103 protein-coding genes and 6 pseudogenes are annotated in these 115343 nt (G+C 59.5%); 42 read left to right on the top strand and 67 right to left on the bottom strand.

What is annotated here, in order from left to right; translation table 11 throughout:
* Positions 1–659: 659 nt before the first annotated feature.
* From RHEC894_RS24560 to RHEC894_RS24535, 6 genes are all read right to left on the bottom strand, one after another.
* Entirely contained in the window at positions 660–1100 is a 441-nt protein-coding gene (locus tag RHEC894_RS24560; protein ID WP_010067432.1) for a hypothetical protein, read from the bottom strand.
* Positions 1101–1437: 337 nt separating this feature from the next.
* Positions 1438–1845: a hypothetical protein gene (locus RHEC894_RS24555; protein WP_085739595.1), complete on the bottom strand. Its 408-nt coding sequence runs from the start codon at positions 1843–1845 to the stop codon at positions 1438–1440.
* Between the two features lie 240 nt (positions 1846–2085).
* Complete coding sequence (locus RHEC894_RS24550) at positions 2086–2322, bottom strand: hypothetical protein (protein WP_085739594.1); 237 nt, start codon at positions 2320–2322, stop codon at positions 2086–2088.
* A gap of 163 nt (positions 2323–2485) precedes the next feature.
* Complete coding sequence (locus RHEC894_RS24545; RefSeq protein WP_085739593.1) at positions 2486–2770, bottom strand: type II toxin-antitoxin system RelE/ParE family toxin; 285 nt, start codon at positions 2768–2770, stop codon at positions 2486–2488.
* The gene (locus RHEC894_RS24540) at positions 2757–3056 is read right to left on the bottom strand and encodes a type II toxin-antitoxin system RelB/DinJ family antitoxin (RefSeq protein ID WP_085739592.1); all 300 of its coding nucleotides are present in this window, start codon (positions 3054–3056) and stop codon (positions 2757–2759) included. The genes RHEC894_RS24545 and RHEC894_RS24540 overlap by 14 nt, the downstream gene beginning before the upstream one ends.
* Before the next feature lie 1139 nt (positions 3057–4195).
* Entirely contained in the window at positions 4196–4672 is a 477-nt protein-coding gene (locus RHEC894_RS24535; protein ID WP_085739591.1) for a hypothetical protein, read from the bottom strand.
* Positions 4673–5121: 449 nt separating this feature from the next.
* Here RHEC894_RS24535 and RHEC894_RS24530 point away from each other — a divergent pair, with 449 nt between their 5' ends.
* A complete protein-coding gene (locus tag RHEC894_RS24530) occupies positions 5122–5457 on the top strand; it encodes a WGR domain-containing protein (RefSeq protein ID WP_085739689.1) in 336 nt (111 codons plus the stop codon).
* An 89-nt stretch (positions 5458–5546) separates the two neighbouring features.
* Here RHEC894_RS24530 and RHEC894_RS33110 read toward each other — a convergent pair whose 3' ends face one another.
* Positions 5547–5714, bottom strand: a complete 168-nt coding sequence (locus RHEC894_RS33110; protein WP_003594538.1) for a hypothetical protein — start codon at positions 5712–5714, stop codon at positions 5547–5549.
* A 404-nt stretch (positions 5715–6118) separates the two neighbouring features.
* Between RHEC894_RS33110 and RHEC894_RS24525 the strand changes: the two are divergent.
* The 3 genes and pseudogenes from RHEC894_RS24525 to RHEC894_RS24515 form a co-directional block, all read left to right on the top strand.
* A pseudogene (locus RHEC894_RS24525) lies at positions 6119–6268 on the top strand (HU family DNA-binding protein); the annotation flags it as partial.
* A 634-nt stretch (positions 6269–6902) separates the two neighbouring features.
* Complete coding sequence (ltrA, locus tag RHEC894_RS24520) at positions 6903–8774, top strand: group II intron reverse transcriptase/maturase (RefSeq protein ID WP_085739344.1); 1872 nt, start codon at positions 6903–6905, stop codon at positions 8772–8774.
* Positions 8775–8844: 70 nt separating this feature from the next.
* Positions 8845–8988: pseudogene (locus tag RHEC894_RS24515) on the top strand (HU family DNA-binding protein); the annotation flags it as partial.
* Between the two features lie 162 nt (positions 8989–9150).
* On the opposite strand, the gene RHEC894_RS24510 reads toward RHEC894_RS24515, so the two are convergent.
* The 10 genes from RHEC894_RS24510 to RHEC894_RS24460 all read right to left on the bottom strand — a co-directional run bounded on the left by RHEC894_RS24510 (position 9151) and on the right by RHEC894_RS24460 (position 17046).
* Entirely contained in the window at positions 9151–9465 is a 315-nt protein-coding gene (locus RHEC894_RS24510) for a DUF736 domain-containing protein (RefSeq protein WP_085739588.1), read from the bottom strand.
* A 629-nt stretch (positions 9466–10094) separates the two neighbouring features.
* On the bottom strand, positions 10095–10520 hold the full coding sequence (locus RHEC894_RS24500; protein ID WP_085739586.1) for a hypothetical protein: 426 nt from the start codon (positions 10518–10520) through the stop codon (positions 10095–10097).
* Positions 10510–10779, bottom strand: a complete 270-nt coding sequence (locus tag RHEC894_RS24495; protein ID WP_085739585.1) for a type II toxin-antitoxin system prevent-host-death family antitoxin — start codon at positions 10777–10779, stop codon at positions 10510–10512. The genes RHEC894_RS24500 and RHEC894_RS24495 overlap by 11 nt, the downstream gene beginning before the upstream one ends.
* A gap of 162 nt (positions 10780–10941) precedes the next feature.
* Positions 10942–11313, bottom strand: a complete 372-nt coding sequence (locus tag RHEC894_RS24490; RefSeq protein ID WP_085739584.1) for a DUF2958 domain-containing protein — start codon at positions 11311–11313, stop codon at positions 10942–10944.
* 97 nt (positions 11314–11410) lie between these two features.
* The gene (locus RHEC894_RS24485) at positions 11411–12337 is read right to left on the bottom strand and encodes a zincin-like metallopeptidase domain-containing protein (RefSeq protein ID WP_085739583.1); all 927 of its coding nucleotides are present in this window, start codon (positions 12335–12337) and stop codon (positions 11411–11413) included.
* Positions 12338–12639: 302 nt separating this feature from the next.
* A complete protein-coding gene (locus RHEC894_RS24480; protein WP_010065623.1) occupies positions 12640–13227 on the bottom strand; it encodes a hypothetical protein in 588 nt (195 codons plus the stop codon).
* A 342-nt stretch (positions 13228–13569) separates the two neighbouring features.
* Positions 13570–13899 carry a hypothetical protein gene (locus RHEC894_RS24475; protein ID WP_085739582.1) on the bottom strand — a complete coding sequence of 110 codons (330 nt, stop codon included), beginning with the start codon at positions 13897–13899 and terminating at the stop codon, positions 13570–13572.
* Positions 13896–14783: a hypothetical protein gene (locus tag RHEC894_RS24470; protein ID WP_085739581.1), complete on the bottom strand. Its 888-nt coding sequence runs from the start codon at positions 14781–14783 to the stop codon at positions 13896–13898. The genes RHEC894_RS24475 and RHEC894_RS24470 overlap by 4 nt, the downstream gene beginning before the upstream one ends.
* The gene (locus RHEC894_RS24465; protein WP_085739580.1) at positions 14780–15256 is read right to left on the bottom strand and encodes a hypothetical protein; all 477 of its coding nucleotides are present in this window, start codon (positions 15254–15256) and stop codon (positions 14780–14782) included. Before RHEC894_RS24465 ends, RHEC894_RS24470 begins: the two co-directional genes overlap by 4 nt.
* 92 nt (positions 15257–15348) lie before the next feature.
* The gene (locus tag RHEC894_RS24460; protein WP_085739579.1) at positions 15349–17046 is read right to left on the bottom strand and encodes a ParB N-terminal domain-containing protein; all 1698 of its coding nucleotides are present in this window, start codon (positions 17044–17046) and stop codon (positions 15349–15351) included.
* 376 nt (positions 17047–17422) lie between these two features.
* Between RHEC894_RS24460 and RHEC894_RS24455 the strand changes: the two genes are divergently transcribed.
* Positions 17423–17707 (top strand): hypothetical protein, encoded by a 285-nt coding sequence (locus RHEC894_RS24455; protein WP_245339558.1) that lies wholly within the window; start codon positions 17423–17425, stop codon positions 17705–17707.
* Entirely contained in the window at positions 17646–17807 is a 162-nt protein-coding gene (locus RHEC894_RS33520) for a type II toxin-antitoxin system MqsA family antitoxin (protein WP_245339557.1), read from the top strand. Before RHEC894_RS24455 ends, RHEC894_RS33520 begins: the two co-directional genes overlap by 62 nt.
* Here the strand turns inward: RHEC894_RS33520 and RHEC894_RS24450 are convergent.
* The 9 genes from RHEC894_RS24450 to RHEC894_RS24410 form a co-directional block, all read right to left on the bottom strand.
* Positions 17804–22918 carry a DEAD/DEAH box helicase family protein gene (locus tag RHEC894_RS24450; RefSeq protein WP_085739578.1) on the bottom strand — a complete coding sequence of 1705 codons (5115 nt, stop codon included), beginning with the start codon at positions 22916–22918 and terminating at the stop codon, positions 17804–17806. The genes RHEC894_RS33520 and RHEC894_RS24450 overlap by 4 nt on opposite strands.
* Before the next feature lie 139 nt (positions 22919–23057).
* Positions 23058–23552: a hypothetical protein gene (locus RHEC894_RS24445; protein WP_085739577.1), complete on the bottom strand. Its 495-nt coding sequence runs from the start codon at positions 23550–23552 to the stop codon at positions 23058–23060.
* 12 nt (positions 23553–23564) lie between these two features.
* On the bottom strand, positions 23565–24170 hold the full coding sequence (locus RHEC894_RS24440; protein WP_085739576.1) for a DUF1419 domain-containing protein: 606 nt from the start codon (positions 24168–24170) through the stop codon (positions 23565–23567).
* 143 nt (positions 24171–24313) lie between these two features.
* Entirely contained in the window at positions 24314–25282 is a 969-nt protein-coding gene (locus RHEC894_RS24435) for a DUF3991 and toprim domain-containing protein (protein WP_085739575.1), read from the bottom strand.
* A gap of 355 nt (positions 25283–25637) precedes the next feature.
* A complete protein-coding gene (locus tag RHEC894_RS24430; RefSeq protein WP_085739574.1) occupies positions 25638–26255 on the bottom strand; it encodes an RES family NAD+ phosphorylase in 618 nt (205 codons plus the stop codon).
* Positions 26256–26927: an XRE family transcriptional regulator gene (locus tag RHEC894_RS24425; RefSeq protein ID WP_085739573.1), complete on the bottom strand. Its 672-nt coding sequence runs from the start codon at positions 26925–26927 to the stop codon at positions 26256–26258. It abuts the gene before it with no gap.
* A 91-nt stretch (positions 26928–27018) separates the two neighbouring features.
* Positions 27019–27585, bottom strand: a complete 567-nt coding sequence (locus RHEC894_RS24420) for a hypothetical protein (RefSeq protein ID WP_010069044.1) — start codon at positions 27583–27585, stop codon at positions 27019–27021.
* 31 nt (positions 27586–27616) lie between these two features.
* Positions 27617–28219, bottom strand: a complete 603-nt coding sequence (locus RHEC894_RS24415; protein WP_085739572.1) for a hypothetical protein — start codon at positions 28217–28219, stop codon at positions 27617–27619.
* A gap of 162 nt (positions 28220–28381) precedes the next feature.
* Complete coding sequence (locus RHEC894_RS24410; protein WP_010069042.1) at positions 28382–28813, bottom strand: hypothetical protein; 432 nt, start codon at positions 28811–28813, stop codon at positions 28382–28384.
* Positions 28814–29438: 625 nt separating this feature from the next.
* Between RHEC894_RS24410 and serA the strand changes: the two genes are divergently transcribed.
* From serA to RHEC894_RS24385, 5 genes are all read left to right on the top strand, one after another.
* Positions 29439–30677 carry a phosphoglycerate dehydrogenase gene (gene serA / locus RHEC894_RS24405; protein WP_085739571.1) on the top strand — a complete coding sequence of 413 codons (1239 nt, stop codon included), beginning with the start codon at positions 29439–29441 and terminating at the stop codon, positions 30675–30677.
* Between the two features lie 749 nt (positions 30678–31426).
* Positions 31427–32032 (top strand): TetR/AcrR family transcriptional regulator, encoded by a 606-nt coding sequence (locus RHEC894_RS24400; RefSeq protein WP_015341827.1) that lies wholly within the window; start codon positions 31427–31429, stop codon positions 32030–32032.
* Between the two features lie 107 nt (positions 32033–32139).
* A complete protein-coding gene (locus RHEC894_RS24395; RefSeq protein WP_015341826.1) occupies positions 32140–33141 on the top strand; it encodes an NADP-dependent oxidoreductase in 1002 nt (333 codons plus the stop codon).
* Positions 33142–33219: 78 nt separating this feature from the next.
* Positions 33220–33924, top strand: a complete 705-nt coding sequence (locus RHEC894_RS24390) for an SDR family oxidoreductase (RefSeq protein WP_015341825.1) — start codon at positions 33220–33222, stop codon at positions 33922–33924.
* Positions 33925–33961: 37 nt separating this feature from the next.
* Positions 33962–35041 carry an alkene reductase gene (locus tag RHEC894_RS24385; RefSeq protein ID WP_085739570.1) on the top strand — a complete coding sequence of 360 codons (1080 nt, stop codon included), beginning with the start codon at positions 33962–33964 and terminating at the stop codon, positions 35039–35041.
* A gap of 274 nt (positions 35042–35315) precedes the next feature.
* On the opposite strand, the gene RHEC894_RS24380 is transcribed toward RHEC894_RS24385, so the two are convergent.
* From RHEC894_RS24380 to RHEC894_RS24355, 6 genes are all read right to left on the bottom strand, one after another.
* The gene (locus tag RHEC894_RS24380; RefSeq protein ID WP_085739569.1) at positions 35316–36245 is read right to left on the bottom strand and encodes an electron transfer flavoprotein subunit alpha/FixB family protein; all 930 of its coding nucleotides are present in this window, start codon (positions 36243–36245) and stop codon (positions 35316–35318) included.
* A 25-nt stretch (positions 36246–36270) separates the two neighbouring features.
* Positions 36271–37020 carry an electron transfer flavoprotein subunit beta/FixA family protein gene (locus RHEC894_RS24375; protein ID WP_010066813.1) on the bottom strand — a complete coding sequence of 250 codons (750 nt, stop codon included), beginning with the start codon at positions 37018–37020 and terminating at the stop codon, positions 36271–36273.
* A gap of 99 nt (positions 37021–37119) precedes the next feature.
* Complete coding sequence (locus tag RHEC894_RS24370; protein ID WP_085739568.1) at positions 37120–38265, bottom strand: CaiB/BaiF CoA-transferase family protein; 1146 nt, start codon at positions 38263–38265, stop codon at positions 37120–37122.
* A 39-nt stretch (positions 38266–38304) separates the two neighbouring features.
* Positions 38305–39969, bottom strand: coding sequence for an electron transfer flavoprotein-ubiquinone oxidoreductase (locus RHEC894_RS24365; protein WP_085739567.1), 1665 nt, complete (start codon positions 39967–39969; stop codon positions 38305–38307).
* 40 nt (positions 39970–40009) lie between these two features.
* Positions 40010–40897 (bottom strand): 3-hydroxybutyryl-CoA dehydrogenase, encoded by an 888-nt coding sequence (locus RHEC894_RS24360; RefSeq protein ID WP_085739566.1) that lies wholly within the window; start codon positions 40895–40897, stop codon positions 40010–40012.
* Between the two features lie 58 nt (positions 40898–40955).
* A complete protein-coding gene (locus RHEC894_RS24355; protein WP_085738218.1) occupies positions 40956–42140 on the bottom strand; it encodes an acyl-CoA dehydrogenase in 1185 nt (394 codons plus the stop codon).
* 107 nt (positions 42141–42247) lie between these two features.
* Between RHEC894_RS24355 and RHEC894_RS24350 the strand changes: the two genes are divergently transcribed.
* From RHEC894_RS24350 to RHEC894_RS24335, 4 genes are all read left to right on the top strand, one after another.
* Positions 42248–43162, top strand: a complete 915-nt coding sequence (locus RHEC894_RS24350) for a LysR family transcriptional regulator (protein WP_085739565.1) — start codon at positions 42248–42250, stop codon at positions 43160–43162.
* Between the two features lie 131 nt (positions 43163–43293).
* Entirely contained in the window at positions 43294–46047 is a 2754-nt protein-coding gene (gene ppc, locus RHEC894_RS24345; RefSeq protein ID WP_085739564.1) for a phosphoenolpyruvate carboxylase, read from the top strand.
* Positions 46048–46135: 88 nt separating this feature from the next.
* On the top strand, positions 46136–47098 hold the full coding sequence (locus RHEC894_RS24340; RefSeq protein ID WP_085739563.1) for a C-terminal binding protein: 963 nt from the start codon (positions 46136–46138) through the stop codon (positions 47096–47098).
* Between the two features lie 21 nt (positions 47099–47119).
* Positions 47120–48115 carry an aminoglycoside phosphotransferase family protein gene (locus RHEC894_RS24335; protein WP_085739562.1) on the top strand — a complete coding sequence of 332 codons (996 nt, stop codon included), beginning with the start codon at positions 47120–47122 and terminating at the stop codon, positions 48113–48115.
* A gap of 106 nt (positions 48116–48221) precedes the next feature.
* Here RHEC894_RS24335 and RHEC894_RS24330 read toward each other — a convergent pair whose 3' ends face one another.
* The 9 genes from RHEC894_RS24330 to RHEC894_RS24290 form a co-directional block, all read right to left on the bottom strand.
* Positions 48222–48773: an NAD(P)H-dependent oxidoreductase gene (locus RHEC894_RS24330; protein ID WP_029868078.1), complete on the bottom strand. Its 552-nt coding sequence runs from the start codon at positions 48771–48773 to the stop codon at positions 48222–48224.
* A gap of 53 nt (positions 48774–48826) precedes the next feature.
* Entirely contained in the window at positions 48827–49945 is a 1119-nt protein-coding gene (locus RHEC894_RS24325) for an alcohol dehydrogenase catalytic domain-containing protein (RefSeq protein WP_206427940.1), read from the bottom strand.
* Between the two features lie 104 nt (positions 49946–50049).
* Positions 50050–51267: an amino acid ABC transporter substrate-binding protein gene (locus RHEC894_RS24320; protein WP_206427939.1), complete on the bottom strand. Its 1218-nt coding sequence runs from the start codon at positions 51265–51267 to the stop codon at positions 50050–50052.
* An 83-nt stretch (positions 51268–51350) separates the two neighbouring features.
* Positions 51351–52352, bottom strand: coding sequence for a VOC family protein (locus tag RHEC894_RS24315; protein ID WP_085739560.1), 1002 nt, complete (start codon positions 52350–52352; stop codon positions 51351–51353).
* Between the two features lie 98 nt (positions 52353–52450).
* Entirely contained in the window at positions 52451–53767 is a 1317-nt protein-coding gene (eno, locus tag RHEC894_RS24310; RefSeq protein WP_085739687.1) for a phosphopyruvate hydratase, read from the bottom strand.
* 61 nt (positions 53768–53828) lie between these two features.
* Entirely contained in the window at positions 53829–54407 is a 579-nt protein-coding gene (locus RHEC894_RS24305) for a cupin domain-containing protein (RefSeq protein ID WP_085739559.1), read from the bottom strand.
* Positions 54397–55104 (bottom strand): ABC transporter ATP-binding protein, encoded by a 708-nt coding sequence (locus tag RHEC894_RS24300; protein WP_085739558.1) that lies wholly within the window; start codon positions 55102–55104, stop codon positions 54397–54399. Before RHEC894_RS24300 ends, RHEC894_RS24305 begins: the two co-directional genes overlap by 11 nt.
* Positions 55094–56902, bottom strand: a complete 1809-nt coding sequence (locus tag RHEC894_RS24295; RefSeq protein WP_245339556.1) for a branched-chain amino acid ABC transporter ATP-binding protein/permease — start codon at positions 56900–56902, stop codon at positions 55094–55096. The genes RHEC894_RS24300 and RHEC894_RS24295 overlap by 11 nt, the downstream gene beginning before the upstream one ends.
* Positions 56839–57684 carry a branched-chain amino acid ABC transporter permease gene (locus RHEC894_RS24290; protein WP_206427938.1) on the bottom strand — a complete coding sequence of 282 codons (846 nt, stop codon included), beginning with the start codon at positions 57682–57684 and terminating at the stop codon, positions 56839–56841. The genes RHEC894_RS24295 and RHEC894_RS24290 overlap by 64 nt, the downstream gene beginning before the upstream one ends.
* A 369-nt stretch (positions 57685–58053) precedes the next feature.
* On the opposite strand from RHEC894_RS24290, the gene RHEC894_RS24285 reads away from it, so the two are divergent.
* Positions 58054–59055: a LacI family DNA-binding transcriptional regulator gene (locus RHEC894_RS24285; protein ID WP_085739555.1), complete on the top strand. Its 1002-nt coding sequence runs from the start codon at positions 58054–58056 to the stop codon at positions 59053–59055.
* 199 nt (positions 59056–59254) lie between these two features.
* Here the strand turns inward: RHEC894_RS24285 and RHEC894_RS24280 are convergent, their stop codons facing one another.
* The 3 genes from RHEC894_RS24280 to RHEC894_RS24270 all read right to left on the bottom strand — a co-directional run bounded on the left by RHEC894_RS24280 (position 59255) and on the right by RHEC894_RS24270 (position 62105).
* Complete coding sequence (locus RHEC894_RS24280) at positions 59255–59788, bottom strand: carboxymuconolactone decarboxylase family protein (protein ID WP_085739554.1); 534 nt, start codon at positions 59786–59788, stop codon at positions 59255–59257.
* A 158-nt stretch (positions 59789–59946) separates the two neighbouring features.
* Complete coding sequence (locus RHEC894_RS24275; RefSeq protein ID WP_245339555.1) at positions 59947–60927, bottom strand: fumarylacetoacetate hydrolase family protein; 981 nt, start codon at positions 60925–60927, stop codon at positions 59947–59949.
* Positions 60924–62105, bottom strand: a complete 1182-nt coding sequence (locus RHEC894_RS24270; protein ID WP_085739553.1) for a Fic family protein — start codon at positions 62103–62105, stop codon at positions 60924–60926. Before RHEC894_RS24270 ends, RHEC894_RS24275 begins: the two co-directional genes overlap by 4 nt.
* A gap of 253 nt (positions 62106–62358) precedes the next feature.
* On the opposite strand from RHEC894_RS24270, the gene RHEC894_RS24265 reads away from it, so the two are divergent.
* The 5 genes from RHEC894_RS24265 to RHEC894_RS24245 all read left to right on the top strand — a co-directional run bounded on the left by RHEC894_RS24265 (position 62359) and on the right by RHEC894_RS24245 (position 68483).
* A complete protein-coding gene (locus RHEC894_RS24265; protein WP_206427942.1) occupies positions 62359–64710 on the top strand; it encodes a hypothetical protein in 2352 nt (783 codons plus the stop codon).
* A gap of 384 nt (positions 64711–65094) precedes the next feature.
* The gene (locus RHEC894_RS24260; RefSeq protein ID WP_085739551.1) at positions 65095–66069 is read left to right on the top strand and encodes an alpha/beta hydrolase; all 975 of its coding nucleotides are present in this window, start codon (positions 65095–65097) and stop codon (positions 66067–66069) included.
* Between the two features lie 65 nt (positions 66070–66134).
* On the top strand, positions 66135–66878 hold the full coding sequence (locus RHEC894_RS24255) for an alpha/beta hydrolase (protein WP_085739550.1): 744 nt from the start codon (positions 66135–66137) through the stop codon (positions 66876–66878).
* Positions 66875–67783 carry an alpha/beta hydrolase gene (locus tag RHEC894_RS24250; RefSeq protein ID WP_085739549.1) on the top strand — a complete coding sequence of 303 codons (909 nt, stop codon included), beginning with the start codon at positions 66875–66877 and terminating at the stop codon, positions 67781–67783. The genes RHEC894_RS24255 and RHEC894_RS24250 overlap by 4 nt, the downstream gene beginning before the upstream one ends.
* Positions 67776–68483: an isochorismatase family protein gene (locus RHEC894_RS24245; RefSeq protein WP_085739548.1), complete on the top strand. Its 708-nt coding sequence runs from the start codon at positions 67776–67778 to the stop codon at positions 68481–68483. The genes RHEC894_RS24250 and RHEC894_RS24245 overlap by 8 nt, the downstream gene beginning before the upstream one ends.
* 28 nt (positions 68484–68511) lie before the next feature.
* On the opposite strand, the gene RHEC894_RS24240 is transcribed toward RHEC894_RS24245, so the two are convergent.
* Complete coding sequence (locus RHEC894_RS24240) at positions 68512–71217, bottom strand: winged helix-turn-helix domain-containing protein (RefSeq protein WP_085739547.1); 2706 nt, start codon at positions 71215–71217, stop codon at positions 68512–68514.
* Positions 71218–71317: 100 nt separating this feature from the next.
* Here RHEC894_RS24240 and RHEC894_RS32615 point away from each other — a divergent pair, with 100 nt between their 5' ends.
* A complete protein-coding gene (locus tag RHEC894_RS32615; protein ID WP_125460993.1) occupies positions 71318–71515 on the top strand; it encodes a hypothetical protein in 198 nt (65 codons plus the stop codon).
* Positions 71512–72321 carry an N-acetyltransferase gene (locus RHEC894_RS24235; protein ID WP_085739546.1) on the top strand — a complete coding sequence of 270 codons (810 nt, stop codon included), beginning with the start codon at positions 71512–71514 and terminating at the stop codon, positions 72319–72321. The genes RHEC894_RS32615 and RHEC894_RS24235 overlap by 4 nt, the downstream gene beginning before the upstream one ends.
* 458 nt (positions 72322–72779) lie before the next feature.
* Here the strand turns inward: RHEC894_RS24235 and RHEC894_RS24230 are convergent, their stop codons facing one another.
* The 5 genes from RHEC894_RS24230 to RHEC894_RS24210 all read right to left on the bottom strand — a co-directional run bounded on the left by RHEC894_RS24230 (position 72780) and on the right by RHEC894_RS24210 (position 74728).
* Positions 72780–73046, bottom strand: a complete 267-nt coding sequence (locus RHEC894_RS24230; protein WP_085739545.1) for a hypothetical protein — start codon at positions 73044–73046, stop codon at positions 72780–72782.
* Between the two features lie 9 nt (positions 73047–73055).
* On the bottom strand, positions 73056–73355 hold the full coding sequence (locus RHEC894_RS24225; RefSeq protein WP_085739544.1) for a DUF982 domain-containing protein: 300 nt from the start codon (positions 73353–73355) through the stop codon (positions 73056–73058).
* 79 nt (positions 73356–73434) lie between these two features.
* Positions 73435–73908 carry an Hsp20 family protein gene (locus RHEC894_RS24220; protein WP_085739543.1) on the bottom strand — a complete coding sequence of 158 codons (474 nt, stop codon included), beginning with the start codon at positions 73906–73908 and terminating at the stop codon, positions 73435–73437.
* A 163-nt stretch (positions 73909–74071) separates the two neighbouring features.
* Entirely contained in the window at positions 74072–74362 is a 291-nt protein-coding gene (locus tag RHEC894_RS24215; protein ID WP_085739542.1) for a hypothetical protein, read from the bottom strand.
* A gap of 93 nt (positions 74363–74455) precedes the next feature.
* The gene (locus tag RHEC894_RS24210) at positions 74456–74728 is read right to left on the bottom strand and encodes an usg protein (RefSeq protein ID WP_085739541.1); all 273 of its coding nucleotides are present in this window, start codon (positions 74726–74728) and stop codon (positions 74456–74458) included.
* Positions 74729–75004: 276 nt separating this feature from the next.
* On the opposite strand from RHEC894_RS24210, the gene groES reads away from it, so the two are divergent.
* The 6 genes from groES to RHEC894_RS24180 all read left to right on the top strand — a co-directional run bounded on the left by groES (position 75005) and on the right by RHEC894_RS24180 (position 81168).
* Positions 75005–75319 (top strand): co-chaperone GroES, encoded by a 315-nt coding sequence (gene groES / locus RHEC894_RS24205; RefSeq protein ID WP_085739540.1) that lies wholly within the window; start codon positions 75005–75007, stop codon positions 75317–75319.
* A gap of 57 nt (positions 75320–75376) precedes the next feature.
* Positions 75377–77008, top strand: a complete 1632-nt coding sequence (groL, locus tag RHEC894_RS24200) for a chaperonin GroEL (protein ID WP_085739539.1) — start codon at positions 75377–75379, stop codon at positions 77006–77008.
* 58 nt (positions 77009–77066) lie between these two features.
* Complete coding sequence (locus RHEC894_RS24195; RefSeq protein ID WP_085739538.1) at positions 77067–77366, top strand: hypothetical protein; 300 nt, start codon at positions 77067–77069, stop codon at positions 77364–77366.
* Entirely contained in the window at positions 77341–77763 is a 423-nt protein-coding gene (locus tag RHEC894_RS24190) for a hypothetical protein (protein ID WP_085739537.1), read from the top strand. The genes RHEC894_RS24195 and RHEC894_RS24190 overlap by 26 nt, the downstream gene beginning before the upstream one ends.
* Before the next feature lie 89 nt (positions 77764–77852).
* Entirely contained in the window at positions 77853–78947 is a 1095-nt protein-coding gene (locus RHEC894_RS24185; RefSeq protein ID WP_010068119.1) for a glycosyltransferase family 4 protein, read from the top strand.
* A 16-nt stretch (positions 78948–78963) separates the two neighbouring features.
* Positions 78964–81168, top strand: coding sequence for an amylo-alpha-1,6-glucosidase (locus tag RHEC894_RS24180; protein WP_085739536.1), 2205 nt, complete (start codon positions 78964–78966; stop codon positions 81166–81168).
* 29 nt (positions 81169–81197) lie between these two features.
* Here the strand turns inward: RHEC894_RS24180 and RHEC894_RS24175 are convergent, their stop codons facing one another.
* On the bottom strand, positions 81198–81419 hold the full coding sequence (locus RHEC894_RS24175; RefSeq protein ID WP_085739685.1) for a hypothetical protein: 222 nt from the start codon (positions 81417–81419) through the stop codon (positions 81198–81200).
* A gap of 214 nt (positions 81420–81633) precedes the next feature.
* Here RHEC894_RS24175 and RHEC894_RS24170 point away from each other — a divergent pair, with 214 nt between their 5' ends.
* The 3 genes from RHEC894_RS24170 to RHEC894_RS24160 all read left to right on the top strand — a co-directional run bounded on the left by RHEC894_RS24170 (position 81634) and on the right by RHEC894_RS24160 (position 83869).
* Entirely contained in the window at positions 81634–82110 is a 477-nt protein-coding gene (locus tag RHEC894_RS24170; protein WP_085739535.1) for an Hsp20 family protein, read from the top strand.
* Between the two features lie 98 nt (positions 82111–82208).
* Positions 82209–82718: an Hsp20/alpha crystallin family protein gene (locus RHEC894_RS24165; protein WP_085739534.1), complete on the top strand. Its 510-nt coding sequence runs from the start codon at positions 82209–82211 to the stop codon at positions 82716–82718.
* Between the two features lie 65 nt (positions 82719–82783).
* Complete coding sequence (locus tag RHEC894_RS24160; protein ID WP_085739533.1) at positions 82784–83869, top strand: Do family serine endopeptidase; 1086 nt, start codon at positions 82784–82786, stop codon at positions 83867–83869.
* A gap of 65 nt (positions 83870–83934) precedes the next feature.
* On the opposite strand, the pseudogene RHEC894_RS33515 reads toward RHEC894_RS24160, so the two are convergent.
* The 6 genes and pseudogenes from RHEC894_RS33515 to RHEC894_RS24130 all read right to left on the bottom strand — a co-directional run.
* Positions 83935–84132: pseudogene (locus RHEC894_RS33515) on the bottom strand (Fic family protein); the annotation flags it as partial.
* Positions 84133–84235: 103 nt separating this feature from the next.
* The gene (locus RHEC894_RS24150) at positions 84236–87166 is read right to left on the bottom strand and encodes a DEAD/DEAH box helicase family protein (protein WP_085739532.1); all 2931 of its coding nucleotides are present in this window, start codon (positions 87164–87166) and stop codon (positions 84236–84238) included.
* A gap of 324 nt (positions 87167–87490) precedes the next feature.
* The gene (locus RHEC894_RS24145; RefSeq protein WP_085739531.1) at positions 87491–88510 is read right to left on the bottom strand and encodes an SCO family protein; all 1020 of its coding nucleotides are present in this window, start codon (positions 88508–88510) and stop codon (positions 87491–87493) included.
* An 11-nt stretch (positions 88511–88521) separates the two neighbouring features.
* A complete protein-coding gene (locus tag RHEC894_RS24140) occupies positions 88522–89424 on the bottom strand; it encodes a hypothetical protein (RefSeq protein WP_085739530.1) in 903 nt (300 codons plus the stop codon).
* A gap of 91 nt (positions 89425–89515) precedes the next feature.
* Positions 89516–90679, bottom strand: coding sequence for a tyrosinase family protein (locus tag RHEC894_RS24135; RefSeq protein ID WP_245339554.1), 1164 nt, complete (start codon positions 90677–90679; stop codon positions 89516–89518).
* A 263-nt stretch (positions 90680–90942) separates the two neighbouring features.
* The gene (locus tag RHEC894_RS24130; protein ID WP_085739529.1) at positions 90943–91410 is read right to left on the bottom strand and encodes a hypothetical protein; all 468 of its coding nucleotides are present in this window, start codon (positions 91408–91410) and stop codon (positions 90943–90945) included.
* A 134-nt stretch (positions 91411–91544) separates the two neighbouring features.
* On the opposite strand from RHEC894_RS24130, the gene RHEC894_RS24125 reads away from it, so the two are divergent.
* Positions 91545–91949, top strand: a complete 405-nt coding sequence (locus RHEC894_RS24125) for a hypothetical protein (RefSeq protein ID WP_125460992.1) — start codon at positions 91545–91547, stop codon at positions 91947–91949.
* Between the two features lie 7 nt (positions 91950–91956).
* Positions 91957–94434 carry an HD domain-containing protein gene (locus RHEC894_RS24120; protein ID WP_010069570.1) on the top strand — a complete coding sequence of 826 codons (2478 nt, stop codon included), beginning with the start codon at positions 91957–91959 and terminating at the stop codon, positions 94432–94434.
* Between the two features lie 69 nt (positions 94435–94503).
* Here RHEC894_RS24120 and RHEC894_RS24115 read toward each other — a convergent pair whose 3' ends face one another.
* The 6 genes from RHEC894_RS24115 to RHEC894_RS24090 all read right to left on the bottom strand — a co-directional run bounded on the left by RHEC894_RS24115 (position 94504) and on the right by RHEC894_RS24090 (position 100968).
* Positions 94504–95334 (bottom strand): hypothetical protein, encoded by an 831-nt coding sequence (locus RHEC894_RS24115; RefSeq protein ID WP_085739527.1) that lies wholly within the window; start codon positions 95332–95334, stop codon positions 94504–94506.
* Positions 95331–96728 carry an ATP-binding protein gene (locus RHEC894_RS24110; RefSeq protein WP_085739526.1) on the bottom strand — a complete coding sequence of 466 codons (1398 nt, stop codon included), beginning with the start codon at positions 96726–96728 and terminating at the stop codon, positions 95331–95333. Before RHEC894_RS24110 ends, RHEC894_RS24115 begins: the two co-directional genes overlap by 4 nt.
* Before the next feature lie 149 nt (positions 96729–96877).
* Complete coding sequence (locus RHEC894_RS24105) at positions 96878–98047, bottom strand: DUF2235 domain-containing protein (protein WP_085739525.1); 1170 nt, start codon at positions 98045–98047, stop codon at positions 96878–96880.
* A gap of 101 nt (positions 98048–98148) precedes the next feature.
* Positions 98149–99276 carry an HNH endonuclease gene (locus RHEC894_RS24100; RefSeq protein ID WP_085739524.1) on the bottom strand — a complete coding sequence of 376 codons (1128 nt, stop codon included), beginning with the start codon at positions 99274–99276 and terminating at the stop codon, positions 98149–98151.
* Positions 99277–99768: a hypothetical protein gene (locus tag RHEC894_RS24095; protein ID WP_010066004.1), complete on the bottom strand. Its 492-nt coding sequence runs from the start codon at positions 99766–99768 to the stop codon at positions 99277–99279. It lies immediately after the preceding gene.
* Between the two features lie 3 nt (positions 99769–99771).
* Positions 99772–100968 (bottom strand): nucleotidyltransferase, encoded by a 1197-nt coding sequence (locus RHEC894_RS24090; RefSeq protein WP_085739523.1) that lies wholly within the window; start codon positions 100966–100968, stop codon positions 99772–99774.
* 176 nt (positions 100969–101144) lie between these two features.
* Between RHEC894_RS24090 and RHEC894_RS24085 the strand changes: the two genes are divergently transcribed.
* The 4 genes from RHEC894_RS24085 (at position 101145) to RHEC894_RS24070 (ending at position 103522) form a co-directional block, all read left to right on the top strand.
* Positions 101145–101468 carry a helix-turn-helix transcriptional regulator gene (locus RHEC894_RS24085; RefSeq protein ID WP_085739522.1) on the top strand — a complete coding sequence of 108 codons (324 nt, stop codon included), beginning with the start codon at positions 101145–101147 and terminating at the stop codon, positions 101466–101468.
* A gap of 1 nt (position 101469) precedes the next feature.
* A complete protein-coding gene (locus tag RHEC894_RS24080; RefSeq protein WP_085739521.1) occupies positions 101470–102375 on the top strand; it encodes an ImmA/IrrE family metallo-endopeptidase in 906 nt (301 codons plus the stop codon).
* Between the two features lie 5 nt (positions 102376–102380).
* Entirely contained in the window at positions 102381–102860 is a 480-nt protein-coding gene (locus RHEC894_RS24075) for a hypothetical protein (RefSeq protein ID WP_085739520.1), read from the top strand.
* A 149-nt stretch (positions 102861–103009) separates the two neighbouring features.
* A complete protein-coding gene (locus tag RHEC894_RS24070; RefSeq protein ID WP_085739519.1) occupies positions 103010–103522 on the top strand; it encodes a hypothetical protein in 513 nt (170 codons plus the stop codon).
* 139 nt (positions 103523–103661) lie between these two features.
* Here RHEC894_RS24070 and RHEC894_RS24065 read toward each other — a convergent pair whose 3' ends face one another.
* From RHEC894_RS24065 to RHEC894_RS24055, 3 genes and pseudogenes are all read right to left on the bottom strand, one after another.
* Positions 103662–106214 (bottom strand): DEAD/DEAH box helicase, encoded by a 2553-nt coding sequence (locus RHEC894_RS24065; RefSeq protein ID WP_085739518.1) that lies wholly within the window; start codon positions 106212–106214, stop codon positions 103662–103664.
* Positions 106211–107020, bottom strand: a complete 810-nt coding sequence (locus RHEC894_RS24060; protein ID WP_245339553.1) for a DUF1837 domain-containing protein — start codon at positions 107018–107020, stop codon at positions 106211–106213. The genes RHEC894_RS24065 and RHEC894_RS24060 overlap by 4 nt, the downstream gene beginning before the upstream one ends.
* 437 nt (positions 107021–107457) lie before the next feature.
* Positions 107458–107974, bottom strand: a pseudogene (locus tag RHEC894_RS24055) (SMC-Scp complex subunit ScpB).
* A gap of 96 nt (positions 107975–108070) precedes the next feature.
* Here RHEC894_RS24055 and RHEC894_RS24050 point away from each other — a divergent pair.
* Positions 108071–110428 (top strand): hypothetical protein, encoded by a 2358-nt coding sequence (locus RHEC894_RS24050; protein WP_085739517.1) that lies wholly within the window; start codon positions 108071–108073, stop codon positions 110426–110428.
* 704 nt (positions 110429–111132) lie between these two features.
* The gene (locus RHEC894_RS24045; RefSeq protein WP_085739516.1) at positions 111133–112050 is read left to right on the top strand and encodes a recombinase family protein; all 918 of its coding nucleotides are present in this window, start codon (positions 111133–111135) and stop codon (positions 112048–112050) included.
* A gap of 1012 nt (positions 112051–113062) precedes the next feature.
* Here the strand turns inward: RHEC894_RS24045 and RHEC894_RS33510 are convergent.
* A pseudogene (locus RHEC894_RS33510) lies at positions 113063–113825 on the bottom strand (integrase core domain-containing protein); the annotation flags it as partial.
* Between the two features lie 446 nt (positions 113826–114271).
* Here RHEC894_RS33510 and RHEC894_RS33505 point away from each other — a divergent pair.
* Together RHEC894_RS33505 and RHEC894_RS32165 are read left to right on the top strand one after the other, a co-directional pair.
* Complete coding sequence (locus RHEC894_RS33505) at positions 114272–114628, top strand: hypothetical protein (RefSeq protein ID WP_245339567.1); 357 nt, start codon at positions 114272–114274, stop codon at positions 114626–114628.
* A gap of 28 nt (positions 114629–114656) precedes the next feature.
* Positions 114657–114875, top strand: a pseudogene (locus RHEC894_RS32165) (DDE-type integrase/transposase/recombinase); the annotation flags it as partial.
* Positions 114876–115343 lie beyond the last annotated feature (468 nt).

Raw genomic sequence — 115343 nt, 5'->3', positions numbered from 1 at the left:
ATGCTTCCCTCGGAGGCGGATCCCGATTGATGAAGTTTCTTCACCGCCTATGGACAAGGATCGACCACAATGGACAGGCTGTTGTCCCGTTTCCGGCTACAGAGTAATCATTTTCGTACTGTCTTTCATAATCAGCATTTGCGCGGTGGGGTTTTCGGGGCACTACGCCGCGGGTCTCCTACAAGGCCGCCTGGAGACCTCGAGCGAGGTGATGCAGGCGCTCTCGGGTTTTCGTGACGTCTCCGCCTCGTCCGTCTGCATCGCCCTCACGCCGTGCTTGAATCCTCCCTACATATGCAGGCATTCCCGGTTGATATCGATCCAGATTGTCTGAGAGCTACCAGTATTCGTTGATCCTGCCGTTATAGCTTTGCCTGCTCGTCTGCACAAATTTAGATATCGAGAGATCAAAAACGGGCGCCTGGAGGAGAGCCGTGGCAGTACCGCATTCGTACCGGCTGGTCGTGTCAGACAGCCGAAGACTTGCGGATTCTCTACCATCATGGATGGCCTCGGCTCAGAGAGGGATCGGAGGCTGTCACGTATTTTTTTCCGCTTTCGGCATGTTAAAGGATGCCAGGCGATCTTGCTGCCAATTATTTTTCTGGCTGCGAGCGACCGCTTTCTGCCGGCACTCAAATTCCCCTGGTGAAGCAGGGCTATCGCATATGAGCGATGATAGAGATCGTGCCGGTTTCGCCGCCCTTGCGCTCCGTGTCGCAGATCAGCATGAGCGCGTAATCGGGATGCTGCAGTTCGCAGTCTTCGATCGAGGTGCCGCCACGAAACTTCGTGAGCGTAACGACCGACGAGAAGATCAGCAGCCGTTCATTCGCAAGCAGCCGTCTCTGCCCAAGCCGGACGAACCCGTTCATGACGGCAGGCCGGATCAAGGCAGCCGGAAGGCTTTCCGCGCAGTGCTCGCAGATCGGCACCAGTTGGCCGCTCCTCAAAGCAAACACGCTGTGGAATCGATCGACGATGAAGCGCTCGATGTTCTCCGTCCGACCACCAAGCGACCCGATGAAGGCAAAGGTGCCAAGCTGTGCCCAGGGCTCCTTCAGCACATCGCTCTCGATGGAGAGGTCGGCACCACTCATCAGGCTCGAGGGTCCGACGACGATACCAGCCGACCGGGTCTGGGCGCCGCAACCGGGGCAATCCACGGAGACCGGGACCCTGTACCATTCCTTCGTCAGTAGGGATCGATTGCTGGTCAGGCGAGCACCCAGTTGCTGGTTGGTAGCCGATAGATGTCGGCGCGGAACCGAGGGCGAACGCGCATCGGGAATCCCACTCGGCGGGCCACCTTTCAGTGATACACTTACACTATCGTATAATTTTTTATCAACAAGATGCGGGCAGTTCTACGCCAAAAAGCCGGCGTTTGGAGTAAGCGATGTTCTCGCCCACCTCATTCCCATTTTGCATATGGTCTCAGCACTGGACCTGCGCGTTTATCTTGCTCGCCGCGCGTCTGAATGCGTGCAGCAAAAATGAATGAAGCATGTCGTAGTCTGCTTCCTCATAACATCCATCGCGCGGTTCTTGTTTAAACTCCAGTTCGAACTGGACCGAATGGTGAATCCTCAAGCGTTTCCGGAGGATATCACTGCTGAACTCACCGAGAGAATCGTAATATTGACCGTTGTGCTCGACGACGAGGTGATACCAGGTCCGGTCCGACCGGTAGCCTTTGCGACAGGCCACAGCGAGATTTGTTTCCACGCCATTTTCAGCCAAAACATCATGGAGCGCTGCAGCGAATGGGGCGCAGGTCTCGGTTTGAGCTGCCTTGCGCTCAATCCCGATCTTGGCCGTCTTTATAAGCTGCAAAATGTCCATTGGCCCCAGGTCTGGGCTGCAAGTTCCGGCTCAAATATCCATCATGAAGCGGGGATGCAATGTGAGCACTGTTTCCTAACCGGTAGCAAAGAGGACTGTTGGACAGCGAAAGAAGAATGAGTTAGCAACGGTCAGGGCGTCCGCGCGGAGAAGCAGGCGCAGCAGGCAGGCGAAAGCCCCGGTCGACAGCCTCGCAAGAGGAGTAAGCCGATCCCCAGCCAAGGTAGCGCTTGGCACGCCCTAACGATTGTCGGTGTGCGATTGCAAAGATTTCAGGCGCTCCGCTTCGGCTATCGCGGCTGCTTTGGTTTTGAAGGGGCCGATATCATGCTCTTCAGTGTCGGGCAGCCATTCCGCGAGGAACCACCACCCGCCTGGGCGGTAGCTGACACTGCTTCTCACCGAGCCAACGCCCTTGGCGAAGAACCAGCCAGTGTCGATTCCATCCTCTTTCCACGAGATGCTTTGATCTGTCACGGCACACTCCAAGCTCGTTCTTTTGTCGGGGATATTTTATCGGCTCGATATGACCTCGGCAATAAATTCGTCGTCAGCAATGCCATAGCGCCTCGGTCGCGGTGGTTGCCGAAACGGCCTATCAAGGAAGCCACTTCAGGGAGGTGACCAGGAGCGAATTTCCTCAATTTTGCGGTGGCCATTGTTGGGCGGCGTGCAGCACACGCAGGATACGCACCGTGTAGGGATCTTCCGTGTATACAACGATGTAGTTTGCCCGCACGATCATTTCCCGCGTACCTTCGACACGACCGGACCGGTAAAGTCGGGGGTGCTCCGGCAGCTTTGCGGCTTTGGTCTCGATATCATCTTTCAACCTTTGCGCGGCGTCGGGATTGTCGTCAGAGATGTAGTCGATAATCGCCAGTAGATCGGCTCGAGCTGTTTCCAACCATTCAAGCTCGGGCACGGCGCTTCCTGTCGATCAATGCTTGTGCCTCGTCCATGACCTGTCGATGCGGCACGCTTGGTCGAGTATCGGCCAGAGCCTCGCGCACCTTGGCACGGAACCATTCGTCGTGGGCTTCCGGGTCGGTCGTCAGGCCGGCCGGTAAGCCGCCCTCCTTGGCGACGCGGGTCAGGAAGATCCGCACGGCATCCGAGACGGACAATCCGAAATTGGCGAGCGTTTCGGTGGCGTCGGCCTTGAGCTTGTCGTCTACTCGAATGTGCAGCATGGATGTGTGTGCGGCCATCGCAGTTTCTCCTGATCTCAATGTTTACGCAATTATGTATCTCAATTGAGATATATTCAAGGGTCTTTCTATCCCTGCCTTCGTTCCAGTGGGGTGGCGCCGCAACGACATCGTCGCCGATCCGGCGTATCGCTCGTTGCTCTTATCACGCAAACACGTAGACGCTGATTCACCCATTCGCCGATATCACGTTTGAGAAAATGAGCCGAGCGCCTGGTCGCCGGTAACCCCATATGCCGGACCGCATAAATCGGCATTTGCACACGCACCGATTCACATCTTCACTCATTGTCGCATTCGCCGATTGGCTCGCCCGCGCCATAACCTATTCGTTCATCCACCAAGTCACGGAAGCGCTGATCCGCTCATTCCCCCTTTCGCCAAAGAGGCCAAGCGCTTAATCGGCTGCGCCGAAGTGCGAAGTCGAAAGGCAGCGTACCGACGCGCGGCCGGCGGTCCATTGCTTTGCGATGAGCCCCCTCCTACCAAGCGCATCTCCATATCATTGCGACTTCCCTCTCCACCGATGATGTGTGCAAAGAACAAGGAGAACGGCATCGATCGCGCTTCGATGACAATCGCCCATCGGGCGAAACGGCTAATGGTATACCACTAGCCTATCCTGCCATCTCTCCTCAATCGGCCTCGACGTCCTGCCCGAGGCGCTAATGCTGTTGCGAGTCGTCAGACAAAGCAACAGCGATCACGGGCGCAAGCCTGTGATCCGCGCCGGAGGAACAGCACGACGTCGAGGCCGATGGAGGAGAGATGCTGAAGCGAGCCGTCGTCGTGAGCTACCGGGATGTTCGTGACCGGAGGGAGCGGACATCGACGGCAGGCGAACGATGAGACGGCGAGCGCACCGCAGGAGAAGAGGATCACCTGGAGCGGATGCCCGAAGCATGAGGGGCGAAGCGCAAGGTGATCCTCTTCTCCGTCTTGTTTGGGGAAGTCGCGGCAGCGTCCGCCTATCGGCCCGACAGGCCGGGCGGGTGTTAACCCGCTCCACAGGGAGAGGGGTGCTTGAGGGGAGAGGCGGCAAGTCTTTCCCCTCAAGACCGCGCGCCGGCTCGATGCCGGCAAGCGGTCAAGGGAATGGGAAGAGGCGAGAGACGGGCTTGGCCGTCTCTCGCCGAGCATCAATCGTAGACGACCCGCGCGGCGCTGATCCAGATGCCCGTTTCGCGGGCGATACCGCGGATCATCGGCCCGAGGCCGCCCAGCTCTGCGTCGGTCAGCGCGATACTGCTCGGATAGCTGATTTTGATGCCCTCGCGGTCCGCATATCGCCATTCGCCATTGTTGATGCGGTACTCATAGGTGAAGTAATCGATTTCGAGGTCGTCAAGAAGTGTGATCCGCAAGCGGTTGAAGCATTCCTTTTCGCCTTCAAGCTGGAAGGCAGTGATACCTTCGAGATCCGGGTCGGACGCCAACTCGCGCTCCAGAGCCATGATCGAGCGCGCCCTTGCTGCTGCGCATGCAAGCCCCTCAGTGAGCCGGTCGTGCAACGCCCGCGAAAAGTCATCCGTGCAACCGATGCGGTTCGCAAGGACGATAAGCCTGAAGCCGGTAAGCACAGTAAGCTGATGGACGTAGTACCAGTCATTGGACATCGTATTGTCTCCTTTTCGTCTCTGACGAAAGGAGGCCGCACCGTAGCCGCGAGGGGTCAGGGATCGCGGCACGCGACCGCCAGAGGCGGCAAGCGGAGGAACCGATTTTCTGACGCCGGCCGGCAGCCGGCGACTGAAAATTGGAGGGGCCGCGCAGTCCTTGACGCCGGAGTGGCGGGTGCACAATAGGACGTCAGAGAAGAAGAGCACCGCGGTGCCGGCAGGCGCCGCGACCGTATCCGGCGACCCGCCGGCCATAGGGATGAGACGCCCGATGCCGTTTCGCCACGAGGCGTCGCCATCGCTTCTTGGCCCGCGAGATGGATCGTGACCGGAGGCGGAGACCGCAAAGCGGGCTCCGGGAGTGGCGCGAAGCGACACGAGTAGAGCCAGACCGCCGAAGGCGGCTCGCCCGCACATCACGTGCCCTCCCCTCAAACATCACAATGATGAATCGATCCGCCGCAATCGATTCAAATCTGTCGTTGGACGGGGAAACCGTGATCGGCGATTCTATCAGCATGATCGCGCAGCCCTACCAGCTCTATGTCGAACGCACGGACGCCTCGAAGAATATGGCCCGCTATTACGCCATGGATATTTCCCCGACGCTGTTCGGGCAGACCTGCCTGACGCGACGCTGGGGGCGGATCGGTGCACGTGGGCAGTCAAAGGCCCACGTCTTCGCGAGAGAAGAAGAGGCAGTGTCGCTATTCCTCGACCTTCTCCGCCAGAAGCGATCTCGCGGCTATCGCCCGAGGGGCACATCTAACAGGAGCGTCTAGCCTCTGATCGTTGGTGGCGAAGCGAAGCTTCGAGCCTGACGCGTCGGTCGATCCGGCGCGGCAGGCTGGCGACACGGCAGAAGCCTCCGTTAGAACGGAGGCTCCGAGGTTGCCCATCCTTCCTGCTCGGCCACGATCATCTCGCGCTCGGCAAGCGCGAGTTCGAGTTCGGTCTCGATCTGCCGGCGTTCGGCAGGATCGGCGTTGCGGAGCTCGGCTTCGAGTTCGAGGATCGTCCGGTCGAGTTCGTTCGTCATCGTCGTCTCCTTGACGTTTGTGAAAGACGCGCGCTCCGGTCATGGCGGGATAGAGGGGTCAAGGATCGCGAACGCGACCGGCGGAGCCGGCGAGTGGGGGGTGCCGATTTTGTCGGAGCGCAGGGAACCGGAGCGGAGGCAAAATTGGGGGAACCGCTCGTCCTTGAGGCCTCTATCCCGCCATGACAGCCTCGGAGGGAATGAGCAGACAACCAACCTCTCGTGTGGCACCGATAATTGTCGGGGGCGGCAGACACTGTCGTGGCTCTCGGAACGCCGAGTGCTGCGCTCGATCAGAAGCTGTGGAAATCCAGGGTTTGAGCCGCAAACACGAGCATCGAGCGATGACAGGAGGATAATCGAGTGTCACGGATTCCGTTATCAATCACGATGCGGAGACGGAGATGACCACCACCAATGAAATTGCTGACAAGATCGCAACTGAGCACGGCCTGACCAAGGCGCAAGGCAAGGCAGTCGTCGAGGCTGTGATCGCCTCGATCACCGAAGCTGCTGTTGCTGGCAACGAAACGTCGCTGCCAGGCTTCGGCAAGGTGCGCCGCGTCGGCGCGATGTAAGAGTGCAGTTTATGCTGCTGGGATAACTGGGAACTACCCATGCCCTCCGACTTACCTTGGCTGGCAACAGCTGCAATCGGGGAAACTCGACAGGGGACAATAGCATGTCGGGAAAAGGCCGAGGCCGTCGCAGCTATCGCGATCTGATCGGTCAGGGCAAAGCGCGTATGGTGAAAGCTAGACTGCCTGAATCCTAGACCGAGGAACCAGAAGCCGGTGGTGACGCTCAACGATAGCCGATGCGTCATCGAGCGTAGTGGATGATAAGATCATTCCGGGGAGCGACGAAATTTGCCCGTTTGCTCCGCCCCAGTCGCGCTCTCCATCCCCTGCCGGGGACCGAACGGTTGAATGGGACACCTGTCCGCGCTGTATCTCTTTCATTGCGTAAACGCGGGATCGTCTAAACGGGCTGGCATCACCAGACCCACATGACGACGGAGCCGCCATATTAGCCAAACGCCCGGGGTAATGTCCGGGACAGCCGCCTAGAGGCGGACGGCAATGGGTGAAACGCGCCGGGTGACCGGACGGGAATCCCTCTGGCCGGGTGAAGGGCGGCGTGCTGACATGAGATCGGGAGCCTTATGACGACGATTGAGACACGCTGATGCACGTCGATGCCGTGGAAAGACGACTGATCTCGCTACCTGCCCTGTCACGACAGGGAAAGCGGATAAACGGCCTCCATCGTCTTCTGGACTGCCCCAACATTTGGGCACAGGCCTATGAAGCGATCGCCCGAAACTCCGGGGCTCTCACCCCCGGCATTGATCCCCGCAATACGCTTGACGGCTTCTCGCTGGACAGGCTGAACGGGATCATGCGCCGGGTGAAGGAGGGAAGCTACCGCTTCAAGCCTGTTCGCAGGCACTACATCCCCAAGGCGAACGGGAAATTACGCCCTCTGGGCATTCCCGACGCTGACGACAAGCTCGTGCAGGCAGCCGTGAAGCTGGTTCTGGAGCAAATCTATGAACCGAATTTCTCTCGCCGCTCGCACGGGTTCAGACCCAAGCGCTCCTGTCACACCGCTCTGGCATCCATCCAGAAGACGTGGGGCGGAACAGTTTGGCTGGTCGAGGCCGATATTGCCGGGTTCTTCGACAATATTGACCACGACATTTTGATGAATCTGCTGAGGAAACGGATCGATGACGAGCGGTTTCTGAAGCTTATCAGAGGAATGTTGACGGCTGGCTATATGGAGGACTGGAAGTGGCACGCGTCGTATAGCGGCACACCACAGGGCGGAGTAATCTCGCCCTTGCTCGCGAACGTGTATCTCCATGAATTCGATGAGTTCATGGATAGCCTCAAAACCCGGTTCGACCGGGGCATTGAGAGGCCAACGAATCCAGAGTACCAGAAACTGCTCAGCAAGGGGGCGCATTGTCGTCAGCGTATCGCGAAGCTGCGAAGCTCTGGCCGAGAGGCCGAAGCAGAGCGGCTTCGGGCTCAACTGCAGCCTTTGATCGTTGCTGCCCGGAAGCTCCCCAGCAAGGACTTCCACGACACGTTCTTCCGGCGGCTTCAATATGTCCGGTATGCCGATGACTTCCTTATCTCCGTCATCGGCACGAAACAGGAAGCTGCCGACATCCTGAATGAGGTCACATCCTTCCTGCAGGATCAGCTTCATCTTGAAGTCGCACCGGAAAAGAGCGGTATCACAAAGGCAGATGACGGCGGGGTGACCTTTCTCGGCTACGCTGTTCGGTCGACCAAACGTGCGTTTCGCGAGAAACGTGTCACGAGGAAAGGTCGAAGGGCAATGGTCAAGCGGACACCGGTACGCGGAATCCGACTGCATCTCCCAAGGGAGAAGCTGGCGGCCTTTGCTAAACGGAACCGACTTGGCAGCTATCATGCAATACGTGGCGCAATGCGTCCCGAGATGACAATCAGCTCGGATGTCGCCATCATCGTTGCGTATAACGCGATGCTACGGGGATTGGTCGGATATTACCAGTTAGGCAATAACTGGAAAAATGAGATGGCCCCACTCCAACGGGTTTGGTGGTTCAGTCTCATGAAGACTTTGGCGAGAAAGCACAAATGCAGTATCGCGAAGATCTTCAATATCTATTTGCAGCGGCACCAAGGGGATCATGGGCTATGGGTGGAAACCAAAGACGGGCGCAGGTTCGTCGCGGTATTCCAACTCAGGCACGTTGCATCGAAGAAAGTCATGGAAGATTCCCGCATAGATCAGGACCAGCCTTCGTTCTGGTTCTGGGGGCGGACTGATCTTGTTGATCGGCTGCGCGCTCGCTCCTGCGAGTATTGCGGGATATCCGATGTGCCCGTCGATATTCATCACGTTCGACGGATGGCGGACATGAAGGGCGTCTCATGGCTTGCTCGAACCAGAGCAGCTCGCATGCGCAAACGTACCATCGCATGCGAACCTTGCCATCACGCGATCCATGCCGGTCGTCTTCAGCAACGGCTCGACAGAATTGGGGTATTGTCAGCATAGGAGCCGGATGATGGGAAACTATCAAGTCCGGTTCCGTGGGAGGGAGAGAGGGCCGCGTCAACGACCGACCTCCTCCCTACCCGACTTCAAGGTGAAAGAAACACCGGAGCGCGAGGCGCGCAATCCTGCGACCGGCGCAACGATCAAGGTCGCAGCGGCGAAGAAGCTGGCTTTTGCGCCGGCCAAAGCCCTGAAGGATGCCCTGAACAAATAAGCGTGTTCGGCTTGGTGTCCGAGCGCCGGTGGTATGACGCCATCGCATGCGCGAACGGACTGGCAGACATCCCACCTGAAAGCCGGAAGCAGGCTCGACACCTGCTTGCGGCTTCCTTATGTGGCGTGACCCCGCCTTTTGGGCGGGGCCTCCCGTGCCCGATCACGCGGCTTCGCGGCTCGGGCGGTTCCAGACGAGAACGTAGTCACCGTCGGCTTCTGCCGGCCACAGGGCTGCGTTGATCGGAGCGTTGAAGCTCGGGTCGTCGAGCTTGAGCGAGATATAGGGCTCGCCGTTGCCTGAGATCGCCTTCCAGCCGGCTCCGAGCTCGGCGCCATTGGCGACGGCCCTGAAATCCGGCGCGTCGCGCGAGACACGTTCGATCGGATGCAGGCGGACCTTCATTGCGACCGTGAGGGTACGGACGTTGCCCTGGATGACGTTGCCGTTGGTTGTGAATTCGCCGATGACTGCCATGACTTGGTTCCTTTCCGCTTTGGTCGGGTCGCGCCATTGCGACCTCGATGGCGGTGTTCAGGACGGAGGCGATCGGCGCCGCACCCGAAGGGCTGGAACGACGTGAAAGACGGCCAGACAGGGCTATTTTGCTTCGCGATGCAAAGGCGGGTCTCGGCCCGCCGGCGGAAAATAGCCCGGGATGGCCGTTGCGGACAGACGATCGAGACGCAGTCGTCCTACGGCCACACCCGGTTCATCGAGATCAGCTGTGGTGCGCCGGTGTTCAAAGAGGAAGACAACCGCTCAGGGCTTGAGCATATCGGCACTTCGACCGCCATCAACGGCAACATCATCGGGAGCGCTGTCCTCAGTTCCGTTGCAGTCTTGCGCCTCCCGCCGCCTCGGTGACGACTTCGTTTGATACGGCACGATTGCGGCCGTCCGCTTGCGCGAGATCAGCCGCGGGTTGGACGTCGCCTGCGGCATGAGGCAAACCACATTCGATCAGGTTTGACGCCACTTCCAGCTCCCATTAGCCGGAATCTGTCTCCTGAGATGCGAAGTCCGCCTCCTCCGGCACCGGGCGCTGCGACGACGCGATTGCGACCGGAGGACCTCATCTACATGGCCGGTCCATCCTCACATCGTCAGCGGGTGCGATCGATGCGGCCCGCATGGGCTGCGAGGATCGGCCGCAATGCCTGGCGAATGTCTTCGAGGAAACGCGGGCCGAACCGGCCGCGCGGCGCTTGGCCGGCGTCGAAGTACCAGGACCGTTCGGCGATGTCGTAATTATATTCGCTGACGGTCACCCAGCCGCGTTTGAAGACCGAAAGGCCGGCGCGGCGCAGTTCGAGATCGGGAATTTCGAGCGCTATCTGGTCGGATCGCGGCGGAGTTCCCGATATCGGCAGGATCACCAGATGGGTCATGTTCTGGCGAGGATCGGGAACCGTCAGCGCCAGACAGACCGGCCGGTCCTTCTCGCCATGCTCACGTCCTTCGTCGGCCTGCCAGCGCCAGAGATAAGGATAGCTGACGATGGCGCCGTTCGCAAAACGCTCAGCCGTCATGATCCCCTGCCTTATATTCCGCCGACTGCCGGTCGAGTTCGCCGATGAGCAGTTCCGCCAGCTCGGAAGGAGTTTCGCCGGCGGCGTAGACACGGCGTGGATCCTCGTTGCCCTTGAGGCGCTCGAACAGTTCGGTTGAGAGCACGACAAGCGATTCCCGGCCGTGCTTGGTAAGCGTGATTGGTGCGCGCCGGGCTTCGTCGTGATAGTGTCCGAAATGGCGGATGAATTCCGCGGTGCTGACGGTCTTGGTATCCATGACAGTCTCCATGAGAGATTTTTCTGCATTATACAGAAAATGCAGAAAACTTCAATTCATACGCTGGAATGTACGTATGCCACCCCAGCGATGCACTGCGCATTGAAGCGTGGCACGCCTCGGTGCGGCGTATCACTATCGATCATACCAACGCGACAGCTATCATCCGCCCTCCCGCTTTACCCGGGCGACGGCATGCACGATGCCGTCCGCCGCCCTGATGCTGCCAGCCTGACGAGCCGCTTCCGCCCAGACGGAGATGGGAAGAAGGCCAGTGAAGAGCAGATCGCGCTCGATGCCCATTCCCCATGGCAGGCGGATGGAAGAAATCTCTCGAAACGAGAAACTGCCGAGTTCGGGATAGCCGAGATCAGCAAGACCGAACATCGTGTCGCCATCCTCATCAAGCTCGGTCGCCAACCAGACGCCCTCGCCCAGGGGATTGAAGAACTTTACGACCGGGACGTGATCGGCGCCACGATCGCGGCCGTTGATCAGCAGCGCGGCGCGGATTTCCAGGGTCAGGAGGCGCATCTCTCCCTCCCGTCGTTCGTCAGCGCCGATCCGGGCTTCGACGGCCCTGTCGCGAACCGGAAAGCCGTCTTCTCTAGCGAGTGTCGGTGCCATGCCATCAGGCTGCCTCCCTCTCTTCAGTCCGGCCCGGCTGCAGACTGTGCAGGTAGGCGACGGCGCGCTGCGCGTGAGCCGCTGCCTGGAAGATCGCCCGCTTGTCATTGGCGAGCACCTTCAGCCAACTGGCAACATAGCTCGCATGATCCGGACGCGGCTCGAGTTCCGGAACGATGCCAAGATCGGCAGAGATCAGCGCGGACCCGATTTCGGCGATCAGCTCCTCGCGGGCGCGTTCGGTGTTGTCCTTGGAGTATCGGCTGAGATCGCGTCCGACACGGTCGGGATGCGCTGTCCAATGGACACTTTCGTGCGCGAGGACAGCCACGTAAGATTCGGCGTCGCGGAAACTTGCCAGAAGCGGCATCTGGATGTGATCGGTGAGCGGTGCATAGAAAGCCCGATTGCCGCCATGCCGGATCGCCGCCTTCGTGTTGGCGAAAAATCGCTCCGCGGGCTCGATCGGCCCGATCGGGTTCGTCGGCGGTTCCGGCCGCCGATAGTAGTGCTCCGGCAGACCCTCGATCTGATCGACGTTGAAGACGCCGTAGCTGCGCAGGAACGGGATGTCGCGCTCGACCTCGTCGCCGAAAGCGTCCGTCTCGGTCCTGGTGAAACGGCTGGCGTAGATCACCGTCGAAGCGCTCTCGCCCTTGCGCACATGGGCGCCGAGTTCGCTTGCCTGGCGGAATGTCATCCAGGTCGAGGAACCGAACCCCCCCGATATCGCCTCCGACCAGAGAAGCAGCACGTTCATGCCGGTGTATGGCTGACCGTTGTGGCGCAGCGGCCGGGTAACGCGGCCCGCCATATTGCTTGTCCGCCACGGTTGGACCCAAGGCCTGACGCCTCGCTCCAGTTCCTCGACGATCCGCTCGGTGATCCGCGTATAAACGTCGACGCGGCTGCCTTCTTCCTTCCTGCTCATGTCCTTACCTCCGTTGTGGAGGCCGCGCCCATCGCGGCCCCGTCACGGGGGTCCGAAAGCCGGGGATGTCAGGAAGCGAGCGCACCGAAGACCGAAACGAAGTGGAGGACGGCGAAGCCGTTGCGGCTCGCTGCCGGCCCCGGCAGGACTGCGACCGGGACGGGGACCGATGGGTGCACCTTCCTCTTCTTTCTCTCCCTTCTTCCCCGTCGGTGCAGACACGCGAACAGGCCGCCTCCAGAAGGAGGCGACCGCCGATGCCAATGGGGATTGGGCGAGGCCGGAGCCTCGCCCGTTGCGGCTCAGTCGAAAGCCGCCATCTGCAGTTCGGCAGCCCTGCGATCGAGGGAATGACCGGCGTTTTCGACGGGACGTTCGAACGGCTTCCAGCGTTCGCCGACGACGCGTTCGTAAGCGGCGACAGCGCCCTCAGCCGCCATCCGCAGCGCATGGCTCTGCAAGGCCATGTCGGCTGCGAATTCGCGCTTGCGCTGGGCGGCGCTGTCGAAGCCGACCGGTCCATCGAGGTCCTCGTCGCGGGTATCATTGGCCGATTTTGCGGTCGCGTCGCGGGCTTCGGAGACGGCGCGGCTGTAGAACTGGCCGGCGCCATGAGCGCTTCCGACATAGGCGCCGACGATCCGCTGCAGGTGGATCTGCATCGCTCGATCGGCGAGACCTTCGCGAAGGGCATCAGCGGTCTCGATGATCAGCCGTTCATGGAGATCGCGAATGCCGTCGCTGTCGAGCACCAGAAGACCGAAGCTCTCGGAGATGAGACCGGCCTGATGCGCATCAGGGCACGAGAGGCGGACCATTTCGAGCGTGGTGCCCTTGCGGAGCTGAACGACGCGGCCGGTCTGGCGGGGCGCTTTGGCGGGCTTGGTCATGGGGATTTCCTTTCCTTCGGTCCTTTCGAAGGCTCGGTCCGGCTCCTGCCGGCCCTCCCTTCGGGCGCGGTCAACGAAAACCGGCGCCAGCCGGTCGCTTCAAGGTCCGGAGACGCCAGAGCGAGCGACGCCGGGTTGCGGACAAGCAGGGCTTTTTGAAGCCCTCGCGCGGGCCGCGAGCCGGCGTTGCCGAGATCGGCGGTTCCGGCCGCCTTGCGGCGCGGCACGCGGCCTTGAAGCGACCGGCCGCCGGTTTAAGACCGCAGACAAACCCGAAGGGAGGACAGGCAGGGGACGTCACCTCCAAAGAAACGGAAGCGGAAATTCTCTATCGATGACGCGTCAAGCGGCACTCCCCGGGTGGAGATGGTGACGCTCGCGAAGTGTCGCGATCGCCAGGTCCTGCCGGCCGAGCTTGCGCTCGAGAGCGTCGATCTCCGGCTGACGCTCGGCGGTGATCGCAGCGAGGTTGGCGCCATACCGCTCGAGGAACGCGCCCGGATCCGGCGGCTTGCCACGCCGAGGGGCGGTCTGCTTCGGTTGCAACAGCGGGATCAGAGCTGTCATCCGACGCGTGATCTGCCGGTTGATCTGGTCGAGCTGACGCTGGGTCTGGCGGCGCGCGTCCTCCATCCGGCTAAGCTCGGCAACGATATCGGGCCATCGCCTCATGGGGAAGCCCTCCGCTGCCAGCCGATGAAGTCGGAAGGGCCGTCATAGGCGCGGTAGCGGGCCTCGTCGATGACGAAGCCGAACCGCCCGACCTTGTATTCGTCGCAGGGCACGAGAAACCGCCGCTCTTCAATCTGCTCGGCTCGACAACCGCCGAGCGTGGCGACAACCTCGACGAAACCATGCTCGTGATCGGATCTTATGGCTGAGATGACGATCCAGTTGCCTGCATGCTCCTGCTCGAATGCGCGGCGGTCCTTTTCGAAGGACTCGCCGCACTTGAGCGCAATGCCGGAGATGGTCTCCCAGGCGTCCGGCCAACTATCCCTGATCGTCCGTTCCGCGCAACGGCGTTCATAGCTGGTAAAGAGATGGGGAAAGGTGATCGCCACGATCGCCCAGGCCGCATCCTCTTCGTACCAGCCGTCTTCGGCCCGCAGCATCGGGTGGACCTTGCGGTTGCGTGTCCCGGACAGTTTGAAACCCCCATGCCCGGCGGTGCTGTGGCTGACGATCCCCTCCGCATAGATCGTGGCGCCCTGCGACGGTCCCCATGGCGTGCTGCAATGCACACGCATGTCCCGGCGGGAAAGTCCGCGCAGCTCACGTTTGTGCTCCACGGTTTCCAGGACGCGACTGCGAAATGCAGCCTCGTCGGTCAGTGTCGACTCATAGATGTAAAAGTCGGCGCGCTTGAGTTCGGCAAGCGGCCGGAATATCCGCCATGCGCTGGCGAGCAAGCCGACACCGTCCCCGCCGGGCAACATTGCCATGACAATATCGTCGACGCGCGCAAGAGGAAAACCCTCGGCGCTCCGAGCGAACTCAACCCCTGAATATTCCGGGGTGGTTTCGATTGGATTTTCGGGCGAGGTAGCGCTCATGCCGCATCCCTCCCTTTCGCGATCTCGGCCTGGGCTTCGTATGCCGTCACCTCGTCGACGACAGCTTCAGGATAACCGTGTTGCTTTAACCAAGCCTCTGCAGCGGCGCGGTTTGCGGCGAGATGGACGAGTTCAGCCCGCTCGCCGGGCCGATCGAACACTCGGACACTGCCGGTGGCGGGCCGCTCGACGACCGTGAAGGTAAGGTCGCTGTCGATCGCAAAAGTACGGAAGACGCGAAGGGCGATCGTCCCAGCACTGCCGAAATCATTTTCGTGAATGGTGAACTCCGGCAGAGCGACGTAGGAGCCGGTCCTCCTGCCCTCCTGCTTGCGGATCAGCCGGCCCTGGCTGTTGCGGGTCTTCCATGCCGAGAGTTTCTTCCTGTGCCGCTTCGGCGGCGGCGGGGCACCGTCAGACCAGGCGACGATGGACCCGATCGGGACGATATCGAAAATCAGGGACGCGGACATTTCGTATTCTCCTGTGAGGTTTTGAAGGGTGGAAACGGATGCGCCGCCGGAAGTCCGGCGGCGCAAAACGCTCAGTATGTCGTTGATGACGACTATTCGGCCGCTTCGCGGAATGTGCCGGCGTCTTCATCGACCCGCTGCTCATCCGTCGTTTCTGGGTTTTCCGCGTTCTCGGCCGATTCGTCGCCTCCAGCGCCTGCGTCGTCATCGTGATCCTCGGCGACGGCGTTCTTCCCCAGCCATTCGGAGAGCTTGGCAGCATCCGGCACGAACAGTGCCGCGGGATGGACGAAGCGCTCTTCCTTGAAATGCTCGACGAGGGCAGCGCGGGTGTCCTTGACCTTCTGACGCGGCTGGACGGCCGTGTCCTTGCACGAGGCTTCGAGGGCCGGCCGCGACAGGCACGCGAGGAATTCCTCGCCGCCCATGTTCGGCAGGAACGTGTCCGCGCCGATCGCATCGCCGGCGATGCGGGCGACGACACCGCTGTTGCTGGCGTTTTCCCGGCATGAGAACACATCAACCAGCAGACCGCGAATGGCCTGCTGAAGGGTTTCGCGATCGGGAACGAACTTACCGTTGATGTCGAAGAGGCTGGCAGCATGCCGGCCGAGCTTACGTGAGCTGTAATGCGATGCGCCCGTCGGCGAGGTGACGGAGACGTTCAGAGCGGCAAACGCAAGCACCAGAAGGGCCGCCAGGGTGTCGTCCTCGATCGGCGCGCGGGCAAGCGCTTCATGCAGGGCCCCGGTGCGATAGTCGCCGATCATCTCGATGCCCTTGCGCGTGACGTCGGGACGAGGCTTGCTGACGATCGTGTCATCTGCCTCGGCATCCCCCGTGGCTTTGCCCTTCTTCGCCTGTTCGGGCATCCGATAATGGACCGTCTGAACACGGCCGTCACGATCGAGGTAAACGGCGGCGCGATCGGTCTTGCCCGGCTGACCGTGGACACGCTCAGCCTTCGGCGGCAGCTTCACCTCGCCCCAGTTCGACACTTCCGCGATCGTGCCGCCCTTCGGGAGATTGCTCGCCATCCACTCCTGCTGCGCGCCAAGGAAGGCCTCGACGTCGGTGGTGTAGCGGCCGTCCTGGTCGCCCGGAGCGAAGAGGTCTTCCATCCACTGGATGCCATAGGCCTGCGCCAGATCATCTCCGAAGCTCGCGTCTTTTGCATACATGCGCTTTTTCGTCAGCGCCTGGGCAACACTCCACCACGTCACTTTAGGATCGGCCTTGGAGGGCTTGTGCTTCTTCCAGACCTCCTTTTGCTCCTCAAGCGATGCGGAAGCGATAGTGCGGAGCTGCGGCTCATTGGGCAGGTCGCCCTTGGCGAATTGATCGAGGATCGCCGGCAGGATGTTGGCGAACAGCCGAAGCTGCTTGATGCGGCGCAGCGGCAGCGCAAGCGCAACGGCGATGCCTTCCTCGGTCCAGCCGAGCGCGATCAGACGCTCTGTCGCCCGCCATTCATCGACGGGGTTCAACGCCTCGCGGGCAAAATTTTCGACGACGCTGCGCATGGCGCCATTGTCGTTGACCGGTTCGTCAACGAGGATCTCGATCTCCGCAAGTTCGGCGGCGATGGCGCTACGCACACGTCGATGACCACGGTCGATCATGAATCCGTTGCCGCCATCGCTTCGCGGCACGACCACGGGCGGCTGCACGATGCCGACGGCCTTGATGGTCGCAAGCAGCAGCGCATCGGCTTGCGACGTCGAAGCGGTATGCCGCGACCTGTCGGGGTTTTCCAATAGAGCGCGCGGATCGATCTTCATGAGATACATGGAATGCTCCTGTTCGGGTTGCGGACGCGGCCCATTGCCGGTCCTTTTCCGTCTTCTTTCCGAAGACATTTCCCGGACCGCGGAGCGGGCGGACCGGCACAACTGCGGCCGAGCATCCCTGCCCGGCCGGACAAGCGGGGCATCAGCCCTGCGAAGGACGACGGGCCGGGATCGCGCCAGGCCGCGGTTGAGCGTCAGCGTTGCCGGTGCGGCTGATCTGCGAGCGGTTTTCCTTTTTCGTTTCCTCCCTCCTTCTTACCGAGTTGCACAATCTTGATTTGCCACCAATAAGGTGGCATACGAAGCCACGGCGAAGAAAACGCGCCGACTATCTTGATGCGATCAAGACAGAGCGCGGATCGGTGGAGACGTTGGTATGGCAGTCATGAGCAAAGTTCTGCCCGAGACGATGATTTCCCCGGAAACGGGGGAGACGATGCACCGTGGCGTCCGTCCCTTCATCGTCAGCTACAAGGGCAAAAGCATCACGGTCGAGCTGCCGGGCTATTATTCGGAGCATGGTGACGAAGGTGTTCATGTCGGCAACGACATGGCTGTTGCCGACTTGGCCTTGCGCACCTTGAAAGTGGAAGCGGAAGTTGTCGCAGAAGGAGGCGGACGGCCTGCTGAAGGTTGGAGAAAACGCCTCCGACAAAAGTGAGCGCGGACTGGTCGAACCGAGCGGCCCGACCAGCCAATTGATCCGCCTGCTCGATCGACACCCCGAGTTGGTCAACGAACTGCGCCAGAGCGCCGGCTAAGCCGCGATCGCCTCTGTGCCGGCGGCATTTTCGATATCGGCGACGAGCGCCTTTTCGACATCGGCCAGTTGACGGCGCTTGTCCGCAAGATCGCCGGCAAAGGCAAATTCGCCGCCCTCGCGTGAGCGGTAGGAGGCAAGCCGGCGACGGGCCTCGTCAAGGCGCTGGCGATAGCGTTCCCGCTCCTCCTCGAAACCGTCGAGAGCGTGCTCGAGGCGCGAGACGGCGCCAAGCGGGGTGACCGTCATCGAAAGATCGATCTCGTAGTCGGCACCGGTGCGCATCAGCATGGTGGAATACCGATATCCGTCCTTGCCGAAGCGCTCGCCGGAATATTCAAGATCGAAGCCGCCGATCGAGGCAATCATGGTCTCGGCCTCGTGCTGAAGCTGGACCAACGTCAGGATCTCCCTCATAAGCGCGCGGCCTGCATCCTTGCGTTCGTCGTAGGCCATGTTCATGACCGTCATGGTGAAGGCCCCGCCGCTGGTCGGCACGAGGCGTTCGATGTCGCGACCGATCCCCCCAATCCGGCGGGTCGACACCTCGATGTCGCGCTCAGCATCGCGGATCTGGCGGCGAACCGCATATTGATCATCGTCGTGCGCTGCGCGCAGACGTTCGAGACGGGCGATATCGGCTTCCAGCCCGGCTTTCTGCATCAAGCGTTCATCGCCGCTGGCAATCGCCTTGGCCAGCGCGAACTGGCTCGCCTGCCCCTCACCCATGTCTTCGAGCCGCCGGATCGATGTATCGCCGGAAAGGGCGGCCGCAATGAAGCGGGCCTTGCGTTCGTTCTGCTGCCACATCTGCGCATCGAGCGACCCTTCCGTGGCATAGGCGTAGATGTCGACCTCGTCGTGCTGGTTGCCCTGGCGCACGATCCGACCCTCCCGTTGCTCGATGTGCGACGGCAGCCACGGCACGTCGAGATGGTGCATGGCCTTCAGGCGGAGCTGGGCATTGACCCCTGTGCCCATTGTCTCGGAACTGCCGAGAAGAACGCGCACCTTGCCGGAGCGAACGTCGGCGAACAGCCGCTGCTTGGCTTCGCTGCGCTTATAGTCCTGCATGTAAGCGATTTCGTTGGGAGGCACGCCCATGCGGACCAGTTCGTCACGGATCCATCGATACGCGCTGAAACCCCTGCTCTTTTCGACGGCAATCGTGCCGAGATCGGAGAAGATCATCTGCGCCGCTCCGGTCGCCTCGTATGCCTTGCCGTCTGGTCTGACGTAGCCGTTGCCGGCGGTTTCTTTCCAGATGCGATAGACGTTGCGAATGAGGAGATTGAGCTTGTTCTCCTCCTCATTGTCGTTGGCGGGATCGACCAAGCGCAGATCGATCGCCGCATGGCGGCCGTCGGTGATGACCGACAGCAGGATGTCGTCGCCAGGCTTGGCCGGACCTTCGCGCTTCTCGATCGCCTTGATGCGACCGTCCAATGCCTGTTGGTAGGTCTTGAAGGCGAGCGTCGGCTTAGCGGTGAGAATCTGCCGCTGGCCCGTCGAAATCGCAGGCACCTTGACGTATTGCTTCAGATCGGCCGGCATGACGACGTCGGCGAAGCTCCGGAACATGGCGATCAGCTCCGGGACGTTTACAAAAGAAGCAAACCGGCTGACCGGCTTGTATTTGCCCGATGGCTGGAGTTCGAGTTCAGTGGTGGTGTCGCCAAAGGTGCTCGCCCAGGCATCGAATTCGTGCAGCCCGCGTTCGGTGAGCGCTTCGTGGTCGAGCAAGCGCTGGATCGAGAACATCTCGCCGAGGGTGTTGGTGATCGGGGTGCCCGATGCCAGAATGAGAGCGCGTCCCGGGTTCTTTGTCTCGATGAACCGGGATTTGACATAGAGATCCCAGGCGCGTTGCGAACCGTTCGGATCGATGCCCTTCAGCGTCGACATATTGGTGGCGAAACTGAGTTTCCTGAACTCCTGGGCTTCGTCGACGATAATCTGATCGACGCCGATCTCGGAGATGGTCAGAAGATCGTCCTTGCGCGTGGAAAGCGCCTGCAGCCGCTCCTCCAATCCCTCCTTGAGACGCTCGAGCCGCTTGCGCGAAACCCGGTCGTCGCCGTCCACCTTGGTCAGCAGCTCCTCGTAGAGCTGCAGCTCATCGTGGATCATCTGTTGCTCGAAGGCTGACGGCACCGCGATGAACTTGAACGCCGAATGGGTGATGATGATCGCGTCCCACGTCGCAGTAGCGGCGCGGCTCAGGAACCGGGCGCGTTTGTCCCTGGTAAAATTGGTTTCGTCGGCGACAAGAATGTTGGCGGACGGATAGAGCGCGAGGAATTCGCGCGCCGCCTGCGCCAGGCAATGGCCGGGTACGACCAGCATCGCCTTGGCGATCAGACCGAGACGTCGCTGCTCCATGATCGCGGCCGCCATCGTCATGGTCTTGCCGGCGCCGACGGCATGCGCCAGGTAGGTCGAGCCGTCGGCGATGATCCTCCAGATGCCGCGCTTCTGGTGGCTGTAGAGATTGAACGCCGCGCTCGCCCCGGGAAGCTTCAGATGGCTGCCGTCGAAGGCCCGCGGCGCGATGTTGTTGAAGCGGTCGTTGTAGACGCGTGCCAGCCGATCGGTACGATCAGGATCGGTCCAGATCCAGCTCTGGAAAGCTTGTCTGATTTTCTGCAGCTTGTCGCGCGCCGCTTCGGTGTCGACGACATTGAGGACACGGCGCTCGCCGCCCGCATCCTTGAAGATGTCGAAGATCTGCGGGATCCGGCTGTTGAGCGCGTCCGTCAGCAGCTCACCGACATGCCGTCGGCTGGTTCCCCATTCCGACGTGCCGACGGCGCTATAGGCGAGCTGGCGTGCATCGACCGTCCAGGAGCCAAGCTCCGGCATATGATGGATTTTGATGTCGGCTGCCATCGTCTCCTTGACGAAAGCGACGACATCAGCGGCCGGGATCCAGGGCGCGCCGAGACGGGCTGTGATATCAGAAGGGCGGAGGTCGGCCGGCTGTACGGATTGAAGAGCGCGAACATTGCGCTCAAAGGCAGGATCGAGTGCCGCCGCGGCTTCGGCGATAGCAAGCTTCGTGCGAACCGGACCGGATAGATAAGCATCTGCCGTCTTCCACGCGCCGGAGGCCGGATGCTGGAAAACGATGTCGGCGAGCTCTTCGACAACGACCGCTGCGTCGCGGTGCAGGAGTTCGGCGATGTGCTCAAGGTCGACGTGGCCGCGCTCGTTGAGCACCACCGCCAGCGCGTCGGCAGCGCTGGTGATGATTGGCGCCGATGGCGGCGAGATTACTCGTTCGGTGAAGATCTTACCCGGCCGGGCCGTATCGGTTTCGAGATCGTAATCCTCGATCGAGGCGACCAGCCAGACATCAGGATCGTCGAGAAACGGCTGGGGGTTCGGCCGCCGATGGGTTTCGCGCACTTCACCGGTTTCGTCGTCCTCGGTAATCGACACGATAGTATGATTAACCGGCCCGAAATCACGCACGAAACTCGACCAGGCGATGCGCAGCCTGACCTGTAGGTCCTTCCATGGCCGATCCTGTTCTTGTGCCTTGAGAAGCGCACGCACGGTGTCGCGGATCGGGATCAGCTTCATGATGATCCGGATATGCTTCTCCGGAATGCCGTCCGTGGAGCGACCCTTTCGCAGCTTGATTTCGACCGGCGCACCGTCGATCATCTGCATCAGGCCGCGCCTGTTGTCGACGAAATAGCTGCCTTCGCGAGCTCTCGCATTGTCCGGCCTGAGATCGATGATCTCTGCCGCATCATCCTCAAGATCGGTATCGATCTCGGTGGGCTCGCCGTCATAGATTTCCTCTGGCAACCGCTCGATGGCGGCCGCAAGCGCAGCTTCCAGGTCGGCGCCGGCGCGGGCACGGCAGGTATAAGTCTCGCCAAACGGGCCGGAGGTCAGCGCATGGCTGCCGAGCACGAAATCGGGATTCCGCGCGAACCAGCTGTTAACGCGGATGGCACCCCCGTCCGCAGTCGCCGGCTGCACCTCCTCCAGGCCGAGCCATGAGGTATCGCCTTCCAGCTCTCCCACCTTGCGCTTGCGGAAGAACAGGATGTCAACGACGACATCCGTGCCGGCATCCGCGCGAAAACTGCCTTCGGGCAGGCGGATCGCCGCGATGAGATCGGCGGTCCTGGCGATATGCTTGCGAGCGCTGCTATCGGCCTTGTCCATCGTGCCGGCGCTGGCCACGAAGGCGGCGAACGCGCCTGGCTTCAACAGATCGATGGAGCGGCTGATGAAATAGTCGTGCAGCCGCAGCCCCAGACAACGATAGGCCCGATCGGAGCGGACCGTGCGATCGGAAAAGGGTGGATTGCCGATAGCGAGATCGAAGCTTGCCGACAGCTCCGTTCGGGCGAAGTCGGCGTTGATGATCCGGGTGCGCGGCTGCAACAGTCGGACGATCCTCGCCGTCACGGGATCGAGCTCAATGCCGGTCACATGCGATCTGTCCCGAAGACCTGTCGGCATCATGGCCGGAAAAAGACCTGTGCCAATGCCCGGCTCCAGGATGCGGCCGCCGCGCCAGCCGAGACGTTGCAGCCCACACCAGATGGCGCGGACGATGAACTCCGGTGTGAAATGCGCATATTGCGTGCAGCGCATCAGCGTTGCGTAGTCGGTTTCGGAGACGGCATCTTCAAGCGAGCAGCCGAGCTCGTTCCAGCCCTCTCGGAAATCGGCCTCGCCGGGCCGGCGGAAAAGCTGATTGGCGAGCTCCGAGGCGCCGAAGCCGGTGAAGCGGATCAATCGCGCCTGTTCCTCTGCCGTAGCAGCGCGCCCGGTCTCCTCGAGCTCGGCCGCCAGACGGATCGCCTCGACATTGTGTCGAGCCCGCTCCTTCCAGCCTTTCCCCAGGGCGCGACCCGTTTCAAGGTAGAAGTTCGAGCCGCGCTCGTTCGATCCCGCGGGATCGGCGTTGCGCTTTATGGCCGTTGGCGCCGGCAATGCCGGTGCCGACGGAGGTGGCGGCGGATCCGGATCGTCATCGCCGGGATCGTTCGCTGCAGGACCGGAAAACCCGCCAAGACCAAAGCCGAGGCTAGAGCTGAGGGCAGTGTCGCCGAAAAGGCTGAGGGTGAAGGGATCGTTTTGCGCCATTTGATTATCTCCTCTGTTGAAGGCGCGCGTCATCGTCCTACCGGAGCGGGTCCATAGGCGATGGATGCGATGGTTTCGAGAGGTGGCCGGATGCGCCGGCCGGAAATGCAAAGCTGGTGCTGTGGCCGGCTTCGATTGCTTAGGTCGGAATGTCTTTTGGCATTCCGTCGACGTCGTCGGCCGAATAGCGCTGTATGACATCGGCGGTAATGCGCGTCATGCTGCCGCCGAACCCGCTCTGGGTGCCGATAACCGACCTCATCAACGAGATCTCATGAAGCGTCGGCGAGCGGCGCACGATGTCCTGGAGGATCTCGGCGACGGCAGCATCGGACAGGTGGATATCGATACAGGAAGTGCGATCGGCCTCGTCGGCTGCGTCGAACGCCGCCAGGGAATTTGCGACGGTCGGATTGAGCCGACTGTCGACCAGTTGCGAGGCGGACCAGGAGGCGCGCAGCTCATCGGCATCGATCGAGACGATATTGCTTGACCCTTCCCAACTCTGAAACCGAACGCCATCCTCCATCTCGACTGCATCTATCCCCAGCGACAGCACCAGGCGCTCCAACTGAGTGAGGTCGGAGGCCGGAATATCGGGGACGATAATGATCGCCGTGTCATGACTAACCATCTCGCCCTCCCCTCACGCCGCGATCGCATCGGGTAGACTGCGCAGCTGCACGGGCAGCTTGGCGGCGATCTCCGCGTCCGAAAGGTCGTCGAGCAGCTTCAGGAATGTCCCCACCTTGCCGCCATAGAGGAGCACCATGCGTTTGCCGCGGTCACGTTCGGGCCAACGCTCCCCGGCGTAGCCGCGATAATTGTCATGGGTGCTACTCCAGATATGCTCCAGCCGTTCCTCGCGCGACATTGCCTTCATCGGGCGGGATTCACGCTTAATGATGGACGAACGCATTCGTTCCGGCGACGACCGGTCGGAGAGATCGCAATAGCCGTGGAAATGCCGGATGCGTCCGTCGATGTTCAAGGTGAAGAAGACACTGGTCAACGATCCGGTGAGGAATTCGCGCATCGCGAACATCTCACCGCGGATCCAGAGCGGCGGCAGGAGATCGAGCATGTAGTCGCATTGCGCCTGACCGATCTCGAACCACTCGCCGGCATAGAGTTCCGCGGCGTCGCCCTCGAAGCGGTTCGGGCGCTGCTTGTGCCTGTCGAACAGGCGAAACATGTCCTGGCGTGTGGCGACACCCTGGAAGATCTTGCGAATTGGGGATACGGGGTTCATGGCGGGCTCCTTTCAGCCTCGTCGGGCCGAAGCGCGGACCATCCTCGCGGACGCCCATCTTCTCTTCAGCCCTTCCTGACCTCTCCCTCACGGCCGCCATCCCGACCGGACGGGTCAAGGGCCGGCGCAAGCCGGGCGGAGCTTTACCCTTGACGCGACCGGCGAGCATGCGGCAGGCCTCCTTCCTCCCTTTTACCTTCCCTTCTTTTCGAGGCCTGCAGGTCTTCGTTCCAGTCGTCGCCAACCGGCCGCAGCCGCTCGTAGCCGCAGCCTGCCTCATCGGCGATCACCCGAATGCGACGGGCATAAGCATTGCCCTGCCCGTTGTTGTCTGTGGCCGCGATCAACAAAGTGTCGGGGCGCCCTGCCAGCTCCCGGATTGCCGCTTCCGTCGACGGAGACCACCCGCCCCCGGTGCTGGCATAGAGGGTGCTGAGATGCGGACCGTCGGCCGATCGACGTTCGATCTCGGCAAGGCTCATGGCGTCGATCGCAGCCTCGGCGATACAGACGCGAGCCGCATCCGACTGGCCAAGACGGAACAGGACCTTCGCCCCGCCGGAGGCAAATCCGCGCCAGTCGAGGCCGCGTTCCTCCCACCCTGTGACGCCCCCAATATTATCGACATGGGCCGCCCACATGCTGCCATAGGGGCCCTCGCGCAGACGGTCTTGGCGGATCGCGTCCCGGACCGCGGCGAAAGACAGGAGACGCTCGCCTGTGAGGTATTGCCACGTCAGCGAGCCGGGCCAAGGTGGGCGCCGTAGGCGCCATCGAGCCGGGACGGCCGGACTTGGCATCACGCCGCGGTCCGGACGTTGCCATTGAGGAAAAGTCGGTTCGTAGCCGATCAGATCCGCGACATGATGAAGGCCGTCCGCAAAGCTGACACCGGCCAGATGCTTCACGAGGCTGAACACATCGCCTTTCGCGTCGCTCAAGGGGTCGAACCAGCCCTTGCCTTCGTGGATGATAATAATGATCTCGCCGGCGCGGCGGCACTTCACCGCGCGCCGGGTGCTCTCTTTCAGATCGATGACGAAGCCGGCCTTATCAAGCACGGCCGCACAGGACACTTTGTCCTTCAGCTCTTCCAATTCACTCCTGTTCATCCTTCCTTCCCGCCGCCTTTCCGCGCTCGGCCTTTCCTATTTCCTCTTTCCCACACCATGCGGGACAGCTCGCGAAAGGCCGCGAAGAGCAAAGGGGGCAAGGGCGTGGCGGGCGGCCACGGCATTCGATAGGGAGTTCGGGGGCTACTCCGCCCGGCGCGGCGCAGCTTCCCTTGCGGCCGCCGCTCGCAAGCGGCACATCGAACCTCGGCACGCAAAAAAGGCCGGCTTTGCACAGCTAGGCCTTGCGCGAGTCGTGATGGGGCATCCGAAGGAATGGGACTCACGCCGGTTGCGTGAATGAACAGCGAATACGAATGCAGCGGAGTGATCAAACAGCCGTGGGCGCCTTGGCCTAAACGGTGTCGATGAGGCTTACGTGAAGGTCGTTGATGACGGCAGCAAGGCCGGGTGCTCCGATCAACGGCATGATGCGTACCGCCGACAACTTCGCGATCGCGCGGTCGAAGACTGCGAGATTGGTATGTCCATTCAGGCGGGACGGATAGATGACGCCGTCCGGCGTGGACCGATGTTCATGGAAAGCAAGCGACCACGCACGGGCGAGGGATTGGCGGGAGGATCTCGCGACATCCGTCGGCACTCCCATCCTGATCGCGTGGTCCTCGCGGAGATCAACAAGGCGGAGATCAGCAATCGTTTCGATCACTGCGTAGCGGCGCGCGTAAATCTCCTGCTCTTCGATCGGGAGATCGCCCACGAGACCATCGCGCCGATCCCGCAGGACCGCTTCGAGGAAACAGACCTTGAGTGTGTCGCCCAGATAGACAACTCCAAACCGCCTCGCGGGGTCGCGCCGGCGGGGATCGCTGAAGCGGCTCGGCGTCTTTCCATATCCTAACGGGTCGGGAAAGGCGCTCGCATAGATACGTCCAAATTGACGGCCGGCAGGAATGGTTTCGATATCGAGCGGGGAATTCTCAAAACCGGAAGGCGGTTTGATTGCGGTCATTCAGCGAAAATCACCGCGGGCGATACCCTCGACCACTGCAATCACGTCGTCGTCCTGACCGCGTTTCAGCGCATCGAGCCCCGTCCGGCCGTCCAGGGCGCCGTGCGGCGTGACAAGGAAGCGGTAAACTGCCCATGCGCCGCCGAGGATCTCGTGCAGCTTCGGAAGCGCACCATAGGGCCGACCGTCCCGATCGAGTTGCCATGACGGAAAGCGGAAGCCCCGTTTGGCCCCGTCGAGACCAAGAACCTGCCCGTTCTGACGCTTTGTGTTGACGGTGACGCGCGAAACGCCGAGCAAGTCTGCAAAGGCTTCCGCGCTCAGCATTTCGTCCTCAGCGAGAATCTCCGCCACGCGCCGCCGGCCCCGTTCCCGCGCCGCCGCCAACGCTGCCTGAAGCTCGTCATCCGGGCTTGGCACATAGTCTACCGGAAACGCATCCTGATATGGTAGGGGGTCTTCTTCAACGACCGAAATCGTCTGCGCTCCGGCTTGCGGGTCCACGACGACGCGGAAACTGACCTGATGACCGGCTGTCTTGCTCAGCTTGACTGCCTCGGCGTATTGCCTGATCAGAGCCTTCTCGAAATCGGCCCTCCGCGGCAGCGTCATCGAAAGCGCAATATTGGATGAGTCGCGGGGTTCGTTAGCTATAGTTTTCGTAGCGGACATGGTCTTCAGCCTCCTGCGCTATAACTTAGGCAGGACAGGACAATTCGTCAAGTTCGTTAAGTTCGTAAATTACAGCATTCTACGTGGCATTTCAGGAGACACCAAACCGTTCAAGCATCTTTCGAAGCTGAGCGTTCTGTTGATGAAGTTGTTTCGAGAGCAATGCCTTGAGGTGCCGGTTTTCCGCGTCAAGTGCAACCAACTCATCGATCGGGGTCTCGACTTCAGCGGCGACGGGTCGATCATCGTGCGCATTAGTCGTGCTATCAAGATGATCTTCGCGTGCGGGTGTCCTCGCTTTTTGACGCCGTTCGGCGCGGTGCTTTTTCGGTCGCCGGATCGAACTGACGGAGCCGCCATCGGTTGACGATGAAACCGATGGCACCGATTCGGTCAATGAAACGCTGTCTTGGTTTTGGCTGCCGCTTTCGGCGCGGTCATCGATTTGACTTTGCGGCGTTTGATCCGGCTGCATCTCTCTGCCCGGGCTCAACGTTTCCAATCCCGTTTTGGAGTCGAACAGATGCGGCGCATCACTCTCGGCCTGACGGGCAAATGCCTTGAGATCGGTCTTTCCCCAAATCGAGGCCGGGGGCATTGTCGACCGTCGGCGCTTCGACTTGAGTTCGACAATGAAATTTCGTTGTGGCGTTTTCATCTGTGTCCAGTCTTCCAATCGCGAGCCAATCTCACGACACTCCAAATCGCTCGAGCATCTTCCTGAGCTGAGCGTTCTGCAGGTCGAGCTTTTGCGCCAGCTGGCTTCTCAGCTTTTTGATGTCTTCGTCAAGGCTTGCCACGTCATCGAAGAAGGGATCGCGTGAGGGCGATGGTTGCGGACGTGGATCTTCAGGTGGGGCAACCGAGCTCTGTGCGGCCACGCTGGCCTCGGCTTTCCTGGCACGTTCGCGACGTTTGACTGGCGGCTTGACTTGATTCGTTCCGGGGACCTTGCTTTTTGGCGCGGACCCCGTTTCGACGCGCGGATGATGGGCTTCTTCATCAGGTGCAGCAGTTCGAGGCTCTTCGACATCGACGGACGGCAAGGCTCGCGCGACATCGGGATCGCTTTCGACCGCACTCGAGGCCACCAACACCTGATCGACCGGCGTATCCTCATCGTCATCCGCTTTGACGGATGCTTTCGGTGAAACGGACGGATGCGCCGGCGTCCAGTCTGTTTCGCGTTCGCGAGCGTCGGGATCGCTGTCATGGCCGACCGCGCTCTCCTGCACTTTCCCCGGCCGGCGCCGCGACGTCAGATCGACAATGAATCTCCACGGTGTTTTCATAGTGTTTCAACCTCGGGCAACCCGGACTGCAATCCTGCTGCCACTACTATATCCTCACTCGCCATTCGGCCGGGCACGATGAAGCGCGCCCGGCGACGACATCACCTGCTGAAAATGCCGCACCAGATCGTTGTTGTAACCGGGCCGCGCTGCGCCAGCCGATCAGCTAAGCCCAAGCCGTTTGCGCAGCTCTGCATTTTCCTGTCTCAGCTTTTCCGCCAGGAGTTTGCGAAGTCGCTTGTTCTCTTCTTCGAGCTGAATCAGATCTTCCAGCTCATCGAGTGCGGGCGCGGGCGTCGCTGCCCCCTGCTCGAGAGGCTTCGCCGTCGTTTTCCTTGGAGCACCCTTGCGCGTGCTCCTGCCATCCACGACCTTCGTCTCAACGGCCTTACGCTTTCCTCGCCTGCCTCGTCCGTCAGCGGGCATAACGCTTGCGGCCGGCGACGACACGGCTTCCGCCTGCGATCCGGTTGGAGTCGTTTCAGCAACGGCCTTTTGACGCCGCGGCGCACGCTGCTTCCGGGTCTCGGGTTTTGCCAAAATGCCTGTCTCCGGCGCCCCTTCAACGGAGCCTGTATTGTTCTCGTCAGCCATCGGTCGTCTCCTCTAAAGCCAAGTCTCTTTTCGACCGACTGAAAGGTGGAGTCAACAAGCGCTGGAAACGCGGTCCTTGCCGCTCAAGATGCAATGGTGGCAGCGCGATCGGCCCCCGATCTCCTGCCGGTCGTACGGATCCTGGTGGCTACCGTCAGAAAGCCACAGGCCATCGGAAGCAGCTCAAAGGCGGGGTCTCCTAAAAAGAATGCAGAGTATCGGAGGAAGCAATATAGCACCGTCGCAGGCTACTCCTCTCATCAAAACCGGCCCTCGATTCAGCCGTCGAGAAGCGTTCGATGGACGAGCCTGTTGGGGGAATAGGGCAGCCAGATATTCGCGGCTGCTAATGCGAGAAAGAATCCAAAAGATGTTCGGGTTTATCGTAGCGGGTCGCGATACGTCGCAACCCTTCGAGCATCTCATCCTGATCATCGCGCTATAGCGCCCCCTTCACCATCTGGCCGAAGATGGTCGCGCCACAGAGCCTCAGCCCTACCGACGGAATGGCCGTTGTTCTTGCGCTATCCATCGGATGATCGCTAAGTCATGTTACTCTAGCGTCGAGTCGTTGTGGCGGACGAGCGACTTTGGCTAAATTAATTCCGCTTTCGAAGGCAGTTCAATGACCGGACAACTTTCTCTTCCTCGCGAGCGGATTTCCGTGCTTTTGTTGGAAGGCATCAGTCAGAGCGCGGTGGACTACTTTGCGTCATCCGGTTACGTCAATCTCACTCACTTGCCGAAGGCTCTGGATGACAAGGATCTCAAAAGTCATATAGCCGAAGCGCATATTGTCGGAATTCGTTCACGCACGCATCTAACAGAGGAAATTCTCAGTTCCGCCAAGAAGCTCATGGCCGTCGGCTGTTTTTCCGTGGGGACAAATCAGGTCGACCTGGATGCGGCACGTCGACGCGGAATCCCGGTGTTCAACGCTCCCTATTCCAATACCCGCTCGGTCGCCGAGCTTGTGATCGGTGAGGTCATCGTGCTGACCAGGCGGATATTCCCCCGTTCGGTTTCCGCTCACGAAGGTGGATGGGACAAATCCGCGGAAGGTAGTCGTGAGATGCGCGGGAAAACGCTGGGCATCGTCGGCTACGGCAACATCGGCTCGCAGCTTAGCGTCCTTGCCGAAAGCATGGGCATGAACGTTCGCTACTTTGACCCTTCAGACAAGCTTCGCCACGGCAATTCGGAATCCATGGCTTCGCTCGGTGAGCTTCTCGAAATCTCCGATTTTGTGACGATGCATGTTCCGGAAACCAGTTCGACGCAAAACATGATCACTGAGGCCGAGCTGCGCAGAATGAAAAGGGGAGCCTTTTTCATCAACAATTCCCGCGGGACTGTGGTCGATCTTGAAGCGCTTGCGAAGGTTTTGAAAGACGGACATCTCGCAGGCGCGGCCGTGGACGTGTTCCCGAAAGAGCCGGCATCCAATAAAGAGCGGTTCGAAACGCCGCTGCAAGGTTTGGATAATGTCATTCTCACCCCGCATATTGGCGGCTCAACCGAGGAAGCCCAGGAGCGCATTGGAAGGGAAGTGGCCAGGAAGCTTGTCGAGTATTCCGACGTCGGCTCGACGCTGGGCGCGGTCAATTTTCCCCAGGTTCAGCTGCCGCCACGAGCGAATGGCACGCGCTTCATCCATGTTCATGAAAATCGCCCAGGCATCCTAAACAGTCTGAATACAATTTTTTCGTCCCGTGGATTTAATATCGTCGGCGAGTTCCTGCAGACGCACGGAGAAACGGGTTACGTGGTTGTTGAAGTCGAAGGCGTTAGCGAGACAGCGAATGAAATACTGGATTCACTTCGCCAGATTCCTGGAACGATACGAGCCCGATTGGTTTACTGACGCCGGTGGGAAGCTACCACTGTCCAAGTGTTCTCGAATTAGCAATATAGCTGAAACGCAGACGTTATTGGGGCCATTGAGCCGAAACCTTCAATGCGCCTGTGACGAGCTAACGCTGTTTGGCCTGCCTGTACGAAAACAAAGACGAGAATGAACGCCTTGATGGGTATCGAACCAACGGCCAATAGGTAAGAGGCGAACTCTCTCGACGACTTATGTCACCAACCGCGTTCAATTCCGCCAGATCGAAAACATTAGAGTCCCGCCAAGACCAACGGGTGGATTTCTTTTTCCGTAGTTAAAGAGCCCAGCAGCGAAGCTAATGTACCTTACCGAGAGCGGGTCCCGTCTGCTGCAGCGCCGCGTCAGGATCTTCTTCGGATTGCTCGCGCAGTTTACGATTAACTGGGCGCTGGTCCTTGAACCGACGACGTAATGCCCCCCTCGATACAGCGGCACCATGTATCTATCTCGCCGTGCGCTCGGGCTGAAGGTTGTTGAGTGACGGTGACCTTAGGGAGATAGTGGGGGTCCATACGGCCACGTGGAAGATGCGTTGGCTGACGGCACGTGACCCGCATAAGAAGCAGGCGACACCGTATGAAATACGACATGACCTTTGGTGCTTTGGCAAAGGCACCGATATACCGCTGACCTTTTTTCTTTCGGCTTCGTGCCCGCAGGGAAACCTCTCCCGCAAATTTGAACGATCAACGTCTCCGCACTTGCGTCATCGATTTACGTGTTATATGATGATCATCATGCGAAACTCAACAATCAATTCCCGAGCCGCCGCAAAGGAGGCTTCCCACAAACGGATCGTACAGGCTGCGGCACGCGCCATCCGCCGCAGTGGCTTTGACGGTACGGGTGTGGCAGACATCATGAAAGAGGCTGGCTTGACGCATGGTGCGTTCTACGCCCACTTCGACTCGCGAGAGGCCATGCTGGCCAAGGCGGCAGAGCAAGCTGGCGCCGAGTCAAACGCTGCTGGCGCCCTTGCCCTCTCCTCAGCGTGTTCAAAAGGAGCTTTCCAGGCATTGGTACAGGCCTACCTCTCCAAGGAGCATCTCATGAGCATTGAGACGGGATGCCCCGTGGCCGCACTTGGTTCCGAGATGCACCGTCAAGCGCCTGAGGTGCGCCGGGTGACCACGCGCGGTATCAAGGAAATGATCGATCAGGTCGCGCGCCAGCTACCGGACTGGGGGCAGCCAGACGCCCATGAGCGCGCTTTGGTGACGGTCGCTACCATGGTGGGCACGCTAATCTTGGCTCGCGCGGTCGATGACGCCGCCCTGTCGGAATCTTTGTGCAGTGCGGCATTGAAGCGTCTTGACTCCTCAGGGTCTTGATTGGCCGCCTCATTTTTTTTGACATTACATATGACGACCATCATATCAAAAGCCCCGTCAACTGCCACTGGTTGTGGTCCTGAATCTGGCACTACTGAGGAAAATCTATGAAAGCTTTCATCGTGGATCGTTACGGCAAGCGGGAGCCTTTGCGGGCTGTTGACGTGCCAGAACCGGAACTAATGGCCGACGAGGTGTTGATCGAGGTCTACGCGTCAGCCGTCAATCTCATCGACGCCAAAGTGCGCAACGGCGAGTTCAAGCTCATCCTGCCTTACCGCACCCCCTTCATCCTCGGGCACGACGTGGCCGGTGTGGTGGTTCGTGTCGGTGCCCGCGCTCGTCAATTCAAGGTGGGCGACGAGGTTTACGCGAGGCCCCGTGACCTGCGCATCGGAACCTTTGCAGAGCTCGTTGCGGTCAATGAGGATACCGTGGCGCTCAAGCCTAAGAACATCACCATGGAGGAGGCCGCCTCGATCCCCCTGGTCGGTTTGACGGCATGGCAGGCGCTGGTCGAGAAAGCAAAGCTTCAGAAGGGGCAGAAGGTATTCATCCAGGCGGGTTCCGGCGGCGTCGGAACATTTGCGATCCAGTTGGCCAAGCACCTGGGCGCCACCGTGGCCACCACCACCAGCGCCGGCAACGAGGCGCTGGTGAAAAGCCTGGGCGCGGATGTCGTGATCGATTACCGCAAAGACGCCTTTGAAGATCAGCTGCGCGACTACGACGTGGTGCTGAACAGTCAGGATGAAAAGACATTGAAGACGTCCATGGGCGTGCTCAAGCCTGGCGGTCACGTCGTGTCCATCACCGCGCCACCGGACCTGCAGTTTGGCAAGAATATCAAAGCGTCGTGGCCAGTGAGACAGATCTTCAGAGCGCTAAGTTTCAGCGTTCGCCGCAAAGCACGTCGCCTCGGGGTCAGCTACACCTTTCTGTTCATGAAGGGCAACGGAAGCCAGCTTCGTCGGATCGCATCGCTCATCGAGGCAGGCGCCATCCGCCCGGTGGTCGACAAGGTCTTCCCCTTCGAATCCACCAACGAAGCCCTGGCTTATGTCGAAAGCGGCCGGGCCAAAGGCAAGGTGGTGATCAAGATGCGATGACGTCCCACAGAACGACGCAGCACCCTCCGAAACATGACGAATTCACTTGAAAACTGAACCAATCAACTGGAGCCTTCCATGAACATTGAAAACTCTGTCGTCCTCGTCACCGGTGCCAACCGTGGCATCGGCCTCGCATTTGCCCGCGAGCTTCTCGCACGTGGCGCCCGCAAGGTCTACGCCGCCGCACGGGACCCTGCCACTGTGACGCTGCCGGGCGTGCATGCCTTGCGGCTTGATGTCACCAAGCCTGAAGAGATCGCGGCTGCAGCACGGGTGGCCACCGACGTGAACCTGGTGATCAACAACGCCGGGATAGCCCAGGTGGGTGGCTTTCTCGCCGATGACAGCGAAGAGGTGGCCCGACGCATCTTCGAGACCAACTTCTTCGGCGTGCTGAACGTGAGCAAGGCCTTTGCACCCGTGCTCAATAGCAACGGCGGTGGCGCATTGATCAATGTGCTGTCGGTGGCCTCGTGGATTAACGGCGCGGAGCTGGCTGCCTATTCGGCGAGCAAGTCAGCGGCATGGTCTTTGACCAATGCCTTGCGCCACGAGTTGGCCAGCCAGAAGACCCAGGTTCTGGGCCTGCACATGGCCGGCGTCGATACCGACCTCACGCGCGGCTTCGAGATTCCGAAGACCAGCCCCGAAGAGATCGTTCAGCGCGCACTCGACGGTCTGGCTGACGGCGCCGACGAGGTGCTGGCTGACGCGTTCACCGAACAGGTTCGGCGAGGCTTGACGGCCCCGCGCCCGGCCTACCTTCCCCAGGCCCAGTGAAATGACGTATGAATCCCGCATCGACAGAAAGCCCGACATGCTCTTTACACCCTTCGTTAATCCCTCCCTACAGTTGCGCAATCACATCGTGATGGCGCCTATGACGCGACACCGCGCCGTGGAACACAACACACCGAACGCCCTGATTGCCGAATACTACAGCCAACGGGCCACAGCCGGCCTGATCGTCACCGAGGGCACCTCGCCCTCACCCAATGGGCTGGGCTATCCACGCATTCCGGGCCTCTTCAACCAAGCCCATGTGCAGGGTTGGAAGCAAGTGACGCAGGCTGTCCACGCACAGGGCGGCAAGATCTTTGTGCAGCTGATGCATACCGGTCGCGTGGCTCATGCGGACAACCTGCCGTCGGGTGCTGAAGTTCTGGGACCGACTGCGGACATTTGCCCCGGCGAGATCCACACCGACTCGTCGGGCATGCAGCCGCACAGCGCGCCGCGCGCCATGACCACGGAGGACATCGCCCACGCGGTAGTGGAGTACGCTCGGTCGGCGCAACTGGCTATCGAGGCGGGTTTCGATGGTGTCGAGCTGCACGCGGCCAATGGCTATTTGATTGAGCAGTTCCTGAACGCCAGCGTCAACCGGCGTACCGATGGGTATGGGGACGGTCTGCATGGCCGTAACCGTTTTGCGCTGGAAGTGGTTCGCGCCACTGTTGCCGCCATTGGCGCAGACCGTGTTGGGATTCGCCTGTCACCGTTCGGCGTGTTGAACGGCACGGGCGGCTACCCCGATGTCGAAGCCCAGTATCTGGCGCTCGTCAAGGAACTGTCGCAGCTCGGCATTCTTTACGTCCACCTTCTGGACCATTCTGCCTTGGGTGCCCCTCCAGTGCCTGCCGAGCTGAAGTTACACCTGCGCAGCGCGTTCAAGGGCCTATTGATCCTGGCCGGTGGCTTCGACCAGGAAAGCGCCGAGCGTGCACTTAAGGAAGGTCAGGCGGATTTGATTGCTGTTGGCCGCCCCTTCATCGCCAACCCGGATCTGGTGGCGCGCATGCAGACAGGGGCGCCTCTCAACCCCTTGGACATGGCGACGTTGTACACCCCTGGCCATGAGGGCTACACCGACTACATAACGCTTAATCTGGCATAAAACACCGACTCATATCTTTGCTCGGGCTTTGTCCAGTCAACGACCTGCGCCCGCTCACGGCGGGAGCGTGAGATTGCAAAACGGGAAGCCCCACAGACAGTCTTCTATGGGTGAGAGATCGGGCGATCTCGCGATTTGGGTGAACCAGGGTCGTCGCCTTGAAGGGATGTGAACCGCCGACACACTTGGGTTAGATTGTCTATCTGGTTAAGGAGAAGGTCGGCACCAGGCCTGATTGGACGTCCCGCCATGCGCGCCACGTTCGGCCTCCCCGTTAAAGCGCCTTTTCGAGTTCGGGCAGGACGTCGAAGAGATCGGCGACGAGGCCGTAGTCGGCGACCTGGAAGATCGGCGCCTCCTCGTCCTTGTTGATGGCGACGATCACTTTCGAATCCTTCATGCCGGCCAGATGCTGGATGGCGCCGGAGATGCCGCAGGCGATATAGAGATCGGGCGCCACCACCTTGCCGGTCTGGCCGACCTGCCAGTCGTTCGGGGCATAGCCGGCATCGACGGCCGCACGGCTGGCGCCGACGGCGGCCCCGAGCTTGTCGGCAACCGGCAGGATGACCTCCTTGAACTTCTCCGCCGAACCCAAGGCCCGGCCGCCCGAGATGATGATCTTCGCCGATGTCAGTTCCGGCCGTTCCGAGGCCGACAGCGCATCGGAGACGAACCGCGACAGGCCCGCATCGGAGATGGCCGCGATCGCCTCGACGGAGGCCGAGCCGCCGGCCGGCGCAGAGGCAAAGGAGGCGGTGCGCACGGTGATCACGCGTTTGGCATCGCTTGCCTGCACCGTCTGGATGGCGTTGCCGGCATAGATCGGCCGCTTGAAGGTATCGGATGAGACGACTTCGATGATCTCCGAGATCTGGGCGACGTCGAGCAGGGCGGCGACCCGCGGCAGCACCGTCTTGCCGACCGAGGTGGCGGCAGAGACGATCGTGTCATAGGAGCCGGCCAGCGAGACGATCAGGTCGGCCAGCGACTCGGCCAGATTGTTGGCCAGCGCATCGCTTTCGGCGAGCAGCACCTTGGCCACACCGGAGAGTTTCGCCGCCTGATCGGCCGCAGCCTTGGCGGCCTTGCCGGCGACGAGGATGTGCACGTCGCCGCCGATCTGGCTTGCTGCCGTCAGCGCCTTGGCGGTCTGGTCGGAGAGATGATTGCCGTCATGGTCGGCCAGAAGAAGAATGGTCATGATAGTTGCTCCTGTTCCTGCCCGATTACAGCACGCCGGCTTCGTTCTTCAGCTTGTCGACCAGTTCGGCGACCGACTTGACCTTGACGCCGGCCTTGCGGCCACTCGGCTCCTCGGTCTTCAGCACCTTCAGCCGCGGCGTCGTATCGACGCCGAAGTCGGCCGGAGCTTGTCTGTCGAGCGGCTTCTTCTTCGCCTTCATGATGTTCGGCAGCGAGGCGTAACGCGGCTCGTTCAGGCGCAGGTCGGTGGTCACGACCGCCGGCAGCTTGATCTCGATCGTCTGCAGGCCGCCATCGACCTCGCGGGTCACGGTCGCCTTGCCATCCCCAATCTCGATCTTCGAGGCGAAGGTCGCCTGGGCCGAACCGAGCAGGGCCGCCAGCATCTGGCCGGTCTGGTTGGAATCGTCGTCGATCGCCTGCTTGCCGGTGATGATCAGGCCCGGCTGTTCGGCATCGGCGACCGCCTTGAGGATCTTGGCGACGGCGAGCGGCTCGACCTGATCGTCGGTCTCGACCAGGATCGCCCGGTCGGCGCCCATGGCAAGTGCCGTCCGCAGCGTCTCCTCGGCCTTGGCCGGGCCGATCGACACCACCACCACTTCCTCGGCCTTGCCGGCCTCCTTCAATCTCAGAGCCTCTTCCACCGAGATCTCGTCGAACGGGTTCATCGACATCTTCACATTGGCAAGCTCGACACCCGTGCCATCCGGCTTCACCCGGATCTTCACGTTGTAGTCGACAACCCGTTTGACTGGGACGAGAATCTTCATGGGCGATCTCCATCTGTGCCGATTTATTAACCGTGTCTCGACAGAGTCATCTGCAGCGCTGCGGCGGACGTAAGTCGAAATTCACATGCATTCGCCGAGCTAGGTCGTCGATGACCAATCACACGATACCTTGCCGTTGTGCTCACCCAACTGGGGCGATCGCCTTTGGGAGGTAAGCGCAGTTCCGGAGAAGATGATTGGTGTCCTGATGCCTGCAATTCCGTCATTTACTATCGACATTCCTCGGTGCGCGACTTGCGGATCAGCGAAGACGTCTTCCACAGTGTTGATCGGTCCGGCGGGAACGCCCACGCGTGCAAGATCGGCCAGCAAATCCGTTCGTTTGAAAAGCTTCGTCTGCGCCTCCATGACCGATGTCAGCTCCTCTCGATGACGCACCCTGTCCGCGTTCGTCTTGAAACGGGCGTCGGCGGCCACAGACGACAGCCGGAGGACATCGCAGATGCGTGCGAACTGGCTGTCGTTTCCGCAGGCGATAATGATATTGCCGTCGGATACCGGGAATACCTGATATGGCGCGATGTTAGGATGGGCATTGCCGAGCCGCGTCGGCGCCTTTCCCGAGGCCAGGAAATTCATCGCCTGGTTAGCCAATACGGCGACCGTGCTGTCCAGCAGCGCCATATCGATATGCTGCCCCTCCCCCGTGCTGTTGCGGAGGATCAAAGCGGCCTGGATTGCGATGACCGAATAGAGGCCGGTGAAGATATCGCCGAACGCCACGCCGATTTTCTGCGGCTCCCGGCCCGGCTCACCGGTCAAATCCATGATGCCCGCCATGCCCTGGACGATGAAATCATAACCTGCACGCCCGGCATACGGGCCGGTTTGGCCAAAGCCGGTAATCGAGCAGTAGATCAGCTTCGGATTGATCGCCTTCAGGCTCTCGTAATCGAGACCGAACTTCTTCAGCCCGCCGACCTTGAAGTTCTCGATGACGACGTCCGCGTTCGCGATCAGTGCGCGCAGTTTTTCGACATCTTCCGCCGCGTTGAAATCCGCCGTGATGCTCAGTTTTCCGCGATTGCAGCTATGGAAGTAGGCTGCCGCGACATCATCGTCATCGGTGATGAAGGGAGGCCCCCAGCGGCGCGTATCGTCGCCCTCCGGGCTTTCCACTTTGATGACGGTTGCTCCGAGATCGGCAAGTGTCTGTCCGGCCCACGGACCGGCCAGGATACGCGCCAGTTCCACGACTCGAACGCCTTCAAGCGGAAATTGCATGGGTAACTCCCTGATCATTGCCTAGCTCGCCGATCCGCCTCACATATTCGGATAGACAGGCCCCTCGCCGCCCTGCGGCGGCACCCAGTTGATGTTCTGGTTCGGGTCCTTGATGTCGCAGGTCTTGCAGTGCACGCAGTTCTGGGCGTTGATGACGAATGTCTTGTCGCCGTCCTTCTCCACCCATTCATAGACGCCGGCCGGACAGTAGCGCGTCGACGGGCCGGCATAGATACCGAGTTCGGAGGCCTTCTGCAGGGCGATGTCCTTCACCTGCAGATGCACCGGCTGGTCCTCCTCGTGATTGGTGTTCGACAGGAACACCGAGGACAGACGGTCGAAGGTCAGGACGCCATCCGGCTTCGGATAGGCGATCGGCTTGTGCTGGGCGGCCGGCTCCAGGCTTTCCGCATCGGTCTTGCCGTGACCAAGCGTGCCGAAGAGCGACAGGCCGAAGAGCTGGTTGGTCCACATGTCGAGACCGCCGAGCGCCACTCCGATCGCCGTGCCGAACCTCGACCACAGCGGCTTGACGTTCCGGACGCGCTTCAGATCCTTGCCGATGTCGGTCGCCCGCCATTCCTTCTCGATCTCGACAACCTCGTCATGGCTGCGGCCGGATACAATCGCCGCCGCCAGCTTCTCGGCCGCCAGCATGCCCGACAGCACCGCATTGTGGCTACCCTTGATGCGCGGCACGTTGACGAGACCGGCCGAACAGCCGATCAGCGCCCCGCCGGGGAAGGTCAGCTTCGGCACCGACTGGTAGCCGCCCTCGGTGATGGCGCGCGCGCCATAGGAGAGCCGCTTGCCGCCCTCGAAGGTGCCGCGAATGGCAGGATGCGTCTTGAAGCGCTGGAACTCCTCGGAGGGATAGAGATAGGGGTTCTTGTAGTTCAGGTGGACGACGAAGCCGACCGCCACCAGATTGTCTTCGAGGTGATAGAGGAAGGAGCCGCCGCCGGTCTTCATGCCGAGCGGCCAGCCGAAGGAATGCTGCACCAGTCCCTGTTTGTGGTGCTCCGGCTTGACCTGCCAGAGCTCCTTGATGCCGATGCCGAACTTCTGCGGCTCGCGGTCCTTCGACAGGTCGAACTTGGCGATCAACTGCTTGGCAAGCGAGCCGCGCACACCCTCGCCGATCAGCACATATTTGCCGCGCAGTTCCATGCCGCGGGTATAGTTCGGGCCGGGCTCGCCGTTCTTCTCGATGCCCATGTCGCCGGTGGCAACGCCGATCACCGCGCCGGCATCATCATAGAGCACTTCGGTTGCGGCAAAGCCCGGATAGATCTCGACGCCGAGCTCTTCCGCCTTGGTCGCGAGCCAGCGACAGACGTTGCCGAGCGAGACGATGTAGTTACCGTGATTGTTCATCAGCGGCGGCATCATGAAATTGGGCAGGCGGATCGAGCCGGCGGGACCGAGAAACAGAAACTGGTCGTCGGTCACCTCGGTCTTGAAGGGATGATCGCCATCCTCGCGCCAACCGGGCAGCAGCCGATCGATGCCGATCGGATCGACGACGGCGCCGGAGAGGATATGCGCACCCACTTCCGAGCCCTTCTCAAGCACGACGACCGAAAGCTCCGGATTGACCTGCTTCAGCCGGATCGCCGCCGCCAGACCGGCCGGACCCGCACCGACGATCACCACGTCGAATTCCATGCTCTCTCGACCCTCGCCTACGTGTTCTTCGCTCATGATCGATGCCTTACAATCTCGAGGTTGAAATGCGATGGGGTCAGCGGGTTGGCCGCGCCGGAACGTAGCTGTAGTCGTAGAACCCGCGTTGCGCCTTGCGCCCGAGCCAGCCGGCCTCGACATATTTGACCAGCAGCGGGCATGGGCGGTATTTGCTATCAGCCAGTCCTTCGTGAAGGACCTGCATGATGGAAAGGCATGTGTCCAAACCGATGAAATCGGCCAGTTCGAGCGGCCCCATCGGATGATTGGCACCGAGCTTCATGCCGGTGTCTATGGCTTCAACGTTTCCGACACCCTCATAGAGCGTGTAGATCGCTTCGTTGATCATGGGGATGAGGACGCGGTTTACGATGAAAGCCGGAAAATCCTCGGAGACGGTGACGGTTTTGCCGATGGATTCGGCGAAATCCCTCGCTATAGCAAACGCCTCCTGATCCGTACCGATGCCGCGAACCAGCTCGACCAGCTTCATAACCGGTACCGGATTCATGAAGTGTATTCCTATGAAACGATGGGGCCTGTCGGTCGACGCGGCGAGCCGCGTTATGGAGAGCGACGATGTGTTCGTCGCCACGATCGCCTCGGGCTTCAGGACGGGGCAGACGCCCGTGAAGACCTTTCTCTTGACGTCTTCATTCTCGCTGACCGCTTCGACGACCAAATCGGCGCTCGCCAGATCCGAGAGCGAGAACGCTCCCTTTATTCGGGAGATCGCCTCTTCAGCCGCCTCGCCCGGCATTTTGCCGGTCTCGACCTGGCGTCTAAAATATCCGGCGCTCGCTTCAATGCTCGCGCGGACCCGGCTTTTATCGAGATCGTAAACCAAGGCCGCGTACCCATGTTTCGCCACGACTTCCGAAATCCCAGTCCCCATCTGGCCGGCGCCAATCACCGCGACGGTAGAAATCTTATTCGCTATAGGCATGCTGCCTCTCGTTGATCCGGAGGTTGAAGGACGTTTCTGCCGAACAGATTACGAGGAATTAGAAGAACGCCTGGAGGCCCGTCTGCGCGCGCCCGAGGATCAGGGCGTGGACGTCGTGGGTGCCCTCATATGTGTTGACCGTTTCCAGGTTCTGCGCGTGGCGCATGACATGGTATTCGATCTGAATGCCGTTGCCGCCATGCATGTCCCGGGCCTGCCGCGCTATATCAAGCGCCTTGCCGCAGTTGTTGCGCTTGACGAGCGAGACCATTTCCGGAGCCATCTTGTGCTCATCCATCAGACGGCCGACGCGAAGCGAGCCCTGCAGTCCGAGCGTGATCTCGGTCATCATATCGGCGAGCTTCTTTTGATAAAGCTGCATCCCCGCCAGCGGCTTGCCGAACTGCTTGCGGTCGAGACCATATTGACGGGCGCGGAACCAGCAGTCCTCGGCCGCTCCCATGACGCCCCAGGAAATGCCGTAACGGGCGCGGTTGAGACAGCCGAACGGCCCCTTGAGGCCGGAAACGCCGGGCAGAAGCGCGTCCTCGGTAACCTCGACACTGTCCATCACGATTTCGCCTGTGATCGAGGCACGCAGCGAAAGCTTGCCGCCGATCTTCGGAGCCGAAAGTCCCTTCATGCCCTTTTCGAGAACGAATCCGCGTATTTCGTTGTTGTGGGCCTCGGACTTTGCCCAGACGACGAAGACATCGGCAATCGGCGAGTTCGAGATCCACATCTTCGAGCCGCGCAATCGGTAGCCGCCTTCAATTTTTTCGGCGCGGGTCTTCATCCCACCAGGATCGGAGCCGGCGTCGGGCTCGGTCAGGCCGAAACAGCCGATCAGTTCACCCGACACGAGGCCCGGCAGATATTTCTTCTTCTGCTCGTCGGAGCCGTAGGCGAAGATCGGGTAAATGACCAGCGAGGATTGCACGCTCATCATCGAGCGAAATCCGGAGTCGATGCGCTCGACCTCGCGAGCGATCAGTCCATAAGCGACGTAGGATGCGTTCGCGGCCCCGTACTCCTCCGGCAGCGTCACACCGAGAAGGCCGGTCTGCCCCATCAATCTGAACAGTTCCGGGTCGGTCGTTTCCTCGAGGTAGGCGTCCTCAACGCGCGGCAGGAGTTCGGATTCCGCGAAAGCCGCGGCGGACTCGCGGATCATCCGCTCATCTTCGGTCAGCTGGTCATCGAGCAGAAAGGGGTCATTCCATGAAAAGGCCAAGATCGTCATCCTCCCATTGAGGTTTTCAGCAACTCGATTGGAGGGAATGAAAGCCGTTTCTCCGACATTGCGAAAGCGAGGTTTACTCATCAGCCTATGAGCTATAGTAATAGCTTATGGCAAACCTTTCGCGACGACTGCTTCCCTCGACCTCCGCTCTCGCGGCTTTCGATTCCGTCGCGCGGCTGAGCACCTTCTCCGCGGCGGCCGAGGAGCTTTCCCTGACGCAAGGAGCCATCAGCCGGCAGATTGCCGCGCTGGAAGAACAGCTGGGCGTTTTGCTGTTCGAGCGCACCAGCCGCGGCGTCATTCTCACAGAGGCCGGCACCGATTATGCGCGGGCTATTGCCAGCGCTCTGGCGGAAATCCGCTCCGCTTCGCTGCACGCCATGACCAAACAGCATAACGATCAGCTCAATCTTGCCATCTTGCCAACGTTCGGCACCCGCTGGCTGATGCCGCGCATTCCCGAATTTGTCGCCAGACATCCGGAGATCACACTGAACTTCGCGACGCGCATAGGGCTGTTCGATTTCGACCGCGACGACATCGATATGGCGATCCATATCGGCCAGCCCGACTGGCCGGGTGCGGAAAGCACATTTCTCATGGAGGAGATGGTGGCGCCGGTCGCCTCCCCGTCTTTTCTGAACTCGCATCCCGTCTTGAAAGCTGAAGATCTGCTTCGCCTTCCGCTGCTGCAGATGGCATCGCGGCCGGGGGCCTGGAGCCATTTTTTCGAGAGCCTGCAGGTCAGCGGCGCCCCGTCGCAGGCGATGCGGTTCGAACAGTTCAGCAACGTGGCCCAGGCCTGCATCGCCGGGCTGGGGCTCGCTTTGATGCCGCTTTTCCTCATCGACTCCGAGCTTGCGAATGGCCAGCTCGTTCAAGCCTTTCCGCATCAGGTCAAAAGCCCCAGCGCCTATTATGCGGTCGCACCACTCAGCAGGAAGGACTTCCGTCCTGTCGTGGCGTTCCGCGCATGGCTCTTGGAAGAGGTCGCGCGTTACCAGCAAGGCACTGCCGGCTAATCCGGGCCTATTCGACCATTCGCTCCTGCTCGATTGCAAGCATTCTTGACTCTTCAGCCAAATCCTGCCAGTTTTATGCTAACGTTAGCATAAGGAATGCACGTGTGGATCTTCAGTTGAGAAAAACAGGCATGCCGGGAAGGCGCCTCACGGCCAGAGCCCTGGTCAAGGATGTTCGGCTGCTCAGGCGCCTTTTGTGCGAAGCCATTGAAGCAAGCGACGGCAGGGAGGTCCGCGAGATCGTCGAACAGGTCCGCACTCTTTCGGTGACCGGCCACAGAAAAACCAGTCCGCGCCTGAACGAAAAGCTCGCCCCCTTCTGCGCAGACATGCCTCCCCGGACCCTGAAGCGCGTGATCCGCGCATTCAGCCAGTTTTCCCAGCTCGTGAACATCGCTGAAGACGCTCACCAGGCCAGAATGCAGCGCTTCGGCATCGCCGATGGCGAACCTGCCGTGCCGGGAACGATTGCCAGATCGCTTTCGGTTCTCGCTGCCGCCGGCGTAGAGGCGGAGGATATCCGCAAGCTGCTGTCGGAAGCGGTCGTCTCGCCCGTTTTCACGGCGCATCCGACCGAGGTCCGGCGAAAGAGCGTTATCGACATAGAGCAGGAGCTTGCCCGATGCTTGAGCCGGCTCGATCAGGCCGGCCTGACGGCGCAGGAGGCGGATCGATATCGGGAGGATCTGGAACGAGCGACGACGACGCTTTGGCAAACGAACAGCCTTCGAGGGCGGCGGCTGCAGGTCGTGGACGAAATCCTCAATGGCTTATCCTATTACGACAGCACCATTTTCCGCGTCATCCCGGAAATTTATAGGGCCCTCGAAAATCAGCTTCGAGCCTCGCCCTGGAGCTTCGGGCAAGACGCGCTGCCGCCATTCCTGCGCATGGGTTCGTGGATCGGCGGCGACCGCGATGGCAATCCCTATGTCAACGGCGCGACCTTGAGGGAGGCGCTCCGGCTGCAGAGTGAGCGAGTTTTCTCGTTCTATCTCGGCGAACTGCACAGCCTTGGCGCCGAACTTTCCTTGGATGACCGGTATGTGAAGGTCTCGCGGGACCTTCAGCGCCTCGCGACCGTCTCTCCCGATAGATCGGAGCAGCGCCGGCACGAGCCGTATCGCCTGGCGATCTCGGGTATCTATGCTCGCCTGGCGGCCACGGCCCGTAAATTCGGCAGCACCGAACTCGTTCGCGAACCTGTTGCGGCCGCCCCCCGCTACCGGCGCCCCGCGGAATTCGCCGAAGACCTGGCGACGATCAGTGAGTCTCTGATGGCCAATGGCGCAGAAAAGATCGCCGCTGGAAAATTGCGCAACCTCCAACGCGCCGTAGACGTCTTCGGCTTTCATCTCGTCAGCCTCGATTTGCGACAGAATTCCGAGGTTCATCAGCGGGTTATTCATGAGCTTTTCGAGAGCGTGCGCCCCGGCACAGGCTATGAAGCGCTCGTCGAGAGCGACAGGATCCGCTTGCTCACTGAGGAACTCCGCTCTTCCCAGCTGCTGGTTACACCGCTCAAGACCTATTCGGCCGAAACGATGTCGGAGCTTTCCGTCCTGCGTGAAGCCGCCGAGGCCCATAAGCATTATGGCCGCGCCTGCATCCCGAATTACATCATCTCGAAGGCGGCAAGCCCCTCCGACCTGCTGGAGGTCATGATCCTGTTCCGGGAGGCTGGACTGTTCCGGCCCGATGAGCCTGAAGCGGCCTCGGTCAATATCATCCCGCTTTTCGAGACGATCTCGGATCTTCGAAACTCGCATGACGTGATGCAGACAGTTTTGACCATAGAAGCCTATCGGACTTACCTGGCGGCACTCGGCGGCAAACAGGAAATCATGCTCGGCTATTCCGACAGCAACAAGGACGGCGGTTATCTGACGTCGGGATGGGAACTTTATAAGGCAGAGATGGCCTTCATTCGGCTTTTCGAGCGTGAGGGCATTCGCCTCAGCCTGTTTCACGGCCGCGGGGGCTCCGTGGGCCGCGGCGGCGGTCCGAGCTACGAGGCCATCACCGCCCTGCCGCCCGGCGCGGTTGCCGGATCGATCCGTCTGACGGAACAAGGTGAAGTCATTGCAGCGAAATATTCCAATCCGGCACTCGGCCGCCGAAATCTGGAACTGCTGATCGCCGCGACGCTGGAGGCGTCTTTGCTGCCTTCCGACGCGCAAGAACCGGATCCCGAATATCTCGGCGCCACGGAGGAGCTGTCTGAGATCGCTTTTGGCGCCTATCGCTCCTTGGTTTACGAGACCGAAGGATTTGAGGGCTTTTTCTGGGAAGCCACAATCATTGGCGAAATCGCTAAGCTGAACATTGGCAGCCGCCCAGCCTCACGCAGCTCGTCCCGCCGCATCGAAGATCTTCGCGCGATACCATGGGTGTTCGGCTGGTCGCAAAGCCGCATCATGCTGCCCGGTTGGTTTGGATTTGGCTCGGCCGTCGGACAGTGGCTGGCCAGGCACCCCGACGGATTGCAAACTCTTCAAAGGATGCATCGGGACTGGCCTTTCTTCCAGACTTTGATCGCCAACATGGAGATGGTGCTGGCCAAAACCAACATGGCGATCGCGGCGCGGTATGTCGACCTCGCCCCTGACGCATCCGCCCACGAGAAAATCTTCGCACGCATAAAAGACGAATGGGAAGCGACGACGGCCGCATTGTTCGGCATAACGGATCAGGCCTCGTTCCTGGAGAATAATCCGGCGTTGAAGCAGTCGATCCATCATCGCTTTCCATGCCTCGATCCGCTGAACCACATGCAGATCGACCTTCTTCGCCGCCGCCGCGCCGGAGAACGGGACCAGGATACGGAGGAGGCGCTGCACCTGACCATCAATGGAATTGCCGCCGGGCTGCGAAACAGCGGCTAGCAAGCCGTCAATGCGGATGGCCTAAGCCTATTTTTCTTGACCACGGCGAAAATATTGCGCTAACGTTTGCACAAACTGGGAGGAAATCATGACACGAACCGTACTGTTGACGGACTACGCCTGGCCGGATGACAAGGTGGAGCGCGAGGTGATCGAGCGGGCCGGTTTCACCCTCGTCAGCGGCCCCGCCGAGCCGTCGCCTTCTGCCGAGATCGACGCTTTGGCCGCAGAGCATAAGCCGGACGCCATCCTGACCTGCTGGGCTCAGGTCAGCGAGACGGCGATCGCTGCATCTCCCAATCTCAAGATCGTCGCGCGTCTCGGAGTCGGGCTGGACAATATTGCCGTCGATGCGGCCACGGAGCGGGGGATCTGGGTCACGAACGTTCCCGACTATTGCGTCACGGAAGTATCAGACCACGCCGTCGGTTTTGCGATTGCCTGGGCCCGCGGCCTGGTCCACTTCGATCGCGAGGTGCGCGATGGCCGCTGGGACCCGGCTTCGGCAAATCTCCGTCGGCTTTCGGAGCTGACCTGCGGCATCGTCGGCTTCGGTCGCATCGGCCGCGCGACGGCCGCAAAAATGCAGGCGCTCGGATGCCGCGTGACGGCACACGATCCCCATGCCTCGAACGTGCCTGCCAATGTGGAGCTTGCCGGCTTCGATACGCTTCTGGGCAAAAGCGATATCGTCATTGTCCATGCGCCGCTTTCACCTGCAACGCGCCATCTGATCAACAGGGACGCCATCTCGAAGATGCGGCGGGGAAGCCTGCTGGTCAACGTCAGCCGGGGCGGCGTCGTGGATACCGCCGCCGTGATCGAGGGCCTGGCCTCCGGCATTCTGAGCGGGGTCGGCCTCGATGTGCTCGAGGATGAACCACGCGTTCCCCCGGAGCTGATTGCTCACCCGGGCGCGATGATCACGCCGCATGTCGCCTTCTCCTCGGATGCTTCGCTGATCGAGCTGCGCCGCCGGGCCGCGGAGGAGGTCGTCAGGGTTCTCTCCGGAGAGATGCCTGAACAAGCCCGCAACAGCCCCCGCCGCTAATGCCGCAAGGACACTGAATTCATGCCTGTAGCCGAGACCACGATTTTCGACGATTTCCTGCTGAAGAGCGGCCTGATGAGCGCTTCCGAGGAGGCGATCTATAAGCCCCTGACGGGTGGCGTTTCTTCAGATATCTACCGCGTGGAGCTTCCCGGCCGGCTTATCTGCGTGAAACGCGCACTTGCCAAGCTTAAAGTATCCGCCGATTGGCAGGCGCCGGTGTCGAGAAATCTATACGAATGGAACTGGATCTCCTTCGTGGCGGAGCATTTCCCTTCCGCCGTTCCGAAACCTCTCGCGCATGACGCGCCATCTGGCATTTTCGCAATGGAATTTCTGCCGAGCGACGAGTACCCGCTGTGGAAGACCAGCCTTCTTCACGGGCACGTCGACCGAAAGGCGGCAGAGGTCACTGGCCGGCGGATCGGACAGATCCATTCCGTCAGCGCCCGCACATCGGGCTTGCCGGAAAGATTTGACTCCGGACCCAACTTCTATGCTCTCCGGCTTGAGCCCTACCTGGTGGCGACCGCCGCCAAACATCCCTTCGTCAGCGATCGCCTGGCCGAGCTGGTTCAGCGCACGGCCGAAACAAAGTTGGCGCTGGTCCATGGCGACGTCAGCCCGAAGAACATCCTGTTGGGCAGGAACGGCCCCGTGTTCCTGGATGCCGAATGCGCCTGGTTCGGCGATCCGGCTTTCGACCTGGCCTTCTGCCTGAACCATCTGCTGCTGAAGAAGATCGTTGCCGCAAAGGCGGCATCCGAGCTCGCATCGTCATTCGCGGCCTTGACGGCAGCCTATATGGATCAGGTCGATTGGGAAGATCGGGACGCTCTCGAAGCCCGGGCCGCGAGCCTGCTGCCCGCCCTCTTCCTCGCCCGGGTCGATGGCAAATCGCCCGTCGAATACATAACCGACGAATGTCAGCGCGAGGCGGTCCGCAAGGCGGCTATCCCATTGATCGCGTCGCCGCCGCAAAAGCTCGCTGACGTGGCGCAGGTCTGGTTTCCGTAAGGAACCCAGGCTTTTCCGGAGCAGTACGCTTTTCACTTCAATGAAAATGAAAAAGCCGTCGCGCTGTTGTTCGCGACGGCTGATAAAATCTTGCAGCGGCTTCGGCTCAGAACCGGGCGACCCAGCTTTCGAACGCAACCAGGAAGCTCTCGATGAACTTCTGGGTTCCTTCGTTGAGGAATACCCCATGGTCGCCCACCAATTTGTCGGCTGTGCTGAGGTAAACCTCAGGCTGGGGCATGGTCGGCACGTTGATATTGGTCAGGATAACCCGGAGCTGAAGCGCTGCCGCTGCGCCGCCGATGAGACCGGGAGAAGCGCCGGTCACCGCGCCGGGCTTGTGATCCCACACGCTTTTTCCGAACGGCCGAGAGCCGACTTCGATCGCATTCTTCAATGCCGCCGGCACGGATCTATTATATTCCGGCGTCACGAAAATTGCCCCATCGCAAGCCTTGATGCGCTCGCGGAAGGACGTCCATTCCGTCGGCGGCGTCTCGGTTTCCAGGTCCTGGTTATAGAGCGGAAGATCGCCGATCGGCACGATTTCCAGGTTCAGCCCGTCAGGCGCCACTTTCTGCATGGCGCGGGCGAATTTCAGGTTGATCGAAGCCTGACGAAGGCTCCCGACCAGGACCGCGATATCTTTCTTGGACATGTTCTCTCTTCTCGCGTGAGGGAGGCGCCGGCCGCAGCCGGCGCCGGTGATTGTTATTGCCAGACGGCGGGAACCGGCGGAACGACCACGTAGTTGCTGAAGCCGCCATCGCGTTCGCCGATGCCGGAAATGGCTTCGTTCACCCGCTCGAGCGGATAGACCTTGTGCTCGAGATAGGAGAGGTCGAGCGCACCGGTGCGGACCATGTCGGCCATTTCCTGCCCCTGGGCAGCGCTGAACCAGTTGGAGCCGATGAGCTGAACCTGCTCGTCCATCAGCCACTTCACATCAACAGGAACATCTTCCGCGACGCCGCCAACGACAACCACACGGCCGCCTCGACGAACGCCGCGCATGGAATCGACCACGGTCGCGGCCGGGGCTCTCGCACCCAGCGCGCTGATAACGAAATCCACGCCCTCGCCGCCGGTTTGGGCCTTTGCCCATTCTCCCGTCGAGCCCTCGCCGAGCATGATCGTGTCGATGCGGTCGGGAGCGATGGCCTTGATGCGGTCCATCAATTCCCTGTTTCTGCCGGTGCCCAGAATTTTGGAGAGGCCCATGGCGAGAGCGAGCTTGGTGGCCGCGACGCCCAGCGTGCCGGTAATCCCGTCGATGAGGCAAACCTGGCCGGGTCCGGCCTGCGCATTCTTCAGGGCGCCGTAGGATGTGCCGAGGTAGCCGAAGCGGCCGGCCTGTTCGAAGCTGAGATTGTCCGGCAGGCATACGAGTGAATATTCCGGAGCGGTCATGTACTGGCTGAAACCGCCATAGGGATAAAGATCGAAGATTCTTTGACCATCGCGGCTGGTGCTGAAGTAGCCGTTCAAGGTGTAGTAGCGGCATTGGCTGCGGTTGCCTGACCGGCACGCCTTGCAGGAGCCACAGGATCTGAGAGGGCTGACATAGACGCGATCGCCAATTTTGACATTGGTGACCGCCTCGCCCACTTCGGCGACGACCCCGGCTGGATCCAGGCCGAACACTGCCGGAAACTTCGGCAGCGGCTGGTGGGGAAACCAGGTTGGCCAGTTATTGATGACGTTGGCCATGTTGGGCACGATGCCGCAGGCCCTGACCTGCACCAGAACGTCGTTGGGCCGAGGCGCAGGAACCGGAATCTCATCCAACGACATCGGCTGATGAAGAGCATGCAGCCGGGCGGCGATCATCGTTTTTACCATTTACTCCTCCATAGGGACATCGGTCGAACCGTGCCCGACCGATCGCATTTTTTCAGTTTCAGACAGGTGCGCGGCAGTGCCGAGCGGTTTTGTCAGAGGGCGGCCAGGAACTCCTTGCCGGCCGGTCGGAAGTCCGCAGGCCAGACAGTCACCCAATCCTTTCCTTGAACTTGCTTGAGCTTTGTCGATGGCTTTCCGGCATTGAACTTGCCGTCGAAAGTCCTTGTCCCGACGACCGTCTCGACGGGATTTGCGCGCAGCCACGCAGCCATCGCGGCATCATCCAGCTTCCCCGCCCCTTCAGCTGCCGCGGCAAGGATCTGCCACGCAGCATATTCGACGGCGGCCTGATATTCGGCGCGCGGATAGGGGAATCCTGCCGCTTTCGCCTTGCCGTCATAGGCGCTGACGAACTCCTGGGCGCCATGATACTTGAGAAAGGGTTCGTGCTCTTCGAACCAGGTCAGCGAGGTCAGACCATTCGCTTTCGGGTGCGCCGCGGTCGGGCCGGGCGCCGGGAACAGATAGAACTGGTTCCTTGGCTGGTAATCGATCCGGCTCATCGCATCGAGAAGCTGCACGGCCTCCATGCCGATCGCACCCGACCACAGCAGATCCGGATCAGCCGCCTTGATGCGGTTCGCGATTGCGCCGAAGTCCTTCGTGCCGAATTCATATTCGAGGTCCAGCAGGCTTTTGATGCCGCGTTTCTCGGCGACCTGCTGGCCGCCCTTGGCGATCGTCAGGGCCGATGGGAATTTGCTGGTGACGAAGGCGATCGTCTTGGGAGGAGCCGGCAGGCTCGCATAGGCATCGAGAACGATCTCGGTGTCGGTCAACTGCGGCTCGGCCCCGATCGGAAGCGAGGGGAACTGCAGCGGATAGGGCGCGAGGCTCGGGTCGCCAAGGCTGCTCTGAACAAGCATCTTCTTGAACCGAGCGGCAACGCCCATTGCCGCGATAATCGAGGAAGTGCCATAAGGCCCCATCAGGAGATCGACCTTATCGGCCGTCACCAGGCGCTCGTAAAGGGTTCGCGCATTGGCGGGAAGCGATTGGTCGTCGAGAAGGACGAACTCCACCTTCCGCCCGAGAATACCGCCCTTGGCGTTGATCTGTTCGACGAATACTTCTGCCGCGAGCTTATGGATTGCGCCGACGCCCGCAAGCGGACCCGTCAACGGCAGCGTTCCGCCGACGCGGATCGGCCCCTCCTGGGCAAAAACCCTCGGCATCGCGCCGAAAGCTGCCGCGGCGGCGGCAGAGCCGAGAAATGCACGTCTGTTCAGTTTCATGGAAATCGCACTCATCTCATCCTCCCAGGTGCTTCCGGCATGTCATCGCGCTCACGGGTCTCGCGGCGCGTCGGTCTCCTGCCCGCCGGCGGCAGGTCTCAGCTCTTCGCGAGCCCTTCTGCATAGCGTTCCAGCGTCATCGGGTTGGGCATCTTCTCCGGGCGCTCCAACGGCACTCCCGTAAACTCGCTGGCCTCGAAGAACCACTTCGAGGTGGCCGGCATGCCCCAATGGACATTGGTGCTCAGGGATGCCGCGTCCCAGCGAATGGGCTCCAATTCAGCGTCTATCGTGGTGTAGTGATTGTTGAAGAACTCCACCCGGTGCCCGTCCGGATCGCGCAGATAGACGAACAGGACTCCCGAAGGGCCATGGCGGCCGGGCCCGCGTTCGACGCTGTCTCCATAGCCGTAACGGCTGGCAAAGTCGCAGACGGCGAAGATGTCGCTGCTATCCGCAACCGTGTAGGCAAAATGGTGCAGCCGCGGGCCGATGCCGGGCACCAAAGCCAGGTCGAGGCAGACGCCTTTGCGATACATGAAGTTCGCAATGAGATCGTCGCCCGCCGCGATATATTCCGACGTCCGGAAACCGAGTTCGCCGTAGAACGCGCTCAGACCGAGCGGATCGGCGACGATGACCTGGCAATGGTCGAGGCCCTGGGCTCGGGCGCCGCGATGTTCGTGCACCTCGAGAAACTTGCGGGGATGGACGCTCATGCCGGAGCAAAGCTCGACGCGAGCCCCCGAGGGATCGCTGACAAGCAAGGTCCGCCCCTGGTTTCGAACTTCGACCCATTCCCCCGGAAGCCCCTTCTCCTCGAAGAAGATCTTGGCCTTGTCGAGATCCTCCTCCAGGAACACCCTGTAACCGATCCGCCTGCACGCCGGCTTGCCGCCGGCGGGTGCGAGCACGAGGCTGTGGTGGCAGGCCTCGGACAGTCCGCGGAGGTAGGAGACACCATCAGCGAATTCCGTTTCGACGAGGCCGCCGACATTGACATAGAAATCCCGGCTGCGTCCCACATCGTTGACCTCGAGCACGACGTGGCTGAAGCGCGTGATGTTGAAGGGAGGTTTCAAATTAACAGCCGGAAGCATGTCATCCTCATCTCGTTTTGCTAACGTTAGCATAAAACGGTCGGGTGTTTTGTCAACGCCTGTTTTTAAGCGAGACCCGCAGCCGGCCCATCCAAATTCTAGCCTACGGCGGCAACGGCGGCCGGGTTTTCAGCCAGATCCAGCGCCGACCACCCGGCGAACGAAGCCTCTGTTCCAAGCGCCTCCTCGATCCGGAGAACCTCGTTCCACTTGGCCATCCGCTCGGAACGGGAGAACGAGCCGACCTTGAGCTGCTTGGCATTCCAGCCGACCGAGAGATGGGCGATCGTCACATCTTCCGTCTCGCCGGATCTCGCCGAAACGATTGTCCGAAAACCCGCCTTCTTGGCGACGGCGAGCGCCTCGAAGGTCTCGGTGATCGTGCCCGCCTGGTTCGGCTTGATCAGAACGGCATTGGCGCTTTTATCCCTGATCGCTTCGGTTACCCGCGCCGCGTTCGTCACGAAGAAGTCGTCGCCGATGATCTGGCATCTGGAGCCGTAGCGGGCGGTAAATTCCTTGAAGCCGTCCGGATCGTCCTCGGCGAGCGGATCCTCGATCGAGACGATCGGATAGGCCTTCAGCCAGCCGCCAAGCATGTCGATCATCTCGGCCGTATCGAGCTGCCGATCTTCCAGTGCCAGCGAATACCTGCCTTCCCGGCCGAATTCGGAAGCCGCGATGTCGAGCGATATCGCCACTTCGCCGCCCGGCTTCAGACCGGCAGCTTCGATCGACCGCACCAAGGCATCCAGAGCCTCCTCATTGCTGGTGAAGGCCGGCCAGTAGCCTCCCTCATCCGCCACGCCCTGGAGCTTGCCGGCCCGCTTCATGATGTCGCCCGCGGCGCGGTAGACCTCGGCGGTCCACTCCAAAGCCTCCGAGAAGGTCGAGGCGGCAGGGCACATGATCATGAAATCCTGAACGTCGACCCGGCGCGCTGCGTGCGCTCCGCCGCCAAAAATCTGGATTTCCGGCAACGGCATGGTAATTCCCTTGTCGGAGCCCGCGAGATATCGCCAGATCGGTTGATCGGCCGCGGCCGCGGCGGCGTGAAGCAGGGCCATCGACGTTGCGACCGATGCATTCCCGCCCAGCCTGCTCCGGTTCTGGGTGCCATCCAGCTCGATGATGGCTCGGTCCAGCTCGGCTTGAAGCCTGGCGTCCCGGCCAACCAGCAACTTGGCGATTTCGCCGTTGACGGCAGCCAGGGCCTTGTTGATGCCCAAGCCGGCAAGGGCGCTGCCGCCGTCGCGCAGATCGAGAGCTTCGCCGGTGCCGGTCGATGCGCCGGCAGGCGCAATGGCGCGGCCGATGGCGCCGGACGCCAGCTCGATCTCTACCTCGACGGTGGGCCGGCCACGGGAATCCCAGACGCGACGGCCCTGAACTTTTCGGATTTCGGTGTTGGTCATGTTCAATTGGTCCATAAGTCAGATTGAGATTTTGGATCATCGAGGCTCGCAGGCCGTCATCTTAATCCGTCGTATCGGCGGTCCGTGCGCCAACCAGCACCACGGCGATGGTTGCCGGTCTGTCGCTTTTGTTTCGCCACGCGTGACGCGTACCGTTCTGGACGAAGGTGTCGAACTGGCCGAGGCGGGTCTCATTGCCATCGTCGAGCTCCATCCAGATCTCGCCGTCGAGAACGATGCCGTAATCGACGGTCGGCGTTTGATGTTTGCCATCCGGTTCGAAGCGTTCGGCCAAACCTGGACTGACCGCCAAATTTTCCGCCATAGCCGCCGGGCCATTGAAATCCGGAGACATGAAAACGGCATCCGGTGGGAACGTTAGCACTAGAAAACGCGTTTCGCCCGGCTCTGGAACGAAGCTCGTCACCAGCGGCGTTGGATCGGTTCCGTCGAATGGAACCCTCGTGGAAGCCGACGTCGACCAGACCATCCGCGATACCAGTCCGGGGACCGTTCTGAATATATCAGTGCGCGGAACGGCGCCGTCCTCAGCGAACCCGGCGAAACCCTGACTGCCGTGCTTCGTGACGACGCGCCTGATATGCGCGGGAACTCTCCCGCTCGAATTTTCAGATACCAAGATACGCCTCCCTGATGCTTGGATCATTGATCAGAACCTCGGGCGCTCCGGAGGCCGTCACCCGGCCCTGCTCGATGACGTAGGCCTGATGGGCGATTTCAAGCGCCTTGTTCACGTTCTGCTCGACGAGCAGCACGGCTACGCCCCGCTCATTGATCATCTGAATGATTTTGAACATTTCCCCGACGATCAGAGGCGACAGCCCGAGTGACGGCTCGTCCATGAGCAGCACGCGCGGCTTGGCCATCAGGCCGCGGCCAATCGCAACCATTTGCTGCTGCCCACCCGACAAGGAACCTGCCAGCGAATCCTGGCGCTCTTTCAACACAGGAAAAAGCTGAAACACTTCAGCGAGCGTGGCATCGCGCTCCGCACGGGCGAGCGATCGGTAGGCACCGAGCAACAGGTTGTCCAGGACCGTCATCGCCGTGAAGAGACGCCGCCCTTCCGGGACCACCGCGATGCCGTAATCGCAGACCCGGTGGCTCGGCACCTTGGAAACGTCGTTGCCCTCGATAACGATCTTTCCTTTGTGCGGGCGAAGAATGCCGGCGATGGCGTTTACCAGCGTGCTCTTCCCCGCGCCGTTCGGTCCGACGACCGAAACGATCTCGCCCGGCCTTACACTGACGGACAAGTCCCACAGAGCGATCGCGTCTCCGTAGCCGACCTCGATCTTATCGACCTCAAGCAGCATGACTGCCTCCCAGATATACGCTAACCACAGCCGGATCCCGCATCGTTTCGCCTGGATGCCCAAGCGCCAGAACTTTGCCTTGATCCAGCACCGCGACACGGTCCGCCAGTGCGACAACCGCACGCATGAGGTGTTCGACGAAGATAATCGTCGTGCCACCGGCCTTGATCCGCTTGATCATTTCGACCGCGTGGTCGACCTCGGCCGGATTCAAGCCGCAAAGCACCTCATCGAGCAGGAGCAGCCGCGGTTTTGCGGCCAGTGCTCTGGCGAATTCGACAAACTTTCGGTCATGCAGGTTCAATGTTTCGGGAAGCACGTTGGCCTTGCCGGCAAGGCCGGTGAAGGCGAGCGCTTCCCTGGTGACCGCCTCGACAGCAGCTGCGGCCATGCCATCCGCGCTGCCGAACTTCGCGCAGAGCCGCACGTTTTCGAGGACCGTCAGGTTATCGAACAGGCGCGGGATCTGATAGGTGCGTGCCACGCCCTGCTGCGCGATCAGATGCGGTGATCGACCGGAAATCTCCTCACCTTCCAGGGTGATCTTGCCGGAGGTCATGGCGTAGTGGCCGCTGATCATATTGATCAGCGTGGACTTGCCGGAGCCGTTTGGCCCAACCAGGGCCAGGATTTCACCCCGCCAGACATCCAGGGTCACGCCGGTCAAGGCACGGATACCGCCAAAGGATTTGGTGACATCCTCGCATTTGAGAAGCACGGGACCGGAACCTGCCGCCGCCGAAGGCGCAAACTGCGTAACGGCCTCAGCGGTCTCTGCCGGCGCGCCAGCTCCGTTACGCCTGCCGGCAAACCTGCGAACAAGGCTGGGAACGATGCCGGACGGCAGCACCAGGATGACGACGATCAGCGCAAGAGCCACGCCCGCGCGGCCGAATTCCGCATGAGCGCCGCTGACGATAGCGCTCTGCAGCACGGTGATGATGACCGCGCCGATCGCAGGCCCAGCCCAATGGCGGGCTCCGCCAAGAATGCTCATGAGCACGACATAAAGAGGAACGGTCACCGCAAATGTCTCGCCGACCGTGACGTAACCGACATATACGGCGTGGATCGCACCCATTGCGCCGGCTAGCGCCGATGAGACCGCAAACGAGATCAGCTTATAGCGGAACGTCGGAACGCCTTTCACTTCCGCAACGTCTTCATCGTCGTGGATTGCGAGCAGGCCCTGACCGAATTTGCTGTGAAAGATGAAATAGGACGTCGCCAGCGCGGCAAGAGCCGCGATAAGCCCGAACATGTAGAGGGAGCCGGACGCCGTTGCACCAATCATCGGGATTTCGATCCCCGAGAGGAATACGCCGGTGCCCGAGTCCAGCGCGGTGTTCGACACAATGGCCGCGATAACGAACGTCACCGACAGCGTCAGCAGCGCGAAGAATTCGCCGCGCAAGGCTCCCGAGCGAAAGACGACCAAGCCGATCAGAACGGCGACCGCCGCCGCAAGCAGCGCCGCCGCAGGTATCGTCGCGACGAAAGGCCATGACAGCTGCGTCGCCAGCGTGGCGGTCGTGTAGACCCCGATCCCGAAAAATGCGGCGTGACCGAAACTCCAGTAGCCGGTGTAACCGCTCAGGATGCCCCAGCTCGTCGCCAGCACGACCCAGAAGAAGATGATGTACAGGTAGGAGAGGTAATAGTCCGCCATTCCCAGGTAAGGCAGGGAGGCCAGGACGGCCGCGACAGGCGCTGCGATCAGGAGCTTTTTCATGGTCAAATCACCGGTTTGCGCAGGAGGATGACGATGAGCACGCTGAATGCCACGAGCGGCGCCCAAGCGGGGTTCACGACGGACATGGTAAGGCTCTCGGCCACGCCGATAAGCATTCCGGCACCCAGCGCGCCGATGGGGCTGCCCAATCCTCCAATGATGGCGACGGCAAATACGACCCCGATCCAGGCCTCGATTTGAGATGGAGCCAAAGTTCCGATCAGGGCGATGAAGACACCCGCGATACCCGCCGTCGCCGAGCAAAGGCCAGCCAGAATGTATGACACGCGGGTGGAATTGATTCCGAAAGCCGACGCCACGGGAGCGTCATGGGCGGCGGCACGCAGCGCCTTGCCGAGCATGGTCTTGTTCAACGCGTACCAGGCCACTCCAGCAAGCAGGCCGGCGCAGGCAAAGGCGGAAAGATCCAATACAGGCACGAAGATCGGACCCAGCCGGATGGTGGTCTGCGCATACGGCGTTTCGTAGCGAAGAAAGTCGGCCGACCAGATCCACTGGATCATCGATTCGATCAGGATCGTGACGCCGAACGTCACCAGGAGAGAGGCGAATTCCTTCACCTTGAAGCGCACGAACACGCTGTGCAGGGCAATGCCGAGCACGAAGAACAGCGGAGCAATCAGAAGAGCGCTCAAATATGCCGGAACGCCATAGACGGTGCCGAGCTGGTAGGTGAGGTACGCGCCGAGGAACGCCAGCGCGAAGTGGCTGAGGTTCACAAGCTTCAACAGGCCCCAGCTCAGGCTGAGACCCATCGCCAGCAGGCCATAGATCCCGCCCAACAGGACGCCGCCGACAGCGGATTGCAGGAAAAGAGCGACGGTCATCAGAATCTACGTCCCTCTGCGGACGCGATGATCGATGCCAGGAACACCAGAATATCCATACGTTATGCCTCCTCCCGTTTGCGCTAACGTTTGCACAAACATTCGTCCCACAGCGAGGGCCTCCTGTCAACGGCTTTGAAGAAGTTAATTGGCTTCGAAGCGCCTGCGCGAGCGCGCCACCGTCGGCGCAGTAATCCAGACCGATAGACGTAAGTGTCTGAAAGATTTTACTTAACATCGCGATCGGCGACGCCGGCCAAGTCATGGGGGCGAAAAATCAAATGATTGCTACTTAAACGGTATAGAACGTTTGACAACCGCGACGCCAATGCTATCGTTGGCCAAAGCGACAATTCCGAGCCAGACACGATGGTAACAATTAAAGACATCGCCGCGATACTTCAAGTTTCCCCCTCGACCGTAGGCCGCGCCCTGGCCGACGATCGCCGCATCAGCGCCGAGATGAAGCGAAAGGTGAACGAAGCCGCCGCTCAAGCGGGCTATGTTGCCAATCGTGCCGCACGCATGATGCGCGGGGTGCAGAGCAATCTCGTCGGGCTGATCGTTCCGGATATCCGCAACAGCTTTTACTCAACGATTGCCCATGCCCTCTCGCAGTGCCTTCTTTCGGCGAACTACCAGCTGACCTTGTGCGAAACCGATGACGACAGAATGCACGAGCTTCGCCACATCAGGGAACTCACGAGCGTCAACGTCGCCGGGATCATTCTGGTCCCGAGCGCAAAACCTCATCCCGATTCCGCGCGAATCCTGAAGATGACACCTCATATCCAATTGCTGCGAAAGGCGCCGCTGCTCGGCGACCAATGGTTTGGGATCGATGACAGACGGGCGCTTTACGAGAGCACCGAACACATCATCAATGCAGGTCATAAACGCGTCGCCTATATCGGCGGCACGGAAGAACTGCCCACCGGCGCGGCGCGCGTGCAGGGTTTCCGGGACGCCGTCAAAAGCGCCGACCGAGCCATTACCGTTCACGAGGAGCTTGGCGCGCCCTCCTCGCCCGAATTCGGGCGGGAAGCCGTGCGCCGCCTGCTTTCCCTAAAGGATCGACCGACGGCGCTGGTGATCGGCGCAGTTCAAAACACCTCCGGAGTCATTGACGAAATCCAGGACCAGGCCTTGAACGTTCCTCGAGATATCTCGGTCGTCGGATTTGGCGATGAGCTTGGCTATCGATGGTGGGGCCCGGGACTGACGACAGTGCAATTGCCCGTTTCGGAATTGGCGACCGCCTGCGGGCTTTGGTTCCTGCACCACCTTCAGAACAAGGGCGACCTCAGCAAGCCCTACAGCTTCATCTCCCCGCCCCAACTGGTCATCCGCGGCAGCACGGGCGCACCGTGAAACGCCGGCAGGCCGGAGATCTCCCGCTGCAAGCGGGATCGGAGAGAGGCGCCCGTCCGGCGACACGCACCTCTCTTCGATCGGCTGCGATTCATCCCGCATCCAGGGCCGGACGCTGAAAGCTCTGGAATATCTTGATGAGCGCCGCCAAGATCATGCGGCAAGCCGAGGCGGCGCGGCTTGCGCGCCGCCCGCCTGCTCAGCGGTATCCCTCTTCAAGGTCGATCTTCAGCGCGCCCATGAGGCGAACGCCGGAATTGTACCAGGCGACATTGATCGAGAGCTCGACAAGCTGCTTCTCCGACAGGAACTTTGCGACTCCGTTCCACACTTCATCGGAAACGTCGACGTTCAGCGTCGATTCCTTGGCAAAAGCCATCACAGCCTTTTCCTGCTCGTCAAAGAGATCCGAGGTCTCGAAATGCGGAATTGCATGGAACTGCTCCTCCGTCAGGCCGGCCTTTAGCCCATGAGAGTGGTGATGCTTCACCTCATATTCGGAGTTTGTGCAGTACCCGACCGTGAGGATTGCCATCTCCCGCAGCTTCGGGCTGAGGTCGGCGGCCCGCACCGCATTGGCGTAAGTGAGGAAATCATCGAGGATCGCGGGAGCGTTGGCGAGCGCCAGGAAGATATTTCCGGTCGGAACTTTCCTCTCCTTCAGCAAGCGCTCATTGAGCGCTGGCTGCGTCTCGGCCAGTTCCGTATTCGAGACATATTTTACGCGTGCCATTTCTTCACCCTCAGCTTTGTCTTCGCAATCTCCCTGTTCAAGGTGGCCCGGTGCGGAACCGGCCGCTCAACAGGTGCTAACGTTAGCATTAATAACGCTGGAGATCCCAAGGTCAATCGGAATTTTCGGCCGCAGCCGAACCCCTGCAAGAATCCCGGTTAGTGCGGTGCCGCAACCACTGGATTCGTCAAGATGCCGATACCGGGAATCTCTACCTTGAGTTCGTCGCCGGGAACGATCGGCCCAACGCCCGCGGGCGTCCCGGTCATGATCACATCGCCGGGCAGCAGCGTCATGAAGCGGCTCAAGTAGGCAACTATGTCGGCAACCGAATAGACGAGGTCTCGCGTATTGCCCGACTGTTTCACGGCGCCGTTCTGACGAAGGACGACGTCAAGGCTCGTCGGATCGAGATCCGTCACAATGGCCGGCCCCATCGGCGCGAACGTATCGTAACCTTTGCCGGCCAGCAGGCAGCCGAACTTGCTTTCCTGCCGCTGGATGATACGGTCGCTGATATCGTTGCCGCATGTATAGCCGAGGACGTGCGTTAGGGCCTGCTCCTTGCCGATGTGGCGCCCGCCCTTGCCGATGATGGCCACCAGCTCAGCCTCGTAATGAACAATTTCGCCATCGCTCGGATATTCAATGGCATCTCCATTGCCGCTCGCTGCCGTGCTCGGCTTCATGAACAGCACCGGAAGTGTGGGTTGCTCTTTTCCGGACTCATCGGTGTGCTGCCGGTAATTGTAAGCGACGCCGAATATCCGGGGCCGTTCGACCGGGCACAGCAGACTGACGTCGGCAAGGCGATCCACCTTTCCCGTCCGCTCGACAGCCTCGAACGGATCGCCGGCGATCCGCTCAATCCTATCCTCAGTTTCGATCCCATAGTGAATTCCGTCGACGGCCCGGTAGCGCACAATCTTCATTTCGATCTCCATTTTTGCTAACGTTAGCGCAATGAAGCCGGCGTCGTCAACAGATGACGGCCCCCTGTCGGACCACCGTTGCGCGACGACTATTGTCGAGGGCGCAAACGGAGCATCAAAGAAGATGTTGATCGAGGACGACCCTGGGCTTTTCAAAGTGCCGGGCGCCTCGATGAAGATCGAACCTTCGACCCACCTGTCTGTCATGAACTGAGAGGAAGAGGATCGGTGCCTTCGCTGAGAATTGCAAGATATCTTCGGTAGCTGAATACCCGGCCACGTTTGCGGCCCGTCACCTCGTCGACGATGTCCAACCGCTCCAGATCCGCGAGTGCTGCATTGACCGTCGGTGCGGACAGACCTGTAATTTGGACAACCTGGTTCGCCGTGAGAAAAGGATTCTGCTGGAAAAGCCCGTGAATACGAAGTGCTGATCCCGCTCTATCACTCTCCGTGGTAATGCGCTCCCGATCTTCCTTGAAGAGATCCACAATCTGGGTCGCAGCCTCAAACGCCTGATTGGCGGTGTCGGCCACCCCAGTCAGGAAAAAGTCCAACCAAGCCTCCCAGTTTCCATGTTCGCGAACCTCTTGCAGTAGTCGATAATATTCCCTCCGATGGGATTTCAGGTAAAGACTGAGGTAGAGCAATGGCTTGCGTAGAACGCCGTTCATGCAGAGGTATAGGGTCACTAGCAAGCGGCCTATACGGCCATTGCCATCGAGAAATGGATGGATCGTTTCGAATTGAACGTGCAGCAGACCTGCTTTGATTAGCGCCGGCAACCGCGATTGGTCATCATGCATGAAACGCTCGAACGCATCCAGACAAGCGGCCATTTCCGTGACGGGTGGAGGCACGAAGAGCGCGTTACCGGGGCGCGTGCCGCCAATCCAATTTTGCGAGCGGCGAAACTCTCCTGGATCCTTAGTGCCCCCTCGCCCACTCTGTAGAAGCCTGGCGTGCATCTCGCGGATCAGGCGCAACGACATGGGCAGCGTTTTCAGCCGCTCCAAGCCGTACATCATCGCGTCGACGTAGTTGGAGACTTCACGAATATCATCAACCGGCTGCCCCGCTTGCGCTTCAGTCTCAAACCGCAAGAGATCGGAAAGCGTCGACTGCGTGCCTTCAATCTGTGAGGAAAGAACAGCTTCTTTTCTCACATACATATAAAGGAACAGCTCCTGCCGCGGCAGCAACATTGTGATCCCATCCAGGCGCCCGAGCGCGCGCTCTGCCAGGCTGAGACGCTCTAGAAGGGAGAGCACGTCGATAGGTGGCTCGGGTGGCAATGGCGGAGGCACGAACGCTCGTACCGTTTCACTGGCAGCGACCGTCTCTACGAAGCGACCGAGGCGAGGACTGGATTGGGAATCAAACATATCTCCAGTATCAGTCTCACCTCTTATTTAAACAAGAGGCGTATCATTTAATTAAGCGTCTGACTTAGATAAGCGCGCTTAATCAACGGGTACGATCATCGATCTTCCGAGCGCAGGTCGCCAGCAAACTATATGGACTCATTGCAAATGACTCAGCGGCGCTCAACGTGCCGCATTCGATACATCCTTTCTTAAAACTGCACTCCTATTCCCGCTCGCCCTCGGCACTGGTGCCGAGAGAAACGGAATGAGCATGACCAAACAAGACATTTCATCACGTCATTTTCAGCGAAAGATCTCTGACTTTTGCGAGCTGCGCATCGCACCGATTGCATCCAAACGAGTGCTGGAGAATGTTCGGCCCTTTCTAATAAGCTTGATCATCTACCGAAAGCCGCCTCCGATCCTGAATGGCCGTATCGACTGGACCACGATCGGGCAGGCCTGCGGAATCGAAACCGAGTTGACTGCAGAGTTGAAGAAGGAACTCCGGCCAGGCCTGGATGCGATCACCCGATGGCTGGGGGCGTCGCCCGCGGAAGATGTTCAGTCGAATAGGCCAGCCACGCGAGTTCGTACGGCGGGGTCAAGCAAGTCGGCCGCCGCTCCATCCACCAGGAAACCACAGCGCCCTGCCATCGACGGCTCCATTGCTCGGTGTTCGTCGGTACCGCGCGGGCCTGCACCGAAGCCCGTCAGCCCGTTTCCGGAGCCGTTGTCTGAGGCGACGGAAGATCCAGTGAATTTTCGGGATGCTCTGGTCTATCACATGCGACGGTTCGGTGACACCTATTGGCAGCTCTACCGCGCTGTTGTTCGTCTTAACGAGACCTTCGACAACAAGACACTCTTGTCTTGGATCCAGGGCAAGCGCGTGCCCCAATCTGTCGCCAGCTTCGATATCCTCCGCCGCATCGAGCAGCGCTACCGATTGCCATATGGCTATTTCAAAGACAAGCTGCCGCATCAGGCGCGCTCGCTTTGCGGTCATGATCTCGGCGATATCAGCGCCGCTGAGCGGCGCAGGATCTCCTTACATCTGCCGGATGATTTCAGCAGCCTGCCCTTTACCAAGCGTCAAGAGATCCTCGATTGGGTGCGGCGGGTGATCATCTCCGGCTCGACAGAGTATCGCCGGTACCAGGCGGCGGCTATCAAACAACGTTACGCCATCCGCTTTCCTGGCGTGACTTACGGTGGGGGCACTCTTTCACCTCGATCCTTCGCGTCGGCGGCCGGCGCCCATCAGAACATCGCCCAGGAGCTGGAGGATCCCGATCTGCTGTCTGGCGTTGTAGATGCACCGCCGAGGCTTGCTATGGAAATGGCTGATCTAATCCGCTTCAAGACCTCGACACTGACGGCGATTGGTTTTCAACGAAATGGCGTCTGGGGTGAGGAAACGGCCTCTCAGAAGATCGAACACCTCGGCCTGATGTTCGGCGCGCTAGCGGCCTCACCGAATGGTGCAGTGAGGGGCTGCGGCGTGCCAGTCAGCCAACTGAGCTTCGGCCTTCTCATCTTCCCCGGCGTTTGGGACTGGTATCTGCAGTGGCGCGAACAGCGTCGTGGCTTCTACACCAAGTGGGAAGAGGACATGCTCATGGTCGCGCAATCCCTCACCCGCACCGATGTAGGCTGGCTGCGACAGCATCCGGCGCTGCTTCAGAACGTCAGGCCCATCGAGGGCATAATTGCGCAGGAAGAGATTGAGTTCGCAGCCCGCGACTGGCACGGCGCCTGTGATGCATTTCATCGGCATGCTGCCAGCCGATCCAAGGAGATCCAGCGCGTCATGCGTGTCCATCGTGACCCGTTTGAGCCGATCATGTGCGTGCTGGAAGCGGAGAGCCCTCTGGCGGAGTATCGTAAAATCACAGACGAGATCCTGAAACGCATGCCGGACGAAAGCAGATATCCGAGGCCAGCGGCAGAAGCCGTCAGGTCATTCCTACTGCTTCGGCTTGGCCTGCACCTTGGGCTACGGCAGAAGAATCTCCGCCAATTGCGTGTGTGCCCGCGAGGGCATTATCCGACCTCGGAACGCCGACTTGAAGACATGAAATGCGGGGAGCTGCGCTGGAGTGATCGCGATCATGGGTGGGAGGTCCTTATCCCATCAGTCGCGTTCAAGAACTCTGGCTCTTCTTTCTTCGGCCAGAAGCCGTTCAGGCTGATCCTCCCGGACCTGCTCGACCTCTACAAACACCTCGATGCGTATATCGACCGGCATCGAGGTGTCTTGCTTAACGGCGCAAAGGATCCAGGGACGCTCTTCGTCAAAACGGTGAAGACGAGCAGCATCGACGCAGCCTACAACCCCACCACCTTCTACGAGGCATGGAGAAACGTCATCCAGAGGTACGGTATCTACAATCCCTATACAGGGCGCGGCGCGATCAAGGGCCTCTTGCCGCATGGGCCGCATAACCTAAGGGACGTTCTAGCGACACATATCCTGAAGCAGACTGGTTCCTATGAACAGGCAAGCTACGCCATCCAGGATACGCCGGACGTGGTGCAGCAGCATTACGGTCGCTTCCTGCCGCAGGACAAGGCCGCTCTCGCCGCGAAGATTCTCAATCAAGTCTGGGAAGCTGCGTAACATCGAAGGAACCATTCGGCTCGGATGTGACCCCAGCTTGCATCCGAGCTGATATCGTCGTCTCCGCCTTGAAGGGAAGCGAACCGTCGACACGGTGATCTTTTCCCTCACCCTTCTATCAACTCTCCAGCAAAGACCGTTAGTTTTACGGAAGGTTAGTTATCAGCGACCACAGGGCGAAACGATCAAAAGGATCGGAATAGATCTCTGGATCATTGGCTGGCAAGTTTGTTCATCGGCAATCCAAGCAGCTCATTGTGCGTTCGGCCAGCCCGGATCTTACAACTTTTTACCCTTATTTATCCCAGGGCCAAAGCCTGCCGGTGGTAGTCCTTTTCTCCAGAGGCGCAGAATTTCCTGCACCCGCTTAAAGAGGAAAAGGTCATGAAAAAACATCTCGTTAGTGCCATTGCACTGCTAGTTGCCGCCGCTCCGTTTGCCGCCGAAGCCCGTTGCCTGCCGGAAACCGCGATCACCGCCTCCGTCAGGGCAATTCCCGTCATTGACTACAAGAGCACGTCGATCGACGGCGTGAACGTCTTCTACCGCGAGGCCGGCCCCAAGGACGCCCCGGTCATCCTGCTCCTGCACGGCTTTCCGACCTCGTCGCACATGTTCCGCAACCTCATACCGCTGCTTGCGGACCGCTACCGCGTGATAGCGCCCGACTATCCCGGCTATGGTCAGAGCGACGCGCCCGACCATGCCAGGTTCCAGTACACATTCGCGCATCTGACTGACATCGTCGAGAAACTGACCGACAAGGTCGGCGCCGACCGGTACAGCATGTATGTCATGGATTACGGCGCGCCGATTGGATACAGGCTGGCGCTCAAGCATCCCGAGCGGGTCGAATCCCTGATCGTGCAGAACGGCAATGCTTATACTGAGGGCCTGGCCGCCTTCTGGGATCCGATCAAGGCGTACTGGGCCGAAAAGACACCGCAACGCCGGGAAGCACTCGCCGGCCTGGTGACGCTCGAAACCACGAAGTTCCAATACACCGACGGAATGGGCGATGTCGCGCGGATTAGCCCCGACACCTGGGTCGTCGATCAGGCCCTGCTCGATCGGCCGGGCAACAAGGACATTCAGCTCGATCTCCTGGGCGACTACGGCAGCAATGTTCCGCTCTACCCGGATTTCCAGGCCTTCTTCCGCGAGCGCAAGCCGCCCACGCTGATCGTCTGGGGCAAGAACGACAAGATCTTCCCGGAATCCGGCGCGCATCCCTATCTCCGCGATCTCCCCGACGCCGAAATGCATATTCTCGACAGCGGACATTTCGCCCTGGAAGACAAACTCGACGTGATGGCGCCGCTGATCCGGGACTTCCTCGACCGCAAGGTCTGCAAGTGACGCGTCCCGCAGGGCCGGCGGCCCTGCGGCCTTTCCCCCTCGACAACACCTTGAAAGGAAGAGACATGCCCCGTTTCGTTTCGGGCGCCCGGGCAGCCGGCGCGCCATCCCTCTCGATCGTCCTCGTGCACGGCGCCTTCGTCGACGGCTCCGGCTGGCAACAGGTCCATGGCGAGCTTGCCGGCTTCGGCTTCGAAGTCCTCGTCGCCCAGCACCCGACCATCTCTCTCGGCGAGGACGTTGCCGCCGTCGAGCATCTGATCGCCACCGCTCGTCACCCGGTTCTCCTTGTCGGCCACAGCTATGGTGGGGCCGTCATCACGCAAGCCGGGGCCAATCCGAAGGTTCAGGCACTGGCCTATATCGCGGCTTTCGTACCGGATGTCGGCGAATCTGTCGCGGCACTAAACGAGGCTGCGGAAGAGCCCGGCGAGACGAAGGCACCATTGCTGCCCCCGCAGGACGGTTACCTCATCGTGGACCCCGCCCGTTTTCCGCAAGCCTTCGCAGCCGATGTCTCCCCGGCGATCACCCGGTTCATGGCGGCGGCACAGCTTCCCTGGGGCCTTTCGGCCGTCGTCGCGACCTTGACCCATGCCGCCTGGAGGAGCAAACCCAGTTTCTATCTCGTCGCCTCGGCCGACAGGATGGTGCCGCCGAGCGCGCAGCGCCGGATGGCCCGGCGCGCAGGAGCATCCATCACCGAGATCGACAGCAGCCACGCCGCGATGATGTCGCACCCGCAGGAAGTCGCGGCATTCCTGACGGCCGCTGCCTCGGCGACGCCGATCCGGGGAGACGGGCAATGACCGTCCCCGTCACCTGCCACCGGACCACGCGCGTCGCCGGCATCGACATATTCTATCGCGAGGCGGGAGAGGAGGGCGCGCCCGTCATCGTGTTGCTCCATGGCTTTCCGAGCTCGTCGCATATGTACCGCAATCTCATTCCCGCGCTCGCCGACCGCTATCATGTCATCGCACCCGATCTTCCAGGCTTCGGCCTGTCAGAAATGCCCTCCCCGACCGCCTTCGAATACGGCTTTGCCGCCTTCTCCGATGTCGTCGCCCGCTTTCTCGAGCAGCTGGGCGCCGAGCGCTACGCTCTCTATGTCATGGATTACGGCGCGCCGACCGGCTTTCGCCTGGCGCTCGCTCATCCCGACCGCGTGACGGCCCTGATCGTCCAGAACGGCAATGCCTATGACGATGGCATGGGCGATTTCTGGGTGCCGACCCGCGCCTACTGGGCCGACAGCGGCCCGGCGAACCGCGATGCGATGCGGCCCTTCCTGTCGCTGGAGGGCACGCGCTTCCAGTATCTCGCCGGCACGAGGGACGAGGCCCGGGTCGATCCCGCCGCATGGCTGTACGATCAGCTCTTCCTCGACCGCCCGGGCGCGAAGGAAATCCAGCTGGACATCATCTACGACTACCGCACCAACGTCGCGCTCTATCCCGCCTTTCACGCCTATTTCCGCGCCCATCAGCCGCCGGCGCTGATCCTGTGGGGCGAGAACGATCCGATCTTCCTGGCCGAAGGCGCACACGCCTTCCTCCGCGACCTGCCCGGTGCCGAACTTCATTTCTTCGATACCGGACATTTCGCCCTCGAAGACAAGGCGCACGAGATGATCCCCGTCATGCGCGACTTCCTCGCGCGAATCCTTTTGCCCGGTAACCGGAACTCAGAGACGGAGAACGACTATGTATAACAGCAAATCCAAGTCGAGCGTGCTTGCGACGGGCGGCGGCATGAGCCTCATCGATCCCTCCGACGTCCTGATCCTGCTTCTGGACCACCAGTCCGGCCTGTTCCAGACCGTCAGGGACATATCAGTCTCCGATCTGCGCCGGAATGTGGAGATGATCGCCAGGCTTGCCACGCTTTTGAATATCCCGGTCGTCACGACCGCCTCGGAACCTGCCGGCCCCAACGGCCCGCTGATGCCGGAGATCCATGAATATGCGCCGCACGCCGTCTATGTGCCGCGCAGTGGCGAGATAAATGCCTGGGACAATGACGATTTCGTCGCCACGGTCTGCGCGACCGGCCGCAAGACGCTCGTCATGGCGGGCGTCTGGACCAGCGTCTGCGTCATGTTTCCGGCGCTCGACGCCCGCGCCGCCGGCTATGACGTCTACGCCGTACTTGATGCCTCGGGGGATCCGAGCGAAATGGCCTCGCGCATTTCGCTCGCCCGCTTCGTCCAGGGCGGCGTCAAACCCACATCTGCCAACGCCCTTCTGTCCGAGCTCCATCGCAGCTGGGCGCGGCCCGAGGCCGCCGAACTCGCAAAACTCTACGGGCTTGCCGCGCCAAACTATGCGGCGGTCGCCGAAAGTTATGCCCGTGCCCGGCAGGCGGCCAGGGAGGCAAGCCAGGGACAGACTCATCCGGTGCTTGCGACATGATAGATCCGCTTGGTGCGGCAACCGGAGATCAGCCGAGCGCCGCCATAAGACGCTCCGTCCGCCGGACCGCGGCGCCCGCACCCATGGCGCGGGCGCAGTCCAGAGACTTCTCGAAATAGCGTGTCGCCCTATCCGGTCGGCCGTTGCCGGCTTCGATCATTCCCGCGACGCGCCTCAGATCCGGATGCCACCAGCGCTCCTCGCGGATCCCGATTTCGGTGAGCACGGCACGCAGGCTGTCTTCCGCAAGGCGCATCTCGCCCGCGGCAATATAGGCTTCCGCCAGAAGACTGCGGTAGAAAGGCACACGATTGCGCCAGCCGCCCCGGAGCAATCCGGCAATGCTGTCCTGCATCCCGGTGAAGCCGGCTGCGTCGCCTCGAGCGGCCTGAATGGCGCCGGCGAAGAACAGGGCGGTGCCCTCGTAGATGCCGACATTCTCGCGTCGTCCGACGTCATCCAGCTGCCGCTGAAGCCGGGACGCGGTTTCGAGCTCACCCTCCACGAAGGCGATCGGAAGCGCCGCAAGCGAGATCGCATTGCCGAGCGATATCATGTGATCGAGATCCGCGGCCCGATCGATGGCATAGCCGGCCAGATGGGCGGCGCGATCAGGCTCTCCCTGCAACCACGACAGAAGCGCCTGCGACAGACGAATTCCGGTGGGCAGATCGACCTGGAATCGGGACAATCCGTACCCGTCCTCCAGATCGCCCCATTCGTCCATCAGTGCCTCGAGATGGCTCGATGCCGAATCCAGTTCGCCGGCATAGATCTCGATATGGGCGAGCAGCCGCTTGCCGTCGGGCGCGCTCGACCAGTTGAGCCCCTTTTCCGCGGCGAAATCCCGCATACGGCGCAAAGCCGTGCGCGGCCGGCCGGAATAGGCGAAGAAGACCGCCTGTCCGCAGACCGAGCGCATTTCGAGTTCGGCATTGCGCGATCCGCTCGCATGAAAGAGGCTCTCGCGCCAGGCATTGTCGGTTTGCGGATGCATGTGGCGGGCAAGCGTCATCGCCCAGGCCCGCGCCGTAAACAGCTTCGCCCGTCCCAGCGGCGGAAGCTTCAGGAGTGCGGCGCTGTTTTCGCCTACAAGGTCGATCGCCGCCAGCATTTCCCGGAACGCCGAAAGCTCCTGCCATAGCGGCAGTGCGGCCACGACCAGCTCGATGCCCAGTTCCGCGTCGCCGGCGGGATCGAAGGCCCAGTCGATCGCAGCCCGGACATCGTCGATTGTCCGGCGATATTTCCGCAGCCATTCGCGGGACGTCTGCGAAGACCATTCCCTTTCGGCGATCTGCAGCTTGTCCCGCAGCCGGATGGCGACCTGTCGCCTCGCCTGCTGCCGATGGCCCGAGCCGAAAAGACGCTGCGCCGCATAGGCGCCGGTGCTTTCGGCCAGCCTGTAATGCACGGTTCCGCCGTCATCGTCCGTCGAGACGAGCGATTTCGCCACGAGCTGGGACAGCGCGTCGCGTCCCGTTACGGGGTCGAGGGCGCCGGCGGAATAGAGGACCTCCGCGTCGTCGGCAGTGAACCGGCCCGAAAACACCGAAAGCAGGCCGAGCAGGACGGCCTCGCGATCGGGAAGAAGCCGGTAGCTCCAGTCGAGCGCGGCTTCGAGCGTCTGGTGGCGCAAAGGCGCGTCCCGTGCTCCCCGGCTCATCGAACCGAAGCCGTCCCTGAAGAGATCGTCGAGCGCCGAAGGCGCAAGCGCACGGGCCGTGCCGGCGGCGAGCTCGATGGCGAGCGCCAGGCCCTCCAGCCTTGCGCAGATCGAGACGACGCTGCGGACATAGTCCTCCGTCGGTTCAGCCGTGCCGGAGCCATGAGACCTGGAGATGAAGAGCTGGACAGCCGGAAACTGCAATGCCTCGCTCGATGAAAGCGCGGTCGCCTGGTCCGGATAAGCGAGCCCGGAGAGGAAATGGATCTGCTCGTGCCGCGTGCGCAAGGGCTCGCGGCTGGTTGCGAGGATAAAGGCGGCGGGAACCTCCGATGATATCCGCTCGACGACCGTCGCCGCCATGGCGATGACATGCTCGCAATTGTCGATGATTAGCAGCGGTGCCTTCTCCCGGAGCACGGCGATCACGCCCCCGACCGGGTCGTCGAGCCCGAGCGAGATGCCAAGAGCGGAGGCGATCGCAGGGACGACGAAGCGCGGATCGCCGATCGTCGAGAGATCGACAAACGCAATGGCGTCGTGTCCGCCGCGGTAATGCCGGGCCGCCGTGACCGCAAGCGAGGTTTTCCCGGCGCCCCCCGGCCCGACGATGGTGACATAGCCGGGTTGATCGAGCTGGCCGCAGATCTGCTGGATCGCCTCGTCGCGGCCAAGCAGCTTCGGCACCTCGTGCGGCGCTGCGTAGTGACTTGCGGGGAAAGAAACGGGCCGTACCGGTGCCGGAAGATCGCTCTCCACCGCGCCCACGAACTTGTAGCCGCGGCCGGCTATCGTCGCGATATAGTCCGCGGCCGGATCGCAGTCGGTAAGCGAGCGCCGCAGGTTACCGACATTGACCTTCAGATTATGGTCGTGGACGATATAGCCGGGCCATACGTGGGCAAACAGGTCGGCCTTGCTGACCACTTCACCGGCCCGCTCTACCAGCAGGGTGAGGATATCGAAGCCCCGCCCGCCGAGCGCGACCGGCCTTCCCTTGTGCAGGAGCGACTGCGCCTCCGGCAACAGCCGGAAATCGCCGAATAGATAGGCGCTCTGCTTCGACAAGGCTTAGTACCCGCCCTCGTTCAACACTTTTCCCCCAGATCCATGGAGGCTACAGGTTACACCGCACGAGCCCGTTTGCAAGGCATGCGGGAGTTGCGGCATGCCGTCGGGCGATGCAATGCAAGGTTTCCTGCGCCCGTTGCAATATCAAAAGCTGGCAGATATTCACAACGCTGGTCGACTGCACGGGTATTTCCGCCCGCAGTGCATTGCAGAAAATGTCCGCCGCATTTATCGCCTGTCAGACGACGTCCCCCTTGCCGGCCGGCGAGGTTCTGCCCCAGGAGCATTGTCTTGAATCCTTCTCCCTCTGCCGATGTCGGCCCGCGCCAGGAAGACGCCATCGAAGCCAAGGCCTTCATCGACTTATATCAGGCGGCCCGCGGGCAATTGCCCGACGAGGAACGATTCGATTGCGTTTCCCTCCAAGGTGGATGCGTCATCTCACTTCCGCGGGCGCCCGCGACCGGCCTCAACCGCATCCTGGGTCTCGGCAAAACCGAAGATCTCGATGAAGCCTACAACTGGATGGAAGGAAGGCGGGGAAACCGGTTCCTGCAACTCAATATCGACGCCGCATCGGACGCGGTGAAACATTGGGTCCAGTCGAAGGGTCTCATACCGCATGGTCCGGGATGGGCAAAGCTGGCGCGGAACGCAGACGCGGTCGCCGATTTGGCGCCCGGCGCGGTAAAAACGCGACAGGTCCTGCCGGAGGAAGCCAGGCTATTCGGCGCAATGATGTGCGCCGGCTTCGGCTTTCCGGAGGACCTTGCCGCTCTGTGGTCCTCGATCGTCGGCAGAGACGGTTGGTCCTGCCATTACGCGCTTGACGGGGATACGCCCGTCGGAACCGGCGCGATGTTCACTTCGGGATCCTTCGCCTGGCTCGGCGGTGGAACGACGGTTCCGAGCTTTCGCAACTGCGGCGCACAGAAGGCCCTGATATATGCCCGCCTGCAGGAAGGCCTGGCCCGCGGCGTATCGACCTTCGTGGTCGAAACCGAAGCCCTCTCGCCTGAAAAGGCCAATATCTCGAACGCCAACCTGACGAAAATGGGCTTCGTCCATCGCTACAACCGCGCCAACTTCCTATTAGGCTAGCATAGCGATCACATGGAGGCTGAGTTGACGGCTTGGCTTATCAGCCGACGTTGCTGGCTATAACCCTCTCTCTAGCCACGTGGATCGACTGCAACGCTCCACACTCCTGCGCCCGAACGGTGGCGCGGCCTACTACATCTAATGCCTATTGCCGATAAATCCGGCGGGTACGACCTCCTACTTTACTTGCTTCGGACTACGCTGCGAGCTAAGTCTGCTTCGGCAGGCGCGACGACATCCCCTACCGACTTGAAGGCGCAAGAGCGGTCATTGCACGCGAGCCACGGGTCCTCAAGAAAATGCTTTACTGCCGTCTTCGCCTTGAAGGGATCTGAACCGTCGACCCGTCTTTGCGCACGGCCAACTCATGCCGCCAGCCTGAAAGGCTGGCGGCGCACGGCAGTCTTGTTTCATCGCAATTACGGCAGCAACCGATGGTCTCGGATTGATTGCTAGCCCTATTTACAATCGAGCTCCCGAAGCGCGAGCTGAACCTCGTCGATCGAGACAGGCTCGCCCGTCCCGGGCAATTGCCGTTCAGACTTCGAATTGACGGCATAGAAGTCAGATGCCCACGCGGCAAGGATGGCCCGCTTGTCATCAACCGACAGAGAGCGGGACCTGACGACGTCGATCGGCCGCCGAAACCGAGCGCCCCGCATCAATACCGCCGGCCCCATGATCACTGCGTTATCGACCGCCTGCTGCAATATGGCGTTTTCCATGACATCACCTCATTGCACATGGGGATCGCGGTCACCCCTCATGCGAGAGGCAGCAATCGCAGGCGTTTCAGAAGCCAGCAGATCATGCTTTTCCGCGAATGCCTTGAATAGTCCGCGCGCCGTCTCTGCGTCGATGTCTCCTCGAAGCGCCGCCTGACACGCCTTCAGGGCAACAGAGTGCACCATGTCCCTGAACGAAGTCGGCCACTCAGCAAGGTGTCGGTAAGCATCCATCACGTTGCGAACTTCTGCAGGAAAGCCCAGGCCAACAAGAATGGTGACAGGTTTTCTGAACATATCGGGTTTCATCGTTCTCTCCTTCCCAACCCGGAATGTTGACGGGCGCCATTGCAATGGCGCCCTTGAACCTAGTGGACAAGCTTAGGAATTAAGCCGCCTTCTGCGCTTCGATCTGCGCGGGAGCGGCTGACGTCAAAGCAGGCGTGCTCTGGATCGAGATCTTGCGCGGCTTAAGTGCCTCGGGGATCTCACGGACGAGCTCGATCGACAGGAGACCGTTGCTGAGATCCGCTCCGTTCACCCGGACGTGGTCCGCGAGTTCGAAGCGGTGTTCGAACGGGCGACCGGCAATGCCCCGATGCAGGTAGCCATCTGTCGGAACTTCATGCTTCTTGCCGGTGACGGTCAGCAAATTGGATTGGAAACTGATGTCGAGATCGTCCTTTGCAAAGCCCGCTACTGCGATCGAGATGCGGTATGAGTCGTCGCCTGTCTTGACGATGTCATAAGGCGGCCAATCGTTGGTCGCACGGGCGCGCTGGGCGTTTTCGAGCAGGTTGAAGATCCGGTCGAACCCAACGCTCGAACGGTAGAGTGGTGCGTAGTCGTAAGATGTTGCCATAGCCATATCCTCCTTGAAGCAACATGGGTACGGGAATGCCAAAAGCGGCGCTCCCGGCAATGCCAGCCCTCTCCAAGCGGCTGGCGGTAGTCGATTTGGTTTTACTGGTTTTTGGCTTCAAGATCTGGCGCGAAAAAATTTCGCGACATCGCGGCGCCTTCCTTCAATGGACCGATCGGCTGAGAATGCGATGCGGGTAAGCAGCCTTGAATTGCGAGATCATCGCGCAAGCTTGTTGCAATACCCGCTCGGTGGTTTCGGGTTTCTCGCGTGCAAGTTCGTCGGCGTTTATGCGAATTGCTTCCGCCATATTGGCTGACATCATAGCAAAACGCCCTTCACCATAGACAAGGGCGTCCTGTGAGGCGGTCTCGAGCCAGCGTGCGAAATCGACGATGATCTCTTCTTTCTCCGCGATACTAGCGTCCTTGATGATTTTAATATTCTCTTCCATGTGGTCTCACTCCATACAGACGTGGAAAGCGATCGAGCTGATCAAGCCCCGATCGCCGGGTGAGCTAGGAAGGGGAAATGTCAGATTCAAGCGTTAGTGCAGCTTGAATTCGCCATCCACACGGCGCCATTCGTTCGGCCCAATCAGGCGCTGGTGGCTGTATCGAACGGAGTGCAGTGGTCCGTCGAGGGATGTTTGCCAGAAATCCAAAAATTTGCGCATTTCGGGGAAGTCCGGAGCGAGATCGTAGTCCTGCCAGACGTAGGTTTGCAGGACGGATCCAAAGTCCGGGATGCGATAGAGAATATGGGCGGTGGTCAAGCCGTAGCCGTTCAGTTGCCGTTCCAGATCCGTTGAGAATTGCATGCTTCATCTCCGTTTCGTGACACGATGATGGTGATGCAAAACTTTGGCCCGATCAACACGTTTAAGACACTGAGCATCAGTTTTCTGTTCCTTTACAGCATGTTAGCAGCCACCACACCTGAGTGCTAATTTTTCTTACTGACCGTCTTGAAATCGAAAAAGCCCGAAAATAAATTTCGCTCGCGAACGCTCAAAGAGGTTCGCACCCGCCCGGACTCGTCATCCGGTCCGGCCTGGGTTTTTCAACGTCATCATTTTTGCTCAACGGAGGAAAACATGTCGTTCCGACCGCTTCATGACCGCATTCTCGTCCGCCGGGTCGAATCCGAGGAAAAGACCAAGGGCGGCATCATCATTCCCGACACAGCCAAGGAAAAGCCGCAGGAAGGCGTGGTGATCGCCGTCGGTTCCGGCGCACGCGACGAGGCGGGCCAGATCCAGGCGCTCGACGTCAAGGCCGGAGATCGCATCCTGTTCGGTAAATGGTCCGGCACCGAGATCAAGATCAACGGCGAAGACCTGCTGATCATGAAGGAAAGCGATGTCATGGGCATCATCGAGGCCGAGGCCGAGCAGAGACAAGCCGCCTGAGCGGCAACCCGCAAATCCAACCATCAGTCAGTAGCTGCCTATTGAGGAGTTAGATAAATGGCTGCGAAAGAAGTCAAATTCCACAGTGACGCCCGGGAACGCATGCTGCGTGGGGTCGATGTCCTTGCCAACGCCGTGAAGGTTACGCTCGGCCCCAAGGGTCGTAACGTCGTGATCGACAAGTCGTTCGGCGCTCCGCGCATCACCAAGGACGGTGTTTCTGTCGCCAAGGAAATCGAACTCGAAGACAAGTTCGAAAACATGGGCGCCCAGATGCTGCGCGAAGTGGCCTCGAAAACCAACGACCTTGCCGGTGACGGCACCACGACCGCGACAGTTCTCGCACAGGCGATCGTCAAGGAAGGCGCCAAGGCGGTTGCCTCTGGCATGAACCCGATGGACCTGAAGCGCGGCATCGATCTTGCCGTCGACACCGTCGTCAAGGAACTGAAGAAAAACGCCCGGAAGATCACCAGCAATTCCGAAATCGCCCAGGTCGGCACCGTCTCCGCCAATGGCGACGACGAAATCGGCCGCTACCTCGCCGAGGCGATGGAGAAGGTCGGCAACGAAGGCGTCATCACCGTCGAAGAGGCCAAGACGGCTGAAACCGAACTCGAAGTCGTCGAAGGCATGCAGTTCGACCGCGGCTACCTGAGCCCGTACTTCGTGACCAACCAGGACAAGATGCGGGTCGAGTTCGAGGATCCCTATATCCTCATTCATGAAAAGAAGCTGTCCAACCTGCAGTCCTTGCTGCCGGTCCTCGAAGCGGTCGTTCAGTCAAGCAAACCGCTGCTGATCATTGCTGAAGATGTCGAAGGCGAAGCTCTTGCCACGCTCGTCGTCAACAAGCTTCGTGGGGGCCTGAAGATTGCCGCTGTCAAGGCTCCGGGCTTCGGCGATCGCCGCAAGGCCATGCTGGAAGACATCGCTATCCTCACAGGCGGCACCGTCATCTCCGAGGATCTTGGCATCAAGCTCGAAAACGTCACCTTGAACATGCTCGGCCGGGCCAAGAAGGTGGCAATCGAAAAGGAAAACACCACCATCATCGACGGTGTCGGCTCCAAGGCCGAAATCGACGGCCGCGTCGCGCAGATCCGCGCCCAGATCGAGGAAACCTCGTCTGACTACGACCGCGAAAAGCTGCAGGAACGCCTTGCCAAGCTTGCCGGCGGCGTTGCCGTCATCCGGGTGGGTGGTTCGACGGAAGTCGAGGTGAAGGAAAAGAAGGATCGTGTCGACGATGCGCTGCACGCGACCCGCGCGGCCGTCGAGGAGGGTATCCTGCCAGGCGGCGGTGTCGCATTGCTGCGCGCAGTTAGGGCGCTCGACAATCTCGCCACGGCCAATTCGGACCAGAAGGTCGGCGTCGAGATCGTTCGCCGCGCCATCGAGGCGCCTGTGCGCCAGATCGCCGAGAACGCCGGCGCGGAAGGCTCTGTCATTGTCGGTAAGCTGCGGGAGAAGCCCGACTTCTCCTATGGCTGGAACGCCCAGACCGGCGAATACGGCGATCTTTACACGCAAGGCGTCATCGATCCTGTCAAGGTCGTGCGCACGGCGCTGCAGGATGCTGCTTCCGTTGCCGGCCTTCTCGTGACGACGGAAGCAATGATCGCCGAAAAGCCCAAGAAGGACGCCGCCGCACCGGCAATGCCCGCCGGCGCCGGAATGGACTTCTAAAAAGCGATCGGCAAGGCTCGCCCCAGCCGCCGTGGGGCGAGCCATCTGCGGAGGAAACATGAAATTGCCGTCGAAAAAAGATGCGCGCCTTTGCGCCGGCGTCGTCAGAGAAGTTGCCCGAGCAAAAGGGATAACCGAGCCATACTCCATCGGACGGCTGACCGTCAGCGTCGCCAGACTGTTCAACAAGGGCACGCGAGAGCGGGAAAATCTTCTGTCGGAGGCGATGGCGGTCGCCGACATTCCGGTGGCTCACGAGGAGCAGGGCGGCGCGCTTAATGCGTTGCGGAACATGAACCCAGGTACCATCGATTCATCCATGGAGCCGGAAAATGAGAGAGGACATCAACAACTTTAAAACGTCGCATGACGCAGAGGCAGCGATAAGCGCTGCACATCTGCTTCATCCGGAAAATCGTTTCAATCACCCGCGTCACGTGCTTGCCGCCGATCAGGTCGGCCATGACGAAAAGCGCGCCATCCTTGCATCCTGGGCGTCTGACATCTCCGCCGTCGACTCCATCCCAGCTCTTCGTATTTATCCTGGTACGAATAAAGCTGTCGCTTACGATGAGATTGTAGAAGCGCTGAAAACGCTCGACGCGCACGATCAGCAGCATGATAGAAACTGCTCGTCCAGTTCCTTCGACATTCACCAGACCCGTCATCGCAGACCGCGAACCCGCCGCTTTGGCGGATTTGGCCTGTGCAGCTACCGGAAAGGAAACCATCGCCGACAGCCACTTGAGATTTAGAGCTTCCATCTGACTTGCCGCGTGCCTCGTTACAGACGCGGCCCTGGTTTTTACCGACGACTCTTTGCTCAATTGAGGAGGTTTTGCCGATGAAGATCGCTCAGATCGCACCACTCGCCGAAAGTGTTCCGCCCAAGCTCTATGGCGGCACCGAACGCATCGTTTCTTATCTCACCGAAGAACTTGTCGCCGAAGGCCACGATGTCACCCTCTTTGCCAGCGGCGATTCTGTCACCCGGGCCCGCCTGGTATCTTCCTCCGACGTCGCGTTACGCCTGAATCCGGCCGTGAGAGACCATCTGCCGCATCAGGTCGTGATGTTGGAGGAAATCCGTCGGCGGGCGCATGAATTCGATGTGCTGCACTTCCACATCGATCTGTTGCATTTCCCAATGATCCGCGAGTTTGCCGACCGTACCGTCACGACTTTGCACGGTCGGCTCGATTTGCCGGACCTCAAACCGTTCTATCAGGCCTTCCCCGATATCCCGCTGGTGTCGATTTCCAACGACCAGCGCCGCCCGATGCCTCCGGTCAACTGGTCGGGAACGGTCTATCATGGCCTGCCGGTCGACCTGTTGCCATTCACGGAAAAACCCAATGGCAACTATCTTGCTTTCCTTGGACGCATATCTCCTGAGAAGCGACCGGATCGTGCGATCGAGATCGCAGCCAAGGTCGGGATGCCGCTGAAGATCGCCGCGAAGGTCGACAATGCCGACAAGGCCTATTGGGAAACGGTCATCGAGCCGATGGTAAAAAGCCATCCGAATGTTAAGTTCATCGGCGAAATCAACGAGCATCAGAAGGCCGATTTCCTCGGCAATGCCAGCGCGCTGCTGTTCCCGATCGACTGGCCCGAGCCGTTCGGACTGGTCATGATTGAAGCAATGGCCTGCGGCACACCGGTAATTGCCTTCGGATGTGGTTCAGCCCCCGAGGTTATCGATAACGGGATCTCGGGCATCCTGGTCGATTGCGTGACGGAAGCCGTTGAGAACGTCGAATGGGCGCTCCGGATGGATCGAAAGAAGGTTCGTACGACGTTCGAGGAGCGTTTTAGCGCCCAGCGGATGGCACAGGACTATCTTGACATCTATCGCAATCTTCCCGGCGTCCGTACGAAGGCGGCCCCGCTGCGCCGTGCTAACGGTCAGGACTTCGATCTTCAGATCGTCGCATGATCCGGAGGACATCAGCATGTCAATCGCTTCTGGACACGACGGTTCCGCGGCTGCAGACGGCCAGGCGCCGATCGCGCAATTTTTCATTCCGGCGACCGCCTCGCTGCACGAGCGGCGGCCTCGCACCCTGAAGCACGGCGACACATTCGCCGTCTTCGATCACAATGGTGACGCGCTTTCCGGGCCTGGCAGCCCGGAAGGCATCTTCCATCGGGACACGCGGTACCTTTCGCATCTGCATCTGACGATCAACGGCAAGCGCCCGATGCTTCTCTCGTCCACGCTGCGCGACGACAATGCCACGCTAACCTGCGATTTGACCAATCCCGACCTTTTTGATGAAAAGGGAAAGCTCACACTTGAGCATGATCTCATCCATATGCGCAGGACACGCTTTCTGTGGAATGCCGGTTGTTACGAGCGCTTGGCCGTAAGGAACTACGACGAGCGACGACAACAAATGCGCATCGAAATTTCGTTCGGAGCGGACTTCGCCGATCTGTTCGAGGTTCGCGGAACCGTAAGGGCGAGGAGGGGCCGCCATCTTCCATCCGTGGTGGAACAGGACCGCGTTCTCCTCTCCTATATCGGCCTCGACGATCAGAAGCGCGTCACGCAGTTGTCCTTCGATCCGCGCCCAGACGAACTTGGGATTGGCCATGTCGTTTATGATCTTGATCTGGCCCCACATGAGACGCGGTCGCTGTTCATCCAGATCTGCTGTGACCAGGCCAAAGACCAGCGTCCAGGCTACCAGTCTTTTTTTCTGGGCCTGCGGGATGCGCGCCGTGCATTGCGCTCCTCTTCCTCGCGCGCAGCATCGATCGTCACCTCCAACGAAATATTCAACGAAGCGGCACGGCGCAGCGTCTCCGATCTATACATGCTGATGACCGACAAGCCCGAAGGCCCGTACCCGTACGCTGGCATCCCCTGGTTTAGCACCGTTTTCGGACGTGATGCGCTGATCACCGCGCTCGAAACCTTGTGGCTCGATCCACAGATCGCACGCGGCGTACTTGGCCATCTTGCGGCAAACCAAGCGACCGAAATCGATCCCGCCTCCGACGCCGAGCCCGGCAAAATCCTGCACGAAGTGCGTTTTGGCGAAATGGCTGAACTGGGCGAAGTGCCCTTCCGCCGCTATTACGGCAGTATCGACTCCACCCCGTTGTTCGTACTGCTGGCAGGCGAGTACCTGAAGCGAACAGGCGACCTTGTTACGATCAACCATCTTCTGCCGAATATCGAGGCAGCGCTCACCTGGATCGACGAGCACGGCGATCGGGACAGTGATGGTTTCGTCGAGTACGGGCGGTTGACGGAAGAAGGGCTGATCAATCAGGCCTGGAAAGACAGTCACGACTCCGTCTTTCACGCCGACGGCACGCTCGCTAAAGGCCCGATCGCCATTGCCGAAGTTCAGGCCTATGTTTATGGCGCCTGGCAGGCAGCAGCCGAGATCTTCCGCCGGGTTGGTAGACCAGAGCGTGCAGCGAAATTTCTTACACGGGCCGAGGGCCTGCGTCGTGCCTTCGATGCGAGTTTCTTCGACGAGGAACTTGGCACCTTCGTGCTAGCGCTCGACGGGAACAAGCAGGCTTGCAGGGTCCGGTCCTCAAATGCGGGCCATGCCCTATTCACCGGCATTGCCTATCCGGAGCGGGCCACCCAGGTTGCCAAAACCTTGATGAGCGCCTCGTCCTTTTGCGGATGGGGCATCCGCACCGTCGCCTCCACCGAGGCACGCTACAATCCGATGAGCTACCACAATGGGTCGGTATGGCCGCATGACAATGCAATGATTGCCAGTGGCCTCGCCCGCTATGGCTACCGAGCCGAAGCCGCACGTATTTTTGAAGGGCTCTTTGCCTCTTCGACATATATCGACTTGCGTCGTCTCCCGGAACTCTTCTGCGGCCTGTCGCGTCAGCGGGCCCAGGGGCCGACCTTCTATCCCGTCGCCTGCTCTCCACAGGCGTGGGCGGCCGCAGCGCCCCTCCTTCTATTGCAGTCCTGTCTTGGCCTCGACTTCGAGCCGAATGCCCAGATCATCAGCTTCAACGAGCCGCAACTGCCCTCGTTCATGGATGAGGTAATCCTGCGACATCTGCAGGTCGGAAATGGCTCGGCGGACGTCGCAATTCGCCGCTCAGGACGCAGTGTCGTGGTCGACATCGTCGATCGTCGGGGCGAGGTTCGCGTGTTGACCACCGCATAGGCGAGGCCGCTTCCAGGCAGGCGCCTTGCCTAGTCCAACTCCTCCTCGTCTGAGACGAGAAGGTCAATCAACAAGGCGGTTCTGCCAGTCGGCAGAGGCCGCCGTTCACTCATCAACGCCTCGTCGCCGTTGGTCCACGCGAACGCTTCGGCCAGTTCAGCTTGGTTGGCACCAGTCGCCACGACATCCGCTACCAAAGTTTCGTCGACAGGTCCGAGGATGGCGATGACGTCTTCGGAGGTCATTGTCATACCCATTACTCCTTTTGTCTGCCTGACCGGAATCTGGTGGCCCAAACAAAAAAATCAAATTTTTCCACCGGGCAAATTCAAAGTTCTTGAAACTGCAAGCTACTGAATTATATCAATATTGTTTGATCGCCCAATGGGGATCGGCAAGTCCAGGAGGCGCCATGTGCTCTTGGCGTCTCCTTGTATCCATGTTGCTTACAAGGAGGATATGGCTATGAGGACAAACCTCGATTTCTCTCCCCTGTACCGGTCGAGCATCGGTTTCGACCGGATGCTGAATGTGCTCGAAGCTGCAAGCCGCGTCGAAACGATCGACAACTGGCCACCCTACGACATCGTCAAGTCCGGTGAGGACGCGTATCGTCTTGCCATGGCAGTGGCGGGCTTCTCGCAGGACGAGCTGACGATCACGCAGGAGCAGAACATGCTCTTCGTATCGGGTCAGAAGACAAATGCTGAAGATGTGCAGTATCTGCACCGGGGCATCGCCGGCCGCTCGTTCCAACGTCGGTTCGAACTTGCCGACCACGTCAAGGTCGTCGGTGCTGGCCTCGTCAACGGTCTGCTGACCATCGATCTCAAGCGGGAAATCCCCGAAGAGATGAAACCGCGCCAGATCGCGATCAGCACCGGTGAGGCGCTGCCCATGACTGAGACCAAGCAGATCGAAGCCGACAAGCAAGCGGCTTAAGCCTTCCGTCGGCGCGAATGCCCGCAAAGGGCGCCGGGGCATGCTCGGCGCCAGCAGCAAGGCTTTGCCGACTGAACCACAAGATAAGGAGAAGAAACATGAGTGTTCGTGATTTGATTCCCTGGGGCCGGAGCAATGGCAATCAGGTTCCAGGTCTTCCGCGCGATGACGACCGTGATCCCTTCCTGTCGCTGCATCGCGAGGTAAACCGCCTGTTCGACGATGTCTTCCGCGGCTTCGGCTCCGGGTTGCCGTCGTTTGCAGGCTCCTCTGGCCTCAGTTCCGGCTGGCCGAGCGTCGAGATCTCCGACACCGACAAGGAGATCAGGATTACGGCGGAAGTACCCGGTCTGGAGGAGAAGGACATCGAGGTTCTGCTCAATGACGGCGTGCTGACGCTGAAAGGCGAGAAGCGATCGGAGACCGAAGACAAGGATCGCCAGTTTACTGAGCGCTACTACGGTCGCTTCGAGCGCCGTATCCCGCTCGGTGTCGAAGTCAAGGAAGACGAGGTCGATGCACGCTTCCGAAACGGCGTACTGACCGTAACCTTGCCCAAGGACGAGAAGGCGCAATCACAGGTCAAGCGCATCGCGATCAAACATTAAGGAAAGAAGCCGGAGGACCTCCTCCGGCTTTTTCTGCGTCTGTATGTTCGAAAGGAGGAGGGACTATGTCCGCGTTCATAAGGCTCGTCAGGCCAATAATCATCGTCTTCACCGTCTCCCTGCTCATTGGCGGCGTTCCAGCCCAGGCGCAGTTCGTGTCCGGGATCGGCGGCAGCGTACCGACGCTTGCTCCGATGCTCGAAAAGGTCACGCCAGCAGTCGTCAACATCTCGGTTGTCTCGCAGGCACCCCAAGAGGATAACCCGCTCTACAGTGACCCGTATTTCCGCCGCTACTTCAACCTTCCGGATAAGCCTCAGGCGGAACCGCGTCTGAGCGCCGGATCGGGGGTCATTGTCGATGCGACACGGGGCTACGTGTTAACGAACCATCATGTTGTGGCCAATGCCCGCAAGATCCTGGTGACGCTCAAGGATGGAAGGCGGCTGGATGCAAGGCTTGTCGGCTCCGACAAGGGTACGGACATCGCAGTTCTCCAAATACCGGCCCGTAATCTGACAGCGTTGCCTTTTGGCGACTCGGACGCGTTACGCGTTGGCGATTATGTCGTGGCGATCGGCAATCCGTTTGGACTTGGGCAGACTGTTACATCGGGCATCGTCAGTGCGCTTGGCCGAAGCGGCCTCAGTCGCGGAGGTTATGAAGATTTTATCCAGACGGACGCCTCGATCAATCCGGGCAACTCGGGTGGCGCGCTGGTAACTTTTGATGGGAGGCTTGCGGGGATCAACTCAGCGATCCTCAGCCCAGCTGGCGGCAACATCGGTATCGGCTTCGCCGTACCGAGCAAGATCGCGAGACTGGTGATGACCCAGCTGATCCAACATGGCGAGGTCATTCGCGGCAAGCTGGGCGTTGCGATCCAGGATATCGATTCCGATATGGCAGCTTCGCTCGGGCTGGATGACGCGGGCGGCGCGCTGATCGCGGCGGTTGAGCAAGGATCTCCGGCCGCTGGTGCGGGTTTGAAGCCGGGCGACGTGGTGGCGGCTGTTGATGGCCGGCCAGTTCATGGGGCTGCTGATCTGCGCAATCGCATAGGTTTGACGCCTGTCGGTTCGCAGATCGAGTTGACCGTCAGGAGCAGTGGCTCGGAGCGTACGATTAAAGCACGCGTGAGCGGATCATAGAAGCCGCCGCTCTTCGTGTTTCCGGCCGCGGTTCGTCCACGGCCGGGAACGCTCATCAACGGGGAATCAGCAAGTGCGGCATTAACCGTTGGTGCGGAAAGACCCTTGATCTGAACAAGCTGGTTCGATGTGTGAAAAGGATTCTGCTGGAAAAGCTCGTGAATACGAAAGGCCGACCCTGCTCTATCGCTCTCCATCGTGATCCGCTCCCGATCTTCCTTGAAAAGATCGACGATCTGAGTCGCAGCCTCAAACGCTTGATTGGTCTTCGCAGGTATCATCATCCTGGCGGTTTTGGTTCTAATCATCGCCTTGAAAGGAATCGAACCGAAGGCCAGCAGCTGTCACCGTGCAATTCGAAACCTTTCAAGCATTTACGAGCCACTTGCCGACAGCTGCACCGCCTCTTCTCACGTAGTCCAGGCTGAAGGCCATTAGGTCGGTGAGATGCTCATCGATCGCCGCTTTTGAGATACCTGGCTGTACTCCATAAATCGCGAACTCGATGCGGTCAGCAGGATGGTTCAGCAAAATTTCCTTGGCCCGCTCAATGGTGCCGACGAGGAAGCGCGAAGGGTTCTGGTGCCGGCCCGGATTAATGCGGTGCTCGATATGAGCTGTCAGAGTGTTAGGATCACAATATACGACTGACTTCAGCAGCTGGCAGGTTACCTCGTAGACGTCGTTCACGCGCGTACCGCTGGGCTCACCTCCAGCTCCTTTGCAGTGATAGAGGCTGACGCGAAAGCGATCTTCAGGCTCCTGCGTGATGGCGATAAGATCAGCTGCCTCCCCGGTGCGGTGATCGTAGACGAGCACCTCCAGTTCCCGTTTTGCCCGGAGCAAGCCTTCAAGGTGTCGGTGGACGGTCATTCTGCCAGCATCGGCACCGTCAAACTCTCTGGAAATTTCACAACCATCCCAACCAGGATTTTCGACGTCCTCGTCTAGCAACCCGGTAGCCACGAGCGCCGGGGGTGGAAAGGCATTCATGCCCTCGAACGATGATTTGTCCGCAGCGTAGAAGACTGGAGGATGTATAGATAGCCAAATTCCCAACTCCAACCAATCGTCGTGCGAGCTGCCCAGTTCAATTTCCCAGCCAGCACCTCTTTGGCGAATCAATTGACCGCCCGCGACAGAGAATAAGAATGGCAATTGGTGCTGCTCCGAAACTACATCGAACGATAACTCCTGCCCCTGGATTGCAAACGCACCCAGCTCAAGATCGGTGATCTGTGCATATGTCCACTGCGCATGATCGACCCTCCGATAACGCACTCGAGGCGCTTGTCGGTATGCTGTCTTGTGCCAGCTCCCACCGATGACGAGGGCTGGCAGCCGCTTTAGCGTCCGCGAATGTTGCACCAGATCAAGTTGCGACTGAGCGATGGTGTCATCGCCATTCAGTCGGCCGTTAAGTTTTGTGATCCAGTCCAGGTATTCTGATACAGTAAGGCGCTGGTTGCTCCAAATACGAGAGTTACTGCTCGCGCCAATCGTTTCCCGTTCGCCATCCTCTATACCACTCCCGAAATAGTGGCCCTGGACGTAGGCGCGTCCGTCACCAGGGGTGACCGCTCGTTCAGCTCTTGGCCCCGTCAGCATTCGGTAGGATTCCGCCTGCGAGTTGATTGCGGTGTTGCGCAGGCCAACGGAGTAGAAACGCATGTCTGTCAGGCCAGCCCGCGCCCGTAGCGTTGCTTCAAAGCTCAGCGGCCGATGGCGATCTGCTACGATCGTCTGCATCATGTCGATATAGAGCCTGTCAGTGCGACGCGTCGAACCGATGAAGCAGAGCCGTGTAGCGACGTTATAAGCCAGAAGAAAAACGTCATGGCGTACATTCACCAGTACGTCCGAAATTGCCCAGTTGGGCGGTTCGTGGTCAACCGTCAGCAACAGGGTAATAAGCCCGTCTTCCGATATCCACTGTTTGGCGAGCTTCAGCTTGCGCCCGACAATCGAGCCAAAGAGGTTGAAGTCAGGCTGTTGGTCGCACTCGAAGATTCGTGCATGCGCGTAGAGTTTAAGGGAGAGCGGAGAAACAGCGTCATAGTCAGATTCAGCCTGGACTTTTGTTTTGAGGATTGCCAGGATTTCTCGATCGACCGCTCTGTCCGCGATCTGCTGCTGTGCTGCCTCATCAATGAGTTGAGCAACGTCGACTCCTTCCTGAAATAATCGCGAAGTTGCCTCTCGCAAACGGCTGATGGGTGCGATCAGGGTGGCGTCACCAGTATTCTCACCGTTTGTACGCGCGAAGCGCCCAATGAATTGGAGTGTCGGTACCAGCGAACGATGGGGGGCATGGAGGGCTGCGATCTTCAATTTCGGGAAGTCGTATCCTTCGCCGAACATATCCACGCAAACGACACCGTCGAGCTGGCCACCGAGCAAGGCTTCTTCGACTTGGTCCTGTCGCCGCTTGGAGATACTGCTGTCGATCGCAGCGACCTGTGCTCCTAACCCTGTATAGATCTGCACCAGATTGCGTGCTGCGGCAATAGATGATGCGCGCGCGAATAGTCGATGATCGAACCCGGCTTGTCGATCTGTCCGAAGTTGCTCAATAGCGGCCCGCGCAATTGAGCGATCAATCTCGTCTTCGTCTTGATCGTTTCGCACTACGGCTGGACGGAAGCTGACCTTACCGAAAGCCTGCTCCCTCGACGCTTTTGAGACAGGATAGCTGTAAGCAAGACGGCCAGGAATGGTTTTCTTGTCGCGACGGAACGGTGTTGCCGTCAGAAACACGAAACGTGCACGAGGGTAATGCCGAAGATACGCCTTCCACGTATCCGCAGGCGCATGGTGGGCCTCATCAAAGAGGACAAGATCGAATAAGTCGGCCGAGCTATGCGGCTCGTTCACCGGGGAAGTGCTTGATGGGGTGGAAACAACGACGTCGTACTCTTCAAGTGCGTGCCATTCTGCGTCGGTGGCGGGTCTGCCCTTTTGGCCCTTCACCAACGGGTCAGCTATGCCTTCCGCCAGCACGCGCAGCTTTCGCAGCGTCGAGAGCGCGCCGAAATGCGCGGCTGTTTGGCGCCGTAATACGTCGGTGGGTTCGACGACTAGGAGCCGCTGAGCCCCTAGCACAAACGGCAACGCCATTATGACGGCCGTTTTGCCGTAGCCGGTTGGGAGTGAAACGATGGCCGGCTCATCAAAAACGGAGAAATGCGATACAACTGAATGCAAAGCACCGAGCTGCCCAGGACGAAATCCCGAGTTGGGCGCGCCTAGCGGTCTCAGCGCCAATGCGCCGCTATGATCCCTGAAGAAATTTGGCACCAATGTCTCCCCGCCCCCTGAATGGCAGCGAGGGAAGTTCACCACCTATACATGCATTTTTCAACAACTGTTTCGTAAGGAAAGGTTAGAAAGCGAAACGAATCCAAGGGAATTCCGCATCTTTCGATATTGGTAAATCATCCGCGCACCCGTTGCTATCGCGACAGGATATTTCGGATGACCGTAATGCGGAGAAGCGCAATGATCGCAAGAAGTGGCAGTGCGGGGCACTATTCCCAACATGCAAACCCAAGTCAAACTCTAGGCTCACGTATTTTGGTTCGTGGTCGGTTCCTGCTTGCAATCCGAGGAACCAGCTAGAATTCAAGTCGCCCTGTTTGGTGACCGTGTTTCAAGAATGGCCATCATCAGCTGGGTCGGTCGCGCAAGCAGTTCGGCATCTATAGGCATCAAGCTCAGGTCGGGCTTTACGAGGAATAGCTCCCGCGCATGATTGTTGACGGTCGACCCGCCATATCCCACTTGGAGATCGAATTGGCGACGAACGGTGCTCCAACCTGAAACGCAACGCACCATCAATACACTGTCGCCGAAGGGAAATCCCCGGTCACGACCATAGGCCAGCAATCGCGCCGGATCATCATATTCCCCGTCATAGGACACCGCGGCGAACTGTAGCTCATGATCTCGCTTTTCGATGGCGGCATACCGTGCGACCTGCCCGAAACGCGCAACAGTCAAAGAGCATTTGTTAGGGTTCATGCAGCGCGTGTAAAAGAAGGTGAGCAGACTGGTCCGGCTGCGCAGCAGTTCGGCGAATGCGTGTCGGCGTCCTGCGTGATCCTCAATTTCAACGCGATTGAGAGCTTCTTCGTCGAGAATGGAGCCGTCCATAGGCCCCGCTGTAGCCGCATGCGGATCGGCATGGCCGCAGCAATGCCTCGGGGCGCTGGAAAATTGTTCGAGCGTGGCCGTAATCTCCTGCCTCGCACTCATTGGCGCCTTCGAACTGCAGCAGTGCGTCACGTCAAAGCTCACATATTCGTCGCGAAACGCAATCCGCTCGCGCGCGGCGATCAGGAGAGTTCGAATGTTCTCATCTATTTCCTGCAATCGGCGGATCGCACGGGCGGCGCCCGCGAGCACGACCGGACTGATGCTCGTACGCAACTCTTCAATAATTTTGGGCAGAACGGACTCCGGTACACCGCAGCGTTCAAAGCGAGCAAGGATATGCCCGCGCACGAATTCGGCATCTGCTCCAGACAAGCGATGAAAGTGACGCCCGCTCTGACTCAGCATCGCGGCGAGTTGTAAACGGCCTTCCTCTGTCGTCGGCACCAATCGCACCTGCTCGACGATACAATCAACATCCAGCGACATGGGTGCCTCGACTATCGCTCCTTGAGGGCTTTTGAAAGCCGGTTGATCGAGGACTTTAGCGCCCGTGACTTGGTCACCGAGCCCAAATTCTCGAGGGCGTTGACAAATGTCTTGCTGGCAACCTTTCCAACGGCTTCGCTTGTGTGAGCGATCGCCGACACCGCGGCTGCTTTCAGACGGTCATCTTCCTCGTCATCAAGAACCAGTTTGCGCGCCGCATCCACAAATCGCTTGATTGAGGTGCCTTTGAGGTTCATCGCGGCGATTTCGCGTATCCGCGTTTTCTCTTCCTTGTCGGCCACAATTTTCTCGAATAGCGTAACGGACCTCTGGTCTGCGGCCAGCGCGCGCAAGGCCTGTTCGCGAACCTGTCCGGTGGCCTCAGTGGCCAGTGCGCGGAAAACGGAGAGCGAACCGCCGTGATCGTCGCGCGCCAGGAGTTGTATCGCCTTCGCGGCTGATACAAGTGGTTTCCTGATATTCTCAAGACCTTCGCGCAGTAGCTTTTGTGCCTCGACATCGCCGGTCAGCGTCAGTCGGTCGAGTGCAGCTATCCGGATATCGCGGTTTGGATCCACAGCCAAGCGCCGCAGCAAGGCGATATATGCCGCATGGAAGTCCGCGAACTCGGAAGGCTGGAACTCCGCAGCACCGAGCTTGTTGAGTGCCGCCTTCCGGGCAGATGCATCGAGCGTCTCGTCGCCGGCGACATTGAGAAGTGTGCGGATACTGACGTCGTATTCGTCGGCATCAAGGGGCATCGCATTGATCATTTCGCAGATCTTGGTAGAATCCCGCTCACCGGAGTCGACGTAGCTTGCGACCGACTGCGCCGTAACAGGTGCGGAACCGGCCGTCCGGTTGGCGGCCTCCAGTGAAGCTAGATATTCGCGGCGATACGCTTCGATATCCATATGCGCCTCTCGCTCTCAAATCTGGAAGGGAACGTCATCATAGGCAAATGCCAAGTGCGTTGCCGTTACTGTTCCAAGGTAGTCTATCATATCACTTACTTTCGGGCTGACACCAGGCGCTGCGGTCATCGGCGACGGCGCAAGTCCCCCGCCCGGCGCTGTTGTCGGCCTTGGTGCCGTCAGCGGCCCGCACCAAGGGCCACATCGCATCGCTCAAATTATGTCCCGGCGAAAATCCGGCAGGCGTAAAGGAATTCGCGTCGTTTGGATCGTGTCGTTTCTGTGCCCACTGCCACTTCGCCCACAGCCGGTCCACATTGCAATGCAATAGGAAGAAGATCGGGTCTCGTGGGGCGGTCGATATGCTGGTGATCCACCCGCTTCCATGACTCATATGAGCGCCGCCATGGGGATTCCCCTGCATGCTGCGAAAGTTCCGGAACCCCGACACAGGCGCTCCGCCGAGCTGAAGAGTTTGAGTTTCGGTGAAAACCGATGGAATGGTGGTGGCGCCCACACCGGGACCACGATCGATACCGGGAGGGCCCGATCCGACCCAGCCCAGGAGTGGATGCCCCGCCGCGAACTGCACCTGATTTAGCGTACTCGAAACGCCCATGAAGCTGCGATTGAATACGTTCGGCGCTGCCTGATCGAACCTCCAGTAGGGAAGCGTAACTTCGGCGTCGATCATCTGCAGCTCCCGCTCTAGATCGAGCAAATAGCTGCGATGCCAGGGTAAGAAGCCTGGGCCGCCATGCGCTTCTCTGTCCGGAGCACCGCCGACATGCATATCGCGGAAGTCGCTGAAGCGGCCGGTACCAGCGCCGTTCAGGGTGGCGAGCGCCGCCAAGAACCGATCGCGTTCCGAATTGGAGAGGTTATTGGCATTCTTGCGGATGCGGACCATGATTGGATGCGAGCCCAGAAGCTGGCCGGTCGACTTCTCCTTTACGATGACTTCGACGTCACCGTATTTCTGACTGGCGGCGGGAAATTCACCGCCAACCCAAACCGAAACATCAGAACCATCTTGCGGCAGCGCAACGTCGATGCTGGGGCTTCCGAGGTGTGTCAGTATGGTCGCAAAGCCGAGCTTTGCGCCTGAGCTCGTCGTCTTCGCCGACACAGTAACATGCACAGCAGCAGGCGGGGCGGGAGCAGCAATAAGCCGCAGCTTCACCTCCACGGGGCGCCAGGTAATGAACGCTCTTCGATGTGAGTCATAGTTCGGGAATTCAATCTCGACATTCATGCGTCTTCCCCTCTGACGCGCCGACCCGATTGATAACTAGAACATTGCATATTTCGCGCTAAAGTCAATTACTCTTGGATGATGCAACCATATGTTCTTGCCTGCGAATTGCCACGGGGCCACAAAGCTTCGCGGAGAAGACGAACGAAACGCTAAATACCAGGGATACCAAGACAAGGTCCCGACCTGGCTTGCTGGCGTATGAAGGCGATCGCGGCTACCGAGATCGATCCGCGATGAGTTAGACCTACCTGCTCAACAGGTCATGAGCGCTGCGTAATTCGCATACCCATGATTTTCGCGTCTCTGAAGGGCAAATCTAATTGGGCCTCCTTCGGGTGCTCCCCTTCGGAAAAGGCGCGTGTATTTAGCCGATTGACGACAACATCCAACCGGATAAATGATCCCGCCTCGACATTGAGAAGCTCTCTCTCGGTGAGGAAGGTGAGCCGATCGGGAAGGATACACAAAATCAGCAAAGCCCCTCCTGGCTTCAATTGCCGTTCAATCTCTTCGAACAGCCACACTGCATTATCGGTAAAACGCGAAACAGGAATAGTAAGCCTTGTTACCGCTTGGGCGATTGCGCAAAGAGCAACCAAATCAGCATAGCTGTACCGATCCGACCTCCCGTCGCGTCCGAAAAGCGGCGGAAGGGCCCTTTTCCAATGCCGCAGCATCTCCTTGCTAATGCCAGCAAGCTCGAGAATCTGGCTTGTGTCGAAACGCATGCTAGACTCCTAGCCCGATCCGAACCACAATTGGGGACCAGGAACAAAATGGGGTTGACCCCACTTATAGCGGGGATTAACCACTGATAAAAGAAAAATCGCCACAATCGATTCGGACGATCATGGAGGCCGTTATGTCCACTCGCTTCGAAAATGCCGAGTTGCTGGCTGCCCTTTGGCTGCTGGGCGCTGAGGGAGAGCGTCTGCCGACATCTCACGGTATTCTCGATAAGGCTCTGAAGGAGTGCATGGCGGTACTACCCTCTGCTCTGTCTGCAAGTTTATCCTTTGGCGTGACTGGCGTTGGTTTGCGGTGCTATGAGTTGCCAGACATCCTGCTGGCAGCCCAGGAAGCCTTACTGACGACCGAGCCCAATCCCACTTATCTGTCGTCGTTGGTGACTTTGGACGAAGACAGCGCGCGTCAGATCGTGCTCAGTTATGGTCTGAGTACAAGCAAGGCTCGAGAAATAGGCGAGTCGCTTCTCGCCTCCGTAAAACGCACTCGCGCTGCCGTCAAACAAGCTGCGGCAGCGTAGCGAAAACGTGGAACGACTGCGCGACAACCTTCTGTCAGTAGCGCCGAAGTTGGCTAGTCAGCTCGATACGCTCGTCTCACAATGGCTGTCGAGTCTTATCAATCGGCTGGAGGCCAAGCGCGCTCCGGAGTTTCGACCAAAACAAGTCAACGACCCGGTTTGGGGAACGATTGAGCTTCTCCCTTGGGAAGTAGGCTTACTGGACACGCCATTACTCCAGCGAATGCGGGGGGTCCGGCAACTGGGCTTGGCACAGCTGGTCTTTCCGGGCGCCAGTCATGGACGGCTGGAGCATATCATTGGTGTCGTTGGCGCAATCGAAGAAGTTTTGCGCGCCCTTGAGCGGCAGATCCAGCGATGGAACCGCGACCATAGCGGTACGCCCCTGCCCTCGATAACCGACGCAGATCGTTATGCATTGCGGCTCGCCGGCCTCCTGCATGACGTTGGCCACGGTCCCTTCAGCCACGCCCTTGAGCCCGTACTTGAAGTGAACGCGCCTTTGGTAGGCACGTCCGCCGGTGAAAGCGAAGATTGGCGCAGAGAAATCAAGATAGTCCGCAGCGAATTTAAGAGACTGTACCAGTTGAATGCGCCGCCCTCGGAGTCGGAAGTCATCGCTGCTTGTATGGTGCTCTCGGAACCCATGAAGAAGGTGCTTGCCAGCGATCGGCTATTTACCGCCCGCGGCCGACCTGTCGAAGAACTTCAGGAGGTGATCGTCGCTGCGATTATCGGCGGTGTCGAAGGACCAGGTGCCAGCCATTTGTCATCTATTGTCAGCAGTCAGATTGACGCCGACAAACTCGACTACCTTTCAAGGGATGCCCATCATTCGGGACTAGAGATCGGCTTTGACACTGATCGCCTGCTGTCGCGATTGGAAATTCTTCATGTCCGAGAGTCGAATGTCGATGCATCGGAAAGCGAGTTAAGGGCCCGCGCTTCGCGAAGCGTCAATCAAACCTTTCATCAGCTTGGAATCGCCGCGTCGGGCTTCGGATCTTTTGAACAAATGCTGATCGGCCGGACATTTCTCTATGATCGGCTATATCATCACCACAAGGTCCGGTCAGCAGAGGCAATGGCTCAGCGCTTGATGCTCGTGGCCGAACGGGATCGCGCGAGCCGCTTTAGGCTCGATGAAATCTTCCTAAGCGTGGACGACGACACAATGCTGCGCATCCTTGCGCAAGAAGTGACCCATCCGGGATTCCCCCTTTCACCAGAGCCTTCTGCAGCAACAGCCTTGGCGAAGGGCATTCTTAACCGCGAACTGTTGCATCGCGCTTTTGCATTTCGCGGTCGTTTTATCGCATCTCCACCAGGGCTCGACGGCCGCACGGCAGAGCAAAACCGTGAAAAGCTGTGGCGCCGCATCGTGAAGGAGTTGGATGATATTGGTGTTCGGTTCAACATAGGCGCGGAAATTCATCGCGTTGCGATCGCATGCGCTGAAGCCTTGATGGCCAAGAGTGTCGATGTCGACATCTGCCGGCCATGCAAGGAGGCCTTAGACCAGGTAGGGCCGGAACAGATAATCGTCGATCTACCGGCACTGAAAGCCGAAGCTATCAGAATTCTGGCGCGCTATCCGAATGGCGCGATCAAGGTGCCGGAATTCTCCTTTAATCCAGTGAAGTGGTCGGACGCCTACGAATTACAGAAACGAACCGGGTACGTGTTCTGCCCACGCGATGTAGTTCCTCTCGTGGCGTTAGCCTCCAAGATCGTCTTTCTCGGACATTTCGGCGTCACTATGAGCGAGGAGGCCGACGGCTATATCAAGACTGCCAGCATCGTACCTCAGACCTGGATCAATGCCTTGGTCGCCGCCAAGATTATCGACACTGATGCAGCCGAGCACTTATCATTCAAGCGACACTCATTGCTGGCCCTCCGGGCGGATGATCTAAAAGTCCCAGGAACGTGGATCCAAGCTGATCCCGATATCGCCTCGCGACTGGCTCTCGAACTAAACCAGCTTTTGCGCGCCGGTCTGACGGCTGAGCATATCGAAGCCCTGGGACGTGTTCTAGGGGCCGTCTACGCCTTTGTCGACCATTGGTACAAGTCCGGCCAGTTGACGAGACGGCTCGAAAACGAGGCCGAACTGCAGAAGCAAGTGCTGTCCGCCTTTCAATTGCGTAGTCTGCCGACAGAAGAGGGCTCGGTCGCGGGTGGTGGTAAGCTCGACATATTTGTGGACGGGGCTGTGCTTGTGGAGAATAAATTCACGGGCCGCGTTGCCGACGTGGCGAGCACGGCACCAGCGGCAGGCATGCAAGGCCGACGCTACGCTATCGCACTCGGTGCACAGGTTGTGATCGTTGTTCTCGCCTACGAACTTCCGTCGGGCATTGTGCCGGCCCAACAGGATACAATCAGCGTCCATGAAATAACGCGGACTGACGGGAATCGCGCAGAAATACGGGTCAGCCTCCCCTATGGGGCGGTAACGCCCTCACGTGAAAGCCCACAATAGCTTTCCGTCCTCATTCAAAGAATGCGCATCGAACAGCGTGAAGAAGAACGTCGATTACTGACAGAGAGTTTAAAGCAAGTTCCACTGGCGAAGGAAGAAACGGTTCAATCCCGCAAAAGGATACGCTAGCCGGCTCATCTCGGCGAACTTTGTCCGGATTATCGCCTTCGTACCCTCTGAGAGGCGTGGCTCATCAAAACTCAGCTTCAGTATTCGGAGGATTTCAAGCTGCTCATAGCGCAGTCGAAGCAGCTCCTCGCGATTCAAACCCAGGAAATTCACCGCCGCATCGTGAGCACGTGCTGCGCGCGCGCCCGTGCCGGCCCGAATCCAGACTTCACGGTTGGCATCATCGGCCTCATAGGCCAATAGATCTGATGGATCTTCAAGGTAAGGATGTATTAGATCCGCTTCCTCCGAACCCCAGAGAGCAACGAGCTCCTCGTCAGTTGTCGATGTGACGTCACGGACGAGGTTTTGTACAAGCTGCGTCAATTGGGCGCCGTTCGGCTGAGCATTGGGCATGAGAGGTGATACAAGCAGCTGCCCCGAGATCGGAAAGTTGTCTCCCTTGTAAATCTGATTACAGATCTGACAAGCAAAGACGTAATTGTCGAAATCATATGCCAGCCACCAATACGTGGACTTCGGCCTGAAATGTTCGACATCACCGTGCGCGACAACGTCAGTTGACGCTTCGCAATATGCGCATTTTCCGCCAGTCTCGAATTTCAGGCGTTTTTTCGCCGACTTCCATTTTGACGATGTCCATTTGATTGGTGGCTCAGCTTGTCCGGAGAAAAAGCGGTACACCAAGTCCTCATGCTTTTCGAGCAGACGCGCGCCCGTGAAGTCGCGCGGCAGTCCAGTTGCGGTGCGGAGGCGCGTCAATCGGATCACGACTCGCCTCCGTTGCCAGCATCCGATCGACGCGACTTTGTTGACCTTTTGGAGACCGGCGCGGAGCCCGAACTACTTGTCAATTCTGCCGATATTTGACGCAGCAAATTGTTTGTCGACTGCATATATTCTGGCACCTCGCTCCACGTCGGAACGGAGGCGAGTTCACTCTCGATTTGCTTCATTCTTTTCGATCGCGTGGTCTGCGATGCCGGCCGAGAGCTTGCTTTCGGTTCCGCGGCCACAGATAGCCCGCCATCGTCCGGAGCCACTTCGGTAATGCCCCTAAGGGATCGCAACTCTCGACGGAGGCTTGCCACCTGTGGCGAATCAAGAGTTTCCAGACCAAAAATCGGGCTCTGGATTAGCTGATGCAGCATGAGCCTGTTCGGCGCGCCTTCGAACTGTGTCAGGGATGAAGCCGCATTGGCCCGGTCCGTGCGCTTTAGGACGAAGAGTTCCCCCTCTTCTGCCTGATGCACAGTGAGAGGGGAATGAGTGGTAGCTACCACCTGAAAATTAGGAAGTGTGCGCTTGATGAAGCTGACCAGTTGACGCTGCCATATCGGATGAAGGTGCAAGTCAAGTTCATCGATGAGCAGAACGCCCCGTGCACCCAACGGATCAGTGCGATCTGCAAAGGTCTCCGTGATCCTGAATAACACGTCTCCGCACCAGGCGGTCATTGCCTGGTAGCCATCGCTGAGTTGCGAGAGAGGTAGAATTCCATCAGGCGTTTGGAACAGAAGCTGGCGGCGCTCCTTGTCGATACTGTCGAACTTGGCGTCAGCCAAAAGCGTGTCAAGCGCCTTTCTGACTGGCCGAAGCCCCTGTGCTCCACGACGATAATCGAGATCAAGAGCCCATTGCTCGATGGAAACGAGTGTTGCGTCTGGGGAAAAGAGCGTTGCGACGCTTTGGGATCGATTGTTCCTGTAGCTCCCTGCCATCCCGGACCAGCTGATCGGCTCAGCCGACCGACGGCGCGAGACGCCATAACCGACCACGAAATAATTCCGGGTAGCGTGGGCGAGCGCTGCATCAATCTGCTCAAGCGTTTGAGCATTTGCCTCCAGAAGCTTCCGAATACCTTCGCCGCGACGCAATATGAGCTGAGCATATCGTGGTTGATTTTCCGCCGTGGCGTAGTCGAGTTCAATGGTAGCGGCGTCACTTCCAACACGTATCCAAGTGTCGGGATCACCAATAATCTCGGGGAGCGCCTCCCCTCCCGCGGTGACAAGCGCCAAGGCACGGAGGATAGTGCTCTTTCCCGCGCCATTTTCTCCCAAGACAAAGGTCCAAGGTCGAACATCACCGCTCGACTGGACGAATTGCATGTCGAGCTCTGCGATGGAGCGAAGGTTTTTCAGACGCAGTCGACGTAGGAACATGCAAGCGTCCTCCTGATTACCGATCTGGCGGCTTGGTTTCCGCCAATTGATGGGGCTGAGTTTCGCTAAGTTAGCTCATTTGCCCCGTAACCGCCTAGTACAAAGGGGGGCCCAGAACGATCGATCGCTCCCAAAAGCCATTCAAGACCTCAAGGGGGGTCATGCTCTACCTCGAAGATTTCTGGCAGATTCTTCGGATTGTACGACGGCACTATTTCCTTTCGCCGGAGCGCGGACTCGTGAATCCTTGCGCCCTCAGGAATAGATCGCGGCTCGTAGTGGGGCAGGTAGTAGCCAAACAAGCCCTTGCGCTTTGGCCACTCTTGCCATTTCACCTTCTTCGGCAGCCACTCGAGAACGCGCCAGGCGCCTGTCGCTGATACATGCAACTCCGCGTTTACGCTGGGCTCAGCGTACTCGTGCTCACTACCACCCCTAGCGTTTCCTTCTACGAGGTGATTGAACATCGACGTGTTCACATTCAGCCCGTGCAGCTGGGCCTGTTGAATCATCCAGCGGAGCGGATACTTTGACAGCCCGCTCTCATTTTCCGGATAACCGCCGCCGATGTCGGAATGGCACCCCGCGAACCAAACCTGGCGGCTGTCTTGCTTTCGAGCCTCTGAGGTTGAAAAGCGATTGGGCTTGAATTCCTGATCCTCTTTCCATCTGCGCAATCGGAACATTCGACGAAATTCATCAATGGCGATTGCCTGACGGAAAACCTCGACGCTGGGGTTCTGCAGCGTGTAAGGCAGCGTCTCCAAGCTCGGAATGTAGAAGCGATCAGGCCGCGGCACGATGACGGATGCAACGGTATCCCAGACGCCAAGGAACTTTATCGGAACGGTCTGGCCACCGACAATTCTCCGGAAGTGCCAAGCTACCGAAAGATCCTCCCCATCCATGGCGGCGCGCTTGTAAGCGGCCAACGCATAGCCGACATAGTTCAACTGGTCTGGGCGCAGCAAACCGAGGAGATGAATGACACCAGCGAGGACGCGGACGCTGTAAGCGCCGCGGCTGAAGCCGAAAAGAAATACTTGGTCGCCTTCCCTGTATTGTTCCGCCAAAAAGCGATAGGCGCCCAGCACATCGTCGTCCAGGCCATAGCCGGTGGCGAGCCCCAGCACGCCTTTTGCATTCTGGCTAATTCTCCCCCAGGTCTTTCGTTGACCCAATGTTCCAACGCCTGGATCGTAATATACAATTTGACCGTCGTCCTTCTCAAGCATTCTGTATAGCTTGAGAACATTGAACATGTTCACGCCGATTTCGTTGCCTGTTCCGTCACAGCAGACGACGATGTTCTTTGCCATCGTTGATTTCCCCTTGCCCCGTCAGAAACCTACCACAGATAGTGACCACTTCAACTAGCTCGCGCATGTTGGCGAAGCTGGTTTTCATACCTCGGGACAATTCACTGGATCCTTAGAGCAGGTGCGAAGCCTCCGACGCGCCTATTCTGGTCAAAAATGATCATTGGCAGATCCGCCTTTGGCATCCACACGCGCCCCACTTCCACCGCCGCAGCGACCGGCAAGGCGGGAAAGACGTTTATCGTTGCCGCTTCTCCGTGCACCGATTTTATTCTGTCAAGAAGCCGTCTCAGTTCCTGGCGAAAGCGCGAGAGGTCATTGGCGTTCCGCATGATGTCGTTATGTGGCGACATCGCAGTGATCGACCAAACCGAAATGTCGTGGCCCAAGACCGCATCGATGCGCTCCTTCGATATTGTCGCGCTCACACCCAAAATCAGCGCCACCGTCGAATGAACCTCAGTAGGCGCCTCGACCCGGAACTCGATCGGCGCACTGTCGTTCTGCCACTTCCATGTCGCCGGCTCTCTATGTCGTTGATGAACCTCGGCGGGTAGAATGTCGTAAAGTTGCCTTCCCAGTTCGATCAGGAGCGGCTGGGGCGCAAGCGCGAAGACGCTTGCATGCGTGATCTGCTGCCGTTCGATCCGGCCCCGGATCTTTTCAGCAAACTGCCGCTGGAGGTTCGTCTGCTGAACCTGCCAATACCGTTCGTCGGCATCATCGAGCGAAAGACCAAGCATCTCCAGATCGACAGTGTCGAAGGACGCCGGCGAGCGATCAGGCTGCATGGAGGCGAAAATGTCCTCCCTTGCGACGAGCGCCTCGTTCATGCCGATATTCGCTCCGAAACGGATCACATGAGATGCCCGGTCCGGCTGAATACCAGCTGCGATACGCACCCGCCGCTCATGCTCGTCCTTCATACGCAGGAGAAGCTCCTCCGGATGATCTAAGGGTGCTTCGTCATCGATGAGACGATGGTGCTTTGCGCAGAGCAACATGAGATTTGAAATGTCTTTTGCGAGAAGGGCGGACCGGGTCGGATGTCCACGCGCGCCGTTCGGTGAGTCGGCAACGATGTGCGCGACGAAGCCGAACATCTTGTCCTCCTTGCCGGACAGCAGCTCCCCAATAAGTTCGCAGTTGCAGCCACGATATTGGCAGCGGCCGGCGGCACGCGCCCAAAGCGCGCGCTGTGTCTTTTGATCGACTTTCGTCTTGGCCATTTACTCAATCCTTTCGCGAAGGGGATGCCGGCGCCGCAAGCGGCTCCGACTTATGCGGCGCTCGACATCTCGCGGCTCAGGATGTTCTCCTCCACCCCGCCATTCGCCCTCACCTAGCCAGTCCTCGAAGTAAAACAGCCACAGCGACGTCCATGGGACGATGGTCTGATCCAACCTCATCCAGGGCTGCCATTCGTATGTTCGGGGCAGATAAAGACACAGGCGCGTGGGTCTCTGCTCGTAGACGTGAGGAAGTTTCTTTCCACCTGCCAGCGTCACCAGGTCCGGACTTTCAATGTAAACCCGGGGCGATCGATCAGACGCAAATTCCAGGCGTGCCTCGTATATACGGGACAATGGAGTCGGTGTGGCGCGGAAACGCCATTCAAAACAGCCGGAGCCGAGGGTGCCGTCGCCGGCCGACAGCGGGTTCTTTCTGAGAAGAAGGAACTGCTGCGCGGCGGTTAGGGACTTCGGCTCGGAAAAACGCATGGCCTATCTGCCGAAGAAGGTGTTTGCCCGCACCGGCGTGGCAATTGCTGAAGCAAGGCCCGTCATAAGCCCGATACGCGGGGCAGCGGTGAGCAAGCCGTTCCGACGCGACAGCGATATCTCGTCAGTTATGGAGTCGATGACAGCTTTCGCCGGAGCCGGTCCAAAGGAATCCGAAAGTCGCTGTTTCAGGCCATCCAGACCCTCGACATCCCTCAGTCGCCCAATGTCATTGAGCACACGCGCATGCCACGCATAGAACACCTCGGCACGTTTCGGCTCGTCGTTCCATTTCTCGGCAAAGTTCTCGCCCTTGGTGGTCTCGTTCCATACGAACCAGTGCATCCGACCGCTCACAATGCGAGTTTCTATGAAATCCGGCATGCACCGGATCACGTCGACCAGCAAATCCAACTCGCTGTCGTAGGTGTTGGTTCGGACGCAATATTCATAGCTCTGGGAGGCCAGGGTGGTGACAAGAACGGAAATGGGTGAGAGAGACGTGTCCAGATCGCCTGCCAGAATAAAGACGTCTCGATGCCTTTTGAGAATCTGCACGATTCGCTGCAGAATGCCCTTGAAAAAACCCTGCTCGGGGTAGGGCTCCACGCTGGCATGCGCCCGATCCTCCGCCTGAAGGCCTTTCATCACCCGAAACCGGGGCACCAGTTTTACTCTTTCCAGGAAAAGCGCCTTGTAGCCTTTCGGGTTTGAAGGCTTCCAAACCTTCAGTGCGCGGTCTGGAACAAACTCGCCGCCCATATAGCAATCACGATTGGGAATCGATGGCGTAATATCCAGGTGGAATTCGTTGGCATATACCAGCCGCCAGCAACGGCCCATCTCGACGAGCAATGGCTTGTAATGGCCATTATCCCTCAGGCGATCACCGATCGCCTTCTTCAGCGCGGCCGGCTCCACCCAGATCCCCAGGCCCGGAACATGCGCCACCAGGTCCACATCATGTTCATTGCTGCCGATCGGCTTCACGGTCGTTCCAATGGCAGTCGAACCCTGAAGGAAGATTCCGATCGCCTTCAACAGCGGATTGTCCGACTCTGCGAGCCACCCCCCAACGCCTTCGTAGCGCTCCTGAGCGAGAGTGGATTGGGACTGCGAGATTTCCAGTGTGGCGCACATTCGCTCAAGCGCACCGATGAGCATTCCCTCACGCAGAACAAGTCGCTGATCATGAAGCATTCATGCCTCCATTCCCCGCAAAGGGGTCGATGGTGTAAGATTCGCACCTATCATTTCGTACAGATAAATCTAACGCTTGTTTCCGTCAATCCCTGTGTTATATTTTCGTACAGATAAATCGAACGGCGCGGCGCGAGAGTGCACGCGCCTTAAGCGATTCAAGGGAGCATTTAAGGATGTCTTTGGCTGCCAAGCTCAAAGAACTACGAGGAAAAAACCGGCAGTCGTTGCAGGATGTGGCAGACGCTATTGGAGCATCGAAAACCCACGTCTATGATCTGGAAACCGGCCGCAGCACCAACCCGTCTATCGAACTTCTCACCAAGCTCGCTACGCATTTTCGAGTTTCGATCGCTGATCTTGTCGGGGAAAACCCGAAAGGCGAGAATGAGGACCCGGCGCTGGTTGCCATGTACCGAGACCTCAAGACGCTGACCCCACAAGATCGGGAAACGATCCAGATGTTGATGGATCGGCTCAAGGTTCCAAAGGAAAAATGACATGAGCGTCATGCGGATGGATTTAGCTGACACCGGATCGCCCGAAGGGCTCGTCAGCCTCATACTGAAGCATGAACCCGACTTTCGGGTCCCTGTCCCAATCGAAGAGCTGGCGCTGCAGCTTGAGATCGAGGAGATAGATGAACTTGAAACCGAGGGCTTCGAGGGCGGGCTAATCACCGACAGAAATCGGAATCGCGGGATCATCCTGGTGAAGCGCGGCGTGAACCAGCCGCGGCGTCGCTTTACGATCGGCCATGAGCTCGGGCATTTCTTGATTGCCAATCATGTACCGCACGAGGACGGCCGATTCCTTTGTTCACGGCAGGATCTGCAAACTCTATCCGCGAAGGAAGGTGACCGGCGAGCAAAGATGGAGGTTGAGGCAAACCGCTTCTCTTCACTGATCTTGATGCCGCCGCCGAAACTTCGCGAGTATTTTAAGAAGCAACCGTCGCCAAGCCTTGAGCATGTTTTCCAGCTTGCTGAGGAGTTTCAGGTCAGCAAAGAAGCCATGGCGCGAGCATATGCCGACTATCACCCTGAATCCTTGGCCTTCATCATTGTGAAGGATGGGAAAGTCGGCCGGATCTATCATCATCGGAAGCGCTTTCCGTTTATCACAGCAAGCCGCAATAAGCCGGTTCCACAAGGTTCGCTATTCTACCGGAGAGATCTTCAGATCGGTACTCCCAGTGAAATCGACGAAAGACTGCCGGATGTGTGGATTGATGTGCCGCGCGGACAACGCGCTCCGACACTAAGCGAACAGGTCTGTCTTCAGAAGAATGGCTATGCGCTGATCATGCTCTGGCACGAGGAAGCCGACGAGGAACAAGAAGAAAGAGAGGACATGACCGCTCGCGACCGCTGGCGTGCTCAACAGGAAAAATATCTAAGGGGCTGATCTCAATGGAAAGCCACAACTTTGAACGCCTGAAAGCGCATATCCTCCCTTTATCGGTTTCGAAGGTGTTCGAGACGGCCCGCCTCGAATGGGATTTGATTGGGGTCGAAATCAGCGAGGAATTTGATCAATGTCCATGCGGCCAGGACATTCTTGAGCACTGTTATATCCGGAATCGCCTCAACAGAGCGACCACTTACGTTGGGAACATCTGCATCAATCGCTTTGTCGGCATCGACACCGGAAATCTCTTTGAAGGCCTGAAGCGCATACAGGCGGACCTCTCCGCCAATGCCAACGATGATCTGATCGAGCATGCCTATCGAATGGGATATCTCTACGACGAGGAGGAATACCGGTTCCTTAAGCAGACAAAATTCAAGCGGAAGCTCTCACCGGCCCAAATGAACTGGAAGCAGAAAATCAACCGTCGAATCTTAAATCAAACGATTGTGCAGCGCCGCGGAGCGCATCAGTCTCGCTGACTCACCGGGCGAAGTTACAGCAATGTGGCGGAAAGGGGCGCCACTGCGGAATTATCTTGCGCTTTCGGACGAATTGCTTGTGAATATCACCATGAGTAGAGATTCGCTTTTCCCTTGCAGCCTTGCTTGTTTCGAGGAGCAGTACCGAAATGACGGTGAAACTGACCGATCTACGTGATGACATCGACGCAATAGTTCTCGACCTTCGCCGCGAACGAAACGATGGCGAAGTTCCAATCGACGACGCGATCGCCCGCGTTCGTTCAAACCTGGGTGACAAGATCTCCGCTACCGCAGATCAGTTGATCGACCTGACACTTCGAAAGCTGATCCACGATGTCAGCGGGCGGAAGCGCCTTAGCTTGGCGCTGGTCGGCCAAACGAGTTTGTTCGGTCACTACACAGGCATACCTGCAATGATCACCACCGGACGGGGTAAGAAGCGAGACACTACCAAAGCCACATTTCTGGAAGCGGATACCTGGTTGTCGGCACGCGAAAAGGAAGACACCGAAATTCGGTCGAAGAACGAAAAATTCAAGCATATGGTCGAGGAACTGCGTCCATATATGCAGGGACATACCGATACTCTCGAGGATGCCGCACGCCGCAAGTTCGACATGGAATTGGCTTCGAAAAAAGACCTACTCACGCGCGGATAGTAGCTGTGTGAACCGGCCGCCTGTCCCCATCGTTGCCGAAATCGCGCATCTCCATTTTCGCCTTTGAGGCGATGGCAAGCTCAGTTCTGCTTTTTGAGCAACCGAGCACAAAGAATAAAGAAGATTTGGGACAGTTGTCCTATGCCGAAAATTGAACATTGGCAGCAACTACTGTCTCGACTTCTTTCCGCAGGAGAGGCGACAATCCAAGCGCGTCCATTGGGCGTGAACTCAACCAACGGAGCGCCTGTGTCACATCCAGATCCTTGCGAGCCGAGAGATCATTCAGTTTCATTGCGGTAACGCGCGACAGGCCCAACGAAATGAAACTGATCATTGTGCGATCGGATGCGCCAATCTCCAGATAAAGAGGAATCGAAGGAATGCTGGAAGCCATATCCACCATACCAGCGACATCGAGACCAAAGACGAGGAGCGAGTTATAACAACCGATCAGCCTGACGGCCTGAAACCGAATTTCTTTCTCTATAATATCTAGCGTGTCGCGAATAATCTTCTGCTGGTTGCCGTCAGTTTTTCGATTTATTTGCTCGTCGATAATCTGCGGAAGCGGCATGCCGCGCATCCATTTGAGTGCCATCAGCGCATGGAAGCGGTGAAGGCCTTTTGTCGTGTCATAGCCCAAGATGACTTCATGACAAAGCTCAAGAATGTCTGCGTAGGATTGGAATGCCTCGCTCTCGCGCGGATGCGCCGGTATTAAGAGACGGGCATGCTCGCGGCCTTGATCAATGACGGCCTGCAAGCGGGAATACAGCCGTTGCTGTCTGTGCGCTGAAACATTTGGTGTCCGCTTGATTACGTCGGCTGGCAACGTCACAGAGGCTGCCGCAGCGGTAAGCGCTGAAGAGATCGTCAAAAACTGATCGCTCCCGCGAAACACACCTAGCTTGTCCAAGGTGACCGCCAGTTCGCCTTTCTTGTGATCGGAAAATAAGCGGACAAAAGATGTTTCCAACGCCGAGATGTCCGCGTCCCCCGTTACTGCCTCATCAGCGATAACATTCAACAGCTCTGCACTATTCTGGAGCACGCTGGTCTCAATGGCAGGGACAACGTCGGTGTCTTTCGGTCCGTCGAGCGGCTTCTTCTTCCATTTGCCGTAGTCTATCAAAAAGATGTTTCCCTGAAACTCCTTTCTAAGCCGGCCAGCCCGGCCGGAGAGATTCCAGAAGTCCGTCGACTCCAGTGGCTTTCCTTTTCCTTTTTCCGGCGCGCACATAAATAGGTTCTTTGCGGGCAAGTTGACGCCCTGCAGCAACGTGCTCGTACAAGCCAGGAAGTCGATGTCCCCGTCCGAGACTGACTGCTCCACCGCGCGTCGAAGCTGCGCCGGCATGTTGGAATAATGGAAGGCAATCCCCCTTTTTACGCATTCGACGAGAGCGTAGTTCGGGTGCACGGCCTCTCTCGCCAACGCCGCCAGAGCATCACGTTGCTCTGTTGACGCCTCTTCGTCTAGCCGAAGGTCAAGTAGTTGCATCGCAATCTTTTCCGCCTCGGCGGCGCCATTCGCATAGATAATACTGGATTGCGTCCCTCCAAGCCGAGCTGGGATATGCACTAGCTTGTCCAACCGACTAGCCAGTGTCTGTCCAACATCGAGAACGGCAACATCGAAGACATCACCGTTGCCTTCGCCAGCGCTCCGAATGTTAACACGCCCTTTCGTTGCCGAGGCAATGTCAACGAGCAAGAAGTTTTGGCTGACCGTCGGCTCTACTGACGGGAACTCGACCACATCGGTCAAGCCAAACAGGCGTCCGAACACGCTTAGGTTTCGGATCATCGGGCTGGCGAAAAGAATTTGGCTGTAAGGGTTGCGTCTCAACAGGTCGTCGATAACCCACTGCAGCACCACCCCCCGCGATCCTTCTGTAATCGAGTGCGCTTCGTCAACGATTACAAGGTCCGGACGGAATTTGGGTTGAGCGGAGAGACTGAGCTGAACCCTTTCTTGGGTCATCACGAAAACGGCTCGCTTCGGTAGGTCCTCGTCCGCGTCGAGGGGCACAGTGATAATTTCAGGTCGTGAACCAGACAGTTTTGCAAAATGGGCCATCAGATCTTCTGCAACCTGGGCAATCAGCGCCCGCGTGGGAACGATATAGACGATCGATGTCGCTGTCGCCGACCCGAGTGCGGTTGCAAGATAGTTTTGGAGTACGAAAGATTTGCCCGCGGATGTCGGTGCCGCAAGCGCGATACGCTTCCTCGCGGTCAGACCGCTCCAAAGACGGTGCTGAAAATCAGTCAAGTAAATGTCCTGATCGTCGACTACCACCCGTTGCCTTTCCGCAACTGCAATCTCTTCCGCGGATAACGCCGCAGGTAGAAGCGAACCAGCTGAATCCACATCTTCGCGCGTGCCGAAGGAAGGGAAGTTTCCAAGGCGGGAGAGGACGACCCGGAGCGCTTGATCCAATGGCAACTCATTCGCGCCAAATAGCTCGTATGTGCAGGTAGCAGCGCGGAATGCGGCGCGTCGGTGTTCATGTTTAACCGAACATGCCAGGATCGCGGCCGCCCGCATCATTCTGTTGGCATCGTCGATTCGTAAGTCGTCGGACGGCGCAACGATCTCACGACGAAGCCAAGCCAGTTCGATGTTTCGAAAAGCCGTATGAAACTTCGTATTTCCCCAGACTTTATCGACCAGCTCCTGCATCATCTCCTCCAGCCGATTTTGTCCTGAAAGATTTCTCGGAACCGCTCAACTGACGGAACCGGGAAAAAGAAAAGCTCAACTGGATGTCCGGCCAGGCCGCAGTCCTTCAATTTGCGAGCCACTTGCGGCGCAAGATCGGCCAGCCGATCCTGCGCGAGTGCAGAGAATTTTTCTTCGGCCGTCATGCTATCGGCCCGAGTGATCGCACTGAAGCCGTCGAAATCGAAGCCCACCAAGCACGTGGTGACGTCGTGCCGCGCATTGTAACTTTCCTCATAGGGATCAAGGTATCGCAGGAATGCATCGCGAGCAGCGGGGCCAAGCCCAGCGAATTCGATATTGCGCTGAACGAGATCGATCTCGTGCTGCATTTTTTCTGGATTGAGAGCTTCTACTATCGAACTGAGTGCATCCGTTATCGCATCCGACACCCTGCTGTGGAGCTTCGATTCACCCCAGTAGAGCAACAATCGCTGGGTATCGCCGCAGAAGCGTGCGTGGACACCATCTGCGCCGTAAACCGGCATATCGCGGTTCGTTTTCAACGACATTTTCGCGATGATCTGCGGGGCGGATAAAATCCATTCCGTGAGCACGTAAAGAAGCAGCTCGCCCGCCTCACCGTTCCGATGCGTCTTTTTTTGAACCGTCATGAATATACGCATCGCTTCCTCGCGCAGTTTCTCGAAAGCGGCGAGGAAATCCTCCGCCGAAATCAAACCATACTGCGAATTCAGGCCATCAAGCTCAGATCTTGGAAGCGAAAAGTGAAGTATGTAGCCGGCAAGTGCATCGACCATCTCCTGCATGGTCGCTTGCCCCTGCCTAAACGCTGGGAAGTGAAGGCGGAGCACAAGCCCATCACACTCGCACGTGACGGAGTGCGCGAGGGTTCTGATACGGGCACTGAGCTTAGAGTAGTCCCGCTTTAGTCCAGCAAGCGCGGCTTCAAGTTCGGATAGAGGTATAATGCCTTCCCTTTTACTCACTGAAGAATAGCTCACGCGTGAAGCCAGAATCAGACATCATTCTTGAAATTTCAACACGGCCAGCGCAATCGAAAGTGAGCAAATACGTCAATTGTCCACAGCTCTCGGTAGCCACTCAGGCGCCACGCCCTCACGACGGGCAGCCGCTCCTAATCGGCCTCGTTAAGGCAAACCGTCGGCATCATCCGATAATGACCATTCCTTATCTGTCTCGCTTCCCCGCGTTCTGAGGCGGCGATCTCGTATTGATCCGCATGTCAGCTCAGAAGACCAGCGTCCTCGAGCGCCTCGATGTTCGGCAGGTCGCGCAGCGTCTCCATGCCGAAGGCCGACAGAAAATGACGGCGTCGTCACGTAGGTATACGGTGCCCCAGGCGTCGGACTAAGCGGCCCGGACCCGATGAATCCCGCACCACGCAAATTGCCGATGACGTCATGGCTCACCTCCTTGCCAAAGACCTTCGACAGCTCGCCGCGGGTGACCGGCGGGAATATCCAATCGCCATCAGCACCATCGCCTCGAACTCCGACAACATTGTTGCCGCGCCGCGCGTCGGAGCAGCAGAGGCCTGGATCGCGCCTGCGTAACGCGAACGCGTTCGATGCTGCCAGCCGCCGGCGACCGACACCAGTTCGTAAAGCCGGGAACTGAGTTCCTCGCGCAAGTCATCAATGATGCAGGTCGATGCTGCAGTCCCTGCCGACCACCCGCACCAGCGTCTCGCCGCCCGGATTTCGTTCGCGAGCTGGAGGTGGCACAAAAACATCTACCACAATGACGATCTTCTGCTCCTTCCGATACACTGTTTGTTAAACGACAACTCCTATTTCCGCTCGCCCTCGGCATTGGGGCCGAGAGGGAATGCGAGCATGCCAAGAGAAGATATTTCCTCACGTCATTTTCAACGAAAAATCTCAGACTTCTGCGAGGTGCGCATCGCGCCGATCGCATCGAAACGGGCTTTGGACAACATCCGGCCATACCTCATCAGCCTGATCATCTATCGCAAGTCACCGCCGTTGCTGAACGGCCGCATCGATTGGAAGGCGGTCGGTGAAGCCTGCGGGATCGAGGACGAGATCACGCTGGAGCTGAAAACCCACCTGCGCCCTGGCCTCGACGCCATCCTCCGATGGCTCCGCATGCCGCCCGCAGCGGAAGACGTTCGGACGACAAAACGGAAACCCACATCGCCCAAAACCGTTCGCCGGACGCCAGCACCAGCGGCATCCGCGACCCGCAAGCCCCAACGGCTGGGCAGCGACAACACTCTGGCCCAATCCGCCTCAGCATCGCCAGGTCCGCAGCCAAAACCGATCCAGGAATTTCCCGAACCGCTGTTCGAAGCGGTGGACGATCCAGAGAGCTTCCAGGACGCCCTCATCTACCAGATGCGCCGCTTCGGCGACAGTTACTGGCAACTCTATCGTGCGATCATCCGTCTCGGCGAGACTTTTGACCACAAGACGCTCTTGTCATGGATCCAGGGTGAACGCGCGCCGAGATCGATTGCCAGCTTCGACATCCTCTCCCGCATCGAGCGGCGCTACCGACTGGCGGAGGGATATTTCAAGGCGAAGCTGCCGCATCAGGCGCGTTCGCTCAATGGTCACGATCTTGGCGATATCAGTCCTGTCGAGCGGCGGCGATTGGCCTGGCATCTGCCGGACGACTTTGGCAGCCTGCCGTTTTCCAAACGCGAGGAAATCATCGACTGGGTGCGGCGTGTCATCATCTCTGGCTCGACCGATTATCGCCGCTACCAGGCGGCGGCCAGCAAGAAACGCTATGCGATCCGCTTTCCCGGCATCACCTATGGCGGCGGATCCCTGTCTCCCCGATCTCCCGCGCTGACCAGCAGCGCCAGTCTGACCGCAGAAGAATTCTTAGAGGATCCGGACCTTCTTTCCGGCGTCGTCGACGCGCCGCAACGGTTGGCGATGGAGATGGCGGACCTGATCCGCTTCAAGACCTCGACACTGACGGCGATCGGGTTTCAGCGCAACGGCGTGTGGGGCGAGGAAACGGCATCGCAGAAGATCGAGCATCTCGGACTGATGTTCGGTGCACTGGCCGCCTCACCCGCCGGCATCGTCAAGGGCCGCGGCGTCCCGCTCAGCCAATTGACCTTCGGCTTGCTGATCTTCCCGGGTGTCTGGGATTGGTATCTGCAATGGCGCGAGCAGCGACGCGGCTTCTACACCAAATGGGAAGAAGACATGCTGATGGTCGCACAAGCCCTCACCCGTGCGGAGGTTGGCTGGATCCGGCAGCATCCGGAGCTTCTGAAGAATGTTCGCCCGATCGAAGGTCTGATCGCGCCGGAGGAGATCGAATTCGCTTCGCGTGACTGGCATGGCGCCTGCGACGCGTTTCATCGGCATGCTGCCAATCGCTCCAAGGAAGTTCAGCGGGTCATGCGGGTGCATCGCGATCCGTTCGAGCCGATCATGGTGATCCTCGAAGCGGACAGCCCTTTGGCAGAGTATCGCAAAATCACGGACGAGATCCTGAAGCGGATGCCGGACGAGCATCTCTATCCGCGGCCAGCGGCGGAAGCGGTCCGCTCCTTTCTGATACTTCGGCTTGGGTTGCATCTGGGACTGCGGCAGAAGAACCTCCGCCAGCTTCGCGTCTGCCCGCGCGGTCATTTTCCGACGGCGGAGCGCCGGTTGGAAGACATGAAGTGCGGGGAGCTGCGCTGGAGCGACCGCGAGCGTGGCTGGGAAGTGCTCATTCCGTCCGTCGCATTCAAGAATTCCGGCTCGTCCTTCTTTGGGCAAAAACCGTTCCGGCTGATCCTGCCCGATCTGCTCGATCTCTACCACTACCTGGATGCCTATCTCGACCGGCATCGCGGTGTGCTGCTCGCCGGCACGAAAGACCCAGGCACCCTGTTCGTAAAGACGGTCAAGACGACCAGCACCGACGCCGCCTACGACTCCACGACCTTCTATGAGGCCTGGCGGACCGTGATCCAACGATATGGAATCTACAATCCGTATACCGGTCGCGGCGCCATCAAGGGCCTGCTGCCGCACGGGCCGCATAATGTCCGGGATATTCTGGCGACCCATATCCTCAAGCAGACAGGATCCTACGAGCAGGCGAGTTACGCGATTCAGGATACTCCGGATGTGGTGCAGCAGCACTATGGCCGTTTCCTGCCGCAGGACAAGGCGGCGCTCGCGGCAAAAATCCTGAACCAGGTCTGGGAAGCGGCGTAGCCCGGAACGAGTGGCTGGCCCAATTTCGCCCACGTACTCGTCCGCTCCGTGGTTCGGCCGAGCTTGCCGCCGAGGCGCGGGCAGGTTCGGCCTCCCTCAACTGCCTATAGACTCATTCTCCGCGTCCGCCACTGCCCACTTGGTCGACGCTCAGGATGTTTTCATATCGTTAACCATATGAATTAACGTCATTCTTTTCTGTAGCGGAAGCGAATATTAAATTAGCTTCCTCTACGCCCTATGATGTTTCAGGCCACATCTCACTTCCGATAAGTAAAGCTTATCGGACGCGATTGATTTCAGCCCGCAAATCAGTGATGTCGGTCGCCCTGGATCGCCGGAAACGCCCGGTTTTCCGGGCTTTCGGGGCGATTTCGCCCGGGATGACCGGACTCCCCAAGACAGAATTCGACGGCCGACGCCGGCGCAGATGACCCCTTCTCCTTTCCAGGGTTGAGCGCCAGCGCTCTTTTGGCAGGCTCCTCCTCTTCAGGTATCAGCGAAGCCGTTGCTTTTCCGGCATTTCCGCCACAGAAGCCCGCTGACGCGCGTTTGCCTATGCCGACGCTCGGTTGCTCGTTCGCAACGGCATTTCGAGTCTGGCGCGCCGCTATTTCATGTCTAAAACACGCTTGCAAAGGACCGATTTCTAACGCATGCCTTATCTGTACAAAGTACTTCGAGACAGGGCCGTTACAAGCGCGATGGCGAAGCCACAAACATTTAACAACCAACAATCTCCCAAGCGGCTGATCGGTTATGCCCGGGTGTCGACGGATGAACAGGTCCACGATGCCCAGTTGGACGAGCTGCGTGCAGCCGGCTGCGATCGGATCCATCAGGAGCATGGTTCCGGAGCATCGCGGGCTCGACCGGTGCTGACGCGATTACTCGCTGAGCTTAGCGCCGGCGACGTCCTCATTGTCGTGCGCCTCGATCGACTGGCCCGATCCGTCAGTCATCTCTTGTCGGTGATCGAGGACCTCGAGGCGCGCGGCGTGCATTTCCGGTCGATTCGCGATCCAATCGATACGTCGACCCCGCAGGGCATGTTTTCCCTTCAGGTCCTCGGCGCCGTCGCGCAGCTCGAGCGGGCGCTAATCGCCGAGCGTACCAAAGCCGGCATTAAGGCGGCGAAGGCACGCGGCAAGCTTCCTGGAAATCCGGGTCTGCGAGAACGACGGCCGGAGGCGATCAAGGCAATCTCGCAGGCACGGGAGAAGCTCTATCTCGATGAACTCATTGCATCGGCGCAGACGTGGCTGCCGATGGTGCGTCAACTCCGGCCGCAGCACAGTTGGGACAATGTCGTGCGGGTTCTCAATCGCCGTGGCCACGACTGGACCGTCGAACGCCTTCGTCGCGCTGTTCATCGCATGGTACGCGAAAAGCTCGCGGAGAAGGAACTCCTTGCTCGATCCCCTCGCCGCGCTCCCGAAGACTATCTGATGAAGCTGGTGGCGGCAATTGCCATTGCCGATCCCAACCTGTCGCTGCGCGACATTGCCGCGCAACTGGACCAGATGGGAGAACGGCCTGTGCGCAGCGGCAAGAAGTGGCAACCGTCCTCGGTGCGGGTCCTGCTGGACGAAGCCCACCGATTTGGCCTCATTCGCCGTTGAGGGCATGGTTCATCCGACGCCCGATGGCAGATATTCTTTTCTTGTCGCTATTCGACTGCATAGCCGTCAGGTCCGGCCTTTAGGGATCTGTAGCGCCAGGACCGCTAGTCGCTATCGCTCCGCGGTTTCAGCTCAGCGCCTACATCCTCGCCCGCGGAGCCGGCTTCCTCCGCCTGCTCGCCCCCTCCCCCGGAACGTGCTGAAGGCTTCAGCCGCGGTGATTATGATCCACAGAGGCGCGCGGGCCATGACCCTCGGCGGCGCGGGTAAAAGCAGAGGACAGCCCCTCCCCTCGCTACCAAAAAAAAGCCGTCTCGGCTGCACGAAGAATTCGGGCGCGAGCCGGGACTCAGTCAGACAGTATTTGTTTCTTTTACAATCCGTCCGCGTTTCGGCGTTCTTTCAAGGATGCTCGACAATTTGATTGAGCCATTTGTCCGCGCCGCCAGCTATATTTCCTACAAGAATGATTACGGCCGAAAATCTGCAAACATTCGTTTACTGTCCTCGAAGCCTGGTAGGTCTTCGTCCTGAAGCATCCTGCGGAGACCGCCGTTAAGCTTACAAAGCAATGTCTCCTTTCAGTCGTGACAAACACCGCCATTGTTCGTTCGAACACGAAGCCGCTCAATCGGCTCCGTGCATCAACTGACCTTACTACACCAGCCGCATAGAAGGGCTGTCGGCCATTCTACCCGGCCAACCATGACCAATGCCCTTAGAACGTCATGTACGATCAAAAATGACCGCCAAGACCCTGCGACCCATGGCGGCGGCAGGACGGTACCTATCTCTACACAACCGATCTTGTGAGAGGTGGCGCGAGGAGCGGGTCATGCGACGTCCATAGTAGCGCCCGAAAATGTCGTTTCTTTTCAGAGTGTTGGAGCTGTGGTCAGCTGACCACCGGAAAAGCAGCTGGTGGCAGTGCGTCCCACCCCCAAAAACTTGCTGGCCCACGACAGCAGAGTCTGGCGAGAGACCTCGATCAGTGGACCCGCTGACCTAGCACTCAATCCTCTCCGGCGGCGACTAGAGCCTGCGCGCTCCGAGTACGCCAAGTGGCGGAAACGCGAAGCTTTCATCTCGCGCAGCGTTGGAGCCGGTTGTGGCAATGGTATCTGCATCACTTGCCCGGGTCTGGTCCGAGCGATGAGTGCGGCCGGAAGTGGTTGTAATCGTCGGCCCAGCAATGGCGCTTCGGGCATAATCGCAGCCGAGGAACAGGCTTTGGTTGACCATCTCGTCCCCGCATCCGGCCGTTGAAGCTCTCGACATTAGCGTTTTGCATCGGCTTCCCGGCGTGATGCCGTGCGACTCGACCCTATGATCCTTCGACCTGGCAAGGATCGCATTCGAGGTGAATTCCGTGCCGTTGTCGGAGACGATCATCCCCGGTTTGCCGCGCCGTTCGATGAGGACCGACAGTTCGCGAGCGACGCGACGAGGCAAGATCGAGGTGTCCGGGATCGCCGCCAGGCATTCGCGGGTCACGTCTTCGACGAAGTTGAGCACGCGAAACCGCCTTCCGCAAGCGAACTGGTCGTGAACGAAATTCAGCGAGCATCGGGCATTGGCCTTCGCTTCGACCAGGATCGGGCCAGGCGTGCCGCCCCGGCTTTTCTGCTTGCGAACGGAAAGTCCTTCTTCGCGATAGAGCCCGTAGATGCGGTCGACCCCAACGGCGCTCCCTCCCGCCGAAGCCGCCGGTCGCCGAAACGCCATCGCTCATTGGCGAGGTCGCGCAATAGGGCGACTTCTTTATCATGTGGGCGCGCCTGCCCGACCAACGCTTCGATCTTTTGTCGCGCGTCATGCATGACCATGCACTCATCGGCGGCTCTAAACTGCGTGATGTCGTAGAGACAGTTCGGTTCTGCGACACCCAACGATCGAGCTGCGCGAGCGCGCCGACCGTCCGGCGCGGCAGGCAACGTTGTGCCTGCGCTTCGGCTAGGCGACGATCCGGCGGCCGCAAGACCTGCGCGAAGAAGGGCTGCCCGACGGGTTAGGCTCAGTTGGGTTGAGGTCGTCGAACCGGACGCACCCGACGGTGTCGAGCCCTTGCATTGGCTGCTCTTGACCACCCATGCGCTCTCCAGTGCGACTGACGCCTGGGAGATCGAGGACAGCCAATTGCAGTTAGCGGCGCGGCTGGAAAAGCTCGTCGCCATCGCCGCCAAGGCCGCGGCAATCGTCCTCCAACTCGTGCAGGACCGCAGTGGCGGCGATCCTCACCCAGGCAAGCCTGGCAGTCAGTCCCCACGAGATCAACACGCTCGCCGCCCTCGAAAGCCGCTTCAAGGGCAAGACCAAGCTGCAATCCAATCCCCATCCAAAACCTTCGCTCGCCTGGGCCGCCTGGATCATCCCCAAACTCGGCGGCTGGAACAGCTATGCCTCCTCCAAGCCGCCTGGACCCATCACCTTCTTCAACGGACTCAAATACTGTGCCGATGGCTGGGCCTTGCGAGATAGGTATATGCCTCAGTCGTTCGGTGGAGAAGTGTTCCACTGGATCATTTGCTTTTGGTCACGAACAAAATCCAGCGACCAGCGGGCAGAGCCTTCGCGTTGACCAGGATCGGTGCGCGCGTGCCTGCAAGTTCGCTTACGGAAGGGGGTTTCGCGTGCTCAACATCGTCGATGACGCGACGCGCGAATGCCTCGCGGCGATCCCCGGACACCTCGATCTCCGGTCGTCGCCTCGCTCGAGAGCTGACGATCGAATGGCGCGGCAAACTCGCAATGATCTCTCCGACAACGGCACCAAACTCACCTCGAATGCCATTCTTGTCTGGTCAAAAGACCATAGGGTCGAGTGGCTCATTGCGTCACCTCGCCCAAGATAGCGGTTGATGAATTCTCCCAGTGTTGTGGAAGTGCCGCCGCGAATCAGCCCCGTAGATTCCGGCGCTGCGGATGGCAGCAGTTAGTTGTTCCTATTGCGTCCTATCCATGCGGCGCCATCGCCCATTCGCGATTAGCCGGCACAGCCGGCCGCCTTGAGATTTGCTCGCCGCGCCGGTGCCAATGAATTGATGAAAGGCGGCTGCCATTTCGTGCGAAGACTTCGCTCCTGGTCTTGTTCGTGCGCGACCTTGGGCGCGTTCGTATTGAGATCACGGTCTACTGTTCCCCTAAGAGGCGTCATTTGGCTCGGGAGCCAGACGGTAACCGGCGCAATGCCTCCGACAAGCCGCCTTTGAAAGTTGGTGTTTTCCAAGGGTTAGCTTTGTGGTCAGCTGACCACAACCGAAATCCTCAACGGCAGGAATAACGATCAGCCGCAC

It is taken from the genome of Rhizobium sp. CIAT894, from assembly GCF_000172795.2.
Taxonomy (GTDB): domain Bacteria; phylum Pseudomonadota; class Alphaproteobacteria; order Rhizobiales; family Rhizobiaceae; genus Rhizobium.
This window is presented reverse-complemented; position numbering and strand designations above follow the sequence as displayed.

Bases quoted from the DNA above. Each gene is read 5' to 3' on its own strand.
- RHEC894_RS24440 (WP_085739576.1), bottom strand. From the start codon at position 24,170: ATGAACCCCGTATCCCCAATTCGCAAGATCTTCCAGGGTGTCGCCACA.
- RHEC894_RS24425 (WP_085739573.1), bottom strand. From the start codon at position 26,927: ATGTCCGCTACGAAAACTATAGCTAACGAACCCCGCGACTCATCCAAT.
- RHEC894_RS24430 (WP_085739574.1), bottom strand. From the start codon at position 26,255: ATGACCGCAATCAAACCGCCTTCCGGTTTTGAGAATTCCCCGCTCGAT.
- RHEC894_RS24495 (WP_085739585.1), bottom strand. From the start codon at position 10,779: ATGGATACCAAGACCGTCAGCACCGCGGAATTCATCCGCCATTTCGGA.
- RHEC894_RS24285 (WP_085739555.1), top strand. From the start codon at position 58,054: ATGGTAACAATTAAAGACATCGCCGCGATACTTCAAGTTTCCCCCTCG.
- groL (WP_085739539.1), top strand. From the start codon at position 75,377: ATGGCTGCGAAAGAAGTCAAATTCCACAGTGACGCCCGGGAACGCATG.
- RHEC894_RS24470 (WP_085739581.1), bottom strand. From the start codon at position 14,783: ATGAGCGCTACCTCGCCCGAAAATCCAATCGAAACCACCCCGGAATAT.
- RHEC894_RS24195 (WP_085739538.1), top strand. From the start codon at position 77,067: ATGAAATTGCCGTCGAAAAAAGATGCGCGCCTTTGCGCCGGCGTCGTC.
- RHEC894_RS24320 (WP_206427939.1), bottom strand. From the start codon at position 51,267: ATGAGTGCGATTTCCATGAAACTGAACAGACGTGCATTTCTCGGCTCT.
- RHEC894_RS24250 (WP_085739549.1), top strand. From the start codon at position 66,875: ATGACCGTCCCCGTCACCTGCCACCGGACCACGCGCGTCGCCGGCATC.
- RHEC894_RS24090 (WP_085739523.1), bottom strand. From the start codon at position 100,968: ATGCTTCATGATCAGCGACTTGTTCTGCGTGAGGGAATGCTCATCGGT.
- RHEC894_RS24095 (WP_010066004.1), bottom strand. From the start codon at position 99,768: ATGCGTTTTTCCGAGCCGAAGTCCCTAACCGCCGCGCAGCAGTTCCTT.
- RHEC894_RS24110 (WP_085739526.1), bottom strand. From the start codon at position 96,728: ATGTTCCTACGTCGACTGCGTCTGAAAAACCTTCGCTCCATCGCAGAG.
- RHEC894_RS24125 (WP_125460992.1), top strand. From the start codon at position 91,545: ATGTCCACTCGCTTCGAAAATGCCGAGTTGCTGGCTGCCCTTTGGCTG.
- RHEC894_RS24180 (WP_085739536.1), top strand. From the start codon at position 78,964: ATGTCAATCGCTTCTGGACACGACGGTTCCGCGGCTGCAGACGGCCAG.
- RHEC894_RS24255 (WP_085739550.1), top strand. From the start codon at position 66,135: ATGCCCCGTTTCGTTTCGGGCGCCCGGGCAGCCGGCGCGCCATCCCTC.
- RHEC894_RS24190 (WP_085739537.1), top strand. From the start codon at position 77,341: ATGAGAGAGGACATCAACAACTTTAAAACGTCGCATGACGCAGAGGCA.
- RHEC894_RS24245 (WP_085739548.1), top strand. From the start codon at position 67,776: ATGTATAACAGCAAATCCAAGTCGAGCGTGCTTGCGACGGGCGGCGGC.
- RHEC894_RS24390 (WP_015341825.1), top strand. From the start codon at position 33,220: ATGAACATTGAAAACTCTGTCGTCCTCGTCACCGGTGCCAACCGTGGC.
- RHEC894_RS24415 (WP_085739572.1), bottom strand. From the start codon at position 28,219: ATGAAAACACCGTGGAGATTCATTGTCGATCTGACGTCGCGGCGCCGG.
- RHEC894_RS24350 (WP_085739565.1), top strand. From the start codon at position 42,248: ATGGCAAACCTTTCGCGACGACTGCTTCCCTCGACCTCCGCTCTCGCG.
- RHEC894_RS24100 (WP_085739524.1), bottom strand. From the start codon at position 99,276: ATGGCCAAGACGAAAGTCGATCAAAAGACACAGCGCGCGCTTTGGGCG.
- RHEC894_RS24555 (WP_085739595.1), bottom strand. From the start codon at position 1,845: ATGGACATTTTGCAGCTTATAAAGACGGCCAAGATCGGGATTGAGCGC.
- RHEC894_RS24230 (WP_085739545.1), bottom strand. From the start codon at position 73,046: ATGGAAAACGCCATATTGCAGCAGGCGGTCGATAACGCAGTGATCATG.
- RHEC894_RS24420 (WP_010069044.1), bottom strand. From the start codon at position 27,585: ATGAAAACGCCACAACGAAATTTCATTGTCGAACTCAAGTCGAAGCGC.
- RHEC894_RS24335 (WP_085739562.1), top strand. From the start codon at position 47,120: ATGCCTGTAGCCGAGACCACGATTTTCGACGATTTCCTGCTGAAGAGC.
- RHEC894_RS24540 (WP_085739592.1), bottom strand. From the start codon at position 3,056: ATGGCCGCACACACATCCATGCTGCACATTCGAGTAGACGACAAGCTC.
- RHEC894_RS24215 (WP_085739542.1), bottom strand. From the start codon at position 74,362: ATGGAAGAGAATATTAAAATCATCAAGGACGCTAGTATCGCGGAGAAA.
- RHEC894_RS24065 (WP_085739518.1), bottom strand. From the start codon at position 106,214: ATGATGCAGGAGCTGGTCGATAAAGTCTGGGGAAATACGAAGTTTCAT.
- RHEC894_RS24455 (WP_245339558.1), top strand. From the start codon at position 17,423: ATGGCAGTCATGAGCAAAGTTCTGCCCGAGACGATGATTTCCCCGGAA.
- RHEC894_RS24225 (WP_085739544.1), bottom strand. From the start codon at position 73,355: ATGAAACCCGATATGTTCAGAAAACCTGTCACCATTCTTGTTGGCCTG.
- eno (WP_085739687.1), bottom strand. From the start codon at position 53,767: ATGACCAACACCGAAATCCGAAAAGTTCAGGGCCGTCGCGTCTGGGAT.
- RHEC894_RS24535 (WP_085739591.1), bottom strand. From the start codon at position 4,672: ATGTCCAATGACTGGTACTACGTCCATCAGCTTACTGTGCTTACCGGC.
- RHEC894_RS24135 (WP_245339554.1), bottom strand. From the start codon at position 90,679: ATGAATGTCGAGATTGAATTCCCGAACTATGACTCACATCGAAGAGCG.
- RHEC894_RS24070 (WP_085739519.1), top strand. From the start codon at position 103,010: ATGACGGTGAAACTGACCGATCTACGTGATGACATCGACGCAATAGTT.
- RHEC894_RS24450 (WP_085739578.1), bottom strand. From the start codon at position 22,918: ATGGCGCAAAACGATCCCTTCACCCTCAGCCTTTTCGGCGACACTGCC.
- RHEC894_RS24050 (WP_085739517.1), top strand. From the start codon at position 108,071: ATGCCAAGAGAAGATATTTCCTCACGTCATTTTCAACGAAAAATCTCA.
- RHEC894_RS24500 (WP_085739586.1), bottom strand. From the start codon at position 10,520: ATGACGGCTGAGCGTTTTGCGAACGGCGCCATCGTCAGCTATCCTTAT.
- RHEC894_RS24170 (WP_085739535.1), top strand. From the start codon at position 81,634: ATGAGGACAAACCTCGATTTCTCTCCCCTGTACCGGTCGAGCATCGGT.
- RHEC894_RS24435 (WP_085739575.1), bottom strand. From the start codon at position 25,282: ATGAACAGGAGTGAATTGGAAGAGCTGAAGGACAAAGTGTCCTGTGCG.
- RHEC894_RS24260 (WP_085739551.1), top strand. From the start codon at position 65,095: ATGAAAAAACATCTCGTTAGTGCCATTGCACTGCTAGTTGCCGCCGCT.
- groES (WP_085739540.1), top strand. From the start codon at position 75,005: ATGTCGTTCCGACCGCTTCATGACCGCATTCTCGTCCGCCGGGTCGAA.
- RHEC894_RS24365 (WP_085739567.1), bottom strand. From the start codon at position 39,969: ATGAGCGAAGAACACGTAGGCGAGGGTCGAGAGAGCATGGAATTCGAC.
- RHEC894_RS24145 (WP_085739531.1), bottom strand. From the start codon at position 88,510: ATGTCGCTGGATGTTGATTGTATCGTCGAGCAGGTGCGATTGGTGCCG.
- serA (WP_085739571.1), top strand. From the start codon at position 29,439: ATGACCGGACAACTTTCTCTTCCTCGCGAGCGGATTTCCGTGCTTTTG.
- RHEC894_RS24280 (WP_085739554.1), bottom strand. From the start codon at position 59,788: ATGGCACGCGTAAAATATGTCTCGAATACGGAACTGGCCGAGACGCAG.
- ltrA (WP_085739344.1), top strand. From the start codon at position 6,903: ATGCACGTCGATGCCGTGGAAAGACGACTGATCTCGCTACCTGCCCTG.
- RHEC894_RS24480 (WP_010065623.1), bottom strand. From the start codon at position 13,227: ATGACCAAGCCCGCCAAAGCGCCCCGCCAGACCGGCCGCGTCGTTCAG.
- RHEC894_RS24185 (WP_010068119.1), top strand. From the start codon at position 77,853: ATGAAGATCGCTCAGATCGCACCACTCGCCGAAAGTGTTCCGCCCAAG.
- RHEC894_RS24270 (WP_085739553.1), bottom strand. From the start codon at position 62,105: ATGTTTGATTCCCAATCCAGTCCTCGCCTCGGTCGCTTCGTAGAGACG.
- RHEC894_RS24130 (WP_085739529.1), bottom strand. From the start codon at position 91,410: ATGCGTTTCGACACAAGCCAGATTCTCGAGCTTGCTGGCATTAGCAAG.
- RHEC894_RS24160 (WP_085739533.1), top strand. From the start codon at position 82,784: ATGTCCGCGTTCATAAGGCTCGTCAGGCCAATAATCATCGTCTTCACC.
- RHEC894_RS24490 (WP_085739584.1), bottom strand. From the start codon at position 11,313: ATGCGCCTCCTGACCCTGGAAATCCGCGCCGCGCTGCTGATCAACGGC.
- RHEC894_RS24045 (WP_085739516.1), top strand. From the start codon at position 111,133: ATGGCGAAGCCACAAACATTTAACAACCAACAATCTCCCAAGCGGCTG.
- RHEC894_RS24300 (WP_085739558.1), bottom strand. From the start codon at position 55,104: ATGCTGCTTGAGGTCGATAAGATCGAGGTCGGCTACGGAGACGCGATC.
- RHEC894_RS24330 (WP_029868078.1), bottom strand. From the start codon at position 48,773: ATGTCCAAGAAAGATATCGCGGTCCTGGTCGGGAGCCTTCGTCAGGCT.
- RHEC894_RS24510 (WP_085739588.1), bottom strand. From the start codon at position 9,465: ATGGCAGTCATCGGCGAATTCACAACCAACGGCAACGTCATCCAGGGC.
- RHEC894_RS24370 (WP_085739568.1), bottom strand. From the start codon at position 38,265: ATGCAATTTCCGCTTGAAGGCGTTCGAGTCGTGGAACTGGCGCGTATC.
- RHEC894_RS24290 (WP_206427938.1), bottom strand. From the start codon at position 57,684: ATGACCGTCGCTCTTTTCCTGCAATCCGCTGTCGGCGGCGTCCTGTTG.
- RHEC894_RS24060 (WP_245339553.1), bottom strand. From the start codon at position 107,020: ATGCAGGAGATGGTCGATGCACTTGCCGGCTACATACTTCACTTTTCG.
- RHEC894_RS24175 (WP_085739685.1), bottom strand. From the start codon at position 81,419: ATGACAATGACCTCCGAAGACGTCATCGCCATCCTCGGACCTGTCGAC.
- RHEC894_RS24485 (WP_085739583.1), bottom strand. From the start codon at position 12,337: ATGAGCAGGAAGGAAGAAGGCAGCCGCGTCGACGTTTATACGCGGATC.
- RHEC894_RS24410 (WP_010069042.1), bottom strand. From the start codon at position 28,813: ATGGCTGACGAGAACAATACAGGCTCCGTTGAAGGGGCGCCGGAGACA.
- RHEC894_RS24560 (WP_010067432.1), bottom strand. From the start codon at position 1,100: ATGAGTGGTGCCGACCTCTCCATCGAGAGCGATGTGCTGAAGGAGCCC.
- RHEC894_RS24465 (WP_085739580.1), bottom strand. From the start codon at position 15,256: ATGTCCGCGTCCCTGATTTTCGATATCGTCCCGATCGGGTCCATCGTC.
- RHEC894_RS24140 (WP_085739530.1), bottom strand. From the start codon at position 89,424: ATGGATATCGAAGCGTATCGCCGCGAATATCTAGCTTCACTGGAGGCC.
- RHEC894_RS24210 (WP_085739541.1), bottom strand. From the start codon at position 74,728: ATGCAATTCTCAACGGATCTGGAACGGCAACTGAACGGCTACGGCTTG.
- RHEC894_RS24325 (WP_206427940.1), bottom strand. From the start codon at position 49,945: ATGATCGCCGCCCGGCTGCATGCTCTTCATCAGCCGATGTCGTTGGAT.
- RHEC894_RS24220 (WP_085739543.1), bottom strand. From the start codon at position 73,908: ATGGCAACATCTTACGACTACGCACCACTCTACCGTTCGAGCGTTGGG.
- RHEC894_RS24355 (WP_085738218.1), bottom strand. From the start codon at position 42,140: ATGACGATCTTGGCCTTTTCATGGAATGACCCCTTTCTGCTCGATGAC.
- RHEC894_RS24075 (WP_085739520.1), top strand. From the start codon at position 102,381: ATGGAAAGCCACAACTTTGAACGCCTGAAAGCGCATATCCTCCCTTTA.
- RHEC894_RS24475 (WP_085739582.1), bottom strand. From the start codon at position 13,899: ATGAGGCGATGGCCCGATATCGTTGCCGAGCTTAGCCGGATGGAGGAC.
- RHEC894_RS24315 (WP_085739560.1), bottom strand. From the start codon at position 52,352: ATGCTTCCGGCTGTTAATTTGAAACCTCCCTTCAACATCACGCGCTTC.
- RHEC894_RS24385 (WP_085739570.1), top strand. From the start codon at position 33,962: ATGCTCTTTACACCCTTCGTTAATCCCTCCCTACAGTTGCGCAATCAC.
- RHEC894_RS24265 (WP_206427942.1), top strand. From the start codon at position 62,359: ATGACCAAACAAGACATTTCATCACGTCATTTTCAGCGAAAGATCTCT.
- RHEC894_RS24530 (WP_085739689.1), top strand. From the start codon at position 5,122: ATGAATCGATCCGCCGCAATCGATTCAAATCTGTCGTTGGACGGGGAA.
- RHEC894_RS24340 (WP_085739563.1), top strand. From the start codon at position 46,136: ATGACACGAACCGTACTGTTGACGGACTACGCCTGGCCGGATGACAAG.
- RHEC894_RS24460 (WP_085739579.1), bottom strand. From the start codon at position 17,046: ATGTATCTCATGAAGATCGATCCGCGCGCTCTATTGGAAAACCCCGAC.
- RHEC894_RS32615 (WP_125460993.1), top strand. From the start codon at position 71,318: ATGCCGTCGGGCGATGCAATGCAAGGTTTCCTGCGCCCGTTGCAATAT.
- RHEC894_RS24375 (WP_010066813.1), bottom strand. From the start codon at position 37,020: ATGAAGATTCTCGTCCCAGTCAAACGGGTTGTCGACTACAACGTGAAG.
- RHEC894_RS24085 (WP_085739522.1), top strand. From the start codon at position 101,145: ATGTCTTTGGCTGCCAAGCTCAAAGAACTACGAGGAAAAAACCGGCAG.
- RHEC894_RS33110 (WP_003594538.1), bottom strand. From the start codon at position 5,714: ATGACGAACGAACTCGACCGGACGATCCTCGAACTCGAAGCCGAGCTC.
- RHEC894_RS24380 (WP_085739569.1), bottom strand. From the start codon at position 36,245: ATGACCATTCTTCTTCTGGCCGACCATGACGGCAATCATCTCTCCGAC.
- RHEC894_RS24400 (WP_015341827.1), top strand. From the start codon at position 31,427: ATGATGATCATCATGCGAAACTCAACAATCAATTCCCGAGCCGCCGCA.
- RHEC894_RS24105 (WP_085739525.1), bottom strand. From the start codon at position 98,047: ATGGCAAAGAACATCGTCGTCTGCTGTGACGGAACAGGCAACGAAATC.
- RHEC894_RS24165 (WP_085739534.1), top strand. From the start codon at position 82,209: ATGAGTGTTCGTGATTTGATTCCCTGGGGCCGGAGCAATGGCAATCAG.
- ppc (WP_085739564.1), top strand. From the start codon at position 43,294: ATGCCGGGAAGGCGCCTCACGGCCAGAGCCCTGGTCAAGGATGTTCGG.
- RHEC894_RS24360 (WP_085739566.1), bottom strand. From the start codon at position 40,897: ATGCCTATAGCGAATAAGATTTCTACCGTCGCGGTGATTGGCGCCGGC.
- RHEC894_RS24080 (WP_085739521.1), top strand. From the start codon at position 101,470: ATGAGCGTCATGCGGATGGATTTAGCTGACACCGGATCGCCCGAAGGG.
- RHEC894_RS24275 (WP_245339555.1), bottom strand. From the start codon at position 60,927: ATGACAGACAGGTGGGTCGAAGGTTCGATCTTCATCGAGGCGCCCGGC.
- RHEC894_RS24395 (WP_015341826.1), top strand. From the start codon at position 32,140: ATGAAAGCTTTCATCGTGGATCGTTACGGCAAGCGGGAGCCTTTGCGG.
- RHEC894_RS24445 (WP_085739577.1), bottom strand. From the start codon at position 23,552: ATGGTTAGTCATGACACGGCGATCATTATCGTCCCCGATATTCCGGCC.